The 109,337-nt window shown below is 65.9% G+C and carries 118 protein-coding genes, 10 tRNA genes and 3 pseudogenes (2 of these 131 only partly in view); 108 read left to right on the forward strand and 23 right to left on the reverse strand.

Going from position 1 to position 109,337, the window contains the following annotated elements:
• Positions 1-314: the 3' end of a sulfurtransferase gene (locus ACOQFR_RS09400; protein ID WP_421381235.1), read on the forward strand. 544 nt of this gene lie to the left of the window's left edge; 314 of the gene's 858 nt are visible here — the last part of the coding sequence; its start codon lies off the left edge, out of view; the stop codon is at positions 312-314.
• Here ACOQFR_RS09400 and ACOQFR_RS09405 read toward each other — a convergent pair.
• The 3 genes from ACOQFR_RS09405 to ACOQFR_RS09415 are packed head-to-tail and all read right to left on the reverse strand — an operon-like array spanning position 309 to position 2,901.
• Positions 309-668 carry a hypothetical protein gene (locus ACOQFR_RS09405; RefSeq protein ID WP_421381237.1) on the reverse strand — a complete coding sequence of 120 codons (360 nt, stop codon included), beginning with the start codon at positions 666-668 and terminating at the stop codon, positions 309-311. The two genes, ACOQFR_RS09400 and ACOQFR_RS09405, sit on opposite strands and share 6 nt — an antisense overlap.
• Entirely contained in the window at positions 665-1,417 is a 753-nt protein-coding gene (locus ACOQFR_RS09410) for an enoyl-CoA hydratase/isomerase family protein (RefSeq protein WP_421381239.1), read from the reverse strand. Before ACOQFR_RS09410 ends, ACOQFR_RS09405 begins: the two co-directional genes overlap by 4 nt.
• A gap of 8 nt (positions 1,418-1,425) precedes the next feature.
• Positions 1,426-2,901 (reverse strand): DUF4139 domain-containing protein, encoded by a 1,476-nt coding sequence (locus tag ACOQFR_RS09415; RefSeq protein WP_421381241.1) that lies wholly within the window; start codon positions 2,899-2,901, stop codon positions 1,426-1,428.
• Positions 2,902-2,939: 38 nt separating this feature from the next.
• Between ACOQFR_RS09415 and ACOQFR_RS09420 the strand changes: the two genes are divergently transcribed.
• Positions 2,940-3,383 (forward strand): copper chaperone PCu(A)C, encoded by a 444-nt coding sequence (locus ACOQFR_RS09420; protein ID WP_421381243.1) that lies wholly within the window; start codon positions 2,940-2,942, stop codon positions 3,381-3,383.
• Positions 3,384-3,423: 40 nt separating this feature from the next.
• Here ACOQFR_RS09420 and ACOQFR_RS09425 read toward each other — a convergent pair whose 3' ends face one another.
• Both ACOQFR_RS09425 and uvrA read right to left on the reverse strand, forming a co-directional pair.
• The gene (locus ACOQFR_RS09425; RefSeq protein WP_421381245.1) at positions 3,424-3,822 is read right to left on the reverse strand and encodes an acyl-CoA thioesterase; all 399 of its coding nucleotides are present in this window, start codon (positions 3,820-3,822) and stop codon (positions 3,424-3,426) included.
• Positions 3,819-6,704 (reverse strand): excinuclease ABC subunit UvrA, encoded by a 2,886-nt coding sequence (gene uvrA / locus ACOQFR_RS09430; protein ID WP_421381247.1) that lies wholly within the window; start codon positions 6,702-6,704, stop codon positions 3,819-3,821. The genes ACOQFR_RS09425 and uvrA overlap by 4 nt, the downstream gene beginning before the upstream one ends.
• Before the next feature lie 339 nt (positions 6,705-7,043).
• Here uvrA and rplU point away from each other — a divergent pair, with 339 nt between their 5' ends.
• From rplU to cgtA, 3 genes are all read left to right on the forward strand, one after another.
• Complete coding sequence (gene rplU / locus ACOQFR_RS09435; protein WP_421381249.1) at positions 7,044-7,355, forward strand: 50S ribosomal protein L21; 312 nt, start codon at positions 7,044-7,046, stop codon at positions 7,353-7,355.
• Positions 7,356-7,373: 18 nt separating this feature from the next.
• Positions 7,374-7,634, forward strand: a complete 261-nt coding sequence (gene rpmA / locus ACOQFR_RS09440) for a 50S ribosomal protein L27 (RefSeq protein ID WP_421381251.1) — start codon at positions 7,374-7,376, stop codon at positions 7,632-7,634.
• A gap of 147 nt (positions 7,635-7,781) precedes the next feature.
• Positions 7,782-8,855 carry an Obg family GTPase CgtA gene (cgtA, locus tag ACOQFR_RS09445; RefSeq protein WP_421381253.1) on the forward strand — a complete coding sequence of 358 codons (1,074 nt, stop codon included), beginning with the start codon at positions 7,782-7,784 and terminating at the stop codon, positions 8,853-8,855.
• A 121-nt stretch (positions 8,856-8,976) separates the two neighbouring features.
• Here the strand turns inward: cgtA and rpsT are convergent, their stop codons facing one another.
• On the reverse strand, positions 8,977-9,246 hold the full coding sequence (gene rpsT, locus ACOQFR_RS09450; protein ID WP_034215061.1) for a 30S ribosomal protein S20: 270 nt from the start codon (positions 9,244-9,246) through the stop codon (positions 8,977-8,979).
• A gap of 164 nt (positions 9,247-9,410) precedes the next feature.
• Between rpsT and murJ the strand changes: the two genes are divergently transcribed.
• The 10 genes from murJ to ACOQFR_RS09500 all read left to right on the forward strand — a co-directional run bounded on the left by murJ (position 9,411) and on the right by ACOQFR_RS09500 (position 20,362).
• A complete protein-coding gene (gene murJ / locus ACOQFR_RS09455; protein ID WP_421381256.1) occupies positions 9,411-10,973 on the forward strand; it encodes a murein biosynthesis integral membrane protein MurJ in 1,563 nt (520 codons plus the stop codon).
• A gap of 27 nt (positions 10,974-11,000) precedes the next feature.
• Complete coding sequence (locus ACOQFR_RS09460) at positions 11,001-11,957, forward strand: bifunctional riboflavin kinase/FAD synthetase (RefSeq protein ID WP_421381258.1); 957 nt, start codon at positions 11,001-11,003, stop codon at positions 11,955-11,957.
• Positions 11,958-12,016: 59 nt separating this feature from the next.
• Positions 12,017-14,800: an isoleucine--tRNA ligase gene (gene ileS / locus ACOQFR_RS09465; protein ID WP_421383255.1), complete on the forward strand. Its 2,784-nt coding sequence runs from the start codon at positions 12,017-12,019 to the stop codon at positions 14,798-14,800.
• Positions 14,797-15,309: a signal peptidase II gene (lspA, locus tag ACOQFR_RS09470; protein WP_421383257.1), complete on the forward strand. Its 513-nt coding sequence runs from the start codon at positions 14,797-14,799 to the stop codon at positions 15,307-15,309. The genes ileS and lspA overlap by 4 nt, the downstream gene beginning before the upstream one ends.
• A 7-nt stretch (positions 15,310-15,316) precedes the next feature.
• Entirely contained in the window at positions 15,317-16,267 is a 951-nt protein-coding gene (gene ispH, locus ACOQFR_RS09475; RefSeq protein WP_421381260.1) for a 4-hydroxy-3-methylbut-2-enyl diphosphate reductase, read from the forward strand.
• Between the two features lie 37 nt (positions 16,268-16,304).
• Positions 16,305-16,380, forward strand: a tRNA-Thr gene (locus ACOQFR_RS09480).
• Positions 16,381-16,575: 195 nt separating this feature from the next.
• Positions 16,576-17,532, forward strand: a complete 957-nt coding sequence (locus tag ACOQFR_RS09485) for a diacylglycerol/lipid kinase family protein (protein ID WP_421381262.1) — start codon at positions 16,576-16,578, stop codon at positions 17,530-17,532.
• Positions 17,529-18,335, forward strand: coding sequence for a metallophosphoesterase family protein (locus ACOQFR_RS09490; protein WP_421381264.1), 807 nt, complete (start codon positions 17,529-17,531; stop codon positions 18,333-18,335). The genes ACOQFR_RS09485 and ACOQFR_RS09490 overlap by 4 nt, the downstream gene beginning before the upstream one ends.
• Before the next feature lie 81 nt (positions 18,336-18,416).
• Positions 18,417-19,814, forward strand: a complete 1,398-nt coding sequence (gene radA / locus ACOQFR_RS09495) for a DNA repair protein RadA (protein WP_421381266.1) — start codon at positions 18,417-18,419, stop codon at positions 19,812-19,814.
• Positions 19,811-20,362: a GNAT family N-acetyltransferase gene (locus ACOQFR_RS09500; RefSeq protein ID WP_421381268.1), complete on the forward strand. Its 552-nt coding sequence runs from the start codon at positions 19,811-19,813 to the stop codon at positions 20,360-20,362. Before radA ends, ACOQFR_RS09500 begins: the two co-directional genes overlap by 4 nt.
• Here the strand turns inward: ACOQFR_RS09500 and ACOQFR_RS09505 are convergent.
• Complete coding sequence (locus ACOQFR_RS09505; RefSeq protein ID WP_421381270.1) at positions 20,359-20,823, reverse strand: hypothetical protein; 465 nt, start codon at positions 20,821-20,823, stop codon at positions 20,359-20,361. The genes ACOQFR_RS09500 and ACOQFR_RS09505 overlap by 4 nt on opposite strands.
• Positions 20,820-21,617, reverse strand: coding sequence for a cytochrome C assembly family protein (locus tag ACOQFR_RS09510; protein ID WP_421381272.1), 798 nt, complete (start codon positions 21,615-21,617; stop codon positions 20,820-20,822). Before ACOQFR_RS09510 ends, ACOQFR_RS09505 begins: the two co-directional genes overlap by 4 nt.
• A gap of 109 nt (positions 21,618-21,726) precedes the next feature.
• On the opposite strand from ACOQFR_RS09510, the gene ffh reads away from it, so the two are divergent.
• The 7 genes from ffh (at position 21,727) to ACOQFR_RS09545 (ending at position 26,599) form a co-directional block, all read left to right on the forward strand.
• Complete coding sequence (ffh, locus tag ACOQFR_RS09515; RefSeq protein ID WP_421381274.1) at positions 21,727-23,100, forward strand: signal recognition particle protein; 1,374 nt, start codon at positions 21,727-21,729, stop codon at positions 23,098-23,100.
• A gap of 130 nt (positions 23,101-23,230) precedes the next feature.
• On the forward strand, positions 23,231-23,485 hold the full coding sequence (gene rpsP / locus ACOQFR_RS09520) for a 30S ribosomal protein S16 (protein ID WP_421381276.1): 255 nt from the start codon (positions 23,231-23,233) through the stop codon (positions 23,483-23,485).
• Positions 23,486-23,519: 34 nt separating this feature from the next.
• Complete coding sequence (gene rimM / locus ACOQFR_RS09525) at positions 23,520-24,026, forward strand: ribosome maturation factor RimM (RefSeq protein ID WP_421381278.1); 507 nt, start codon at positions 23,520-23,522, stop codon at positions 24,024-24,026.
• A gap of 19 nt (positions 24,027-24,045) precedes the next feature.
• Positions 24,046-24,804, forward strand: coding sequence for a tRNA (guanosine(37)-N1)-methyltransferase TrmD (gene trmD / locus ACOQFR_RS09530; RefSeq protein WP_421381280.1), 759 nt, complete (start codon positions 24,046-24,048; stop codon positions 24,802-24,804).
• Between the two features lie 113 nt (positions 24,805-24,917).
• Complete coding sequence (rplS, locus tag ACOQFR_RS09535) at positions 24,918-25,280, forward strand: 50S ribosomal protein L19 (RefSeq protein ID WP_421381282.1); 363 nt, start codon at positions 24,918-24,920, stop codon at positions 25,278-25,280.
• A gap of 102 nt (positions 25,281-25,382) precedes the next feature.
• Positions 25,383-25,787, forward strand: a complete 405-nt coding sequence (locus ACOQFR_RS09540; RefSeq protein WP_421381284.1) for an RNA-binding S4 domain-containing protein — start codon at positions 25,383-25,385, stop codon at positions 25,785-25,787.
• 44 nt (positions 25,788-25,831) lie between these two features.
• A complete protein-coding gene (locus ACOQFR_RS09545; protein WP_421381286.1) occupies positions 25,832-26,599 on the forward strand; it encodes a DUF6090 family protein in 768 nt (255 codons plus the stop codon).
• A gap of 33 nt (positions 26,600-26,632) precedes the next feature.
• Here the strand turns inward: ACOQFR_RS09545 and mutS are convergent, their stop codons facing one another.
• Positions 26,633-29,233: a DNA mismatch repair protein MutS gene (mutS, locus tag ACOQFR_RS09550; protein ID WP_421381288.1), complete on the reverse strand. Its 2,601-nt coding sequence runs from the start codon at positions 29,231-29,233 to the stop codon at positions 26,633-26,635.
• Between the two features lie 177 nt (positions 29,234-29,410).
• Here mutS and ACOQFR_RS09555 point away from each other — a divergent pair, with 177 nt between their 5' ends.
• The 14 genes from ACOQFR_RS09555 (at position 29,411) to ACOQFR_RS09620 (ending at position 40,357) form a co-directional block, all read left to right on the forward strand.
• Positions 29,411-31,120: a hypothetical protein gene (locus ACOQFR_RS09555; protein WP_421381290.1), complete on the forward strand. Its 1,710-nt coding sequence runs from the start codon at positions 29,411-29,413 to the stop codon at positions 31,118-31,120.
• 18 nt (positions 31,121-31,138) lie between these two features.
• A complete protein-coding gene (locus ACOQFR_RS09560; RefSeq protein WP_421381292.1) occupies positions 31,139-31,912 on the forward strand; it encodes a hypothetical protein in 774 nt (257 codons plus the stop codon).
• 59 nt (positions 31,913-31,971) lie between these two features.
• The gene (locus ACOQFR_RS09565; protein WP_421381294.1) at positions 31,972-32,559 is read left to right on the forward strand and encodes a hypothetical protein; all 588 of its coding nucleotides are present in this window, start codon (positions 31,972-31,974) and stop codon (positions 32,557-32,559) included.
• 153 nt (positions 32,560-32,712) lie between these two features.
• Entirely contained in the window at positions 32,713-33,120 is a 408-nt protein-coding gene (locus ACOQFR_RS09570; RefSeq protein WP_421381296.1) for a hypothetical protein, read from the forward strand.
• Positions 33,121-33,157: 37 nt separating this feature from the next.
• Positions 33,158-33,919: an N-6 DNA methylase gene (locus ACOQFR_RS09575; RefSeq protein ID WP_421381298.1), complete on the forward strand. Its 762-nt coding sequence runs from the start codon at positions 33,158-33,160 to the stop codon at positions 33,917-33,919.
• Positions 33,920-34,142: 223 nt separating this feature from the next.
• Positions 34,143-34,652 carry a hypothetical protein gene (locus tag ACOQFR_RS09580; protein WP_421381300.1) on the forward strand — a complete coding sequence of 170 codons (510 nt, stop codon included), beginning with the start codon at positions 34,143-34,145 and terminating at the stop codon, positions 34,650-34,652.
• Between the two features lie 481 nt (positions 34,653-35,133).
• The gene (locus tag ACOQFR_RS09585) at positions 35,134-35,316 is read left to right on the forward strand and encodes a hypothetical protein (protein WP_421381302.1); all 183 of its coding nucleotides are present in this window, start codon (positions 35,134-35,136) and stop codon (positions 35,314-35,316) included.
• A gap of 54 nt (positions 35,317-35,370) precedes the next feature.
• Positions 35,371-36,957, forward strand: coding sequence for a DNA primase family protein (locus tag ACOQFR_RS09590; RefSeq protein ID WP_421381304.1), 1,587 nt, complete (start codon positions 35,371-35,373; stop codon positions 36,955-36,957).
• 105 nt (positions 36,958-37,062) lie between these two features.
• Positions 37,063-37,209, forward strand: coding sequence for a hypothetical protein (locus ACOQFR_RS09595; protein ID WP_421381306.1), 147 nt, complete (start codon positions 37,063-37,065; stop codon positions 37,207-37,209).
• A 50-nt stretch (positions 37,210-37,259) separates the two neighbouring features.
• Complete coding sequence (locus tag ACOQFR_RS09600; protein WP_421381308.1) at positions 37,260-37,826, forward strand: hypothetical protein; 567 nt, start codon at positions 37,260-37,262, stop codon at positions 37,824-37,826.
• Positions 37,826-38,281: a hypothetical protein gene (locus ACOQFR_RS09605; protein WP_421381310.1), complete on the forward strand. Its 456-nt coding sequence runs from the start codon at positions 37,826-37,828 to the stop codon at positions 38,279-38,281. The genes ACOQFR_RS09600 and ACOQFR_RS09605 overlap by 1 nt, the downstream gene beginning before the upstream one ends.
• Positions 38,282-38,482: 201 nt before the next feature.
• Positions 38,483-38,755, forward strand: a complete 273-nt coding sequence (locus ACOQFR_RS09610) for a JAB domain-containing protein (protein ID WP_421381312.1) — start codon at positions 38,483-38,485, stop codon at positions 38,753-38,755.
• Positions 38,756-39,091: 336 nt separating this feature from the next.
• Positions 39,092-39,907 (forward strand): hypothetical protein, encoded by an 816-nt coding sequence (locus tag ACOQFR_RS09615; RefSeq protein WP_421381314.1) that lies wholly within the window; start codon positions 39,092-39,094, stop codon positions 39,905-39,907.
• Between the two features lie 27 nt (positions 39,908-39,934).
• On the forward strand, positions 39,935-40,357 hold the full coding sequence (locus tag ACOQFR_RS09620) for a hypothetical protein (RefSeq protein WP_421381316.1): 423 nt from the start codon (positions 39,935-39,937) through the stop codon (positions 40,355-40,357).
• A gap of 156 nt (positions 40,358-40,513) precedes the next feature.
• On the opposite strand, the gene ACOQFR_RS09625 is transcribed toward ACOQFR_RS09620, so the two are convergent.
• A complete protein-coding gene (locus tag ACOQFR_RS09625) occupies positions 40,514-41,647 on the reverse strand; it encodes an SAP domain-containing protein (protein ID WP_421381318.1) in 1,134 nt (377 codons plus the stop codon).
• 158 nt (positions 41,648-41,805) lie between these two features.
• Here ACOQFR_RS09625 and ACOQFR_RS09630 point away from each other — a divergent pair, with 158 nt between their 5' ends.
• From ACOQFR_RS09630 to ACOQFR_RS09655, 6 genes are all read left to right on the forward strand, one after another.
• Positions 41,806-42,075, forward strand: coding sequence for a hypothetical protein (locus ACOQFR_RS09630; RefSeq protein WP_421381320.1), 270 nt, complete (start codon positions 41,806-41,808; stop codon positions 42,073-42,075).
• 124 nt (positions 42,076-42,199) lie between these two features.
• The gene (locus tag ACOQFR_RS09635) at positions 42,200-43,147 is read left to right on the forward strand and encodes an SOS response-associated peptidase family protein (RefSeq protein ID WP_421383259.1); all 948 of its coding nucleotides are present in this window, start codon (positions 42,200-42,202) and stop codon (positions 43,145-43,147) included.
• Positions 43,148-43,202: 55 nt separating this feature from the next.
• Positions 43,203-43,694: a hypothetical protein gene (locus tag ACOQFR_RS09640; protein ID WP_421381322.1), complete on the forward strand. Its 492-nt coding sequence runs from the start codon at positions 43,203-43,205 to the stop codon at positions 43,692-43,694.
• 366 nt (positions 43,695-44,060) lie between these two features.
• A complete protein-coding gene (locus ACOQFR_RS09645) occupies positions 44,061-44,960 on the forward strand; it encodes a hypothetical protein (RefSeq protein WP_421381324.1) in 900 nt (299 codons plus the stop codon).
• Between the two features lie 123 nt (positions 44,961-45,083).
• Positions 45,084-45,707: an ankyrin repeat domain-containing protein gene (locus ACOQFR_RS09650; RefSeq protein WP_421381326.1), complete on the forward strand. Its 624-nt coding sequence runs from the start codon at positions 45,084-45,086 to the stop codon at positions 45,705-45,707.
• Between the two features lie 27 nt (positions 45,708-45,734).
• Positions 45,735-46,118: a hypothetical protein gene (locus ACOQFR_RS09655; RefSeq protein ID WP_421381328.1), complete on the forward strand. Its 384-nt coding sequence runs from the start codon at positions 45,735-45,737 to the stop codon at positions 46,116-46,118.
• Between the two features lie 13 nt (positions 46,119-46,131).
• Here ACOQFR_RS09655 and ACOQFR_RS09660 read toward each other — a convergent pair whose 3' ends face one another.
• Both ACOQFR_RS09660 and ACOQFR_RS09665 read right to left on the reverse strand, forming a co-directional pair.
• On the reverse strand, positions 46,132-46,500 hold the full coding sequence (locus ACOQFR_RS09660; protein WP_421381330.1) for an HNH endonuclease: 369 nt from the start codon (positions 46,498-46,500) through the stop codon (positions 46,132-46,134).
• Positions 46,501-46,610: 110 nt separating this feature from the next.
• Positions 46,611-47,042 carry a hypothetical protein gene (locus ACOQFR_RS09665; RefSeq protein WP_421381332.1) on the reverse strand — a complete coding sequence of 144 codons (432 nt, stop codon included), beginning with the start codon at positions 47,040-47,042 and terminating at the stop codon, positions 46,611-46,613.
• 109 nt (positions 47,043-47,151) lie between these two features.
• Here ACOQFR_RS09665 and ACOQFR_RS09670 point away from each other — a divergent pair, with 109 nt between their 5' ends.
• The 4 genes from ACOQFR_RS09670 (at position 47,152) to ACOQFR_RS09685 (ending at position 50,221) form a co-directional block, all read left to right on the forward strand.
• Positions 47,152-47,724 (forward strand): hypothetical protein, encoded by a 573-nt coding sequence (locus ACOQFR_RS09670; RefSeq protein WP_421381334.1) that lies wholly within the window; start codon positions 47,152-47,154, stop codon positions 47,722-47,724.
• Positions 47,721-48,983 (forward strand): abortive infection family protein, encoded by a 1,263-nt coding sequence (locus ACOQFR_RS09675; protein WP_421381336.1) that lies wholly within the window; start codon positions 47,721-47,723, stop codon positions 48,981-48,983. Before ACOQFR_RS09670 ends, ACOQFR_RS09675 begins: the two co-directional genes overlap by 4 nt.
• A 63-nt stretch (positions 48,984-49,046) precedes the next feature.
• Positions 49,047-49,856 (forward strand): hypothetical protein, encoded by an 810-nt coding sequence (locus tag ACOQFR_RS09680; RefSeq protein WP_421381338.1) that lies wholly within the window; start codon positions 49,047-49,049, stop codon positions 49,854-49,856.
• Positions 49,853-50,221, forward strand: a complete 369-nt coding sequence (locus tag ACOQFR_RS09685; protein WP_421381339.1) for a hypothetical protein — start codon at positions 49,853-49,855, stop codon at positions 50,219-50,221. The genes ACOQFR_RS09680 and ACOQFR_RS09685 overlap by 4 nt, the downstream gene beginning before the upstream one ends.
• A 30-nt stretch (positions 50,222-50,251) precedes the next feature.
• Here ACOQFR_RS09685 and ACOQFR_RS09690 read toward each other — a convergent pair whose 3' ends face one another.
• A complete protein-coding gene (locus ACOQFR_RS09690; protein ID WP_421381341.1) occupies positions 50,252-51,076 on the reverse strand; it encodes a GIY-YIG nuclease family protein in 825 nt (274 codons plus the stop codon).
• A 226-nt stretch (positions 51,077-51,302) separates the two neighbouring features.
• On the opposite strand from ACOQFR_RS09690, the gene ACOQFR_RS09695 reads away from it, so the two are divergent.
• From ACOQFR_RS09695 to ACOQFR_RS09775, 17 genes are all read left to right on the forward strand, one after another.
• Positions 51,303-51,524 (forward strand): hypothetical protein, encoded by a 222-nt coding sequence (locus tag ACOQFR_RS09695; RefSeq protein WP_421381343.1) that lies wholly within the window; start codon positions 51,303-51,305, stop codon positions 51,522-51,524.
• Positions 51,525-51,648: 124 nt separating this feature from the next.
• Positions 51,649-52,635, forward strand: a complete 987-nt coding sequence (locus tag ACOQFR_RS09700) for an ArdC family protein (protein WP_421381345.1) — start codon at positions 51,649-51,651, stop codon at positions 52,633-52,635.
• Positions 52,635-53,222 carry an ankyrin repeat domain-containing protein gene (locus ACOQFR_RS09705; protein WP_421381347.1) on the forward strand — a complete coding sequence of 196 codons (588 nt, stop codon included), beginning with the start codon at positions 52,635-52,637 and terminating at the stop codon, positions 53,220-53,222. The genes ACOQFR_RS09700 and ACOQFR_RS09705 overlap by 1 nt, the downstream gene beginning before the upstream one ends.
• Positions 53,215-53,946 (forward strand): ankyrin repeat domain-containing protein, encoded by a 732-nt coding sequence (locus ACOQFR_RS09710; RefSeq protein ID WP_421381349.1) that lies wholly within the window; start codon positions 53,215-53,217, stop codon positions 53,944-53,946. The genes ACOQFR_RS09705 and ACOQFR_RS09710 overlap by 8 nt, the downstream gene beginning before the upstream one ends.
• 162 nt (positions 53,947-54,108) lie before the next feature.
• Positions 54,109-56,079, forward strand: coding sequence for an HsdM family class I SAM-dependent methyltransferase (locus tag ACOQFR_RS09715; RefSeq protein WP_421381351.1), 1,971 nt, complete (start codon positions 54,109-54,111; stop codon positions 56,077-56,079).
• Positions 56,072-56,572, forward strand: coding sequence for a hypothetical protein (locus ACOQFR_RS09720; protein WP_421381353.1), 501 nt, complete (start codon positions 56,072-56,074; stop codon positions 56,570-56,572). The genes ACOQFR_RS09715 and ACOQFR_RS09720 overlap by 8 nt, the downstream gene beginning before the upstream one ends.
• A gap of 188 nt (positions 56,573-56,760) precedes the next feature.
• Positions 56,761-56,907 (forward strand): hypothetical protein, encoded by a 147-nt coding sequence (locus tag ACOQFR_RS09725; RefSeq protein WP_421381355.1) that lies wholly within the window; start codon positions 56,761-56,763, stop codon positions 56,905-56,907.
• Positions 56,908-56,911: 4 nt separating this feature from the next.
• Entirely contained in the window at positions 56,912-57,298 is a 387-nt protein-coding gene (locus tag ACOQFR_RS09730; RefSeq protein ID WP_421381357.1) for a hypothetical protein, read from the forward strand.
• Between the two features lie 163 nt (positions 57,299-57,461).
• Positions 57,462-57,704, forward strand: a complete 243-nt coding sequence (locus ACOQFR_RS09735; RefSeq protein ID WP_421381359.1) for a hypothetical protein — start codon at positions 57,462-57,464, stop codon at positions 57,702-57,704.
• Positions 57,705-57,946: 242 nt separating this feature from the next.
• The gene (locus ACOQFR_RS09740) at positions 57,947-58,126 is read left to right on the forward strand and encodes a hypothetical protein (RefSeq protein ID WP_421381361.1); all 180 of its coding nucleotides are present in this window, start codon (positions 57,947-57,949) and stop codon (positions 58,124-58,126) included.
• A 178-nt stretch (positions 58,127-58,304) separates the two neighbouring features.
• Positions 58,305-58,580: a hypothetical protein gene (locus ACOQFR_RS09745; RefSeq protein WP_421381363.1), complete on the forward strand. Its 276-nt coding sequence runs from the start codon at positions 58,305-58,307 to the stop codon at positions 58,578-58,580.
• A 17-nt stretch (positions 58,581-58,597) separates the two neighbouring features.
• Positions 58,598-59,140, forward strand: a complete 543-nt coding sequence (locus ACOQFR_RS09750) for a hypothetical protein (protein ID WP_421381365.1) — start codon at positions 58,598-58,600, stop codon at positions 59,138-59,140.
• A 256-nt stretch (positions 59,141-59,396) separates the two neighbouring features.
• Entirely contained in the window at positions 59,397-59,840 is a 444-nt protein-coding gene (locus ACOQFR_RS09755) for a hypothetical protein (RefSeq protein ID WP_421381367.1), read from the forward strand.
• Between the two features lie 25 nt (positions 59,841-59,865).
• Entirely contained in the window at positions 59,866-60,309 is a 444-nt protein-coding gene (locus tag ACOQFR_RS09760; protein WP_421381369.1) for a hypothetical protein, read from the forward strand.
• Between the two features lie 86 nt (positions 60,310-60,395).
• Positions 60,396-61,394 carry a DUF4942 domain-containing protein gene (locus tag ACOQFR_RS09765; RefSeq protein ID WP_421381371.1) on the forward strand — a complete coding sequence of 333 codons (999 nt, stop codon included), beginning with the start codon at positions 60,396-60,398 and terminating at the stop codon, positions 61,392-61,394.
• Positions 61,395-61,651: 257 nt separating this feature from the next.
• Entirely contained in the window at positions 61,652-61,921 is a 270-nt protein-coding gene (locus ACOQFR_RS09770) for a hypothetical protein (protein ID WP_421381373.1), read from the forward strand.
• 65 nt (positions 61,922-61,986) lie between these two features.
• On the forward strand, positions 61,987-62,232 hold the full coding sequence (locus ACOQFR_RS09775; protein WP_421381375.1) for a hypothetical protein: 246 nt from the start codon (positions 61,987-61,989) through the stop codon (positions 62,230-62,232).
• An 11-nt stretch (positions 62,233-62,243) separates the two neighbouring features.
• Here the strand turns inward: ACOQFR_RS09775 and ACOQFR_RS09780 are convergent, their stop codons facing one another.
• The 3 genes from ACOQFR_RS09780 to ACOQFR_RS09790 form a co-directional block, all read right to left on the reverse strand.
• Positions 62,244-64,463 carry a fimbria/pilus outer membrane usher protein gene (locus tag ACOQFR_RS09780; RefSeq protein WP_421381377.1) on the reverse strand — a complete coding sequence of 740 codons (2,220 nt, stop codon included), beginning with the start codon at positions 64,461-64,463 and terminating at the stop codon, positions 62,244-62,246.
• Positions 64,464-64,466: 3 nt separating this feature from the next.
• Positions 64,467-65,150, reverse strand: a complete 684-nt coding sequence (locus ACOQFR_RS09785) for a molecular chaperone (protein ID WP_421381379.1) — start codon at positions 65,148-65,150, stop codon at positions 64,467-64,469.
• 163 nt (positions 65,151-65,313) lie between these two features.
• On the reverse strand, positions 65,314-65,826 hold the full coding sequence (locus tag ACOQFR_RS09790; RefSeq protein WP_421381381.1) for a spore coat protein U domain-containing protein: 513 nt from the start codon (positions 65,824-65,826) through the stop codon (positions 65,314-65,316).
• 387 nt (positions 65,827-66,213) lie between these two features.
• Here ACOQFR_RS09790 and ACOQFR_RS09795 point away from each other — a divergent pair, with 387 nt between their 5' ends.
• From ACOQFR_RS09795 to ACOQFR_RS09825, 7 genes are all read left to right on the forward strand, one after another.
• Positions 66,214-66,447 carry a hypothetical protein gene (locus ACOQFR_RS09795; protein ID WP_421381383.1) on the forward strand — a complete coding sequence of 78 codons (234 nt, stop codon included), beginning with the start codon at positions 66,214-66,216 and terminating at the stop codon, positions 66,445-66,447.
• Between the two features lie 3 nt (positions 66,448-66,450).
• The gene (locus tag ACOQFR_RS09800; RefSeq protein WP_421381385.1) at positions 66,451-66,702 is read left to right on the forward strand and encodes a hypothetical protein; all 252 of its coding nucleotides are present in this window, start codon (positions 66,451-66,453) and stop codon (positions 66,700-66,702) included.
• Positions 66,703-66,793: 91 nt separating this feature from the next.
• On the forward strand, positions 66,794-66,982 hold the full coding sequence (locus ACOQFR_RS09805) for a hypothetical protein (protein ID WP_421381387.1): 189 nt from the start codon (positions 66,794-66,796) through the stop codon (positions 66,980-66,982).
• Between the two features lie 16 nt (positions 66,983-66,998).
• Positions 66,999-67,136 (forward strand): hypothetical protein, encoded by a 138-nt coding sequence (locus tag ACOQFR_RS09810; RefSeq protein WP_421381389.1) that lies wholly within the window; start codon positions 66,999-67,001, stop codon positions 67,134-67,136.
• Between the two features lie 11 nt (positions 67,137-67,147).
• Positions 67,148-67,744, forward strand: a complete 597-nt coding sequence (locus tag ACOQFR_RS09815; RefSeq protein ID WP_421381391.1) for a hypothetical protein — start codon at positions 67,148-67,150, stop codon at positions 67,742-67,744.
• A gap of 88 nt (positions 67,745-67,832) precedes the next feature.
• The gene (locus ACOQFR_RS09820; protein ID WP_421381393.1) at positions 67,833-68,426 is read left to right on the forward strand and encodes a ParA family protein; all 594 of its coding nucleotides are present in this window, start codon (positions 67,833-67,835) and stop codon (positions 68,424-68,426) included.
• Positions 68,423-69,022 (forward strand): hypothetical protein, encoded by a 600-nt coding sequence (locus tag ACOQFR_RS09825; RefSeq protein ID WP_421381395.1) that lies wholly within the window; start codon positions 68,423-68,425, stop codon positions 69,020-69,022. Before ACOQFR_RS09820 ends, ACOQFR_RS09825 begins: the two co-directional genes overlap by 4 nt.
• A gap of 52 nt (positions 69,023-69,074) precedes the next feature.
• Here ACOQFR_RS09825 and ACOQFR_RS09830 read toward each other — a convergent pair whose 3' ends face one another.
• Complete coding sequence (locus ACOQFR_RS09830; RefSeq protein WP_421381397.1) at positions 69,075-70,238, reverse strand: hypothetical protein; 1,164 nt, start codon at positions 70,236-70,238, stop codon at positions 69,075-69,077.
• 612 nt (positions 70,239-70,850) lie between these two features.
• Here ACOQFR_RS09830 and ACOQFR_RS09835 point away from each other — a divergent pair.
• The 13 genes from ACOQFR_RS09835 to ACOQFR_RS09895 all read left to right on the forward strand — a co-directional run bounded on the left by ACOQFR_RS09835 (position 70,851) and on the right by ACOQFR_RS09895 (position 82,339).
• Entirely contained in the window at positions 70,851-71,255 is a 405-nt protein-coding gene (locus ACOQFR_RS09835; protein ID WP_421381399.1) for a hypothetical protein, read from the forward strand.
• A gap of 28 nt (positions 71,256-71,283) precedes the next feature.
• Positions 71,284-71,856, forward strand: coding sequence for a hypothetical protein (locus ACOQFR_RS09840; protein ID WP_421381401.1), 573 nt, complete (start codon positions 71,284-71,286; stop codon positions 71,854-71,856).
• Between the two features lie 34 nt (positions 71,857-71,890).
• Positions 71,891-72,589 (forward strand): hypothetical protein, encoded by a 699-nt coding sequence (locus ACOQFR_RS09845; RefSeq protein ID WP_421381403.1) that lies wholly within the window; start codon positions 71,891-71,893, stop codon positions 72,587-72,589.
• Positions 72,590-72,639: 50 nt separating this feature from the next.
• A complete protein-coding gene (locus ACOQFR_RS09850; protein WP_421381405.1) occupies positions 72,640-73,752 on the forward strand; it encodes a hypothetical protein in 1,113 nt (370 codons plus the stop codon).
• Between the two features lie 80 nt (positions 73,753-73,832).
• Positions 73,833-74,174: a hypothetical protein gene (locus ACOQFR_RS09855; protein WP_421381407.1), complete on the forward strand. Its 342-nt coding sequence runs from the start codon at positions 73,833-73,835 to the stop codon at positions 74,172-74,174.
• A gap of 15 nt (positions 74,175-74,189) precedes the next feature.
• Positions 74,190-77,177: a hypothetical protein gene (locus tag ACOQFR_RS09860; RefSeq protein WP_421381409.1), complete on the forward strand. Its 2,988-nt coding sequence runs from the start codon at positions 74,190-74,192 to the stop codon at positions 77,175-77,177.
• Positions 77,178-77,281: 104 nt separating this feature from the next.
• Positions 77,282-78,319 carry a hypothetical protein gene (locus tag ACOQFR_RS09865; RefSeq protein ID WP_421381411.1) on the forward strand — a complete coding sequence of 346 codons (1,038 nt, stop codon included), beginning with the start codon at positions 77,282-77,284 and terminating at the stop codon, positions 78,317-78,319.
• A gap of 141 nt (positions 78,320-78,460) precedes the next feature.
• The gene (locus ACOQFR_RS09870) at positions 78,461-78,706 is read left to right on the forward strand and encodes a hypothetical protein (protein ID WP_421381413.1); all 246 of its coding nucleotides are present in this window, start codon (positions 78,461-78,463) and stop codon (positions 78,704-78,706) included.
• A 38-nt stretch (positions 78,707-78,744) separates the two neighbouring features.
• A complete protein-coding gene (locus ACOQFR_RS09875) occupies positions 78,745-79,611 on the forward strand; it encodes a murein L,D-transpeptidase catalytic domain family protein (RefSeq protein WP_421381415.1) in 867 nt (288 codons plus the stop codon).
• Positions 79,608-79,799, forward strand: a complete 192-nt coding sequence (locus ACOQFR_RS09880; protein WP_421381417.1) for a hypothetical protein — start codon at positions 79,608-79,610, stop codon at positions 79,797-79,799. Before ACOQFR_RS09875 ends, ACOQFR_RS09880 begins: the two co-directional genes overlap by 4 nt.
• Before the next feature lie 5 nt (positions 79,800-79,804).
• On the forward strand, positions 79,805-81,628 hold the full coding sequence (locus tag ACOQFR_RS09885) for a type IV secretion system DNA-binding domain-containing protein (RefSeq protein WP_421381419.1): 1,824 nt from the start codon (positions 79,805-79,807) through the stop codon (positions 81,626-81,628).
• The gene (locus tag ACOQFR_RS09890) at positions 81,615-81,989 is read left to right on the forward strand and encodes a hypothetical protein (protein ID WP_421381421.1); all 375 of its coding nucleotides are present in this window, start codon (positions 81,615-81,617) and stop codon (positions 81,987-81,989) included. Before ACOQFR_RS09885 ends, ACOQFR_RS09890 begins: the two co-directional genes overlap by 14 nt.
• Entirely contained in the window at positions 81,986-82,339 is a 354-nt protein-coding gene (locus ACOQFR_RS09895; protein ID WP_421381423.1) for a helix-turn-helix domain-containing protein, read from the forward strand. The genes ACOQFR_RS09890 and ACOQFR_RS09895 overlap by 4 nt, the downstream gene beginning before the upstream one ends.
• On the opposite strand, the gene ACOQFR_RS09900 is transcribed toward ACOQFR_RS09895, so the two are convergent.
• Entirely contained in the window at positions 82,336-82,905 is a 570-nt protein-coding gene (locus ACOQFR_RS09900; RefSeq protein ID WP_421381425.1) for a hypothetical protein, read from the reverse strand. The two genes, ACOQFR_RS09895 and ACOQFR_RS09900, sit on opposite strands and share 4 nt — an antisense overlap.
• 1,740 nt (positions 82,906-84,645) lie before the next feature.
• Positions 84,646-84,711 (reverse strand): annotated as a pseudogene (locus ACOQFR_RS09905) (SEC-C metal-binding domain-containing protein); the annotation flags it as partial.
• A gap of 338 nt (positions 84,712-85,049) precedes the next feature.
• On the opposite strand from ACOQFR_RS09905, the gene ACOQFR_RS09910 reads away from it, so the two are divergent.
• From ACOQFR_RS09910 to ACOQFR_RS09920, 3 genes and pseudogenes are all read left to right on the forward strand, one after another.
• Entirely contained in the window at positions 85,050-85,607 is a 558-nt protein-coding gene (locus tag ACOQFR_RS09910) for an NYN domain-containing protein (RefSeq protein WP_421381427.1), read from the forward strand.
• Positions 85,604-88,471 (forward strand): MobF family relaxase, encoded by a 2,868-nt coding sequence (gene mobF / locus ACOQFR_RS09915; RefSeq protein ID WP_421381429.1) that lies wholly within the window; start codon positions 85,604-85,606, stop codon positions 88,469-88,471. Before ACOQFR_RS09910 ends, mobF begins: the two co-directional genes overlap by 4 nt.
• 45 nt (positions 88,472-88,516) lie before the next feature.
• Positions 88,517-88,945, forward strand: a pseudogene (locus tag ACOQFR_RS09920) (PIN domain-containing protein); the annotation flags it as partial.
• Positions 88,946-89,878: 933 nt separating this feature from the next.
• Here ACOQFR_RS09920 and ACOQFR_RS09925 read toward each other — a convergent pair.
• From ACOQFR_RS09925 to ACOQFR_RS09940, 4 genes are all read right to left on the reverse strand, one after another.
• Positions 89,879-90,316, reverse strand: a complete 438-nt coding sequence (locus tag ACOQFR_RS09925) for a GIY-YIG nuclease family protein (protein WP_421381431.1) — start codon at positions 90,314-90,316, stop codon at positions 89,879-89,881.
• Between the two features lie 3 nt (positions 90,317-90,319).
• Positions 90,320-90,736, reverse strand: a complete 417-nt coding sequence (locus tag ACOQFR_RS09930) for a carboxypeptidase-like regulatory domain-containing protein (RefSeq protein WP_421381433.1) — start codon at positions 90,734-90,736, stop codon at positions 90,320-90,322.
• Positions 90,733-91,140, reverse strand: coding sequence for a hypothetical protein (locus tag ACOQFR_RS09935; RefSeq protein ID WP_421381435.1), 408 nt, complete (start codon positions 91,138-91,140; stop codon positions 90,733-90,735). The genes ACOQFR_RS09930 and ACOQFR_RS09935 overlap by 4 nt, the downstream gene beginning before the upstream one ends.
• A 336-nt stretch (positions 91,141-91,476) precedes the next feature.
• Entirely contained in the window at positions 91,477-93,423 is a 1,947-nt protein-coding gene (locus ACOQFR_RS09940) for an ATP-binding protein (protein ID WP_421381437.1), read from the reverse strand.
• A gap of 629 nt (positions 93,424-94,052) precedes the next feature.
• Here ACOQFR_RS09940 and ACOQFR_RS09945 point away from each other — a divergent pair.
• The 22 genes and pseudogenes from ACOQFR_RS09945 to ACOQFR_RS10050 form a co-directional block, all read left to right on the forward strand.
• Entirely contained in the window at positions 94,053-94,559 is a 507-nt protein-coding gene (locus ACOQFR_RS09945; RefSeq protein ID WP_421381439.1) for a CinA family protein, read from the forward strand.
• Between the two features lie 55 nt (positions 94,560-94,614).
• Entirely contained in the window at positions 94,615-95,526 is a 912-nt protein-coding gene (locus ACOQFR_RS09950) for a hypothetical protein (protein WP_421381441.1), read from the forward strand.
• 57 nt (positions 95,527-95,583) lie between these two features.
• Positions 95,584-96,213, forward strand: coding sequence for a transcriptional repressor LexA (lexA, locus tag ACOQFR_RS09955; protein ID WP_421381443.1), 630 nt, complete (start codon positions 95,584-95,586; stop codon positions 96,211-96,213).
• A 209-nt stretch (positions 96,214-96,422) separates the two neighbouring features.
• Positions 96,423-97,457 (forward strand): recombinase RecA, encoded by a 1,035-nt coding sequence (gene recA / locus ACOQFR_RS09960; protein ID WP_421383261.1) that lies wholly within the window; start codon positions 96,423-96,425, stop codon positions 97,455-97,457.
• A 28-nt stretch (positions 97,458-97,485) separates the two neighbouring features.
• Positions 97,486-97,968: a regulatory protein RecX gene (locus ACOQFR_RS09965; RefSeq protein WP_421381445.1), complete on the forward strand. Its 483-nt coding sequence runs from the start codon at positions 97,486-97,488 to the stop codon at positions 97,966-97,968.
• A 156-nt stretch (positions 97,969-98,124) separates the two neighbouring features.
• Positions 98,125-100,788 carry an alanine--tRNA ligase gene (gene alaS / locus ACOQFR_RS09970; protein WP_421381447.1) on the forward strand — a complete coding sequence of 888 codons (2,664 nt, stop codon included), beginning with the start codon at positions 98,125-98,127 and terminating at the stop codon, positions 100,786-100,788.
• 134 nt (positions 100,789-100,922) lie between these two features.
• Positions 100,923-101,141: a carbon storage regulator CsrA gene (gene csrA / locus ACOQFR_RS09975; protein WP_421381449.1), complete on the forward strand. Its 219-nt coding sequence runs from the start codon at positions 100,923-100,925 to the stop codon at positions 101,139-101,141.
• A gap of 55 nt (positions 101,142-101,196) precedes the next feature.
• Positions 101,197-101,289: transfer RNA gene (locus ACOQFR_RS09980), tRNA-Ser, on the forward strand.
• 139 nt (positions 101,290-101,428) lie between these two features.
• Positions 101,429-101,505, forward strand: a tRNA-Arg gene (locus ACOQFR_RS09985).
• A 133-nt stretch (positions 101,506-101,638) separates the two neighbouring features.
• Positions 101,639-101,715: transfer RNA gene (locus ACOQFR_RS09990), tRNA-Pro, on the forward strand.
• 72 nt (positions 101,716-101,787) lie between these two features.
• Positions 101,788-101,864, forward strand: a tRNA-Arg gene (locus ACOQFR_RS09995).
• A 41-nt stretch (positions 101,865-101,905) separates the two neighbouring features.
• Positions 101,906-101,982 (forward strand) — tRNA-His (locus ACOQFR_RS10000).
• Between the two features lie 63 nt (positions 101,983-102,045).
• Positions 102,046-102,121 (forward strand) — tRNA-Lys (locus ACOQFR_RS10005).
• Between the two features lie 35 nt (positions 102,122-102,156).
• Positions 102,157-102,241: transfer RNA gene (locus ACOQFR_RS10010), tRNA-Leu, on the forward strand.
• 88 nt (positions 102,242-102,329) lie between these two features.
• Complete coding sequence (gene tig, locus ACOQFR_RS10015; RefSeq protein ID WP_421381451.1) at positions 102,330-103,631, forward strand: trigger factor; 1,302 nt, start codon at positions 102,330-102,332, stop codon at positions 103,629-103,631.
• A 26-nt stretch (positions 103,632-103,657) separates the two neighbouring features.
• The gene (clpP, locus tag ACOQFR_RS10020; protein WP_421381453.1) at positions 103,658-104,281 is read left to right on the forward strand and encodes an ATP-dependent Clp endopeptidase proteolytic subunit ClpP; all 624 of its coding nucleotides are present in this window, start codon (positions 103,658-103,660) and stop codon (positions 104,279-104,281) included.
• A 115-nt stretch (positions 104,282-104,396) separates the two neighbouring features.
• Positions 104,397-105,686 (forward strand): ATP-dependent Clp protease ATP-binding subunit ClpX, encoded by a 1,290-nt coding sequence (clpX, locus tag ACOQFR_RS10025; protein ID WP_421381455.1) that lies wholly within the window; start codon positions 104,397-104,399, stop codon positions 105,684-105,686.
• Between the two features lie 137 nt (positions 105,687-105,823).
• Positions 105,824-108,179 (forward strand): annotated as a pseudogene (gene lon, locus ACOQFR_RS10030) (endopeptidase La); the annotation flags it as partial.
• A gap of 288 nt (positions 108,180-108,467) precedes the next feature.
• The gene (locus ACOQFR_RS10035; protein ID WP_325132196.1) at positions 108,468-108,740 is read left to right on the forward strand and encodes an HU family DNA-binding protein; all 273 of its coding nucleotides are present in this window, start codon (positions 108,468-108,470) and stop codon (positions 108,738-108,740) included.
• Between the two features lie 11 nt (positions 108,741-108,751).
• Positions 108,752-108,826, forward strand: a tRNA-Val gene (locus ACOQFR_RS10040).
• Positions 108,827-108,841: 15 nt separating this feature from the next.
• Positions 108,842-108,918 (forward strand) — tRNA-Asp (locus ACOQFR_RS10045).
• A gap of 84 nt (positions 108,919-109,002) precedes the next feature.
• On the forward strand, positions 109,003-109,337 hold the 5' end (the start) of the coding sequence (locus tag ACOQFR_RS10050; protein ID WP_421381457.1) for a SurA N-terminal domain-containing protein. The gene runs 1,603 nt beyond the window's last position; 335 of the gene's 1,938 nt are visible here — the first part of the coding sequence; its start codon is at positions 109,003-109,005; its stop codon lies beyond the right edge, outside the window.

Below are 109,337 nucleotides of genomic sequence, written 5' to 3' on the forward strand. Positions count from 1 at the left end.
GTTTCCGCGGGGAGGTCGAACCGCTGGACCCGGTGGCCGGCCACGTGCCCGGCGCGCGCAACCGCCCTTACGCGTACAACCTGGTGCAGGGCGTGTTCAAGCCGGCAGGGAAACTGCGCGAGGAGTTCCTGGCGCTGATCGGCAGTCGGGATCCGGCGGAGGTGGTGCTGGGCTGCGGCTCGGGCGTCACCGCCTGCCACAACCTGCTGGCGATGGAGCACGCGGGCCTGCACGGCGCACGCATCTACGCCGGCTCATGGAGCGGGTGGGTCAGCGACCGCGCGCGTCCGGTGGCGACCGGCGCGGCCTCATAGCCGCACGCCGCCGCCCGGTTCCGCGTAGGCGCGAACGCGCACCAGCGCCACGCCATCCACGGTCATGGTCCACTGACCCTCGACCTGCGCCGGTGCACGGCTGACCTTGAAACGCGCGCTGAGCGGGCCGATGCCGATCTTGAAGCCGCTGGTGGTGAAGTCGTGGGCCGGACCGCTGATGCGGGTGCTGCGGCCTTCGCGCTCGCGTTCGTATCGGGAATCGCCGTCGGGCTGGATGTCCAGGCGCATGCCCGGGCCTTCCCAGAGGCCGATGTAGTCGCGGTGGTCGGTGGGCACCGGTTTGGTGCAGGCCACCAGCAGCCCCAGCACCAGCAGCATCAGCAGCCGTTTCACTTCTTCAGCCTCGCCACCAGCGCCTGCAGCGCCGCCTGCGTGCCGGCCGAATACCAGTCGTCGAGGAAGCCGTCGAGCAGGTGGTCGTCGAAGCCGTCCAGCGCCGCCACCAGGTCGGCGCGCGCGATGGTGCGGGTGGCCTGCATCGAGGCGGCCGGCAGCTTGAGCAGTTCCTCGAGCCAATGCACGGCCCGCGCGGTGACGTGCTCGGCATCGGTGAGTTCGTCCACCAGGCCGATCGCCTGCGCGTGTTCGGCTTCCACCAGGGCGCCCGAGACCAGCAGGCGCTCGGCGCGGTAGGTGCCGACCACGCGGCGCATCAGGTACTGGATGGCGTCGGGCGCCACCAGGCCCACCTGCACTTCATTCAGGCCGATGCGGAAGGGACCGCGCGCCATGATGCGGTAGTCGCAGCACAGCGCCAGCACGCAGCCGCCGGCGGGGCTGTGGCCGCCGATGGCGGCAACCACCGGCACCGGCGAGCGGGCGATCGCCCGCGCCGCCGAGAACAGCGTGGACCAGCCGGCCCGCAGTTCGTCGCGGTCCAGGCCCATCAGGTGCGGCACGTCCATGCCGCCGGAGAAGACCTTGTCGCCGCCGGTGAGGATGATGCCGCGCGCACCCTCCGCGGGCGCCGCCTGCACGGCCACGCGCAGCGCCGTGAGCAGTTCGGGCGTGAGCGCGTTCACGGGGGGCCGCGCCAGGCGGATTTCCTGCAGCGATCCGTGGCGGTGGAGTTGGATGCTCATCGCGGGCCTCAATCGATCTTGACGTCGGGAGCCCAACGATACCGCACCGTGTAGGTCAGACGCGCCTCGCCGCCGGCCGGGACCGGCAGGTCGAAGGTGGTGGTCTGGGCGTCGCGCTTGCTGGCCGGCACGCTGCTGGCGGTCACCTCCCAGTCGCTCCAGCGCGGCAGCGGTTCGACCACGCGCACCACGGCCGCTTCCGACTTGGCGTTGCGCACCAGCACGCTGACGCGCTCCTCCATCTGGCGGCCGGCGCGGTCCACGCGGAAGTCTTCGCGGGTGCGTTCGGCGACCAGGTCGAACACGGTGCCCAGGTCCAGCTCCACCCGCGACTTGGCGGCCGTGTGCGGAAGGCTGGCTTCGCCGAGCAGATCCTTGCCGTCGAAAACGCGCACCCGGCCGGCCGGCAGCGGCACGCCCAGGCCCGCGGGCTTGGTGTTCTCGAAGGCGAGGCTGGCTATGACCGGCTGCGGACCGGTGCCGGAATTGAAGTTGGGATCCAGCATCGGCTGCGGCGGACGCCAGCCGCCGAAGTTGGCCCGGGTTTCGTAGCGTCGTTGGCAGGCCAGGCCACGCGCCGGATCGAGCAGCGGCACGCGCTGCACGCTGCCCTGCGACAGCATGCTGGTGCCGGGCAGGCGGTAGGCGTGGTACTCGCCCGAGGCCACCGCTTCCGGGGCCGGCGGCGCTGCGGCGAAGGCCATGTCGCTCTGTTCCCGCGCGTAGACGCGGGACGGCCCGGACACTGGCGTGCGGTTGGGTTCGCCGGCCACCAGGGTCAGCGCCACCGGGCCGAAGTCGGCGCCGGAGCGGTTGACCACCATCGCCGCGCCTTCCAGGTCCATGCGGCAGGCCTGCACGCCGCCGCTCAGGTCGGCCTGGTATTCCGCGCGCCAAGCCAGGCCGGCGGTCGCATAGGCCAGGTCGAAGTCCTGCCGCCCCGCGGAACCCGCCTGCAGGTCCCAGGCCAGCGTGGGTTCGTTGACCATGCCGTCGGGCAGGCGGGACAGTTCGAAGCTGGAGAAGCTGGAAAGCACTTTCACGCGGCCATCGGGAAGGCGCAGCGTGAGTCCGCCGCCAGTGGCCATCAGCACGCCGGTGTGGGTCTGGCGGGTGTCGCCGACCGGCTGCTCGACCGTGACGGTCTGGCCGATCGCGCGGCGCAGCAGTTCGTCCTGGCCGGCGAGCGCGAAGTCGAAGCGCTGGCCGTCCACGCGGGCCTGGCCGCGCGGGCGCAGCCGCACCGAGCTGGCGTCGAGGGCGGCGGGCAGTTGCCCCAGCCTCACGCTGGTCCGGCCCGTGGCCAAGTCAAAAGACACCATCGACTCGTAGAGCGCGAAGCCCGGGCCGCCGGGAGAGGCTTCGGACTGCACCACGGCATCGTAGTCGCCGCTGTAGACGGTGAGGCTGGCGGGGGCGGCGTGTGTGTCGTCGGCGCTGGCGAGGGCGGCGACGAGGGCGAGGGCAAGCGGGGCGGTTTTCATCCATCAACTCCAGGGGCGCGTGGGATTATCATAGGGCGATGAACGTCCCACGCTGGTTCCTGGGGTTGTGGCTGGCCGGCCTGTCTTCAGCTTCGGTTGGGGCCGCGCCTGCGTGCGCGCCGGTGATCGACCAGGGCTGGGTGCGCGCCGCGCCGCCGGGAGCCGCCACGCTGGCCGGGTATCTGGTGCTGAAGAATCCCTGCGATGCCGCGGTGTCGGTCGTGGATGTGGAAAGCCTGGACTTCGCCATGCCGATGATCCATCGCACCGAGGAGGTCGACGGCGTCAGCCGCATGCGCGCGGCCGGCAGACTCGAGGTGCCCGCACGCGGCGAGCTGCGTTTTGCGCCGGGCGGCCTGCACCTGATGCTGATGAAGCCGCCCAAGCCGCTGCCCGAGGGCAGCCGCGTCAGGCTGCGCCTGGTGCTGGCGGACGGTCGTCGCGTCTATTCCGAGCTGCCGGTCCGGCGTCAGGCGCCCTGAGTCGCGTCAGGCGGCGCCGTTGGCGCGCCCGGTGCCAGGCTCAGTCCGCGCAGGCCGCGCGCACGGCCGCGGGCAGTGGCACCGACTGGCCCTGCGCGTCCACCCAGACCAGCACGGTGTGGCCATCGCAGTACAGCACGTCGGCATCGGTGGTCGACGTGATGCGATGCGCGAGGGTGAGGCTCTTGTTGCCCAGGCGCTCGGCGAGCAGTTCCACCCGCAGGGTTTCAGGCCAGCCGATCGGACGACGGTAGTTGACGGTCACCGCCGCCATGATCGGCGCGGCGGCGGCGCCGGCCCAGTCGGGCGTCAGCGACTTGAACCAGCGCACGCGCGCTTCCTCGATGTAGCCCAGATAGCTGGCGTTGTTGACGTGGTTGAAGGCGTCCATGTCGCGCCAGCGCACTTCCAGGTCCACCGCGTGCACGACCTTGTTCATGGGCGCTTCTTCCGGCGGGGGGCGGCGACGCCCGGGTTGGGAGTGGTCTTGGCCGGCGTGCTGGCCAGCATGCGCGCCAGGAACTGGCCGGTGTGCGACTCGGTGATCGTGGCCAGGTGCTCGGGCGTGCCCTCGGCCAGGATGCGGCCACCGCGATGGCCACCCTCGGGGCCCAGGTCCACGATCCAGTCGGCGGTCTTGATCACGTCCAGGTTGTGCTCGATCACCACGATGGTGTTGCCGTCGTCGCGCAGCTTGTGCAGCACGGCCAGCAGGTGCTCGATGTCGTGGAAGTGCAGGCCGGTGGTGGGCTCGTCCAGAATGTAAAGCGTGCGGCCGGTGTCGCGGCGGCTGAGTTCCTTCGACAGCTTCACGCGCTGGGCTTCGCCGCCCGACAGGGTGGTGGCCGACTGGCCGAGCTTGATGTAGCTCAGGCCCACGTCCATCAGCGTCTCGAGCTTGCGGGCCAGGGTCGGCACCGGCTCGAACAGCTTCAGGGCGTCCTCGACCGTCATGTCCAGCACGTCGTGCACGTTGTAGCCCTTGTAGCGGATCTCCAGCGTCTCGCGGTTGTAGCGCTTGCCGTGGCAGACGTCGCAGGGCACGTACACGTCGGGCAGGAAGTGCATCTCGACCTTGATCAGGCCATCGCCCTGGCAGGCCTCGCAGCGTCCGCCGCGCACGTTGAAGCTGAAGCGGCCCGGCGAATAGCCGCGGGCGCGCGCCTCGGGCACCTGCGCGAACAGTTCGCGCAGCGGCGTGAACAGCCCGGTGTAGGTGGCCGGATTCGAACGCGGCGTGCGGCCGATCGGCGACTGGTCGATGTCCACCACCTTGTCGAACAGCTCCATGCCCTGGATTTCGCGATGCGCCGCCGGCGTGTGCGAGGCGCCGTTGAGCTCGTTGGCGGCCAGGTGGTAGAGCGTGTCGTTGACCAGCGTGGACTTGCCCGAGCCCGACACGCCGGTGATGCAGGTGAACAGCCCCGCGGGGATGTGCAGGTCCACGTCCTTGAGGTTGTTGCCGGTGGCGCCCAGCAGCTTCAGCATCATCTTCGGATTGGGCTTGTGGCGCTTGGCCGGGATCTCGATGCGGCGCTTGCCCGACAGGTAGGCGCCGGTGATCGAGCGCGGGGCCTTGAGCACATCGGCATAGCTGCCCTGGGCCACCACTTCGCCGCCGTGCACGCCCGCGCCGGGACCGATGTCCACGATGTGGTCGGCCAGGCGGATCGCGTCCTCGTCGTGCTCGACCACGATCACGGTGTTGCCCATGTCGCGCAGGCGCGTGAGCGTGCCGAGCAGGCGCTCGTTGTCGCGCTGGTGCAGGCCGATGGAGGGCTCGTCGAGCACGTACATCACGCCCACCAGGCCGGCGCCGATCTGGCTGGCCAGGCGGATGCGCTGGGCTTCGCCGCCCGAGAGGCTGTCGGCCTTGCGCTCCAGCGTGAGGTAATCCAGGCCCACGTCCACCAGGAAACGCAGGCGGTCGCGGATTTCCTTGACGATCTTGGTGGCGATCTCGCCGCGCCAGCCCGAGAGCTTCAGGCCGGAGAAGAACGCCAGTGACTCGTCCACCGGCAGTTGCGTGATCTGCGGCAGGTTGCGTTCGGCCACGAAGACGTTGCGCGCCGAACGGTTGAGCCGGGCGCCGCCGCAGTCGGGGCAGGCGCGGTCGGAGATGTACTTGGCCAGCTCTTCCTTCACCGCCTGGGACTCGGTCTCGCGGTAGCGGCGCTCGAGGTTGGGCACGATGCCCTCGAACTTGTGCTTGCGCACGGTGCGGCCGCCGGACTCGGTGAGGTAGGTGAAGCTGATGACCTCGTTGCCGCTGCCGTACAGCACTGCCTGCCGGACCTTTTCATCCAGCTCGTTCCAGTGGGTGTCGGCGCTGAAGCCGTAGTGCTTGGCCAGCGAGGCGATGAGCTGGAAGTAGTAGGCGTTGCGGCGGTCCCAGCCGCGCACGGCGCCGGCCGCCAGGCTCAGCTCGGGGTGCACCACCACGCGCGAGGGATCGAAGAACTGGGTGATGCCCAGGCCATCGCAGGCCGGGCAGGCGCCGACGGGCGAGTTGAAGGAAAACAGGCGCGGCTCGAGTTCCGGCAGGGCGTAATCGCAGGCGGGGCAGCTGAACTTGGACGAGAACAGCAGGGGCGCGGCGGATTCGTCGTCCAGGTCCTGCACCTGGGCCAGGCCGTCGCCCAGCTTGAGTGCGGTTTCGAAGCTTTCGGCCAGGCGCTGCTTGAGGTCCTCGCGGGGCTTGAAGCGGTCGATCACGGCCTCGATGGTGTGCTTCTGGCGCAGGGCCAGCGCCGGCACGGCGTCGAGCTCGTGCAGTGCGCCGTTCACCCGCACGCGCACGAAGCCCTGGGCGCGCAGCTGGTCGAAGACCTGGGCGTGCTCGCCCTTGCGCTCGCGGATCACCGGGGCCAGCAGCATGTAGCGGCGGTCCTCGGGCAGGGCCAGCACCTGGTCCACCATCTGGCCCACGGTCTGGGCCTCGAGCGGGTAGTGGTGGTCCGGGCAGCGGGGCGTGCCGACCCGCGCGAACAGCAGCCGCAGGTAGTCGTAGACCTCGGTGATGGTGCCGACGGTCGACCGCGGGTTGTGCGAGGTGGACTTCTGCTCGATCGAGATGGCCGGGGACAGGCCCTCGATGTGGTCCACGTCGGGCTTTTCCATCACGCTCAGGAACTGCCGGGCATAGGCCGACAGCGACTCGACGTAGCGGCGCTGGCCCTCGGCATAGATGGTGTCGAAGGCCAGGGAGGACTTGCCCGAGCCGGACAGGCCCGTGATGACGATGAGCTTGTCCCGGGGCAGGTCCAGGTCGATGTTCTTGAGGTTGTGGGTGCGGGCACCGCGGATGCGGATCGTGTCCATGCGCCTGGGGGTGGCTCCGGAAGGGGCAGCCGGGCAGTCTAGCAAACCCGCGCGGGCCGGCCGTGACCCCCGCGTGGACGCGGGCAAAAGCCAGCCCTGACAGGGGCTTACCGAACCCCTGATCGCGTACCAGGTACGTTTTCTTTGGCCGGTGAGACACGGGCCCAACCCCTGTCTCATCGGCCAAAGAAAACATACCTGGTACGTTGGCTTTCGTTGGCTTTCGCTTACGGGTGGGAAGGGTTTGACCGGAAAGGGGTTTTTCCCCTAGAATTCCGCTTCTGTCCCGTTGACCGCGGGCAGGCATGCTCAAAATAACTACTAGAGGAATCCACGGTCATGTACGCAATCATCGTCACCGGCGGTAAACAGTACCGCGTCATGCAGGGCGAGACCCTGAAGGTCGAGAAGATCGACCTGGAAGAAGGCAAGAGCTTCAATATCGACAGCGTCCTGATGATCGGCAACGGCGACACCGTCACCGTCGGCACGCCGAACCTGGCCGGCGCGGTGGTCACCGCCACCGTCAAGTCGCACGGCCGCCTGGACAAGGTCCGCATCGTCAAGTTCCGTCGCCGCAAGCACCATCGCAAGCAGATGGGCCACCGGCAGTACTTCACCGAAATCGAAATCACCGGCATCGCCGGCTAAGCCCGAGGAGATAACGTCATGGCACAGAAAAAAGGCGTAGGCTCGTCCCGCAACGGCCGCGATTCGAACCCGAAATACCTCGGCGTGAAGATGTATGGCGGCCAGGCGATCGAAGCCGGCAACATCATCGTCCGCCAGCGCGGCACCGAGTACCACCCGGGCATGGGCGTCGGCCTCGGCCGCGACCACACCCTGTTCGCCCTCATCGATGGCGTGGTGGACTTCTCGGTCAAGGGTCCCAACAAGCGTCGCACCGTGAGCGTGGTGCCGGCGGCCTGAACCGCCAACGGCATCGCCTGAAGGGCCCCGCTTCGGCGGGGCTTTTCGTTTCAGAACCCGGCTTTTCCCGCGGGCGCCCTTCACGGCGCGGCGCGGACGGCCCACAATCGCGGCGGACGGCTCGTCCTTCCGCACGGGAAGCACCCAGTGAAATTCGTCGATGAAGCCCAGATCATGGTGTACGCCGGAAAAGGCGGCAACGGCTGCATCAGCTTCCGCCGCGAGAAGTTCATTCCGCTCGGAGGCCCCGACGGCGGCGATGGCGGCAACGGCGGCAGCGTGTTCCTCGAGGCCGACGAGAACCTCAACACCCTGATCGACTTCCGCCACCAGCGCCAGTTCCGCGCCCAGAGCGGGCAGAGCGGCATGGGCCGCCAGGCCTTCGGCAAGGCCGGCGACGACATCGTCATCCGAGTCCCCATCGGCACCGAAGTGATCAACGTCGAGACCGACGAAATCATCGGCGACCTCACCGCGCACGGCGACCGCCTGCTGGTAGCGCAGGGCGGCATCGGCGGCAAGGGCAACGTGCACTTCAAGAGTTCGGTCAACCGCGCGCCGCGCAAGGCCGGCACCGGCACGCCCGGCGAGGAGCGCGAGATCCGGCTTGAGATGAAGCTGCTGGCCGACGTCGGCCTGCTGGGCTTCCCCAATGCGGGCAAGTCCACCTTCATCCGCGCGGTCTCGGCCGCGACGCCGAAGGTGGCCGACTATCCCTTCACCACCCTGCACCCGAACCTGGGCGTGGTCAGCGTCGAGATGGACCGCAGCTTCGTGATCGCCGACATCCCCGGCCTGATCGAGGGCGCGGCCGACGGCGCCGGCCTGGGCAGCCTGTTCCTGCGCCACGTGCAGCGCACGCGCGTGCTGCTGCACCTGGTGGACATGGCGCCGTTCGACGAGGGCGTGGACCCGGTGACGCAGGTGCGCGCGATCGAAAACGAACTGCGCAAGTACGACCCCGGCATGCTGGAGAAGCCGCGCTGGCTGGTGCTGAACAAGTGCGACCTGATCCCCGAGGACGAGCGCCAGGCGCGCGCCGAGGCGGTGATCCGCGAACTGGACTGGAAGGAGCCGTGGTTCATGGCCTCGGCCATCGGTCGCGAGGGCACCTGGCCGATCGTGCTGCGCATCCAGCAGTTCTTCGATGACCGCAAGGCGGCGGCCCTGGAAGCGGCCGAAGACGTGGCTGCCCGCGCGGAGATGGCCCGCAATGCCTGAGGCCGCGGCGGTGCAGGGCAGGCAGGCCGCCCGCGGACCTGCCGGATTCCAGGCAGCAAAAAGGCCGGCTTGCGCCGGCCTTTTTTCGACCCTGTCGCGGGCGCCCTGCGGCGCCGGCGGCTCAGGCCTGCTTGAGCGCCTTGATGTGGGCGCTGATGCGGCTCTTGTGGCGGGCCGCCTTGTTGCGGTGGATCAGGCCACGGGCCGAGTAGCGGTCCAGGATCGGCTGGGCGGTCGCGAAGGCGGCTTCGGCGCCGGCGGCGTCCTTGGCTTCCAGGGCCTTGATGACCTTCTTCACGGCGGTACGCAGCATGGAACGCTGGCTGGCATTGCGGGCGTTGCGGACGACGGTCTGCTTGGCGCGCTTCTTGGCGGACTTGATGTTGGCCACGGAGGGCTCCTGAAATCGATGGTTGGTGGCCGGATCGGTGGGAACCGGCGGGAATTTTTGGGCACTGGCCTGCGGACAGGCCGGGGTGGAGCTGGAAAGACCCGAAATTATGGAGGATTCAGTAGCTTGAGTCAATTCCCCCGCAGCGCCCGGAGGGCAGGGCCATGAGCCGGGGCGGCCTGCTGCGCTCGACCGCGGTTTTCAGCGGCATGACCTTCCTCTCGCGCCTGGCCGGCCTGGCCCGCGACCAGATCCAGGCCACGCTGTTCGGCACCGGCCCGGCAGTCAGCGCCTTCGTGGTGGCCTACCGCATCCCCAACTACCTGCGCCGCATCTTCGCCGAAGGCTCGTTCGCCTCGGCCTTCGTGCCGGTGCTGTCGGAGCTGCACCAGCGCGGCGACAAGGCCGCCCTGCAGGATTTCCTGGACCACGTGGCCGGCGCCCTGCTGGCGGTGGTGCTGGCCATCACCGGCCTGGGCATGCTGCTGGCGCCCTGGATCGCCCGGCTGTTCCTGCTGTTCGCGGGCAAGGATTCCGAGCAGGTGGCCCTGACGGCCGACATGCTGCGCATCACCTTTCCCTATCTGGCCTTCATCTCGATGACGGCCATGGCGGGCGCAGTGCTCAACAGCATGCGCCGCTTCGGGCTGCCGGCCTTCACGCCGGTGCTGCACAACCTGGGCGTGATCGCCGCGATGGTGGGCCTGGCCTCGTATTTCGAGGTGCGCGAGTTCGCGCTGGCCTGGGGCGTGTTCATCGCCGGCCTGCTGCAGCTGCTGCTGCTGTGGCCGGCGCTGGGCCGGCTGGGCATGGCGCCGCGGATGCGGCTGGATTTCCGCCACCCGGGCGTGCGCAAGGTGTTCGGCCTGATGCTGCCGACCATCTTTTCCTCGTCGGTGTCCCAGCTCAACCTGCTGGTGGGCACCATGTTCGCGTCCCTGCTGATCGTCAACGCGCAGGCCTGGCTGTACTACTCCGACCGGCTGGTGGAATTCCCGCTGGGCCTGTTCGGCGTGGCGATCGGCACGGTGATCCTGCCGCACCTCTCGCGCCGCTTCGCCGACACCGACACCGCCGGCTACTCGCAGGCGCTGGACTGGGGCCTGAAGCTGGTGGCCCTGGTCAGCGTGCCCGCCGCGCTGGGCCTGGCGCTGATGGCCGAACCGCTGTGCGCCACGCTGTTCCAGTACGGCCAGTTCGGCGCCCGCGACACCGACATGGTGGCGGCCAGCGTGATCGCAATGAGCGTGGGCGTGCCGGCCTTCATGCTCAGCAAGGTGCTGCTGCCGGCGTTCTACGCGCGGCAGGACACCCGCACGCCGATGCGGGCGGCGGTGATCACGGTCTTCATCAACGTGGTGCTGACGGCCCTGCTGGTGACGCCGCTCTGGTACTGGGGCTATGGCGCGGCCCATGGCGGCATTGCGCTGGCCACCGCGCTGGCCGGCATCGCCAACGCGGCCCTGCTCTGGCGCTACCTGATCCGGCAGGGCGTGTACCGCGCCCGCGAAGGCTGGCTGCGCCTGTTCCTGCAGATCGGACTGGCCTCGGTGCTGATGGCCGCGGCCGTGGTGGCCGCCCGGGTGCAGCTTGGCGACTGGGCGCAGCTCGGCCCCTGGTACCTGCGCGTGGCCTGGCTGCTGGGCGTGGTGGCGGCCGGCGCCCTGGCCTATGGCCTGGGCCTGTTGGCCGCCGGCCTGCGCCCGCGCCACGTGCGCGAGGCCTGAGCGGCCGCTGACGCTATACTTTTGCGCATGAGCAAGCTGTTCCGCGACGTCGAGGGCAGGTCCCCCTGCCCCCAGGGCAGCGTGGTCTGCATCGGTGCCTTCGATGGCCTCCACCCGGGGCACCGGGCCCTGGTCGGCCACGTGCTGGCGCGTGCCCGTGCGCGCGGGCTGGCCGCGGTGGCCCTGAGCTTCGAGCCGCTGCCGCGCGAATTCTTCGGCGGCAAGCAGGCCCCGCCGCGGCTGCTGCTGCCGCGCGCCAAGTTCGAGGGCCTGCGTGCGCTGGGCATGGACGCGGTCGGACTGCTGCGCTTCAACGCGGCGATGGCCGCGATGGGCGCGGAAGAGTTCGTGCAGCGCGTGCTGGTGCAGCGGCTGTCGGCGCGGGAAGTGTGGGTGGGCCCGGACTTCCGCTTCGGCCACGGCCGCCGGGGCGACCTGGCCTTGCTTGAGCAGATGGGCGAGGCACTCGGCTTCCAGGCCGGGGCGATCGCCCCGGTGCAGTCCGGCGGCGAGCGCGTATCGAGCACGGTGCTGCGGCAGCGGCTGGCCGACGGCGACCTCGAGGGCGTGGCCCGCGTGCTGGGCCGGCGCTACGCGATCTCCGGCAAGGTGGTGCGCGGCAAGCAGCTGGGGCGCAAGCTCGGCTACCCTACGGCCAACCTTCGCCTGGCGGGCAAGCGGCCGGCGCTGTCGGGCATCTACGCCACCTGGGTGCATGGCATCGGGCCGGAGCCGCGCGCCAGCGTGTCCAGCCTGGGCACCCGGCCGACGGTGCAGGGCGTGGAGCCGCTGCTCGAGGCGCATGTGTTCGACTTCGACGGCGACCTGTACGGCCGCCGCATCGAAGTGGAGTTCGTCGCCAAGCTGCGCGATGAAGAGAAGTTCGACGATTTGCCCGCCCTGGTCCGGCAGATGGACCTGGATGCGGCGCAAGCCCGGCGCGTGCTGCGCCACGACATGGAAAAACGCGGAGCGTTGGCGTGACCGATAACGGCGGCAAGGACTACAAGCACACCATCAGCCTGCCGGAGACGGCGTTCCCGATGCGCGGCGACCTGCCCAAGCGCGAGCCCGGCATCCTGGCCGGCTGGCAGCAGCAGGGGCTGTACGCCCAGGTGCGTGCGCACGCCAAGGGCCGGCCGCTGTTCGTGCTGCACGACGGCCCGCCCTATGCCAATGGCTCGATCCACATCGGCCATGCGGTGAACAAGATCCTCAAGGACATGGTGGTCAAGTCCCGGCTGATGTCCGGCTTCGACGCGCCCTATGTTCCGGGCTGGGACTGCCACGGCCTGCCGATCGAACTGGTGGTGGAGAAGAAGCACGGCAAGGTTGGCGACAAGCTCGACGCCGCGCAGTTCCGCGCCAAGTGCCGCGAGTACGCCGGCGAGCAGATCGCCGGGCAGTCGAAGGATTTCCAGCGCCTCGGCGTGCTGGGTGACTGGGACCATCCCTACCGCACCATGGACTTCGCCTTCGAAGCCGACATGCTGCGCTCGCTGGCGAAGATCATCGAACGCGGCCACCTGGCGCGCGGCGTCAAGCCGGTGCACTGGTGCTTCGACTGCGGCTCGGCCCTGGCCGAAGCCGAGATCGAATACGCCGACAAGACCTCGCCGATGGTGGACGTGGCCTACGACGCCCGCGACCCGCAGGCGCTGGCGGGAAAGTTCGGGGTCGAGCCGGGTGATGCGATCGTGGCCGTGCCGATCTGGACCACCACGCCCTGGACGCTGCCGGCCAGCCTGGCGGTGACGCTGGGCGCCGACATCGACTACGTGCTGGTGGAAGGCCCGGCCCGCGCCGGACGCCGCCAGCTGCTGGTGCTGGCCGAGGCGCTGTCGGAAGAGGCCCTGGCGCGTTACGGCGCGGGCCCGGCAACGGTGCTCGGCCGCACGACCGGATCGGCCCTCGAGGGCCTGGTGCTGCAGCATCCCTTCTACGAGCGCGTGATCCCGCTGCTGCTGGGCGAACACGTCACCACCGACGCCGGCACCGGCGCCGTGCACACCGCGCCCGGCCACGGCCAGGAGGACTACCAGGTCAGCCTCAAGTACGGCCTGATGGACAAGTACAGCGCGCCCGAGATCAACCCGCTGGGCGGCAACGGCGTCTACCTGCCGGGCACGCCCATCTTCGCGGGCCAGTACCTGTGGAAGGCCAACGACACCATCACCGCGCTGCTGGCCGAGCGCGGTGTGCTGCTGGCCTCGGGCAAGCTCACCCACAGCTACCCGCACTGCTGGCGGCACAAGTCGCCCGTGGCCTTCCGGGCCACGCCGCAGTGGTTCATTTCGATGGAGCAGGCCGGCCTGCGTCCGGACGCGCTGGCTGCGATCAAGCAGGTCGGCTGGGTGCCGGAGTGGGGCGAGGCGCGCATCAACGGCATGATCGAGGGCCGCCCGGACTGGTGCATCAGCCGCCAGCGCACCTGGGGCGTGCCGATCGCGCTGTTCGTGCACAACGTCAGCGGCGAGCCGCATCCGCGCTCGGTCGAGCTGATGCGCACGGTCGCCGACCGGGTGCAGGCCGCCGGCACCGATGCCTGGTTCTCGCTGGATCCGGCCGAACTGCTGGGCGCCGAAGCCGGCGACTACCACAAGATCACCGACATCCTGGACGTCTGGTTCGACTCGGGCGTGACGCATGAGGGCGTGCTCGCCGCGCGCGCCGCGCACGGCCTGCACAAGCCCGCCGATCTTTATCTTGAGGGTTCGGACCAGCATCGCGGCTGGTTCCAGAGCTCGCTGCTCACCGGCATCGCGATGGACGGGCAGGCGCCTTACCGCCAGGTGCTGACGCACGGATTCACCGTGGATGCGCAGGGCCGCAAGATGTCCAAATCTATCGGCAACACGGTGGAGCCGCAGAAGGTGAACGACACCCTGGGCGCCGACGTGCTGCGCCTGTGGGTCGCGTCCACCGACTACCGCAACGAGATGTCGGTGTCGGACGAGATCCTCAAGCGCACGGCCGACGCCTACCGCCGCATCCGCAACACCGCGCGCTTCCTGCTCGGCAACCTGCACGGCTTCGATCCCGCCACGCACCTGCTGCCCAACGATCGCCTGCTGCTGCTCGACCGGTGGGCGGTGCACCGCGCGCACGCGCTGCAGCTGGACATCCAGGCCGCCTACGAACGCTACGACTTCGCCGCCGTGGTGGCCAAGGTGCAGAACTTCTGCACCGGCGACCTGGGCTCGGTGTACCTGGACGTGACCAAGGACCGCCTGTACACGATGCCGGTGGACAGCGAAGGACGACGCTCGGCCCAGAGTGCGATGTACCGCATCGCCGAGGCGCTGGTGCGCTGGCTGGCGCCGGTGCTCAGCTTCACTGCCGACGAACTCTGGAACCACCTGCCGGGCCGGCGCGAGGACAATGTGCTGTTCGCGACCTGGTACGAAGGCCTGGCGCCGCTGCCGGCCGACGGCGTGCTGTCGGCCGATGGTTTTGACCGCCTGCTGGCCCTGCGCGAGGCGGTGAGCAAGGTGCTCGAGCCGATGCGCGCCAACGGCGCCATCGGCGCTTCGCTGGAAGCCGAGGTGGATCTCTATGCCGACGAATCCACCCTGTCCCTGCTGGCCCCGGTGGCCGACGAGCTGCGCTTCTTCTTCATCACCTCGCGCTTCGACCTCAAGCCGGTGGCCGCCAGCCCGGAGGGCGGGGCGGGTCCCTGGATCCATGCCGTATCCACCACCCACGCCAAGTGCGTGCGCTGCTGGCACTACCGCGCCGACGTGGGCAGCCACGCCGACGATCCCGAGCTGTGCGGTCGCTGCGTGGCCAACGTCAGCGGCGCCGGCGAAACGCGGCGGTGGTTCTGATGTCACGCTCGCGTCCCAGCGCGCTGTCCTGGCTGGGCCTGTCGGCCGTGCTGATCGTGGCCGACCAGGCCAGCAAGTGGCTGGCCCTTGCCAGGCTGCAGTACGCCCAGCCGGTGCCGGTGATCGATGGCTTCTGGAACTGGACGCTGGTCTACAACTACGGCGCCGCCTTCAGCTTCCTGTCCGATGCCGGGGGCTGGCAGCGCTGGTTCTTCGCGGGCCTGGCCGTGGTGATCAGCGCGGTGCTGGTGGGCCTGCTGGCCCGCACGCCGCGCGCCGACTGGCGCACCGCGCTGCCCTACGCCCTGGTGGTGGCGGGCGCGCTGGGCAACCTGGTGGACCGCGTGCGCTACGGCTACGTGGTGGATTTCATCGACTGGTACCTGGGCTTCTCCGACTGGCCGCACTGGCCGGCCTTCAACATCGCCGATGCCTGCATCGTGGTGGGCGCGGTGCTGCTGGTGCTGTTCAGCTTCGGATCGGATACCGCGCCGGAAAAGGGCCGATAATTCCGCCATGGACGTCCTGCTCGCCAATCCCCGTGGTTTCTGCGCCGGCGTCGACCGCGCCATCGAGATCGTCAAGCGCGCGATCGAGTCGCTGGGCGCGCCCATCTACGTGCGCCATGAAGTCGTGCACAACCGCTTCGTGGTCGAGGACCTGCGCCAGCGCGGCGCGGTCTTCGTCGAAGAACTCGATGAAGTGCCGGCCGGGGCCACCGTGATCTTCAGCGCGCACGGCGTGTCGCAGGCCGTGCGCATCGAGGCCGAGCGCCGCGGCCTGAAGGTGTTCGACGCCACCTGCCCGCTGGTGACCAAGGTGCACATCGAAGTGGCGCGGCATTGCCGCGCCGGCCGCGACGTGATCCTGATCGGCCATGCCGGCCACCCCGAGGTGGAAGGCACCATGGGGCAGTGGAAGCGCGAGTATGGCGAAGGCCGCATCTACCTGGTCGAGGACGTGGGCGGCGTGGCCACGCTGGAGGTCAACCAGCCCGACCAGCTGGCCTACACCACCCAGACCACGCTGTCGGTGGACGACACCCAGGAAATCATCCAGGCCCTGAAGGTCCGCTTCCCCGCGATCCAGGGGCCGAAGCACGACGACATCTGCTACGCCACCCAGAACCGCCAGGACGCCGTGCGCCTGCTGGCCGGCCGCTGCGAGGTGGTGCTGGTGGTCGGCTCGGTGAACAGCTCCAACTCCAACCGCCTGCGCGAGCTGGCCGAGAAGCAGGGCGCCGCGGCCTACCTGATCGACGGCGCCGAGTGCATCGACCCGGCCTGGGTGGCCGGCGCCAGCCGCGTGGGCGTCACGGCCGGGGCCTCGGCCCCGGAAGTGCTGGTGCAGGGCGTGGTCTCGCGGCTGCGCGAACTGGGCGCCGGCCTGGTGGACCACCTGGAGGGCGAGCCGGAGAACGTGGTCTTCGCCCTGCCCAAGGAACTGCGCATCAGCCTGGTAAATTGACCCGGACCGGCCGCAAGGCCTAGAATTCGCGCCTTCCGCCGGAATAGCTCAGTTGGTAGAGCGGCGCATTCGTAATGCGTAGGTCGTAGGTTCGATTCCTATTTCCGGCACCATCACCCCCGCACGGACCGACCGGGACGTGTGGGCACGAGCCCGGCGCTGCTGCCGGAGCCCGGCCATCAGCCCGCCTTTCGGCGGGCTTTTGTTTTGCGGATCGCGTCCGCAGTGCATTGCGCATGAGGGTGCCGCCGCAAACTGCCCGGGGATTTTTGATTCGGCACTAACGGGCCAGCGCCTAGGCTAGTCGGATGACCACTACGCCCGCTACCGCCGCGCCCGACGCACGCCTGCACATCGTCATCAACGCCGCGTCCGGCAGCCACGATGGCGAGCAGACCATCGCCACCATTGCCGGCATCCTGGACGAGGCCGGCCGGGCGCATCAGTTCCTGCGCATCGACGACCCGTCGCGCATCAGCGAGGTGGCCGCTGAAGCAGTACGCCATGCTAAGCAGGACCAGGGCATCGTGGTGGCGGTGGGCGGCGACGGCACCCTCAATGCGGTGGCGCAGGCGGTGCTCGGCAGCGGCTGCGTCTACGCCGTGTTGCCGCAGGGCACCTTCAACTATTTCGGGCGCGTCAACGGCATTTCCCAGGACATCGAGGTCGCCACCCGCGCGCTGCTGCGCGGCCAGGTCGAGCCCGTGCAGGTGGGTCGGGTGAACGGCCGCGTTTTTCTGGTCAACGCCAGCCTCGGCCTGTATCCGCAGGTGCTGCAGGACCGCGAGGCGGCCAAGAAACAGATGGGGCGCAGCCGCTGGGTGGCGCTCTTCTCGGGGCTTCGCACCCTGCTGAGCCATCGCCGCCAGCTGCAGCTGGACATCGAGACGGCAGGGCAGCGCCGCAGCGTGCGCACGCCCACCCTGTTCGTCGGCAACAACCAGCTGCAGCTCGAACGCATCGGGATCGCCGAGGAAGCGGCGCTGGAGCAGGGCAGGCTGGCCGGCGTGATGGTTCGACCCACCGGGACGTGGTCCATGCTGGGCCTGGCCCTGCGCGGCGCGCTGGGCCGGCTGGGCGATGCCGACAACGTGGAGAGCTTCGCTTTCCGGCGCCTGACCGTGCAGCCGCGCGGCCAGCGCAGGAGCAAGGTGGCGATCGACGGCGAGATCCTGTGGATGACCCCGCCCCTGGTATTCGATGTGTCGCCGGAGCCGCTTTCCCTGCTGGCGCCGCGCCCCGAGGACCGGGTGGCGGTGGAATGAGCCTGCTGCTCCAGGTCTCGGATCCGCATTTCGGCACCGAGCGCGCGGACGTGGTGCAGGCGCTGGCCGCGCTCGCTGAGACGAAACGACCGGACGTGCTGGTGCTGTCGGGCGACATCACGCAGCGCGCGCGACGTTCGCAGTTCGACGCCGCGGCCAGGCTGTGCGACCGCCTGGCGATCGCGCGCCACGTGGTGATTCCAGGCAACCACGACATTCCCCTGTTCGACCTCGCGACGCGCCTGTTCAATCCCTACCGTCTTTACCGCCGGACGTTTGGCGACGCGCTGGAGCCCGAGCTGGACCTGCCCGACCTGCTGGTGCTGGCGGTGAAGACCACCCGCCGCTACCGGCACAAGAATGGCGAAGTCTCGCCTGCGCAGGTGGAGCGGGTCGCCGCGCGCCTGCGCCAGGCCGCGCCGGGGCAACTGCGCGTGGTCGTGACGCACCAGCCGCTGGATGTTCCCTATCGCCACGAAGAGCACAACCTGGCGCGCGGCCACGAAACCGCCGTGCACGCCTGGGTGCAGGCCGGTGCCGACGTGGTCATGGGTGGCCATATCCACCTGCCTTTCATCCGGCCCCTGTCGGCGCGCTACCCGACCCTGCGCCGGCGCGCCTGGTGCGTGCAGGCGGGTACGGCCGTGTCCACGCGCGTGCGCGACGGACTGCCCAACTCGGTGAACCTGGTGGAGACCACGGGCGCGGGCTTCGCCTTCACCGAGCGTTGGGATTACCTCGAGGGCAGCGGTTTCCTGATGGCCGAACGGGTCGAGATGGCCCTGGACAGAAGCCCGGCCTGATCACCGTCCACCTGTCTCGTTGCCTGCGACCGCGCGCGGCTACACTGGCTGCCTGATCCGCCACGCAGGAACGTCCGCCCCATGGCCAAAGCCAAGACCGCCTATGTCTGCACCGATTGCGGCGCTTCGGCCAGCAAATGGCAGGGCCAGTGCGGCGAATGCGGCGCCTGGAACACGATGAGCGAATTCGTGGTCGAGCCCGCGTCCGCAGGCAAGGGCGGCGGCGCCACCCCGGCGCGCCAGGGCAGCTGGGCGGGCCGTCCGGAAGCGGCGGGCGTGGTCGCGCTCAAGGACGTCAGCCAGGACGCCGAGGTCCGCGTGTCCACCACCATCGGCGAGCTCGACCGCGTGCTCGGCGGCGGCCTGGTGGAAGGCTCGGTGGTGCTGGTGGGCGGTGACCCGGGCATCGGCAAGTCCACCCTGCTGCTGCAGGCGCTGGCGCTGATGTCGGCGCACGTGCCCGCGCTGTACGTCACCGGCGAGGAAAGCCTGGCGCAGGTGGCGGGCCGGGCCCAGCGCCTGGGCTTGCCGCTGGACAACCTGCATGCGCTGGCCGAAACCTGCGTGGAAAAGATCCTGGGCCAGGCGGCCGCAGCCAGGCCCGCGCCACGCCTGCTGGTGGCCGACTCGATCCAGACGCTGTGGAGTGAGCTGCTGACCGCCGCGCCGGGCTCGGTAAGCCAGGTGCGCGAGAGCGCCGCGCGGCTGGTGCGCTTCGCCAAGGAAACCGGCACCAGCGTGTTCCTGGTCGGCCACGTCACCAAGGAAGGCGGCATCGCCGGCCCGCGCGTGCTCGAGCACATGGTGGATGCGGTGCTTTATTTCGAAGGCGAGTCGGGCAGCCGCTTCCGCGTGCTGCGCGCCTTCAAGAACCGCTTCGGTGCGGTCAACGAGCTGGGCGTGTTCGCGATGGGCGACAAGGGCCTGCGCGAGGTGCCCAACCCTTCGGCGATCTTCCTCTCGGGCAGCAGCACGCCGCAGCCGGGCAGCGCGGTGATGGTCACGCGCGAAGGCACCCGGCCCTTGATGGTAGAGGTGCAGGCACTGGTGGACCAGAGCCCGCTGGCCAATCCGCGCCGCGTGGCGCTGGGCCTGGAACAGAACCGGCTGGCCATGCTGCTGGCGGTGCTGCACCGGCACGGCGGGGTCGGCGTGTTCGACCAGGACGTGTTCGTGAACGTGGTCGGCGGCATCCGCGTGCAGGAAACCGCGGCCGACCTGCCGGTGCTGCTGGCGGTGCTCAGCTCGCTGCGCGACAGGCCGCTGGCGGAAAAGACCGTGGCCTTCGGCGAGGTCGGCCTGAGCGGGGAGATCCGTCCGGTGCCCAACGGCGAGGAGCGCCTGAAGGAAGCTGCCACGCACGGGTTCCGGCGCGCCATCGTGCCCAAGGCCAATGCCCCCAAGAAGGGCACGTTCAAGGACATGGAAGTGATCGCGGTGGAGCGGCTGTCGGAGGCGATGGAGGCGGCGGCGGAATGAGCGCGGGCCTGGACCTGGATTTTGGCCCGGGTCGGATCCGCGACTGGGTCCGCAGTGATCGCGCCTCGCTGCTGCGCCATGCCGATGACGCGCGGGTGGCGCGGTTTCTTTCCGCACGGTTTCCGCATCCCTATCGCACGACGGATGCCGATGCCTGGTTCGATTTCCTGGCCGGCCAGCCCGAGCCGGAAGGCTGGGCCATCGAGGTGGACGGCCAGGCGGTCGGCGGCATCGGCGTGCGCCGCGGCGCCGGCGAATTCGCGCATTCCGGCGAGCTGGGTTACTGGCTGGGCGCCGCGTACTGGCGGCGCGGCATCGTGTCTGCCGCCGTGCGCGTGCTGGTGCCCGCCGTGATGGCGCGCTGGGACCTGGCGCGCGTCGGCGCCTACGCTGCCACCGCCAACATCGCGTCGATCCGGGTGCTGGAAGGCGCGGGCTTCGAGCGCGAAGGCGTGATGCAGGCGCGCTCCATCCGCGGCGGCGAGGTGCAGGACCACGTGGTGTTCGCGCGTATCGATCGCGCGCGGCTGGCCCGGCTCGCCCGCTAGGGCGCGGCGCGCGCGCCGGCTTCGGCCAGGCTGTTGCCGGACCAGACGATTTCAAACTCGCCGCAGTAGCCGGTGGGCCGGCACAGGTGGATGCCCACGTGCGCGTCCGGATCACGGCACAGGCCGTCAGCGGTGCAGGGGAAGCTGATGATCTGGCGACGTCCGGCACCCAGCGGAATTTCGACGGCGGCGCCCGCCATGGCGCGCTGGTCGCCGGTGGCGTCCAGTGGATTTTCGCGCAGCCCGGCGCGCGGCGTGGTCGAGACCGACACGTACGTCCACAGGTAGGCCAGCGGTTCGCGGGAGCGGTTTTCCAGCGCCAGCCGCACGATGCCGCTGGCCGCGTCGCGATCAAGCACCGTGACCTGCACCGCGCCGGGGTCCAGCGCGCGCTCGGGCGGCAGCGTGGCGCAGCCCGCCATCGGCAACAGCAGGCAGAGCGCCGCCAGCGCTTTCTTCATGCGCGCTGCAGCACCAGCTCGTAGACGTACTTGCTGCCGAAAAACGCCAGCAGCAGCAGCGCCATTGCCACCAGGGTGAGCTTGGCGGCGCGCGGGCCGCGCCAGCCCCAGCGCCAGCGGCCGAACAGCAGCAGGGCCAGCACGATCCAGGACAGGATGGACAGCACCGTCTTGTGGCCCAGGCCCTGGGCGAACAGGTCGTCCACGAACACCACGCCGGTGAGCAGGGTAAGGCTGAGCAGGGCGAAAGCGGCGCCGAGGCTGCGGAACAGCAGCGTCTCGACCTGGGTCAGCGGCGGCAGGATGCGCTGCCAGGCGCCCAGCTGGCGCTGGCGCAGGGCGCGCTCCTGGAACCACAGCATGATCGCGATCAGGGTGGCCACGGCCAGCGTGGAGTAGGCCAGCAGCGCCAGCAGTGCATGCAGCTTCAATGGCCAGCCCAGGTCTTCGCGGGGCTGGCCGCCGCCGAACACGGCGTAAGCCGCCAGCACCAGTGATGCCAGGGGAAAAACGAAGATGCCCAGGGCCTCGATGCGCTGGGCCGGGCCGAGCAGGGTAGTGAGCGCGGCCATGCCCAGGCCCACCAGGGACATCGCGGCGAAAAAATGCAGGTCCGGTCCGCCCAGCAGGCGCCACGCGACCAGGTGCAGCGCGGCGTGCAGCACCACGGCCGGCACCGCCGGGAGCAGCCACGTCCGGCTGTCGGGCCGCGCGCCGAACGGGCGCGTCGCCAGCTGGTGGCTGGCCAGCGCGTACAGGGTGATCGCGAACAGGCTGAGGGCAAGGGCGGGCATCGCCGGAGTTTGGCACAGGCGCCCGAAGGTGAGAACCATTCTCGACAAAGCCGGCCGTCGTGCGCCCCGCGCTATACTTCCGCCCCCCAGTGGCATGACACCAGACCCCATGTTCGAGTCCTTGACCCAGCGCCTGTCCGGCACCCTCCAGCGCCTGCGCGGCCGTGGCCGCCTCACCGAGGAAAACATCCGCGAGGCCACCCGCGAAGTGCGCATCGCCCTGCTCGAGGCCGACGTGGCGCTGCCCGTGGTGTCGGCGCTGATCGAGCGCATCAAGGTGCGCGCGGTCGGCCAGGAAGTGCTGACCAGCCTCACCCCCGGCCAGGCCCTGATCAAGGTCGTGCGCGACGAGATGGCGGCCGTGATGGGTTCGGCCGCCAGCGAGCTCAACCTCAATGTGCCGGCGCCGGCGATCATCCTGATGGCCGGCCTGCAGGGCGCGGGCAAGACCACCACGGTGGGCAAGCTCGCCAAGCACCTGAAGGAACGCAAGAAGAAGAAGGTGATGGTGGTCTCGGCCGACGTCTACCGCCCGGCCGCGATCGAGCAGCTGCGCACGCTGGCCCAGCAGGTGGACGTGCTGTTCTTCGCCTCCGATGCCTCGCAGAAGCCCGAGGACATCGTGCGCGCCGCGATTGCCGACGCGCGCAAGAGCTTCGTGGACGTGCTGATCGTCGACACCGCCGGCCGCCTGGCCATCGACGACGCGATGATGGCCGAGATCAAGGCCCTGCACGCGGCGGTGAATCCGGTCGAGACGCTGTTCGTGGTGGACGCCATGACCGGCCAGGACGCCGCCAACACCGCCAAGGCCTTCAGCGAGGCGCTGCCGCTGACCGGCGTGGTGCTGACCAAGACCGACGGCGACGCGCGCGGCGGCGCCGCGCTGAGCGTGCGCTACATCACCGGCAAGCCGATCAAGTTCGTGGGCGTGGGCGAGAAGCCCGACGGCCTGGATGTGTTCCACCCCGACCGCGCCGCCAGCCGCATCCTGGACATGGGCGACGTGCTCAGCCTGGTCGAGCAGGTCGAGCAGCAGGTGGACAAGGACAAGGCCCAGAAGCTGGCCGAGAAGGTCGCCAAGGGCAAGAAGTTCGACCTCAACGACATGCGCGACCAGCTCGAGCAGATGCAGAACATGGGCGGCCTGGCCGGCCTGATGGACAAGCTGCCGGGCATGGGCCAGATCCCGGACGACGTGAAGGCCAAGGTGACCGGCAAGGAAGTGCCGCGCATGGTGGCCATCATCGGCTCGATGACCAAGAAGGAACGGCGCAATCCGGGCCTGCTGAACGGGTCGCGCCGGGCCCGGATCGCCCGGGGCTCGGGCACCACCCCGGCCGACGTGAACAAGCTGCTCAAGCAGTTCCAGAACATGGAAAAGATGATGTCCAAGCTGTCCCAGGGCGGCATCAAGGGCATGATGCGGGGCATGAAGGGCCTGATGGGCGGCGGCATGCCCGGGCGCTTCCCGGGCCGCTGAGGCCGGGCGCCGGGCCCCCGATCCGGCCCCAAGGGTTTCCTTCGGGCGGACAAGGGGTTAGAATTCGCGATTCCCCCGGCCGGTTGCGGTCGGGCTTCCTGTTTCAGAACTGCATAAAGAGCGAATTCACATGGTCAAGATCCGTCTGGCCCGCGGTGGCGCCAAGAAGCGTCCCTTCTACCACATCGTCGTCACCGACCAGCGCAACAAGCGCGATGGCCGTTCGATCGAGCGCGTGGGTTACTACAACCCCATCGCCACGGCGACCGAGCAGCGCGTCGTGCTCGACACCGAGCGCGTCAAGCACTGGGTGTCCAACGGTGCGCAGCTGACCGACAAGGTCCGCGTGCTGTTCAAGGAAGTCTCGGCCCAGGCTTCGGCCTGAGCCTTCGGCCTCGCCCCGCGCGAGGCCTGATGCCATGAGCACCGATCGCCGCATCCTGCTGGGCAGGGTCGCCGGCGATTTCGGCGTCCGGGGGGAGCTCAAGCTGCTCTCCTGGACCGATCCCCGCGAGGCCATCTTCAGGTACCAGCCCTGGATCCTCCGCTCCGGTGACACCGAGCGCGAGGTCTCCGGCGTGCGCGGCCGCGACACCGGCAAGCTGGTGATCGCCACCTTCCCGGGCGTGGAAAACCGCGAGCAGGCCGAGGCGCTCAAGGGCGCCGAGATCTGGGTCACGCGCGACCGGCTGCCGCCGCCGCGGCCCGGCGAGTACTACTGGGTGGACCTGGAAGGCCTCGCCGTGCAGACGGTGGAAGGCGTGTCCCTGGGCACGGTGTCGCACCTGTTCGACACCGGCGCCAACCCGGTGATCGTGATCTCCGGCGAGCGCGAGCGGCTGGTGCCCTTCGTCACCGACACCTTCGTCAAATCCGTGGATTTCGAGGCCGGCCTGATCGTGGTCGACTGGGATCCCGACTTCTGAGCTGACGGCAGGAGCCGCCGTGCGCATCGACGTGGTCACCCTGTTTCCCGATTTCATCCGCGACAGCGCCGCGCTGGGCGTGGTGGGGCGCGCGCAGGAGCGCGGGCTGCTGGCCGTGCACGGCTGGAATCCGCGCGATTACGCCACCGATGCCTACCGCCGCGTGGACGACCGGCCGTTCGGCGGCGGGCCTGGCATGGTGATGCTGGCCGAACCGCTGTCGGCCTGCCTGGCCGCGGTGCGGGCGGCCGACCCGGCCGCGGCACCGGTGGTCTACCTCAGTCCCCAGGGCGCCCGCCTGACCCAGGCCAAGGTGCGGCAGCTGGCCGCGCAACCGCGGCTGGTGCTGCTCTGCGGCCGCTACGAAGGCCTGGACGAGCGCTTCATCGCCCGCGAGGTGGACGAGGAGCTGTCCATCGGCGACTACGTACTGTCGGGGGGCGAACTGGCCGCGGCCGTGGTCATCGATGCCGTCGGCCGGCTGCAGGAGGGCGCGCTGAACCACGCCGATTCCGCGCTGCAGGACAGCTTCGAGGACGGCCTGCTGGACTGCCCGCACTTCACCCGGTCCGAGGCCGAGGGCACCGGGGGCGTGCCGGCGGTGCTGATGTCCGGCGACCACGCGGCCATCCGCCGCTGGCGCCGCCAGCAGAGCCTGGGCCGGACCTGGCTGCGGCGCCCGGACCTGCTGGCCCGGGCCGGCCTGGACCGGGCCGACCGGGCCCTGCTCGAGCAGTTCATCACCCAGTGGCGGGCGGACCACCCGGCGGGCGGGTAACCCCTTCCCCTTCAAGGGCTTGGCAGGCTATACTTGCGAGCTGTTCCACCAAAGCCAAGCACGGTTACGGGCCTCTGGCGCGCATATCAAACAACTATCAAAGGCGTGTAACCATGAATTTCCTCCAGCAGTTCGAGCAAGAGCAGTCGCAGCGCAAGCTGCCCGATTTCGGCCCCGGCGACACCGTCGTGGTCAACGTGAAGGTCAAGGAAGGCAACCGCGAGCGCGTGCAGGCCTATGAAGGCGTGGTCATCGCGATCAAGAACGCCGGCCTCAACTCCGCCTTCACCGTGCGCAAGATTTCGCACGGTTTCGGCGTCGAGCGCGTGTTCCAGACGCACAGCCCGATCATCGACTCGGTGTCGGTGAAGCGCCGCGGCAAGGTCCGCGCCGGCAAGCTGTACTACCTGCGTGGCCTGGAAGGCAAGAAGGCGCGCATCAAGGAAGACCTGGGCGCGTCGCGTTCCAACGACTGACGTATCCTGGTTTCCACGCGAACGGCCGCCCCAGGGCGGCCGTTTTGCTTTCTGCGCCCGCGCCCCCATGAAAAGTCCGATGACCCGCACGAGACTGCCGCGATGAATCTCGCCCCGGACAGCGCTTCGGTGCGCCTGGACCTCTGGCTCTGGGCAGCACGCTTCTACAAGACCCGCGCCCTGGCCAAGGCTGCGATCGAAGGTGGCAAGGTGCACGTGCAAGGCCAGGGCGCCAAGCCCTCGCGCCTGCTCAAGACCGGCGAGACCCTGCGACTGCAGCGCGGCGAGGACGTCTTCGAAGTGCAGGTGCTGGCGCTCAGCGGCAAGCGCGGGCCGGCCTCCGCCGCGGCCCTGCTGTATTCGGAATCGGATGAGTCGCGTGAAACCCGCCTGCGCCTGGCCGCCGAACGGCGTGCCGCCAACGCCGGTTACCGCGCCCCCGCCGGAAAACCCGACAAGCGCGCCCGCCGGCTGATCCAGGCGCTGGGCGACCTCGACGCACTCTGAGCGCGGCTGCCCTACACTCCGTCGCCAGGGCCATGGGGGATACGATGCAGCTGCGAAACGTCACGCAAGCACTCAGGAATCGCGACTGGTCGTCGGTGGCGATGGAGATCCTCATCGTCGTGGTCGGCGTGATCATTGCGCTGCAGGTGAGCAACTGGAACGAGGAGCGCAAGGAGGCGCAGCGCGCCGAGGGCTACCTGCTGCGCATGCAGAACGAACTGCGCGCCGATGCGGCGCGCCTGGCGACCATGACCCGGCTGTGGCAGGCGGTGAACGCCGAGGGCCGCGCGGCCCTGGCGCACGCCGAGAAGGGCACGCTGCACGAGGGCTCGGCCTGGAAAACGCTTCGCGCCTATTACCAGGCCAGCCAGATCTGGCCCTACCGCATGGACGACACCACCATCCAGGAGCTGCGCGCCAGCGGCGAGTTCGGCCTGATCCGCGATCCGGAGCTGCGGGCGCTGATATCGCACCACTACGCCGGCAATGCCGGCGGCGCGATCGAGGAAGTGCTGGGCGTGGTCCCCGCCTACCGCGAGCAGGTGCGCGGCATGACGCCCTGGGCCATCCAGGAATACCTGTGGGCCAACTGCTACGCCAGCGCCTCGGAATCCCAGGAACTGGTGGATTGCCCCTCGCCGGTTTCCGAAGCGGAGGCGCTGGCCGTGCTGGAAGAGTTCCGGACGTCGCCGTCCCTGCTGCGCCACCTGCGCTTCTGGATCGCCACCAACGGGCTGGCCATCACCCTGTCCGCCGGGCTGCAGCGCGAAGCGGGCGAGCTGGCCGACATCATCGAGCAGCGCGAACGCTAGTGGCGTGCGTGCCCCGCATCGCCGGGGTGGACGTCACGGCATCAGCTTGAGGCGATACAGCGCTTCCAGCGCCTGCTTGGGCGTCAGCTCGTCCGGATCGATCGCCGCCAGCGCCTCCAGCGCCGGCGAGCGCGCGGGTGCGAACAGCCCGAACTGCAGCGGCGAATCCAGTGCCGCGGGCGTCGAAGCGGCGGCCGCCTGCGGGGCACCACGCTGCTCGAGTTCGGCCAGCGTGCGCCGCGCCTGCTCCACCACCGCGCGCGGCAGGCCGGCCAGCGCCGCCACCTGCAGGCCGAAGCTGCGGTTGGCGGGCCCGTCCTTCACCGCATGCATGAACACCAGTTTGTCGCCGTGCTCGACGGCGTCCAGATGCACGTTGGCGATGCCGCTGCCGGGCTCGGCCAGGGCGGTGAGCTCGAAGTAGTGCGTGGCGAACAGCGTGCGCGCGCGGTTGTGCTGCGCCAGGTGGCGCGCGCAGGCCTCGGCCAGCGCCAGGCCGTCGTAGGTGGACGTGCCGCGCCCGATCTCGTCCATCAGCACCAGCGACTGCGCCGTGGCGTGGTGCAGGATGTAGCTGGTCTCGGCCATCTCGACCATGAAGGTGGACTGGCCGCGCGCCAGGTCGTCGCCGGCGCCGATGCGGGTAAGGATGCGGTCGACCGGCCCGATCACCGCGCGACTCGCGGGCACGAAGCTGCCGATGTGGGCCAGCAGCACGATCAGCGCGTTCTGGCGCATGTAGGTGGACTTGCCGCCCATGTTCGGGCCGGTGATCACCAGCATGCGGCGGTCGTCGTCCAGCACCAGGTCGTTGGGTTCGAAGGGTTCGCTGCGCACGGCCTCGACCACCGGATGGCGGCCGCGCTCGATGCGCAGGCCGGGCGCGTCCGTGAGTTCGGGGCAGGACCAGTCCAGCGCCTGCGCGCGTTCGGCGAAGGCCGCCAGCACGTCCAGTTCGGACAGCGCCGCCGCGCAGCGCTTCAGGGGCTCCAGGCGCAGGTTGAGTGCGTCGAGCAGCCCTTCCCAGAGCAGTTTTTCGCGGCTCAGTGCCCGGTCGCGCGCGCTGAGCACCTTGTCCTCGAAGTTCTTCAGCTCCTCGGTGATGTAGCGCTCGGCGCCGGTCAGCGTCTGCCGGCGGGTGTAGTGGGTCGGCGCGCGTTCGGACTGGCCCTTGCTGATCTCGATGAAATAGCCGTGCACGCGGTTGTAGCCGACCTTGAGCGTGGCGATGCCGGTGGCGGCGCGTTCGCGCGCTTCCAGCTCGACCAGGAACTGGTCGGCATTCGTGGACAGGGTGCGCAGCTCGTCCAGGTCGGCATCGAAGCCGGGCGCGATGACGCCGCCGTCGCGCAGCAGCGCTGGCGGCTGGGGCAGGATGGCGGCCGCCAGCATGGCGGCGTCTTCGGCATGCTCGCCGAGTTCGCCCGACAGCGCCTGCAGCCGCGGGGAGTCCAGCGGTGCGAGCAGCGTTCGCAGGTCCGGCAGCAGGGCCAGGCCGTCGCGCAGCGTGGACAGGTCGCGCGGGCGCGCCGAACGCAGCGCCACCCGCGACAGGATGCGTTCCAGGTCGCCCAGCCCGCGGAAGCGTTCGCGCAGGGGCTCGCAGGCCGCCTGGCCGATCAGGGTCTGCACCGCGTGGTGGCGTTCGCCGAGCACGCGCCGGTCGCGCAGCGGGCGGTTGAGCCAGCGCCGCAGCAGGCGGCCGCCCATCGGGCTGACGCTGGAGTCGAGCACGCCAAGCAGCGTGTGCTCGATGCGGCCATCGGTGCGGCTGTCGAGTTCAAGGTGACGGCGCGTGGCGGCGTTGAGCACGATGCCGTCGTCGGTGGACTCGAACGCGATCGCGGTCAGGTGCGGCAGCCGCTGCTTCTGGGTTTCCTCGACGTAGGCGAGCAGGGCACCCGCCGCGCCCACGGCCAGGGTCTTGTCCTCCAGGCCGAAGCCGGTGAGGTCGTGCAGCTGGAAAAAGCGCAGCAGCTGGCGTCGGCAGGCATCGGCCTCGAAGCCCCAGGGCGGTCGGCGCCGAAGGCCGGGCAGGGCCAGCACGCCCGCCGGCCAGCCATCCTCGTCCGGCAGCAGCAGCTCGGCCGGATCGAGCCGTGAAAGCTCGGCCGCGAGCTGGTCTTCGGTCGCCACTTCCGAAACGAGGAAGCGGCCGCCCGCCAGGTCGGCCCAGGCCAGGCCGAAACCGCCACGGCCGCGCGACACCGCCATCAGCAGCGTGTCGCGGCGTTCCTGCAGCAGGGCTTCGTCGGTCACCGTGCCCGGCGTGACGATGCGCACCACCTTGCGTTCGACCAGGCCCTTGGCCAGGGCGGGGTCGCCGATCTGCTCGCAGATGGCCACCGATTCGCCCAGCGCCACCAGCCGGGCCAGGTAGCCTTCCATCGCGTGCACGGGCACGCCCGCCATCGGGATCGGCGCGCCGGCCGAGGCGCCGCGCTGGGTCAGGGTGATGTCGAGCAGGCGAGCCGCCTTGCGGGCGTCGTCGTAGAAGAGCTCGTAGAAGTCGCCCATGCGGAAGAACAGCAGGATGTCGGGGTGCTCCGCCTTGGCGGCGAAGAACTGCTTCATCAGTGGCGTGTGTTCGCCAGACGCCTTGCTCTGGCGCGGTTGTTCAGCGTTATCAGTCATTTAGTGCGTTTCGTGCCAGGCAGAAGTGAGGGCGGTTGGGAGTGCTCGGGAGTGTTCGGGAGCGTGAAATGTAGCCACCATGTAGCCAGATCCACAGATGCCTCAAGAAGTGGCATGATTTGGCTACAAACGCCGGGACGGGCGGTTTGGACGTAGCCAACAGAGGAGGGCGATCCCGTGGGTTTCAAGCTCGTATTCACCGAAGAGCAACTCCGACAGCTTCGCAGCAGCCAGCGGCCGAAGCTAGACAGCGAGGGCCAGCCGGTTCTCTCGCGGGGCAAAGCCACCCTGGAGCCCAACCCCGACGGGGCCCCGTGGCGGTGCCTAGTGGGCAACGACGGGGCGCCCAAGGGCTTCGGTATTTACGTGGGCAAGACCAAGGCGACTTACGAGGTCCAGCGGCGCATCAACGGCCGGGTGATGCGGTTCACCATCGGGGACGCCGGGGAACTCTCGCTCGAGGCGGCCCAGCTCCGCGCCCTGGAGCTGATGGTTCAGTCCAAGAAGAAGGACGCCCACCCCCGGGTGGTTCAGCGCGACGAACTGTCCACGCAGGCCATCCGCCGGCTGACCGTCAACGGCGCGATCGAGCTCTACCACGACATGCTGGCACGCCGCGCCCGCCCGGCCAGGGAGGGCACCCTCAAGATGCTCAAGAACGCGAAGGCGCGGCTGGACCGTCCCGAGGTCGGCCTGGGCCAGGTAGCCCTCAAGGACCTGGCGGAAGCGCAGGTGATCACCGCGTTCGAGGCCACGCGCCTGTCCGCGGCGCTTCGGTCGAACCGCCTCACTGGGCCGATCAAGCTGTATATGAAGAGCGTGCAGCGGGTCGAACTCACGGACGACGAACTGCGCCAGCTGGGGGTCAAGAGCGATGCGATGCGAGAACGCATCCGCGCCGCGGGCGTGAGCGCGGCTGAGCAGACCTTTGCCAGCGCTTCCCGCGCCGTGCGCTACGTCCTGGACAAGGAAGCCCGCCAGGCCAAGAGCGCCAACCGCCCTCCCTTGCTGGTCGGCAACGACTTCCAGGTGCTCTGGGAAGAAGGCCGTATGCGGGACGCGAAGGCGCTGCAGGACTATTACCAGAAGGCCCGGGTCCGCAACCCGCTGGGTCAGGAGGACAACACCCTGGGCCAGGCCATCGAATACTTGTGGGGCCGGCGCGTCGCCCAGAAGGGCCAGAACGAAAGCGGCGTCTATTACTTGCTGACCACGCTGTTCCTTGGCGCCCGCCGAAACGAGACGGCGCAACTGGCCTGGTATGACCGCGTGCCCGAAGACCAGCGTCAGAACGTGTCCTGGGTGTGGCTCGACAGCATGGATCCGGCGGCGAAGCGGGAAGGGCGGCCCGCGATCAATCCCACGACGAAAAAGACCGGTCCCCAGGTGCTGTTTGCGAAGACCAAGAACCGCCGCGACCACAACATGCCACTGGGGCCGTTCTCGGTCGCCCTTCTCCGGCAACGGTTCGAGCGGCGGCTGCCCGAAGACGACGCACGGGCCCGCTGGGTGTATCCCGCGCGCAGCCAGCGCGCCAAGGACGGCCACTACAAGGACAGCAAGGCGATCATGCGCGGGCTGGGGAACCAACTGCCGGTCGAGTTCGGGCCCACGCCCCACGACCTGCGCCGCACCCTGGGGCGCTACGCGGGCAAGCTCCAGATCCCCGACCGCATCACCAGCCGCCTGTTCAATCACCTGCCGCCCCGCGCGGAGGATGAAGACGCGGGCTCCAAGTCGTCCCAGCGCTACCAGGAGCCGGAGTGGACCGAGCTTCAGGAAGCGTTGCAGCGGGTGGAGAAGCTGATGGCATCCAGCGCCCCGGCGTTCTTCAACGAACTGGCCCCGGCGGACTGGCCCCCGCTCCCGGTTGTCCCGCGCAAGTAGCCGCCGATACACTGGGCCATGGACGGCTCCTTCACCCTTCAACGCGACCCCGACGCAGCGTCGCCCCCGCCAGACAAGGCGGCGTGGCAGCAAGAGATCACCGACGCCAAGGCGGGCAACCCGCCCAGCGTCAGCACGCACGCGGCAGCCTTCTACCTGGGCGTCCACTACAAGACCTTCCTGGCCTGGGTCCGCAGCGGCTGCGGGCCCGACCCCATCAAGAACCCCGTCCGGCCCGGCACCACGGCGCGCAACCAGCGCATGCGGTTCACGCTTGAGGCGCTCGACGCCTTCCAGCAGTCGCGCACGGGTAGCGTCATCACCCGCGGCATGCGCACCGACACCGAGCGGGTCCAGCGCGAGACCGAACGCATCCAGGCGGCCATAGACTTGAAGGCCGCCCAGGACCAGCTTGCGAAGGCCCGGGAGCGCGCCAAGCGCCACGGCATCGTCTGCTTCCTCGTGTTGGCTGACACCGTTGAGGTCCAGCCCTGGGCGCGGATTGACGACCGGCTGGTCGGGCACGCGTGGGTGGTGGACGACGCTGACTTTGACGCGGCCGGCGACGACCTGGTGGAGGCGACCCTAGAGGAAGCCTTGGCCATGCCGTGGGCCAGTGAAGCGGCCCGGGCTCCCTACGCCACCGCGTTCGATAACGTCCTCGGGAAGATCGAAACCGCGCTGGCCGCGGGCCGCGCTCGCCAGCGTGCGCAGGACTTGGAAAACAACATGGGGGAGGCGCCGTCGAAAACGGAGCCCCCGCGGTTCGCGCCGACCGGTGGCCGGCTCTGAGCCGCGATCCCGACATCATGGGTGTGCCCGCGCGCCGTGGGCGCCCGAAGCGGGATCCCTTGGCGCCGCCCGCGCTGAGCAAGAAACATGAGCGTGAGCTGGCCGATGCCGAGGCGGGCAAGCTCGAATGGGTGAGCCCGGCGGTCGCGGCGCACATGCTGGGGATCACGCCCGATGCGCTGGCCAAGCGCCGCAAGCAAGGCAGCGAGGAAACGCCGACATGGAAGCAAGCCAAGGAAGACGGGAAGGTCTTCTATCGGTGGGACTACTTCCACCGCATCCAGCCGGCTCAAAAGAGCGAGCTCGACCTGTTGAAACAGAAGGTCGCTTCGCTCGAGGCCAAAAAGAGCGAGAACGACCTGTTGAAACAGAAGGTCGCTTCGCTCGAGGCCAAGTTGGATGAGCTGCTGCGCAGGAGAGGGATGTCCCTGTTGGCCTTGAACACCATGGCGTTGTGGGCCGTGAATGCCGACGACCTCGTAGTGGGCCACGCCGCGGTCTCTGAAGGCATGGGATTGGTCGGCTACACCTGGCTGGAGGCCCTGGCAGCGCCGTGGGTCAGCGAAGGGGCGAGGCACCCATACGATGCCGCAGTGGTTGGCTTGCTGAACGAAGCCCGCCTGCACCCCTCAGCGGCTCACAACTAAAAACTCAGAAAACAAAAGCCCGCGTTTCGCGGGCTTTTTGCTAACAGCCAGGCCAAAAAGTCAGAAAGTTTCTGACCCGGCAGTTAGGCCGCCCTCTTGCGCGCTTGCTCATGATCCCCCTCGCACACCACGGTGCGAACTCGGAGTTTTCCCATGAGCAATAACTCGACCCGCGTCGGCCCCAGCGGCTCGCCGGACCAGCCGCACCATCGCGCCGACGCAGGCGCTTCCTCTGACGAGCGCAATCACGCACAGGGCTCGCACGCAGGTGCGGACCACCAGGACGTGTATGAGGCTTTGATGGCAATGGCAGCCTCCCAAGGCATGCGCGAAGCCGGGTTGGGCGAGGCGTTCGCCCGGCAGATGGCTCGCAACTGCCAGAAGTTCGAAAGCTTGCCTGCCAGCGCGCAGCGAGAGATTTTCGAGCAGTTTGGCGACCAGGCCCAGGCGTTGTCGGAGCTTGAAACCCGCCGCCTGCATAGCGTTGAGCGCAGCCAGGCGTTGGTTCGCTGGCTGCAGGGCGTCAACTTGTTGCTGGCGATGCAGGGCAGGGGGGGTTGACCATCTGACGCTACATAACATCAACAGGATTACGACGATGAAAAAAAAGTTCAAGTTCATTACCGACCCCAAGGTCCGCAGCCTGGTTGAAGCCATTCGGCGCATTCCCGAAGCGGCCGCCGCCAGTCCCCGTGAGCAGCTGCACAGGTTCGCGCAGTATTCGCTCCTGTCTCTGGAGCACTCCGTAGGCCAGCTGGGGGAGTGCTGCCCCATGGCCTTTTCCGTGGACCCTGTCGCCCTGGCGTTTCGGCGCATTGAGCGGCCGCGTGGTGCGCCTTGGCTGCCTGGTGAGGATGCGTTGCTGCCGACCTACCTCGAAGCGGTGAAAGCCGCGGAACCGTTTGAGGACCTTCTTACACCCGTTTTTGCGGAGATGGGCGTTGGGGATGATGGGAATGGCCAGCACTTTACGCCCAGCGGGTTGTCGGCAGGAATGGTCCGGTTCCTTCCTCTCGATCACAGCGATCACATGCTGGACATGTGCTGCGGTTCTGGCGCACTCATGCTGGCCATGCTCCAACGCAAGCACAGGGAGCAGGGACCCGAGAGCCTGGCCGCGTTCACTGGCAAGGCCGTGGATCTTGATCCGTTGTGCATTGCCCTTGCGGCCCTGCAGTTGATTGCCAATCAGTGGGTGCACGGGGCTTACATCGGCCTGGTCGCGCTCGAAGTCGGCGATGTCATTCGCAGGACCGGTGAGATCGCGATGGTGAGCAGGGTCCGGGACAACTGGAAGTCCGCGACCGCGGCGCTGGCCACTGACGTCCCGGTTGCCGAAGCGGTAGGGAACGAGGGCTGATATGGCGGCGTCTATTGAGAAGCTCACTACTGCCCTCCGCGCAATCCCTACCCAACGCAAGGCGTGGGACGCGAACCAGGCATTGTCTTGGTTCACGCATGCAACGTTGCAAGGGATTTGCCGAGCAACGATTAGGCTCGGCGGACGCCCGGTCGCCGCACGTTGCTATGAGCCGCTGGACGGGTTGACCGCGGATGAGTATTCGCGCGCCCAGGTGGACGCGATGCTCGAAGCCGCGGACGTCTACCTCGCCGCAGTGAAGGAGCAGCCTCCGTTCACGGACGTGCTGACCCTGGTGCACGCCGAAGCGTTGGGGCGCTTTGGAGGCAATGGCCTGGGGCAGCACTTCACGCCCTGGGACCTGGCCGACTTGAAGGGCGAGCTCGTAGCGGACCACTACAGGCGGCATCCGCTTGCCACGGCATCGCCAAGTCTTTACGAGCCTACGTCTGGCGCGGGTGGCCTCGTGCTCGGCCAGCTGCGCCACTGGAAAGGCGACTTGGGCTCGCTGCGCGTGGTCGCCAACGACCTGGATCCGCTTTGCTCGGCGATGACGGCCCTCCAGTTGCTGGCCAATCAGTTTGTCCACAACAAGCCGCTGCGCGAATGCGCCATCACCGTCGGAAACGCGTTGGTGTCGGACGAAAAGTTGGCGTTTGCTTCCGTTCGCAAAGCCACCCGCGACTGCGACCAACAGCGCAACGCGGAGGAAGCGCCCATGCATGCATTTTAGTCTGCTGGCTATCCGTTCGGCTGCTGGCAATAGCCAGCAGAGAAGGCCAGCAGCGCCAAGTGTCCGCACCGTAAAGGAAAAAAACTCCAGATCGATGCGCTGCTGGCCTGCTGGGTGAGTTTTTACTTTTCTTTGAGCAACTGTCAGCGATGGCGTCGAAAGTTCAATGACTAAATAGTTTTCCAAAAAACAGCGTTTTTTCACCCAACAAGCCAGCAGTGCTCATTCCTTGATGCAAAAAGAAACATCTTTCAATGAGTTAGCGCTGCTGGCCTTCTCTGCTGGCTAATGCTTCTGCTGGGCAAACTTGCCGAAATCCTGGCGAGGAAGGCCAGCAGGCAATGCCAGATCTCGGAATACCTGCTGGCTATCGCGACGATTGTTAGCAAAGAGATTTCACCGGACAGATTGACGCGCGGCGTTTTTTTGCTTGGATGGTTGTATCCCGCCTGTCCTCCAACTCGAAGAAAGGAAATCGACCATGTCCCACCCCCAACGCCGAGGCCCGCCGCGCAAAGACGTGAAGATCCAAGTTCGCGTTGAGCGCCCGCTCGCGGAACGCCTACAGCACGCCGCTGCGGAAAACGGGCTTGAGCCCAGCGACAAGCTACGCCGCATCCTGGATGCGGTTCTTCCCCCGCTTCCCAACAAGAACGCGGCCTGAAAACAACAATCCCCCGCCGGCTAGGGCGAGGGATTGGAATGGAGCACAAACAAGATGACCAACACCGCCAAGGTGCCTAGCGATGGGCACACTGTCAACTCCACCGGCGCATTTCGTCCCCCGGCACAGCCCGGGCGGCCCCAGCCTCCCGCGTCGGTGGCCTCGCTCACGCATGCTCGCCAACAGCAGCAATCCGAAAAGGAAGCTGCCTGGCTGAAAGAGCACCGCACCGATGGCCGAACGAACCGGCCCAAGCCGGCGAGCATCGCGCACATCTACACGCAGCAGGCCATTCGCAGTGGGGACTGGACGTGTCAGTCCACCGCAGGCGAGGGCGAAGTCATCCACCGTTGGAGCGGCATTTGCTGGACGGCTGTCTCCGATGCCGCAGGGGACGCCATTGCGGCGAAGTGGATCGAAGCGCACGCGCCACACGCGGCGGGCGCCAAGCAGTCGGAGGGTTGCTGGTCCTGGGCGAAGAAGCGACTGCGGATTGAGAGGCCGCTGCCTGCCTTGGACACTCGGCGGTCTATCGTGCCCTGCTCGGACGGCTACATCGAGATCCTGCCTACCGGGTATCGGGTGCTGGCGCCGGACCGGTCGCTGGGCCTGACCCACTCGGTGAACGTGGCATGCAAGCGCCCGGCGGGGTCTTCCTACGCTCCGCAGGGCCTTCCCCCGACGTCGCAGTTTGGGCGGTTCCTGCACCACGCCTTCGACAACCCCAAGGTGCTGGCGCTTGTGCAGGAGCACTGCGGCATGACGCTTCTCCCCCGCAGCTACTCGCGCGCGGCCTGGTGGCACGGTGCGGCGGGGTCGGGCAAATCCACGTTGGCCGAAATCGTGGAAGCCATGCAGGGGCAGGTGGCGCGCTTGAACCTGGAAACGCTGGGCGACACGTTCTCCCTGGAGCCCTTGGTCGGCGCCAACCTCATCCTGGTGGATGAAGTGGAGTGCGAGCGCTGGGCCGAGGGGCGGTTCAAAACCTTGGTCTCTGGCAACGGCATCGGCGTGAACCGAAAGCACCAGAAGGCGCTCGCGTCCTATCGCTCCCAGGCGAAGTGGATCATCACCAGCAACAGCGAGCCGTTCATCCGGGACAAGTCGAACGGTGTCTGGCGCCGGCTGGACATCGTTCACTGGAAGCACGCAGTGGCCGCGGAGAAGATGAACCCGACCCTGGTTCAGGACATCCTGGCCAAGGAGGCCCAGTTGGTTCTCGACTGGATGCTCGAGGGCGCACGCCGCATCGTCGCCCGTGGACGCGCTTTGGCCGACCACGAACATCCCGAAGAAGTTCGCGCGGCTAAGCGCGACGCCCGCCACAACTCGGACCAGGTCGCCGCATGGGTGGACGCCGAACAGGTCAGCCGCCGGGACGGGCACTGGATGCCGGCCAAGGATGTCTACCTGCGGTTCAAAGCCTTCCACGAGAAGCGCAGCTTGGAGAGCTTCGAGATCCTCACCGCGCGCCAGTTCTGGAACGGCATGAAGATCGCTGGCCTGGTCTCCGGACCGGCCAGCAACCGACGTATCAACGGCAACCAGACCGAGTGCCGAGAGATCCATGTCGCGGGTCGGCCGAAGCCGACCGACGATGCGCCGGACAACGACGGGGTGGACGAGACGCCATTCGGATAAGGCGTGGCCCCACGGCGCCCGCCACCAAGGCCGGTTGCGGTAGGCTGGCGTTTCCCCGGCCAGGTTTGGTGGCCGGCTGCTAACCGCTCAACGATGGAGAAAGGCATGAAGTGGCTCAAATCGTGGTGGCTTCAACTGCGCGCCAAATGGAGCAAGGACCCCGTCCTTCGCGCCAAAGCCAGCCAAGAAAGCTTGAACAAGGCGATAGGCGATACGGAAGCGGCACCACCTAGAAAGCCTCCGATCTTCTAGTCGCAGGAGCAGTCTCGCCCCCTGCGACGCCCCCCGGTTAAGCTTGGCCCATGACACACGAGCCCGACGGCAAGACCGGCAACTTTTTCCGGAAGGGCCCCACCCAGGCCTCCCGGATGGTGCCCCTGGACCCTCTTATCCCCGGCTGCGGTTGGCGCATCGCCGAGCCCTACCACCTGCCTATCGAGGCTGGCATCCGCGCCGAGCGGGAACGCTTGCGGGGCAAGAGCTGGATGGTCGTGCTGTTCGAGCGGACGTTGGACTACGACGGTATCTATGAGGAGGTCCGGCTCGACGAAGGCTTCGAGGCACTTCCCCACGCGCTCCAGCGGGCCGAGGCGCTGCTGGCCGAGCATGCTTCAGCTGCGAAAGCACTGCACCCCGAATGGCCGTTGGGCGTGGAGCGGGTGCGGTGGCCGAAGCTGACCCACGTCGCCGGCCAGCCCGTCCATCGCCTGGAGGACTTCTTCATCCACGATGGCGTGGGCTGGGGGAACCACCACGTCCAGGTGTCTGTGATGGCCCTTCCAGATGAACCCGTCGATCGCGAGCTCATCGACGCCATCGGCGCCAACACGGAACTCCAGGCTCACTTCCGCAAGGTGGGGCGCGGCTGATGCGCGTGCGCGCCCCCTCGTTCGGTCTCTTGACCGGCACGGCCACCTGCCACGCCTGCAAAGCCCCAACGCCCGTGGCGCGTCTGTGGGTGCCGGAGCACACCTATGTGTTTGAGCCCGGCGACGAGCCCGAGCACGAGCCGGACCCGGCGTTGCTGTCGTTCGTGAGCGCGCTTTCCGGCGCTGTGTCCGACCAGGTCCGAGTGCACGCGCCATGGATGCGCATGGCGCCCACGCGCACTTCCGGGATGACCTACCTCGCGAACCATTGCAGCGGCTGCGGCGCCGTCCAGGGCGACCACTACCTGGGCGAGCCAGGCGAAGCGTTTTGGCCCGAGACGCCGGAGGCACTGCACGCGCTGCGGTTCCAGCCGTGCGAAGGCCCGCTGGAGGCAGAAGCAGACCCCGGATCCAGTTCGTGGATGGACCAGGTGCCAGGATTGCCGAGGCCGTAGCGGGGCAAGGTTCCCCATCGACGCGGGCCGCTTGAAGGGATCCTGCCTTCACTCGTCGGGGCGCAAGGGGCAAGCCCTGCTCCACGGTGTTCCGCCCCCGCTGCGCGCGGCTTCGCCGTGCTCGCTTACGGTGCACCCCGCCTGCCGTTTCAGCGGTCGGCTCCCACGCGGCGCCTGTTGCGCCGAAGGGAGAAAAACACCATGCCACGCACCCGCAAAGCCTCTGCCTACACCCTGGCCCCCGAAGAACAGGCCATCCTCGAAGCCGCCGAGAAAATCCTCCAGCGACGCCTGAAGCGGCACGGAGAAATCCGCGACCCCGGCGCCTGCGCCGACTACCTGAAAGCCCGCTGCGCGCACCTGGACCACGAAGTCTTCGGTGTGGTCTACCTGGACACCCGGCACCGCATCCTCGACCACTTCGTGGTCAGCGGCGCAGGGACCACTTCCTTCGCGCAGCGGGGCCTCCTTTGAGGCCTCGCTACATCCAGGCCACAGTGAGAGCCCGGCCCTACCCAGTTCGTGGAGATATCAGATGTCATCGACGGCTATTGTCGGAATGGCGCGTGTTTAACGAGGGCTGGCCGTCTTGTGAGTAGTGCCAGATAGCCATACTTACCAGGTGAGCATTAATGCTCATAATACGTGCACACTCACTAACTACGTCGCTCCACGTCAACCTGCAACGCACCAACCGTTAGCGTAGAAGAGCGTCTTTTGTTCCATTGGCTGAGACTGCCTCGTTGCGGCACGAGAGGCCAATGCTGAAGATGGGAGAAGAACTTGGATTTCAGAAGAGGAATACGACCAGTGCGACCATTGCCAGTTCTTGCTTGCGCACTACTGATTGGGGCCGGCGTATTTGCTCTATTCGTCTGGAAAAAAGATGAGCCGGAGGCAACCACGATCACCGGTGTGTCGCCGGCAGCCCAGGCGAGCGCGCCGGCACCAGTTGTCGATATAAACCCGGCCGAGAATGAGAGCGCGCCGGCTGTCCAGGAACGTCCCGCGCTTCCGTCGTCCTTGCTGACGGTCGTCGGCGACAAACACAGGTTCGATCCGACTAATCCGTCCAACGAGGCCACCAGCGAGGCCGATGCCGCGTGGCTGCACAAGTTTGGGTTTCTTGACCCCGAGGCTTACGACCGTTTGCGCAAAGCCTCGATGGATGAGCTTAAAGAAGCAGCGAAGGTAGATCTTCGAGCGCAAGTCATATTGGCTTACAACATGGCGGCCGCTGGCGGCTATGGCGATCAGCCCTTTGTTCTTCTTGAAGACGCAGCAGCCCGCGGCTCTATTTTCGCCTTGGTCACTTGGGGAGATATTCATTTCTCTCTGCGGCAATATCGAAACGGTGCAATCGGAAGCGCCTATTACAAGCTGGCGCTTCGCCGTGGCTATTACACCGCGGCCACCAAGAACTACGCCATTGCTGGGGATCTGAGCGCGGAGCAGCGCTTGATCGCCGACGTTTGGGCTGAAGCGGCTTGGCTACGGCTTCAGGACGCGCGGGCTACTCGCGGACTGCCCCCGTTTGCGCAGCCTGACTTGAGGCCTGGTTTCGAACAGTTTTTGACCACGCTTGAAGCCAGTTTTCGTCCGAATAACGCGTCAGAAAAAAAGTAAGCAGCCAAACTCAGACTAGGGGTATGTATGAAGAAGAACAAAGTTTTGCTTGGATTGCTGTTTGTTTCGGCGGTCGCTTGGGCTTGCACCGACTATGAGTTTGTCGGTGAAGTGAACGTCGGCACGGTCGATAGCCGCGACGATGTCGCAGAGGCGCTGCAAGAGCAGTTTGGCGATGATTATCCGGAGGGAACTCGCGTCAGCATGGTGGTCCGCTTCATTCTCCAGCCTGGCACCACGCCCCTCGGCACGTTCTCGATGCCTTTGACGAAGGAGTGCGACGAGAAGCTCGATGAAGCATATGAGGCCCAGATCGCGATAAACACCACTCCAACGGGAAGCGGTGGTGGCGGTTCGATCTACTTCCCGCATTTCCCCCGTCCCTTTGGCCCCTGCGGAAGTCGCTGTGGCACGGGCACCGTTGAGGTTGGCGAGGTCAAGCCGACCTGAATGCCGGAGAGATGACGAAAATGGGCCCACTTGCTGGGCCCTTTTTTTGTGTGGAGTCGGACCCTAATCCCTAAGGGCGACAACGATCTCATTTCGTTGGATGTCAACGAAGCGACGGGGCGATCTCCTGCCGGATAGGACAACCTGGGGACGGCTTCACTCTTCGAAGACCGCCTGGTAGAGGCAACGGCATCCCATCGCATGGGTGCATCCTGGATGGGGAAGCTCGGGGGCCTTGCTCAAGGCGAACTTCTTGCCGTCCATAGCCGAGCACGCAGGGCAGCTGTCCCCGCCGCCGGACACTTCCACTTTTTTGTGGCCGTTCGCCCGCATGCCTTCGAGCGTGGCCATGTTGCTCCCGTGGAAGAGCAGCATCCGCACCACGGTTTCGACGTCCAGCCGCGGGTGGCCCACCAGGCCGGGGGGCAGCCAGGCCTTGGCCCGGCTCTCTCCCGTCAGCTCGAGCATGGCGGCGACCGGGCGAAGCAGCGCCAACTCGTGCTCGGGCACATCGCGCAGGATCCCTGGCGATGCCTTGAGGATGTTTCGGGCCCGTTCTGCGAGGTGCCGACCGATGCCTTCGCCGTGCCAGTCGATCCCGATGCCCCGGGGGAACAGCCGGGTCCGCTCGAAGGCCACGATGGTGCTCACCGCAGCGTCCAGGTTCCCGGCGCGCAAGGAGTCCATGGCGGTGGACTGCGCCACGGCCTCGGCGTCGCGCTCCCTGGCCAAGTAGTTATCGACCGGGCATTCCGCCAGCGCCGACAAGATCCACGCTTTGACCCCGGCGACGCGCAGGCGCATGGCTTCTGGGTCGGCCGCGATGAGCCGCTCGACCAGTTCGTCCTTCTTGCCGGACACCTTCAGCCCGCGCTCGTTGAGCAGGGGCTTGAGCTCGTCCACCCGGTGCTGGGTCGCAAACACCTGTTGCCAGGGTGCATCCACGAGCCAGCCGTTGCGTCGGAACAGCGCCAGCGTGTTGGGCACCGTGTCGGGCAACACGTTGGCCCAGTAGTCCTGGGCGGCGCTGGCCGGGTCGCTGCCGTGCTTGAACTTGGCCAGCAGCGCCAGGTGGGAGCGCTCCGTGGGCGGGCCGCCAGGCGTCGTTGGGGCCGGCTCACGGATGGCAGAGGCAGGCGCAGCCGGCCGCGGGGTCGGGGAGGGTGCCGGCGTTGCGGCCGGCGGCGGAACCGAAGGGCTTCCGAACAGCTTTTTTAGCCAACTCGCCATCGTCTGCTCACTTGGTCCGGTGTCCCAGTTTACCGTCCGTGCTTCAGTCAGTGAAAACACCCTCCGGATGCATCTACGTGGCCTCCAGAAGCCTTAACAGGCCCTGTTGATGCATCTGGCACCTTTTTTCTCGTTTTTCTTGCAAGAAATGTAAATAGCTATTCGAGACGTGCATTTTTTGGCGTTTCGGAAAACAACTCACATATGGAGAAATACAAATGAGCAATACCAACGAAAACAGCTTCACAACGATGTCCTACGACGAACTCATCAAGGTTCTGACCGAGATGGGGCCGACCACGGGGCGACATGACAAGGTGGTGGTCGAGTGCCTGACCAAGCAGCGGCTCCAGGTCGCGGCGAACTTGGCAGGTCGGCTGCTTTCCAGCGGCTATGTGAAGTCGCAGTCCACCGACCAGAAGAACCCCGAAGAGAACCGGATTTACGTTCATTTCACGACCCCGCAAGCGCAGATGGGTAGGAACTGACGGGAACACGGGCGGCGGCTCTTCGGGGCCGCCGTTTCCGCTTCAGGAAGCCGGGGAGAACCCAGTGGTAGCCTTCAATGAAGGACCGCTGGGCGGTCGGATTGAACTGCAATCGGAGGCTGCCATGTGCTACTCGGCCCAGGTTTGGGGGGATTACCACACCTACGTCCGCAAGTTCGGGGCGCAAATCGATATCAACGAGTTCGTCCGCCTCTACGGCCAGCGCCGCGAAGGCCTCAACCCCAAGATCCCCAAGGGCATGGACCTGGCGTTCGCGCACCCCAAGACCCCGGAAGAGAAACAGATCCAGGCCCTCATCAAGGCCTACAACACCGAGCTCATCGCCGACAGCGAGCAGGAGATGTTCGAGCAGGCCAAGCGTGTGGCCGACGCCGAGCGAAAGCTGGCGGTCAAGGAAACCAAGGCCGCGCTCAACGACGTGCGCGTGGGCGGAAATAAGGTCAAGCAAATGAAGCGCTGGATAGCCGACGCCAAGCGCACCGAGCTCGAGCCGGGCAAGGACAACCGCATCTGGCCGGACTGGTATGCCCCGGTCCTCATCCAGGAAGGCGGCAAGATGGTCGTGCGCCCCATGCGCTACCACTGCAGGCCTGCCGGCATGGACGCGTCGGTGGACCGCACCAAGGACGGCCGCGTGAGCGGCACCTACAACGCCCGACGGGACAACTTGACCCGGTTCTGGCGGCACCAGTTCGGCTTCACCCACGGCCTCATGCTCGCCGAGCAGTTCTACGAGATGGTGGAAGGCCCCGACGGCAAGGCCCAGGAGATCCAGTTCAACCCCCGCACGGGCGAGACCATGCTCATCGCGTGCCTGTGGTCGCACTGGACCGACCCCGCCGGCGTCGAGCCGGACCTCTACTCGTTCGCGGCCATCACCGACGAGCCGGAGCCCGAAGTCGCAGCCGCCGGGCACGATCGCACCATCATCAACATCAAACCCGAGCACGTCGAAGCCTGGCTCAACCCGGATCCCCAGGACCTGGACGCCCTATTGGCCATTTTCGACGACAAGCGGCATCCTTACTACGAGCACCGGAAGGCGGCGTGATCCATCGCCGCGGGGTTCGGACGTCCACCGCTTCGTTCAACCAAGAAGGGAATGCATGAGCAGATTTGACGACCTTATCCAGTCCGTGGGGCTCATGGCCCCGGCGCTGGCGATTGCCGCCATCGACCGCGAGCTGGCCGCTGGCATGCCCATCAACATGACTACGCAGGTGCAGGAGGAAGACACCCCGTTTGTCGACATGGGGGCCATCGACGTGTCGCTCTTGGCCATGTGCACAGACGCGGGAGTAGCCAGGCATCTGTTGTCCAAGGGGGCGGACCCAAACCTGGAGCTCGAAAGCGGCTGCGCGACGGTGGACTTCGCGTTGGCCCAAGGCCATTTCGGCATTGTGGTGCAGTTGCTCGAGGGTGGCCTCGCGGAAACGCAAGGCATGCTGCTGGAGAAAACCGACGCGCTCGTAGAACCCAAACATCGGAAGACCTACAAGCAGGTCGTCAACGCGTATTTCGGCACTCCCAAGCAAAAAACCGAGGTGCTGGAGTGGTCGTTGGCCGGTGGCACGTTCCGCCCGAAGCAGGCCGGGTAGCGCCTTCGGAGCGGGATCCGTCGCGCTTCCCGCCAGGTCGCGAACGCCGCCTGGCCAATGGGGGTCGGCGTGGACTGGTCGAACCAGCGACCCTTGGCCAGCAGCCGAGAGACCCGCGCGCGGTAGCGGTCGGCAGCAGAGGATCCTTGGCCCGATGGCGGCGCCAGTTGCAGACACCATGGGCGGCCACGATGCTGGCCGCCGTGTTCGTGCCACTGAGACCCGCGCCCCGCCTCATAGTATGAGTTAGTGCCAAGCCCGCCCCCTTGGCCGGTTCCAGAGCCTGGCGCGTTCCTGTAATGATGCTGCGGCGGCCCTGCGCGTGGACGACCCGCGGGCGGGATCTCGAATGGATGGGGGAAGAAAATGGCGTTCGATTGGGACAGCTTGGACCTGGCCAAGCCGCCGTGGCGGCGGTCGGTGGTGGCGGACATCCCGCCCATCCTGTTCCGGCGCGCCAAGGAAGGGCGGCCAATCACCTACACCGAGTTGGCCGACGAGCTCAAAGCCGAGTATGGGCACCCGCCCCAGGGGCTGAAGCCGCTCTACGGGCCGCCCGTGGGTGCGGTGGGCCTGGCCATCCGCCAAATCGGCGACCAGTGGCGCCAGACCATCCCGCCCATCAACCTCATCGTGGTGAACGGCGAGACCGGGTTGCCCGGCACCGGCGCCGACGAAATCGCCCAATACTTTTTCAAGGACAAGGGCCGCGGGATGGCCGAGGACCGCGAAACCTATGTGCGCCAAGGCATGGAGGCCGTGTTCGCATACGGGTCGCGTTGGGACAAGGTCGCCGAGGCCCTGGGTAGCCCGACGCTGACGGTTCGGGGCCCCGACGACGGCGAGGTGCTGGAGCTCCCCAAGCTCCCTCCCGTGCAGGGCCCCGAGAGCGCCGAGCACAAAGCGCTCAAGCACTGGGTGGCGCGCAACCCCGGCGCGTTCTCAGAGTTCGGCACGTTCCAGCCGGGCCGTGTCGAGTTCGGCTTGAGCTCGGGGGACTGGCTGGACGCTTACTTCAGCGCTGGCAAGCGTCGCCTGGCGGTCGAAGTGAAGACCAGCAAGGCCACGAACGAGGAACTGGAGCGGGGCGTCTACCAGTGCGTGAAATACCGCGCCGTCCTTCGCGCGGAGCAGATTGCTATTCGGAAGCCACCGGACTGCGACGCGGTGCTGGCCAGCACTCGGGCGCCGACCGCCAAGATCCGGGCCCTCATGGACCGGCTGCACGTGCAGTTCGTGCAGTGCCCGCTGGAGGCCGAGAAGTAGTAGCCCGCGCCTCTCGGCGTTCCCGCCTGCTAGGGCGTGCTGCGCAGGATTGGTCTTATGACATTCGTCATCCGCATCACGAACTGATCCAGAAGCCGCATAACCACATCGCAGGGGAAATCCGTGACAAAGAAGAAAGCCAAATACGACGATAGCGATGCATTGTTCGAGGCGGTAAAAAGCGCACAGAACAGCCGGCGCTACGGCGCATTGAAGCAACTCTTGGCGGAAGGGTTGAACCCAGACAGTTCGTTCGCGAACGATCACAGGCGCACGCTGTTGTTCCAATACTATTTGAAGGAAGGTGCGGCCAAGATCCTGCTGGACGCTGGAGCGAACGCTTCCTACGTGGATGAGAACGGATACACGCCCCTGCACTCTGCCAATCCTGAGGTCGCCGCCCTGTTGTTGAGGCAAGGCGTGGATATTGAGAGCCGCAACAATAGCGGTCGGGTCACGCCATTGCTCGCGCAAGCGATCCGCGGGGATGCCAGGATGGTGAAACTGCTCCTACACAATGGAGCCGACGTATTGGCTTCCTACGACAACCATCGCCGGGGCGTTATTGAGGCCGCTGCGTCCAGTGGCGAAGATGGCGGGCGTTTTCGAGGTCGCGACGAGATTTTCCGTCTTGTGGAAACGCATGTTGGTCGCGGCCTGGTCAAGGGCACCTACACACTCAAGAGCCTGCGGGATATTTCTGGCGGCCCCGAAGCACAGCAAAAAGGTGAGTTCGACGAGGTCTAGCCGGCACGCCGGCGGGGAGCTGACACGATGGGGATCGTTGACGAGTTCGCGCGCTACAAGGCCACACTCCGGAACCGGTTCTACGACATCTCGGCAGAGGTGGGGCCTGAAACGGTCCTCAGCCTGTGGCGGCACCGGATCAGTGTAGAGGGAGGACGGTGGATCTACCGCGACCACCTGTCGCGCTGGAGTGGCTTGGGCAACCAGCAGTTCGCACGCCACCTTCGGACAGCGTTCGATGATGGCCGGACCATACGCGTGGTCGTGGCCACGACGGACAACCCCGCCTTGGTCGAGGCCGGCGGAGACGCGTCCACGGCAAACAACTCGTTCAAGGCTCGGCCCGATTGGGTCGGGCGGGTGGAGGCGTTCGACGGCAACCACTTCACGATCGGGTTCGATCGCGTGTGAGGCGCCAGACACGCTAGCCAGGAATGTGGCGGGCCTGGCGGGCGACCGCATGCAGGGTCTTGTCGAACCACTTCCCCCGGGCCACGAGCCGGGTCACCCGCGCTCGATACCGATCAGGCGCCAGTGGCACCTTCGCCAGGTGCCGCCGCCGGTTGCACAGCTGATGGGCCGCGACAATGTTCGCCGCTGTCGTCTTGCCCCCGTCGCAGACGGCCACCAGGTGCTCGGCCGTGGCCTGCAGCGCGGGCAGTTGCCCGCGCGTGCAGCCGAAGCGCGTTCGGAAGGCGTCGGGATCGGTCAGCCACATGGGCGAGCCGCAGTAGTAGCAGCGGCCCTTTTGATTGGCGAAGGCGTCGGCACGCAAACGATTGATGGCAGGCATAGAGGCTCCAGCGGGCAGGGGGCCCCGGTGCCTCTATGAGGACCGCCGGGAACCTGGAGCCATCTGGCTATGCAGGCAAAACACCGCGGCTATTGCCGACGGCGTCGTATTTATAGCTCCGAGCTGCGGACGGATGCAATCGCAGGCGTCGCGGCGCCCCGAGCGCCTCGCAACACCAAGGCCAGGACGCCCTCGAACCGGTCGAGTTCGCTCCCATCTACCGGGCTTCGCTGGTAGTGCTCGGGATCGTCAAGCACGTGGACCACGGGGCAGGCCGCGCCGCCGTCGGCACCCAGGACCAGGGGTGCTTCGTATAAGCACTGGCTCGTCCAGGACCGCCAGCACCGCAGCACGCCCTGGGGGTCGAGCCAGATGGCCCAGCGGTCGTCCATGTCCTGCGGCCACAAGCCCAGCCGCAGCGCCACTACTTCCTGGGGGGAAAACACCAGGCTGCAGCGGATGGGCCAGGCGCGGCCTGCCAGCGGCCCGAGCTGCGTTTGCCAGCGGGTGGCCAAGTCGGTGGGGTCATTCAGAAGGTCCATGTCGTTAGGATAGGGCGAGGCAAGCCAGCGGAAGCTGAAGGGTGCGCGACAGGTGTCGCAAGCCTTGCGACGTCGGGTCCGCAAGGTGGGCACCAGCGAAGGAGTAGGCATGGCATCCACCCAGAAACCGTTTTCCCATGTGGCCGACCGGTCGCACCCGAATAACTGGTTCAACCGCGCATCGGACCTCCACGCCTCCGCCGGAGCTATCTGGCTGGCCATGGAGAGCGGCCTGGCGTCTGCGCAGGCGCTGGGGCTCTGGGAAGGGTTCGACATGCGGGTGGCCTGCCGTCCGGTCTACCACCTGCTCTCGGGGCTCTCGCTGGAGGTGCTTATGAAGGGCGTGCTCGCGGAGCGCGGCGACGCCCCGGAGCCCACGCACAACCTGCTGGACTTGGCCAACTCGCTCCCCTTGGAGTTGCTGGACGGCGAGCCCGAGCTGTTGCGCTACTACTCTGACACCGTGATCTGGGCGGCCAAGTATCCGGTGCCCACCCGGCCCACGGACGAGAAACTGGCCGCGTTCTTTCACAACGCGGTCGATGTCCTCACCGATCGCGTTCCTGGCGCAGCGTTCTCGCCCACGTTTCCGGTCTACCGCGTGTCTTCCAGCGGCCGGGCCGATTGGGAACCCTTCAACGAGCTGTATGGCCGGATATACGCACTGAGGCAGGGGATATGAACGAACAGACGCTCGAGACCACGCTGGGCACCGTCCACGCGCTGCTGCTTGCAGAAGGGATGGACGAAGCGGCCATGGTGGTGCGCTCGTTCCCTGCCCGGGCCGAGCAGACCGGATACGACAACTGGAACGGCGGCACCCAGTTGTGGGATGTTTACATTGAGCTGCCGCCGGAAGACTATGCCCGGATGGGGCCGCAGCGCAGCCGCATCGAAGAGCAAGTGTCTGAGCGGCTCAAGCGCGTCCTGGAGACCGAGACCCAGGACTGGTATGCCGTCAAGATCATCCCGGCCTTGGTCAAGAACAAGGATTGGCGCGACGCGACGCGGGGTGTGGCCCGGCAGGTGCGGATAAACGTGCTGGACGGCTTGCGCCTGGAGAAGGTGAAGTGGTTCGGCACGCTGGACGAGGTCGAGTTCCTGAGCCGCCTGTTCGACCTGCAAAAGATGCCGTCGAACGACCCGCGCTATAACGACGCAGCGCGCGACATTTGGCAGCACTGCATCAACAACGACGATTGGGACCTGGACTGGGTTTACTCGGACGAACGCTTCGACCTGCTGGGCGGTCCCTCCGAGCGCTTTCTGCGCTTCCTCTGCGAAATCGTGCACCCGGTGGTTCGGCCTGATCGCGACGAGGCCATGAAGCTGGTCTCCCATTTCAACGACCAGCTCAGGGGCGAGGGCTGGGAGATCTACGAGGAAGAGCGGATAGCCGGGCGCCCGAGGTTTGCCTACCGCCCCTTGACCAATCATGGGGTGCGCTCCGTCTCGCGGGCGCGCACCGTGGCGGACGCGCTGGACGCCGGCTGGATGGCCAAGGAAATCGAGCGCCTGGAGAACGCCGTGGACCGCGACCCGGCCCTGGCAATCGGAACCGCCAAGGACCTGGTGGAGAGCTGTTGCAAGACGATCTTGGCCAAGCTCAACATCGAGTGCGCGAAGTCTGACGACCTGGGCGACTTGACGTTCAAGCTTACGACCGAACTCAAGTTGGTGGCGAAAGGCGTCTCCGATGAGGCGAGGGGGGCAGAGAACATCCGGCGCATCCTCCGAAACCTGACCCAACTTACGCACCACCTCGCCGAGCTTCGGAGCCTTTATGGCAGCGGGCATGGGCGGGACGGCAAGCACAAAGGGCTACAGCCCCGCCACGCGCGGTTGGCGGTCGCGTCGGCGGTCGCGTTTATTGATTTCGTGTCCGAGACCTACCGCGAGAGAGCGGGGACAACGACGGCGGAACCCGGGGCCGACGCTTGATGCTCGGTCGCGGGTGCTGTTGTTGGTGGATGCTAACGTTCGGGCGGACAGGGAGGATTGATCATGGCGCAGGTGGAGCTGTCGAGTTGGCCGGCGTCAGGGCTTTTTCCAGTCCAGGCGACGGGGAGCCACGCGACCCATGAACCGTTGGCCTCGATCGCCGCCAACGCCAAGGGCGAGACGGGGCTCTGCTTTCTCCCGGTCGCGCTCTACCCCTACGACACAAACCCCTACGACCCCAACGCAGTCGGCGTCATGGCGCTGCCCAGCATGGGCGCCCACCTGCTGGGCCACTTACCCCGCGAACTGGCCGTGGCCTACCGCCAACGGATGGCCGCGCTCGGCATGCCCCACTTCAGCGCGTGCGACGCCGTGATATCCGGCGGAATGAAGGACGGGGACAAGCAATACAACTACGTGCTCGAGCTGGACCTCGACCTGGCGGCCGTGCCCACCGCTGAGCCGCAGCTCACGCGCTACGCCGCGGAGAGGGTGCCGGCCCAAACGGGTCCGTTGGACGATGCTGGCCCGGGCTATGTGTTCCGGGCGTGGCTGCCGCAGGGTGGCCTAGGCGCCCTCTGCTCGAAGCGCTCGATGCACTCGTGGTCGGCGCCCGGGTGGAAGACGGTCAACTACTACGTCCTGTCCGATCGCCGCATCGGCCTGGGCCACAAGCTGGTGTCCATTCCCAAGGGGATGCACCGCAAGTGGTTTGGGGCAGGGGTGGCCAACGCTACCCTGGTGCAGCTCGACGGGCGCTGGGCCACCGTCCGCCTGGAGAAGGGCGAGCCGGGCAACAAGGCGAAATGGCAGCTGCCGAAACCGACCTCTACCGAAACCTACTCTCCCCGCCTGGACATTGACTACTCATGAGATACGCCACCGCTAAGCGCCGCAACAAACTGCCCCCGCTGCAGCGTGCCTTGCTGTCGGCGCACGTCGTTTTGCAGGTCCACCAGGAAAAAATGGACGAGGCCGAAGCGGGGCGGACGCTGCGCGAGGCCATGGGTGTCCAGTGGACCTTGCTCACGGCGCTGCAATACCTGTCGGGGCAGGAGGCCATAGCGTCCATCCAGGGGCTGCCTGCGGGGTGGCAGCAGGGCGAGTTGACCAAGGAGCGCGCCTGCGAAGGCATTCTGATTGCGGGCTTGGCTTGCGCGCATGGCCATCCCAGTGGCGCGGCGATGTCTGCCGGCCACCTGGTGTCGGCGCTTCGCGAAATGGGCAAGCCCGAGTGAAGCGCTTGCAGCCCGATTGGTAGCCGCGGGCTAGTTGCGGTTGTGTCCGTGCTCCCGGGACAGCAGCACCGACTTCCAGTGAGCCTCGCGCTCCAGCACTTCCTGGCTCGTGGCGTGGAGGTCGGCGATTTCCAAGATCGAGAAGCGCAGGGCGCCCAGCCTCTCGGCGGAGCCGTCCAGGCCGAACTCTTTGCGCAGGGCCTTGTTGCCGCCGTGGCCAGTGTTGGCGTAGCAGCACCAGCGGCCCCAGATGCCGTCGGCGCCGTCGGCCTTCCCGACGTAGAGCTTGCCCTTGGCAGTGTCTGAAATCAGGTAGACGCCCTTGACGCTGGCCAGGGCGGCACGCCAAGTCTCCGGACACTGCTTCACGACCAAGTCGAGCTGCTCCTTGGTGATGTCCACGCGCTTGTAGCCCGGGAAGTGCCCGATGGTGCGGCGTTCCGGGAGGACTTCCGCGACCTCCAGATCTTCGGCCAGGGTTTCGCCGTAGGGATAGGACGCGCGTTCAGTGTAGGCGCTGGTCAGGCAGAGCCGGCCCACCCATTCATCCCCCGAAGCCAGGCGCTCCAAGTTGTAGTAGTAGAGGGGCCGCTTCTCGCCTTGCTCGACCTCCGAGCCGTGCGAACGGAACAGCCCTGCATACAGCCACCGGGTGGGGTGGCCATCTTGCACGAGCGAAACCACGAACTCGCGCTGGAAGTTGCGCCGGGTCTGCGTCCGCTGCCACTCGTCGAACGTGCCCTGGAGGAACTCGTCGATCGGGCGTTCGTTTCCGTTGTAGCGTGCCAGGTGCACCTTGGCGAGCTTCGGGTCGAACGACGGTTCCCAAACTTTCAGCAAGTCGAACAGGCGCACGGGCATCTCCTTTGGGTTCCAGCCCAGTCTAACGGAGCCGCTTGGAAAACTCGGCCGCCGCCCACCGACGGCCGGCCGGCCACCCCACCGCTATCCACCGCTAACGCTAACAACCAGGGTCCTTATGACGTGCGCGCCGCGGCGGCGAAGCTGCGCGTGTCCCTTCCCCGCCTTGCCAAACCGGCGTTTTCTTCCATGCTCATTTCATCCTCTGTTGGAGATTGAAATGACTAAAGAAATCCACCCGGAAGCGTTCGACGAAGACGCGGTTTCCGACGTCGAAGCGTTGGGAGCGAGTGCGCGCTTCGTCGCCTTCCGCTCGGAGAAGGGATTGGCGTTCCGGCTCGAGCACGAAAGCGACCTGCGCCAGGGGCTGGTGTCGAAAGACGAAGTCCTGGCCTTGATCGCCCGCTGGCTTGAAGACGGCAGCGTTGTCCATGTGGCCTGACGGCCATCCCATTCTTACCTTGGAGAAACCTATGTGGGCTAGTGCGGACACGAAGCAGAAAAGAGACGCAGGGGCGGATCGCTATTCGGCCTACTGCGAAGACTACTCTGCGTTGCTTGGCAAGATGATCGAAGAGAACCGCGCGCCTTGGCAGCCGACCTGGAGCGCCGGTGAGGCCGCCGGTGGCATGCCCTACAACGCGGTGTCGGGCAAAGGCTACAGCGGCGCCAACGCGCTCTACCTGTCCATGGCCAAGGTATTGAACGGCTACGCCGACGACCGCTGGCTGACCTTTAAGCAGGCCCAGGACCTGGGGGCGAACATCCGCAAGGGCGAGCGGGGCACGACCCTGCCGAAGTGGTTGGAGCTTGCCGAGAAGGACGGAGCCCAAGACAAGGGGTCTGACAAAAACGACGACAAGAAGCAGAAGCGCATGGTCCCGATCCTATTCACTGTCTTCAACGCTGACCAATGCGAAGGCTTGGCCCCAGCGCCCCAGCGCAAGCAGTTGACCGAGATGGAGCGCCACGAGCAGTGCGAGAAGCTGTTGGCCGACAGCGGCGTGGAAATCGTCTACGCCGGCACCCAGCCCTGCTACATCCCCGGGTGGGACCGCATCATCGTGCCCAAGCGCGAGGACTTCGCAAAAATAGACCTTTTCTATAGCGTGGCACTCCACGAGTTGGGCCACGCAAGCGGCCACAAGAGCCGGCTGGACCGCGACTTGTCGGGAAAGTTCGGCAGCGAAAGCTACGCCCGCGAAGAGTTGAACGCCGAGATCTTCAGCTTCATGGTCGGCCAGCGCTTGCAGATCGGCCACGACGGCGCCCAGCACGCCGCCTACCTCCAGCACTGGGTGAAGATCGTGCGCGACGACCCCAAGGCCATCCTGACCGCGTGCCGCAACGCAGAGAAGATGTGCGACTTCCTGGGCATCGCGAAATACGAACACGAAGCCACGCCAAAGGTCGAACGCACCCAGGAGCAGGCCAACGCCCACACGGCGACGCATGACCAGGAGCGCGTGGTGGCGATCCCGGCAAATGCTCGGCCGGTGCCGGCGCGCCAGCGGGGCCAGGACCGCGCCCAGGACTTCGGGATGGCGATGTAGTGGACAGACTGTGGCGAGCGAGCGCTGCGCGCGACATCACCCGCGCCGTCGTCTTCGAGCAGGCGCCCATCAACGGCGCCAACGCGCAGGGCGAGACGCCGCTGCACGCGGCCATCCAGCGCGGCGCGCCCTTGGCCGTAGTGGCCGAGCTCGTGCGGCTGGGCGCGCAGGTCAACGCGCTGACCCACCTGCTGCGTTCGCCGCTGTTCCTCGCCGTCGGCCATCCCAACACCCGGGTGCTGGAGCTGCTCCTGGAGAACGGCGCCCGCGTGGACGGGTTGCGCTACCAATCGGCCCCGCTGCACGCCGCGGTGAGCCTCGACGACACCGAGCGCGTTGGCATACTGCTGGCCGCCGGGGCCGATCCCAACCACCCGGGCCCGCGCGGCTCCACGCCACTGTTCGCTGCGACCTGCGCCCGGATGGTGCAGCGCCTGGTCCAGGCGGGCGCCAATCCGCATCTGCGCAACCGCGACGGGCAGCACGCGATCGACTGGTGGCGCGAGCAGGGCCGCGAAGAAGCGCTTGCGGCCGTGGCCCGGCCCAAGGTCTCCCGCCCCGTGCTCAAGGCGGTGCGCTGTGCATGACTGGCTGGCGATCCTCATCCAGGCTGTGCTGGCCAAGGCAGGCGCCAACGCCGCCGTGAGCGGCCGTTCGTTGCTGCACCTGGCCACGGCCCTGGGCCGCCTGGACTTGGTGCTGTGGCTGATCGAGCAAGGCGCCGACGTGGAGGGCCAGGACACCCGCGGGCGCACACCCCTGTTCTTCGCCGCCAACCAGCGCCTGGCGCGGGCTTTGCTCGAGGCCGGCGCCAATCCCCGACATATCGACCTCCAGCACCACTCGCCGCTGCACGCGGCCGTGCGCGCCGGACGCCTGGACGTGGCCCACGCCCTGAAGTTGGCTGGCGCCGACATCAACGCCCAGGACAAGCGCGGCCTGGCGCCACTGCACGCCGCGGCCATGAAGGGCAGGGTGGCGTGCACCCACCACTTGCTGAGGCTGGGCGCGAACCCGAACGTGCAGGATCGGCGCGGGCGCCACCCGCTGTTCTACGCCGTGGCCGGTGGCCACCTGGAGGCAGCCACGGCGTTGATGGAAGGGGGCGCGGACTTGGAGATGCTCGACGACGCCGGCACGCCCTGGACCAGTCTGGCGCGCATGGACCAGATTGCGCCGCTTCAGGCCTGCGCGGCTCAGGTGCTGGAGGCCGAGGCCCAGGCCGACTGGTCGCCGTTTTCGCCCCGTAGACCGCCCCGGGTGCGCTACGCCGGGGCCCTGGGAGAGCAGAGCAGTTGCCAAGCGATGTGAGGGAAGGTGTGATGCAAGCGGGCGTGTCAACCTTTCTTGCCAATAGGGGTGTGGCATGTAATCTTTCTAGGAATTGAAGATCGCCCTGCAGATCGATTCACACGTGGTGGTCGGCACGTCTGCAGGCGGTTGGCGAACGCTATCAGTATGGGGGCAGCTAAGTTGGCTAAGGGCACGAATAAGAACGAGCGGAACACCGAAAATCTCGTGCGCGATGCATTGAGAAAGCTCGACTACTACGAAGAAGACAACAACGTCAGCGTTGAGGAACAGAAAAGCGTCATAGAGGAGATCAAGAAGCTCCTGAAGACAGCTAGCAAGAGTGCTAAGGGTGGGCGCGGATACCCCGAGTTCTTGGTTAGCAACGCCGACACGCCAGACTTTCTTATCGTCTATGAGTGCAAGGCTTCCACGGCAGATCATGCGAGCCCGATCGTGCCTGCGATTTTGGGAGGAAAACCGTTCGTCGAGACAGAGGAAGAAACCGCAAAACGGGTGAAGCGGTTCGCTGTCGACGGCGCTTTGCATTACGCGAAGTTGTTGGCGCGCGGATACAACGTTATCGCGGTAGCCGTCAGTGGCGAAAAGAAGGCCAGTGCCTCTAAGTCGGTCTATTTGCACTCAAAAGGTGCCAAGACAGCACGCCTGCTGCGAAACAAAAGCAGCGGCGCCCCCATTACTGAGATCCTCCCATGGAAGGATTTCCTGGACCACGCGGTATTCGACCCGGCGGTGCGTCAGGCACGCCTAGAAGATCTGCTCGCGTTTGCGCGCGAACTACACATCTTCATGCGGGACCACGCCAAGCTGACAGAAAGTGAGAAGCCACTGCTTGTGAGCGGGACGCTTATTGCACTCAAGAACAAGGCTTTCTCGGCATCGTATGGTCTTCATGAGGCCAAGGACCTTCCTAATCGGTGGATAGAAACCATCAAGCAGGAGATAAACGGCGCAGAGATCCCCCAGGCGAAAAAGGACAACATGGCGCAGCCCTACGCGTCCATATCCGTCCACCCTGAGCTTTCAAAAAAGAGCAAGGAATACCCCAAGGGGATCCTGCACGAGCTGATCAAGCAGATCCACGAAAAGGCTGCTCCCCTCATGACCGCCGAAGAAGGGACGGACATTTTGGGGCACTTCTATGGCGAGTTCCTGAAGTATACGGGCGGCGACAAGAAAGCTCTCGGTATCGTGCTGACCCCGCGGCACATTACAGAACTGTTCGCCATGCTTGCGAATGTGAGCAAGCATTCCACTGTCGTAGACATATGCGCTGGGACAGGAGGTTTCCTTGTTTCTGCCATGTCGCAGATGATGCGGGAAGCTAATACCGAGCAGGAGCGGACGCGCATCAAAGGAAAGGGGTTGATTGGTGTCGAGCAGCAGCCAAACATGTTTGCATTGGCCGCGAGCAACATGATCCTGCGCGGAGATGGCAAGGCAAACCTTTATCAAGGCAGCTGCTTCGACGAAGCGATTGCTCCAGCCGTCAAGAAGCACAAGCCAGATGTTGGGCTGCTCAATCCGCCGTTCGCGCAAGGCACCGCAGACCTTCACGAACTTCGTTTCATCCAGCAGATGCTCAACTGCCTGGTGGAGGGCGGGACAGGGGTGGCTATCGTCCCAATGTCTTGCGCCATATCACCCAATCCGCTTCGCAAGGAGTTGATGGCAGAGCACACGCTCGAGGCTGTCATGTCGATGCCAACGGAGCTGTTCTATCCGGTCGGCGTGGTGTGCTGCATCATGGTTTGGACTGCCCACAAGCCCCATGCGCAATCCAAGCGAGACACGTGGTTTGGCTACTGGAAAGACGACGGATACATCAAGACTAAGCACAAAGGCCGGATCGATGGCGACGGTGGTTGGCCGAAGTTGCGCGATCATTGGGTTGACATGTATCGGAACAGGCGAGTGAAACCAGGCGAAAGCGTTCTTCAAGCAGTGAAGTATGACGATACGCAGCAGGACGAATGGTGTGCCGAGGCCTACATGGAGACTGACTATTCGGCCTTGAGCCAGGCTGACTTTGAGCAAACTGTCCGCAAGTATTTGATGTTCCAGCTGGTCAACGAGGCCGAAGAAAAGGCACGGACGTCAGCGGGCGAAGCTGGGGAAGAGGCCAATGACTAAGGCCAAGAAGCTTGTATCCATCGGCAGTATTTTTACGGTTCAGTATGGCGTCAACCTTGAGCTCAACGCGCTCAAGCTGGATCCCAATGGCATCAACTTTGTCTCGCGCACAGCACGCAATAATGGTGTCTCGGCAAAGGTAGCCCCGGTAGCTGGACTGAAGCCCTTGCCTGCGGGTCTCTTGACTGTCGCCGGTGGTGGCAGTGTGCTTGAGACATTCGTCCAGTCTGAACCTTTTTACAGCGGGCGAGATCTCTACTATCTCGTTCCACCGCCGGATATGGCTTTGCAGGAGAAGTTGTATTACTGCATGGTTATCCGAGCCAATCGCTACCGGTTCAACTACGGCCGCCAAGCAAATCGCACCCTCAAGGACATCAAGGTTCCGGGGCGAACTCAAGTTCCATCGTGGGTTCAAGGTGTGTTCGGAGAGGCGGTGAATAGTTGGCAGGAGAAGCTCGTTGCGTTGGCAAAGCCCGCAAAGACCAAATGAGTAGACGCCTCTGGTCGAAGGGCTGATTGACGCAAAGTTGAGTGTTGGCGTTTCTCTTGAACGGCTCCGTGCATTGACACGGGGCCGTTTTCGTTTTTACTGGTCTGTATAGCAATCGCTATACACCCACCCACCGAAGAGGCTCATGCCATGCAACGAAAACCCATTCCTACCGGAGCCAGACCGTCATGCATCCCCGCCCGTTTCGCCGCACCGCCCATCTGCTGACCAACCTCGCGCTGTTCGCGTTCCTCCTGTCCCTCGCCGGGCCTGCGCTCCAGCACTTCGACCGCGCCCAGGCCGCGCTGGCCACCCTTCGCGCTGCCGGGGGTTGATGCCATGGACGCCCCCCTGCTCACCTTCCTGCTCAACACTGGCTTCGTTGTCCTGGCGCTGCTACTTGCCTGGGCCCACTTGGCATCTCGCCCGACCTACCTCGTCGGCGACCACCTGCTCAAGAACCGGGATTTCCACGAAAGCCTGGTCGTGGGCGCCCTGACCAGTGCGGCCTGCGTGCTGGCCTCGCACTTGGGCTATCGCCTGGAGGCCGTCGTGCGCCACCAAGACTTCGCCGACCCGCTGCAGTTGGCCGTGGCGGTCTCAGCGTTCCTGTCCATCGCTGCCCTGGTCCTGGGGCACCGGGCATACCGCGTGATCGCCCGCCGCGCCGACCGCCGCGCAGCCGCCCGCTGGTTGCGCGCCATGAACGACCTGGACATGGCATGACGCAGCGCCGGCCGCCCAGCGTCCAGTTGCCGCCCGTGCGCGTCGAGCCCGGGCTCCACCAGGCCCTCCAGGCCATCGCGCAGGAAGAGGGCCGCTCGCTGTCCGACGTGGTGCGCCACTACTTACGCGAGCAGGTGTCAAAGCGTTCACAGAGGCCCGCAGCATGACCCGCCGCGCCCGCTACTACGCCTACGCTTCCAGGTTCGAAGGCGTCATCTGGATGAGCAAGACACTGCACGACGCCCTGCAGGCGCGGCCGCACACCATCGGCTATCACCAATGCACCCACTACCTGGGGCAGTCGCAGCTGATGACGCGGGAAGAGTGGCGGCAGGCGCGCAGCGCGAGAAGCAGGGGCGACGACACAGCCGCAGTTGCTCAAGGGCCTCAGAGCCTCCAAGCCTAAGAGCAGCGTTGGGGCCTTTGGCCCGTGAGAAGCGAACAGCGAACCGCTTGGAAAAGTATCGGCAGCGTTCGCTCGCCTGCAGGGTCATCCGGCACAAACGCCCAGCAATCCAACGACACAACACCGCTGCAGGATGCCTGCAGCGGGCGCAAATGTATTGCACGAAACATTGACGGAATGGCGTGCTCCGCTAACCTGAAATCAGAGCAACAACAAACCCGACCAAGGCCAAGGAACCCACCATGAACCTGCAAAACCTCACAGAAAACGACCTGTCATTCGTCCTAGAGATTGCCCTCCAGGGCAAGAAGATCGGCGAGGTAGCTGTTCCGGTTCGCACCAAGTCGTCGGTGGTCATGCACCTGGTTCACGAGGTCGAAGAAGGCCTGGTCATCGAACGCCTCGAACGCACACGCCACTAACCCCAGCCAAGGCCACGCGCATGCTCACCCTCACCCTGCTTGCCATCCCCAGCTTCGGCCTGGCCTTCCTCCTGGGCGAGCGCATCGTCGCCTTCACCGAGGCCTATCTGTGAAGCTCCGGCCGAAGCCTCCACGGCCCAGGCGGCCGGTCTTCCGGCAGGTCAAGGCGAAGCCGGACATGGTCCAGGCGTTGGCCGAGGAAGCCGCAGCGGTGGGCATCACGGCCACCGAGGCGCTGCGCCAAATCGTCGTGGACTACAACGCCAGGCCGTGGCCGTTCCGCCCGCGTGCGCCGAACGCCGACAAGACCGCGGTGTGGGCCAACATCGCCAGCGACCAGCCCACCATCGACGCGTTCACGCGGCACGCCAAGCGCCACGGGGTCAGCGTAGCCGAGGGCATACGTCAGTGCGTTCAGAAGTTCCTCTACGAGCAAGGGAGACACGTCCAATGAAGAAGGCAACACGAAGCATGAAGACCGTTCGGAAGGCGCCCCGCCAGGAACGGGTCCGGCCCTACACGCCCGTTCCGCCGGCTGTCCCTCGCCAGGCGGTGGAGCAGCCAGCCTTGGACGCTGCACCGTTCGATCCCCAGCTGGTCCCCGATGGCTTGCTGTGCGAAGCCGCGGCTGCGGGGCTCTACAGCCAGGAGCTGCTGGTGGAAATCACGAGACAGGATTGGCAGCGGGCCGCGTCAGCTGGGCACATCACCAAGGAGCTGCTTGCCGAGATCACGCATCAGCGGTGGCAGATCTGCACCGAGGCGCTCCAGCGGGGCTTCGACGAGTTCCTGGTGCATAGCCTCGAAGACGGGTGCGTGGTGCTGAGCGAGATGGGCCAGGTGGTGCTGGAAGAAGCGCGCAAGGCGAGGAAACCCATGCAGAACTACGCCATCCGAACCCTGGCGGAGAAGTTGACCAAGCAGCACCAGCAGGAGCGCCAGAAGCAGCTCGAGGCGGCGAGTGGGGTGTTGACGGTCAACGACGCCCTGGGGCGCATCCTGGCCGGGGGCTGACGGTAGGCGAATACAGCGAGAGCAAGAGCGAACGGCCTAGAGCGACAGCGCTCAAGGCAAAGGCGGTTCTGGGATTGGACCTTGGCGAAGCATCCGATGGTCGCGCCAAGGGTCCTTATGAAGCCGATCAAATGCGCTGCAGGATGCCTGCAGGACGTGGAAAAGTAGTGTCGAAAACATTGACGAAGTAATGCCGTCCGCTACGCTGAATGTGTGGAAAGCAAATCCGCTTTCGCAGACAACCAGGAGCATCAAGATGGCCAGAAACATACACGCGTTGGCAGTCCTAGACGAAATCGCCGTAGCCATTGTCGAGACGGCTTCGTCGGGCGGGCAATGGGGCGCGCCGGTCCGCCTCGCCACGGTCCGCATGCACACGCGCGACCTGGCTGGCCTGACGGATGCTCGCATCCTCGGCAACAGCAAGTTTGAACAGATCGAGGCATGGACGGTCAACGGCGCCAGCCGTGGCGAACGCTCCAAGTTCAGCCGGACGCTCAGCGCGATGAAGGATGAGCTCCTAAGCCACTTGGGCACGGGCGCAACCCTGTTGCTTGGGACTGAAGAGCAGATCTCACCCGATGTGGTGCAGCGCCTGGCGGGACAAGTTGACCGGACGCGTGCGGCGGTGGCGGCGCAGGTTCTCGAGGCCGCGATGCCCGTAGCGGCCCACTCGGTCAGCGCACGGGCGCGCTTCTAAGGGCGGCCTACGAGCGGAAACTCAGATGACAAAGAATGCAAACATCGAGGCCCGGCGCCGGAACATCCTGGCCCTGGTCGCCCAAGGGAAAAGCTCCGAGGAAATCTCCAAGGCCCTAGGCACAACGTCCCGTCATTACCAGGACGCCCTGGGATACGCGTGGACCACTCCCAGAGAAGTGGCCCGTGCGCGGCGCGCCCAGCGGACGGCTGACCTGGTGCACCGCGGGGTTTCCCTGCCGGTTGCCGCATCCCTGCAAGGTCTGGCCTACATCACCGCCGTTCGCGACATGCAACTGGCGGCGCGACTGAATGCACTGCGGCGCCCAGTGCCTCAGAGTGAGGGCGGCACCTGCCACCACGCGGCCCCGTGGGGCGGGGCCTGGATGCAAAAGCACACCAGGCGCCGACGCTTCGGCAGGGCGCTGGTTGCGGTGCTGGATGGGTGGGCCGTCAACCCCGAGCAGTAAAGCGGACACCGAGGTCGGACCACGGGCCGCCCGCGGAAAGCTATGCTTGGGCCTGCCCTCTGGCCGCAAAAGAGAACCCATCGCCCATGAAGTTCCAAGACAGGCTGCCGAACGTCAACCTTGCGTCGAAGCTTGATGCGCGCAACAGCGCGCTGGACTACACGCTGAAGGCATTCAAGACCATTGAAAATGCCCACGGCGTAGCGCTCGCAGGCAAGATGCCGATCGATGGCGCCGAGACGTTGGCGAACCTGAGGCACCACTACCGGCCTGGGGATCCTTCGTCCCATGCGGCCTTTGTCCGTGCCTACGAAAGCCAGCTGGAACTTGGCGGCTGGGCGCGTGATCTCGCCGCCCGAGACAGTGCTATCAAGCTCCTGCGTAAGGCCCTGAAGCTTCTGGACGCCGCCTACCTTGAGGCCATCCAGGGAGGGGTGGCGATCGGGTGGGATGAGGCCGTGGGCCTGGTGCAGCAGCACTACCGGGCTGGTGATGCATCGTCCCTCAAGCCCGCGATTGCCGCGCTCCAGCGTGAGATGGACATCGTGGCCTGGCGCAACGCCCTGCGGGATTGCGGCTTGTGGAGCGCCACGGACGTTCTCGACGCTGACCGATGGGAGCAAATCATCCGGACCCAGTCCGGGCCATTGGAGGATGGCATGCAGGCCCCCTGGCTCTACGTGCTGCATGCTCGGTCAGCGACGACTTGGGACACGGGCTTGCCGATGTTCTTCCGGCTGATGTCCTGGAACAAGAAGGCCAACGCGCCTGTGCTGCTCGGACCCACGGTAGAAATCCGTCAGTTCGTTGATCCAGAACGCCGGGTGTCCGTTAGCCAGAAGAGCCTTGACGAGCTTTGGCAGTGGATGAGCTTCCTCGGCGGCGGGCCGGAGGTATCGAAGCCCAACACTGTGTCCAAGCTGTGTGCTGAAGCCATCAGCGAAGGGCGCCGGGAGGTTGATACGGACCTGATGCACGTGAGGTGGACAGCCCGGAACGCGGTAGTTTCGTTCAAGCGGCCGGAGCTCGTGGACAGGGTCAACCAGGTGATGCTGCTCCTTTACCCGGGAGCGCTTCCTGCGTAGCCGCTAGACGCGCAGAGCAGGGCGGCGAAAGATGCCTCAAACAAAGAGCCCCAGAGCGAGAGCAGCTTTGGGGCTTTTTGCTTTTGATGTTGAAAAAGACGCAGCGCGAAAATCCTAACTTGAGAGCACGAAGCACGCCTGCAGTTCGCCTGCAGCGTAGGGGAAAGTATTGTCGAAAGCATTGACGGAATGACCTGCTCATCTACCCTGAATGTGTAGGAACGACCTACACACAAACAACCAAAGGGAACGAACAGATGAACGCGAACTACACACCCCCTAATGCCATCCGCGCAGCGGCCCTTCAGCTGGCCACGACCCAAGGATTTGTCGAGGTTTCGCCGGGCGTTTACCTGCACACGTCCGAGAACATCGCTTCAGACGCCGAAAGTTGGGGCGACGAAGATCAAGCCAAGGCGATCGATTTCTCGAAGTATCCGTTCTGGCTTACGACCAACAGCGGGGACGGTCCGGTCGGGATCACGGGGATCGATGACCAAGACCTCGCGGACGCACTGACGGCCTGACAGTTATTTCGCTGGCGGGCCTCATCCGGGGCCCTCATGCAACCCACCACCCAAGGAGCCAAGCCATGAAATCCCTCAAGACCCAGTCCGGCACCACCCTTTTCGAAGTCTCCCTCGGCTGCGCCGTCGCCCTCCTGCTTGGGGGCGGCCTGCTGACCATGGGTTCCGCCGCCACTGACCAGGCCGCGGGCCTCACCGCCGCGGGCCCGGCTGCCGTGGCCGCCATGGAAGCCAATCACCAGGCCAAGCCGCTCGAGCTGTGCCGCATCGAAACCCAGGCGACCGGCAAGAAGCCCACCGGCTGCCCGTAAAGGTCGCTGCTCTACTGGGCAACGCAGTCCAGCGCGGCTGGCTCGCCGAAGGGCGGCAGCTCATCCGGCACGCGCACGCTGCACCCCAACGCTTCAGAGGACCACACCTGGCCTGGGGTCGCCTTCTCCAGGAACAACAGGCCGTCGTAGCCAACGTGGATTACTTCGTCGCCTGAGCGCAGCAGCGTATCCAGCGGCAGTGGGCTGCCAGCGAAGGACGCCACGAAAGCACGCGCCGTGTTGGACAGCACCGGGAAGACCACGTGGATGCTTCCGCCGCGCGGAGCCGTCCAGGTTTGGACCGGCGACCCAATCTGCACTTCCAGCGGCAAAGCCCGCGTGTCGAGCTTCACTTCGCTGGGCGTCAGCGGGCTGACATGCCCCACGAGCAGCCGTCCGTGCTTGTCCGTCTTGCCGACCGAGCGCCCATTGACCAGCACCGGCACCCCAGCCTGGCCAGGCACGTCCACGATCGCGTAGGCCTCCGGTGCCCGGGGGAGGGTAGCGATGCCCTGGCCGCTGATGTGCAGCGCGCCGGTGAAGCTTCCCGTGGCCACCACATCGCCGCCCGCGGGACGGGCCAGCTCGACCCGTGCTTGTCCCATGGACGTGTCCCAGTCGGCGCGGGCGCGAAGATCCGTGCCGCGCTGGGCATGGGCAGCTTCTGCGGCCAGCCGCACCGGACGTCCTTGGATTTCCGCCGTCGTGTAGCCGGAAACGGCAGTGCTCGTGCCGTCTTCCCCGGCGCGGGCCCGCACGGCCACGGCGCTCTGGTTCCCGAAGGTGTAGCGGTAGCCGAGCTCCACGCGCGGGGACCGATCCTCGAAGTCGTAAAGGACACTGGCGCCCAGGGCGTGTTGTCCCCTGGAAAACATGGCGCCTACATCGGCGTAGCGCGTCTGGGTTTCCGTCGTCTTGACCTCCGAATAGCCTGCGCGGACGCGCCACTCGCGGTGTGGCCGGAACATGGCTTGAACCCGGGTGCGCTCTTGGATGGGAACCCGCGCCGAGGGCCCCAGTTCCCACCAGTTCTCGTTGCGCTCGTGCTCGACGCGCACACTCCAGTCCGACGCGCGGTAATCGTAAGCGACCGCGAGGCGCTGGCCCTTGCCCTGGGGGCCGCTGGATTGGCCCACCTCCACGTCGAGCACGCCGCCGGCGTTTCCGAGCACTGTCGTGGCGCCCAATACGGCCTGGCGGTGGTGCCTGTCCGCCTGCAGGCGCGCGTGCAGCGTGAATGTGTCGGTGGCGCCGTAGGACACGCGGGTCGCCGCGCCCAACTCGCCGTAGTCTTCGCCCTCGCGCACCGCGCCTGCCGCCACTTCCCAGTCCCACAATCCTTTGCGGAGCAGCGTAGGGGCAAAGTAGAGCGTCTGTTCCGAGAGCACGATCTCGCGCCCGAACTCGTCGCGCACGATCAAGGTCGTGGTGTTGGCGCCCGGCGACAGGCCGTAGCGGTCGATGGAGAACGGGCCGCGCCCCACGTCCTGGCGCAGCACCTCGGCGTCGTTGGCCAGCAAGCGGACCTGGCCAGGGTCCAGCGCCAAGCCGCCCAGCACGGGCACCGCGAAGGTGGGGGTGAGCGGGTCCAGCCCGCCGGGATCCTTTGCAATGCGCACCCCGCCCAATGCCGCAGGGGCGGAGCCGCTCGTGATGACATCGCCCACCTGGTAGGTCAGCTGGCTATCGACATCGTCGCGCTGCCATTGCGTCAGGCCGCGCTCGTAGTCCACGCCTCCTTTACTATCCAAGCTTGCCTGGCCCGTCGTGCTCAACACGCCCCCGGCGACAGGAGCGCGCAGCTCGTGCCCGATGGACACGGCCTGGTGATCGGCGCTCACTCGAGCGCCCACGGAGTAGTTCACCAAGACGCCCGGAGCAGGGGCGCCCAGCGGAGCTTTTTCCCTTCCTCGCTCTATCCGCTGGTCCGGCAATCGGTCCGAAGGAATGGACACGACCACCGTGCCCGTCTCTTCTTGCACCAGCATCGACACCCCGAGCTGCCCAGCGGTCAGAAAGCCGGTCTCTCCAACTTGCAGAACAACGCCCAGGGAGGCCCACAACTCGGCCGAGCTCGTCCACTGGCCCTGGTCGAGCCAGAACGCGGCCATCTCGAACCGCTGCCCTTCCACGATGGGCACGAGCAGTGTGGGCTCCACGTCTTCGGGGAACACCAGCTCGGCGTGCGCAGGCGCAGCCAGGAGCGCTAGCAAGAACAGACAGGCGCGCAACACTTACTGCACCCGCAGCGATACCGTCTGCGCGAGCATGCGCACGGACAACACGGGAACCACGGCCGGCGCCGCGAAGAACTTGCTCTGGCCCGGAAGCACCCAGCCCAGCGTGCCTTGGCTCCAGGGCTTCGCGCCCTCTGGGCCAAGTGCCGAAACGCGGGCCGCGGTGCGTCCGGTGTTCGTCAGCATGTAGCCACCAGGGGCCGCCCTGGCCTCGAGCGGGGGCACTTCCTTCGACGTGTCTTCGAAGGCAACTGACAGATTGTGGTTGGTCAGGAAGTCCAACGTGCCCTTGGGCTGGCCCGCGACCGGCAGTTGTCGCAGCAGCAAGCGGAAGTAAGCCGGGCCAGTGCCGCCAAGGCGCGACAGGTTGATCGCTCGCGTGCTCCCAGCTGGTATTTCCACGATGCGGGGCGAAGCGAAGGCGGCGCGGGTAGGTTCCGACACGTCCTTACCGCCCGTCTGCGTCCAGGAGCGCACCTCTACCTGAAAGCGAATGGAGGTCTTGCCCAGGTTGCGAACTGAGACAGACTGGTTGGTTGCGTTGCCCGAAGCCTGGAGGACGGCGGGCGCGAGTGAGATCTGCGGCACCAAGGCTTGGTTGGCCGGGCTGGGAACGTTGGCGAGAGCAGGAAGGGCCGCAAAAAAGAGGGCGAAAACCAGTTTGGAAAACAATGTAGGCACGTGGGCTCCTTGGTCGGGTGTTGTCGGATGTTTCTTCCTATTGACGCTAGAGAAAAAGCGCGCACTGGCAAGGGCGAACGGCTGCAGAAAAAAGGGCCCCCGAAATCGGGAGCCCTTCGCCTTCAAAGTTATGGGGGAAGAAATCTCCCCGCTGCCTGCTCTGTCAGAAGTAGGTCAGCGTCAGCACGACCTGGTCGGTGTAGGTGTCGCCCGCCAGTTTGTTCATGTCGTAGGCCATGACGCCGAACGAATGCGCCTGCCAGTCGCCGTTGCCGTAGTCGAAAATGGCGTCTGCGCCGGTGCCCCAGGGGATCCCCGAGCTGCCGCCCTTCTGCAACGAGTAAGCAAGCAGGCCGCCCCACATATCGCCGGTTGCAGCGCGCTTGTCAGGATGGTCCGTGTTTTGGCCGAAATACAGCCCGTCGCCTGGCTCCACGGTGTAGGTGATGTTCGGGTTGCAGCGCACCTGAAGCTGGCCCGCATCGCTGCCGATGTATTCGTTCTGGAGGCCATAGAGGCCGCTGACGGAGATGTGCCGGGTGATGGCGAACTCGCAGATGCCGTAGGTCTGGATGGAAACGTCCAGGTTTTCAGACAGCGTGCCCGCCGAGGCGGAGCCGGCAGCGCCCAGTGCAAGGGCGAGAGCGGCGGTGAGGGACAAGAGGCGATTGCGCATGGGTCTGGTTCTCCGAAGGTTGAGGGATTGGCAGTTGCCTCTCTCTACTTACCCAGGATCGGCCGATAGGCAAGGGGCAAATCTGCTTCTGGCACCAGCAGATTTTGATATTCGTTTCTGCGAACGCGAGCGCCGTGTGGGAAACGCACACGGGCAGCTGACACCAAGTGTCGGGAAACGTCGGAAGGTTTGCGACGGCGAGAACGCTAACAAAAAGAACGAAGGCCTCCATCGCGGGGCCTTTTTTCCGTGCGTTTGTTCACGCATCTGCAGTTTAGTTTTTTAGATCGCGCTGTCGCATTGACTTCGCGTTTCGTTCCGCTTCACTGAAGGAAGAAGGTAGACAAATCCCTACCTTTCCCTCCGGACAGAAAAGGAACCCGACCGATGCGCCTCAAGACCGACAACATCTCTATCCCCGTGCAGACCGCCTACGGCTTCTGCGACGGCCAGCTGCACAGCGACCCCAACGCGCTTACCGCTTACTACGGGGCGCAGAACGGGCGAGCCACGCGCAACCAGGAAATGGGTTGCCTGACGCGTTCTTACGAGAAAGCTCAGCGGCTCCAGCGCCTCGTCGCGCGGGCCTACAAAGATCGCCAGCGCCGCGGGGAGGGCTGAACCATGAACCAGCTCATCACGACCCAACCCACCACGCTCCAGTTCGTCCCCGTCAACGGCTTCCTTGCCTTGATGTTCGACCCCGAGGCCATCCTCGCCAACGCCGACGCCCCGGACATGGTGGCCGAAGTGTTGTGCGCGCTGACCGAGAGCCAGGGCCGGCACATCGAGTTCACCGGTGAAGACCTGGCATACATGATCCGCTGCAGGAATACGCCGCCGGGCCAGAAGATGCTGGTCGAGGTGCACCCGTGAGTGCCGGCAAGCGGGACTTCCTGGACTGGTGCATCGACGCCGGCGTCTTGGCAGGGCTGCTCATCCTGGTGGCGATCGTCGGGGGGTGGGTATGAACACGCCCAAGGCGATGACCTGCGCCGTAGACCAAGAACTGCTCGAAGACTTCCAGCGGCTGATGGAACATATCGGCCTGGATCCGCACGAAGCCCTGGCGGAAGCCATGCGCGATTGGGTCAACCGCAACGCGGTCGTTTACGGCTACGGCCATGGCACGGAGGTGGCAAACGATGGCCTCTAATCGTCTTGTAGCCCTGTTGCTTGGCCCTGTCGCCGCTGACCTGCTTGCCGAGGGCACGCCCGATAGCCTGGAGACGTTTGCCGACCTGGTGCGCTTCCTGATCGGGGCGGGCCTGCTCGTCCTGGCCGCGGCCATCTCGCTGCTCGTCAACTAAGGAGCCCGGCCATGTCCCACGCCCATGAACTCATCACGGCTGTCCAGTCGTGCCAGCCTGCCAGACTTCGCGCCGTCATTGCCCAGCTGCAACGCTTGGCCGACGCGAACGTGAAGCACCTCAGAGGCAGCGAGCGCCATTGGCAGCGCAAGACCTACCTCGATGACCGCTTGCCCGGCCCGCTGGACCTGACGGCGCTCCACGTCGCCGCGAAAGGCTACGCCGCGCACGCAGACGACCCCACCCTGGCCCAGGTGTTCGACACCATGGTTCAGGACCTGCTCGAGGCCGGTGCCTCGCCTTGGCTGGAAGTGGGTGCCAAGCAGTTGTGCGGCGGCCTGGAAGGCAAGGCCCTGATGACGTTCGCGGCGGGCAAGACCGTGGCCGAAGTGTGCGATGGCCGCATGCCGCCGTCGTTGTCAGCATGGTTCGCCGCTCGCGTCTCGGAGAACCACGTCGGCCGTAGTTTGCACGCGACGACTAAACAGCGAACAGAAGAACGCCTCAAGGCATGGCGGGAATGCAAACGCCTCCGCGACGAGGCCAAGGCTGCGCTGCAGTGCGAGGCCGCGATGGAACGAAGAACAAACCTGGCCCTGGCTGGCTGACCCGATCCCGCTGCAGGGATTGCCATTCCGCGCTTTCCTCTTACCGTCTTTGTAGGCACCCCCTACACACGACGGAGCGCGGCACTGCATGAAGATCTGCCTGTTCAATGCCAAGGGCGGCGTGGGGCGCACCACGCTCGCGCTGAACCTGGCTGGCTACTTTGCGCACACCCAACCCCGTGCCCGCGTCCTGGTGGCCGACTGCGACCCGCAGGGCAGTGCCCTGGCCTGGGCCGCCTTGGCCAGCGAAACGCCTTTCACCGTCGGACGCAGCCGCTCGCGCGGGTTCGATCTCGAGCTCATCGACTTGGCGCCACGGATCCCTGAGAACGGCCAGTTGCCGGACGCGGACCTCTACCTGGTGCCGACACTGCTGGACGGCGTGGCGTTTGTCGTATTCCTGCGCACCCTAGCGTTGCTCAAGGAGAAGAGACTGCCGTTCCGGGTCGTCGCCAACCGCGTGAACCCACGGCGCGCCGAACACCGGGAGCGCTTGGCCGGCCGGGTCATGGCCGGTGCCCTGGTGGTGCGGGAGCGCTCCGCGCTGGCGTCCTACTACGCCGAAGGCCGCACGGTCTTCGACATGACCGGCCGCCACATCGCGCTCGCCCAGGACGAGATTGCGGCTGTCGGAAAAGCTATCCCGTTTTCCTTCCGCAGCCCAAAGCGCGGCGCCCGATGAACGCAGACGAGAACAAACAAAGGGTCGAGCAGGCAGGGGAAACGCAGGCACTGGCCGCCGGCCGGAAGCAGCGCAAGGCAAGGAAGCCGTCCGCAGGCCGCCGAGACCTGTCGGCCGCCGTGGCCCAAGTGCACCAGCCGCGGGGGACGCCGAACCCGGAAGGAGTGTGCGAAGTTGACGTGCGGGATCTGAAAGTTTGGCTACTCCTGGCGGCTGGCGACGCCCCCAAGCGGAAGACGTTCTTCGACCACGACGATAGCCAGCGGGCGGGCATGAAGCACGGGAAGCCTGTCTTTCTGGTCCTCGGGCCGAAGGCCGCCTTGCACGACTACCGCACGAAAAAGGGGCAGCGGTCCCAGCGCTCCATGATCACCATCCCGCCCAAGCTGCGGGAGAGCATCCAGGCCTGTTTCGGCGCGGACAGCCCCCGGGACTTCCCCCTGACCACGGCCATCATTGCCCTGGCCGACTACGCCGCGTTCGTCTTGAAGCGGGACAACAAGTGCCTCCAGGTGGACGCCGCCGAGGACCGCTTTGCCGAGAAGCGCAAGGCGGCGCGCAAGCTCATCCGCCAGGCGAACAGCAAGCGGAGTTGAGCCGGGCGGTTGCCAAGCGGCGGCGGCGGCCGGTGTGGTTCGCCGCCTTTTTCTATCGCAGCAGCGCCAGCACTTCGCGCTCCATGGCGTCCATATCCTGGGCCGAGGGCACGGGGGCCCGCCCTTGGCGCACGCTTTCCTTGAACGCGTCCAGCGATGCCCGCGCGGCCAGATAGGCTTCCGTTCGTGCCTTTTTAGCCAACCGCTGATATCGCTCCCGCTTCGCCACGGCTTGCTTTGCAGTGGAGGGTTGGCGGGGTTTGTGTGGGGCCGCCGTGGGCGCCTCCGGTTCCACCAGGTGCGCTGGGGAAGGGAGGATGCCGTGCTTGAAGAAGCGCATCTTCGCGTTGGCCCGCGTTCCCCGTGTGAGTGCGTTGTTGCCGGTTAAGCGACGTCGCCGGCGGCGCAGATCGGACAGGTGCTCGAAATGTTGCGGCCAATGGTGCTGCCAGTTTCTCGGATCCAGGGCGACGGTCTCCAGGGAGGGGATGGGCAGGTTCTGCACCAGGGCGTGGTGGTCGATGAGAAACCAGACGGCCTCAAGGAAGGTGCCAGGGTCGAGCTCATAGAGCACCACGCTGCCCGTCGAGAGTTGCACGGCTTTGCAACCGAACCGGAGCAGGGCGGCGGCCAGGCCCAAGGCGCTGCTGGCCCCGTTGCGCTGCGTCCAGCCGATGTAGGCGCGATGCTTTCCGTGCACGGCGTAGACGGTGAACCGGGGGTGCTTCCATCGCTTCTCCAGCTCACGCAGCACAGAGGCGAGGGGGGCATTGGCGCGGGTGGGCGGGAGGTGGTTGCGGGCGATGGCCAACACCTGGCGCCGCTGGGCGAGCAAGGCGAGGCGGGTGGTTTCGTCTCCGAGCCGGTGAAAAGGTTTCCAGGACACGAGGTCCTTGTGCGCTTTCGAGCGGGCGCAGGACGGGCAAGAAAAAACGCGGTTCTCGTCCACGGCCGGGCCACCGAGTTGCAGCGGCACGAGGTAGTCGATCCACACCTGGCCGGGGTTCCGAATGTCCAGCGGGGCTTGGCAGTAGGCGCAGGCCAGGGGCAGTGCGCCGTCGGCCTGGTTGCGGTGCCAGCGTCGGTGGAATACACGCGGCGCGTCGTCGGCTTGAAGGATGGACCGGCAGAGCAGGGCGGTCAGGTCGTCGGTCGGCACGGTCAACGGATACCCCCCCAGGCGCGGCTTGCCGTGGGCCGATGCAGCGATGGCCATGCAATCGCCTGTTTGACTAAAACCGAGAAACGAACACGGGAGAGGCGTGAGCGCGTGGGCCGTGGGGAAGCGATAGCCGGGGTGAGGGCAGCGGTGAGAGCGGGCGCAGGAATACAAAACAGGGGCATAGGGAGAGCGACGGCCGGGGCAGCAAGGCGAGGGAGTGAGCGCGAAGTTTTCCAAGCCGCTGAGTGCAAAGCGATGGCCTGGGGCGATGAAGGAAACCTGGGCACTGGTCGTTCTCCTGCAAAGCGTTTGTCGTCCTCCCTTTGTAAATCAGAAGCCCGGCGTGGCAAGGGCGTGGCGGTCGGCGATACAAAACTGCGACCGCGCCTCTTCGCCTGCTGTCCTCGACTGGCTGCCCTGGCTGCACCAGAGCAAAGCCTTATCGAGGCATACACACTACGCACCTGAGGTTGTTCGCCAGCTTTACGGACAAACAACGCTAACAACCTCGCAACAGCTTGATGCGTCTGCCTCTTCGCATACGGCAACGCTTACGGAACAGATCCCGCGTTGCCTGCAGAAAAGGCCTTGATTTAAGCCTTTCAGGCATACGGGCTTGCCAGACCTCGATTTTCCTCTATTGGTTGAAGTAGGCCAGTAGAGGAAATGTTTTCGATGAAGCGATTTGAAATCCGGATGCCGTTGCGAGAGCACCAAGCGATGTCCCGCGCAGCGGAAGCCATCGGCATCACCGCGTCTGAGTTCGCCCGCCAAGCCATGAACGAAAAGCAGGTGCGCACTGCCGTGCTCGAGCACATCGAGAACGCGCGCACCGAGCTCGAAACACTGGTCAGCGAACTGCGCGAAGACACCGGCCGCATTCGACGCGACCTGATGGACGACCAGCAGCGCGGCCTGGAGCTGATGCGCCAGGAAATCGCCAAGTCGATGAAGAAAAACGAAGAGCTCCAGAAAACATTCGTCATGGCCCTCGCCGGCCAGTCCGCGCCCCCCAAGCCCAGCCGACCCGCTCGCCCCGCCGGCGACGGCCCGATGGTGATCCCCGGTTGATCCCCGACCCCTCAAGGAACCCAACGCAATGAACACGACCCCTGTCTCTTGCTTCGACGCTCCACCCCTTCCGCTGCCTTGCGGTGCCCCCAAGCGCGCCTTGGCCCACGCCATCGATCAGCTCACCGGCGGGTATCGCGTTGATGCCCCGCTAGACCACTCGTTCACCAATCAAGCGCCGGTTTCCTTCCGAGACATGGATGGGAAACAGATTGCCAAGCTCATAGACGACCAAGCCAAGGCGAGGGCGCAAGAGCCCGACCTCGTTCTTCAGTGGATGCAAGAACAGCTTCGCGTGTGGGAAGTGACGTTCGAGGCCATGAATACCCCCGAAAGGCCTTACCTGGCCTACGCCGCCGACATGGCGGAGAGAAAGCAGCTGGCCACCGTTGAGCTGGAGGCCACCATCGCCGACGCCGAGGCAAACGGAACGTCCGCCGAGCACCTCGAGCTGGAACTGCAGTGCGTCAAGGGCGAGTGCAACGCATGGAGACGGGTGCTTCGGAAACGAGGCCTCCACGGAGACGAAACCGCATCCATTGGAGAGCAGTTCCAGCACTGCATCTGGATGCAGGTGCTCTACCAACACAGCCCCGTCTGACCCATCCCCATCCCCCCACTAGGAGCACACCCCCATGCCTTTCAAGAACACCCTCATCGCTGTCGCGCTCACCCTGGCCCTGGTCGGCAACGCCCAGGCCGGCGTCAAGGACTGGCTGCGCGACAAGCGCGACAAGCTGCGCGGCGAAACCAGCCAGTCCCAGGAACAGGAGGCCGCGACGCTTGAGCCGGTCGAAGTCCAGGGCGAGCGCGAGCAGCGCCCGCCGGTGGACAAGGGCAAGGCGATGCAGAGCGCTGGCAAGGGCTGCGGCGTGGGCGCGCTCATCGGCGCCGTGGCCGGCGTGGATCCCCAACTGGCCTGCGTGGCCGGCGGCGCCATCGGCTTCGGCTGGTCCTACCGCAAGCAGGTGAAGGACGCCCGAGCAGTGGAAGAGGCGGCACGCGCCGCGGGCATGGATGCCACGGTTCGCACGGAGCAGAGGGTGGACGAGAAGGGCAAGCGCCAGGAAGCCCTGGCCGCGCTGACCATTCGCTACGAGACGGCGGACATGGAAGCGATGGACGCCAAGACGGTCGCCATGCTCGACAAGCTCGCCGGTCTGACAAGCAAGGCGAAGAACACCCTGACCGTTCGCTTCGAGGGCGTGCGGGCGTGCCAGGTGCCGCTCCAGGCTTTGAACGATCGCCAGGCACTGGCCCGCCACACCGTGGTCAACGCGTGCGGCTCTGGCCCCAGCCAGATCACCGTCTCCCCGTTGCCCGACGTTCGCTGACCCCATCCGTGGGGCGGCTTCGGCCGTCCCCCTCCTAAGGAGACACCCCCATGTCCGACCACAAAGATTTCCTCCGACGCGCCCGGATGGCGCAGCTGCTCAACAAAGACGACGTGCCCAGCCGTCCGGAACGCGCGGCGAAGGACGACGGCCACCGAGACGACGCGAGCCGCACCGAGCCGGCGCCCGACGACGCTTTGTTATCGGAAGGGACCCTGGAGGTGCTCAAGGACGCCGGCCACCTGGCGGCTCGCCTGGGTCGTTGGACCTGGGCGAAGACCAAGGACGGGTGCACGTTCGCCTTGGCGAAGGGCGGCGAAGTGAAAGCCACGTGGCGGTTGCGGCGACTTAAACATCAAACATTTGTAGCGGTAGAGGCGCCGAAGGCAATCGGTCCGGACGACGAAGAAGCCCACGTCTTGGTGTTCGGGCGAGACAATGAGATTTCGCGTGGAACGATCGAGAAAATGCTGGCCGCCCTTCAAGATCGGGACCCAGACGGCCAGGAGGGCGCGCATCTGTCGGACGGCGTGGGCACCTTGCCGGCCGAACTGTCGCCCCTGATCGACGTGATGATCAAGCCCGGGGTGGATTTCGCTCCACTAGAGGGGTTGGACGGCCACAGCATCGCCGCTGCGCTGTCGGGTCCTCATCCTGAAACCCCCGCGCCAGAGAACGACGAGCCTGCCTCGGCAGCGGCGCTGTTGGTGGAATGGCCCGGCTCCAGCGCCCGCGCCCTGCGCTTTATCCACGTCATGTTCGTTTTCTTGGCACTGCTGTCGGCAGCGCTTTTCTTCGCCTGGTGGAAGAAGCATGGGGCACCAGAGGCAGAGCCAGCCGCAGCAGCCGTGCCCACGTCCGAGGTAAGCGTTCCCACCCCGGTCGAGGCCATCCCGGCGCCGGTGGCCAGGCCCACTGTTGTTGAAGTCGCCGTTGAGCCCGTAGCCGCACCCACGCCGGTCGTTGAACCCGCGCCGGTGCAACTGCCGCCGCCAGTCCGCGCTCCCGACGCCCGGGCGGCTAAGCCGAGCGCCGCTCCCGTTCGGCCTGCAGTGGCGAAGCCCAAGCCAGTCCCTGCGCCCGCGGAGGAATGGCAGGACAAGGCTGCCGAGGACATCGACGCCTGGGCGGAGCAAATGGGCATTGAAGCCGACGCTGACTAAACGAGAAAGCGCCGACGCACCTTGCCATTCGGCCGTTTTCTCTTAGACCTAAGACCACCTACACACGAAAGGAGCCCCGCGTGCTTTTCATTCTCAAACATCTCTTCCTGCAATACGACAAGAACCCCGGCCCCACCTTCGCGTCCCGTTTCATGAAGGCAGTCGGAAACATCTTCATCGGCACGCTCGCCGACAAGGGCCTGGGCCACCTGCGCAAGGACATCCGGGAAACATATTTCTACATCAAAGAAGACCGGCAGCTGCCGCCCGCGGGGCCAGACCTGGAAGAGTGGGAACTCGATGGGATCCTGTTGGCTCAGCACCGGGACGTCGAAGCGCCTCTGGTCGCTCGGGCGGTGTTCTACATTTTGCTCCCGACCATCCTCGCAATCGTGGCTTTGGCCATGGTCCTCAAATCCTAACAAGGAGCCGACCCAATGACCCTGCCCAGCTACGACCAAGTATTGGACATCACCGACCGTTTCGCCGAGACGCTTCGACAGAGCCGGAAGAAGAGGGCTGCCCAGCCGTCCGAGAAGACTGCTGCCGTTCCCGACGGCTCCGCTGCCAAGAAGCGATCGGTCGCGGATGTGCTCCCGAGAACTCCGTCATCGAAAGATGCTGTTTTCATCGAAACAATGAAGCGCTTCGACAACATCGTCGGGCGTTTTGACAGCCTGGAGAAGGTTCCGCATCGCGAACTACGCGCACCTGAAGCGGAAGACGAAGCCGAGCATTTGCGTGAGCACGGCGCAGTGTTGCGGGAGGATGGGCAGTGGATAGTCCCTGACAATGTGCCCCTTGGTGAGCACTTCGAGCCGTTCTACCCCGACGTGCCCGAGGACCTGCGCGACCGCACCCCGCGGCTGTTGACCACGCGGAACGGCCGGTCCGTCGCTAGCTATGTGCTCCCCGAAGACCGGGCTAAGGGCGCCGACAGCACCGCCACGTCGCTGATGTATGGCGGCATCGTGTTGGTCGCCGCGCTCTGCTACCTGGCCAGCGCGATCTGGGCTCCCCTCGGAGTGCTGATGCTGCTGGGTTTCATTCCGTTCACGATCGCGCTCGCACAAGGCGAGGGCCCGCTGGAGGCAGCCAAGAGCCTGGTTCTGCTGGGCCTGGCGCCGCTGTCCCTCGCATCTGGGTTTTCCATGCTCGCGGCCAAGCAAGCAAAGAGCCAGATACCAAGCCAGTTCACAAACCAGGTGTCGAACATGTCGCCCGAGACCATGGACGTCATGGGCATTGGCGGAGGCATTTCATTCCTCTTGCTCGCGATGGTCGCTGCATTCCTGTTCACCCTGTTCGACAAGAACGCCCAGGACGGGGTCATCGGCAGCACGTTTCAGAAGTTCAAGGCCATCGTGAAGTGGGCGATCGTCATCGGCGCGGCCTACTACGCCGTGTCCTTCCTGCCTAAGCAGATGCAGCCGTTCTTCTTCTTGGCGCTTCCAGCTCTCTACCCGATGATCTACACGAACGCCAACTACATCCGCCGGGCCAAATACCTGAAGGAGCACGGGGAACGCTTCAACCTGGGTCGCGTGGGTCGACTGACCGACGTGCACGTGAAGCCCAAGCAGATGCAGGCCATCAAGGCCTTCCAGGACAAGTCTCCGCTCATGGAGATTGGCACATCTACGGGATGGCTCACCAAGAAGCATTTCCCCTACGCGCCCGACGCGGGTGTGCGGATGTGCGTGTCTGCCTACGACCTCTACATGCACATGTTGGCGTTCGGCAACACCGGCATGGGTAAGTCAACGTGTGTTGCCCGTCCCATGGCCAAGCAATGGGTCGAAAGCCGCGTCGGTGGGTTCCTGTGCCTGGACGGTAAGGGCTCCCTGCCCGGCGAGCTGTCGTCGTTAATCGACGTGATGATCAAGCCGGGCGTGGACTTCGCGCCCTTCCAAGGTCTCGACGGCCACGGCATCTCGACGGCTCTCAACTCGACGGCCAGGGCTGGCGGTGGCGGCAATCCGGCGCACCAAGTCTGGGAGCTTGGCGCTGACGATTACGTGGTGCGTTGCAACCTTTTGTTCGAGGCCCTGCACAAACACGAGAAGGCCTACATCCAGCATGCGTTCGACATGACGCGGCTCAAGCAGCTGGACATCGACAGCGGCATCGTTGAGATCGCGCGGCTGGAGAGGCGCGGTGAAGACACGGGCACCGCACGAGCACGTCTGGAGCAGGACCGCGCCGATTACGCCAACTGGGCAGTCATTCGGGACGGCTCTCGCAAGTGGCTTTGGAACGTCGACACCCTTAGTAAAGTCATCAACATGGTCAACTCGCCGGTCAAGGGAGCGCAGGGCTGGGAAGCCGGCCCGCTGTTGGCGGCCGCGGTCCAGTTCTTGGGCTACGAGAAGGATCCCGCCCAAGCCGCCAAGCGTCGCGCCAATCAGCCTGCGACTATTCACCCCGAGATCGGCAAGCAGAGCCTGCTGGACGATGCGTTGGAGTTCGTTCTCCATACCTGGCCCTCCTATGAGCCCCAGCAGCGGTCTTCGTTCTTCTTGAACGTAAACCAACGCGTGCTGCCCATCACCAACGGGCCTTACCTGGTGGGCAAGGACGGCAAGCACTGGAAGACCTTGGAGACGGGCGTGGACGCGGGCGCGTGCCTGTATGGCAAGGCGGTTGGCGTGGATCTGCCCGAAGAGCGGCACCAGCGCGCCGGCGTGCTAATCGCGGCGCTGGTCAAGCAGCGTATCTACAACACCGTGGCCTTGCGCGGCGGCAACCCGGACTGGGAGAAGGAAGGCCAGACGCCAATGATGGTCATGATGGACGAGTGCCAGGACCTGATCACCGACGCTGAACGAAACCTCCTGCCGAAATGCCGGAGCCTCAAGATGGCTGTGGTGGCCTTGACACAGAACTGGGAGGGCTTGGAGAACAAGCTGGGGAACGAGATGAAGGCGCTGCAGTTCTGCCTTACCTTCCAGAACTACGTCCTGATGCGGAGCAGCCCGAAGACCTACCGTTTCTTCGAGGACAGGTTGGGCACGGCGCAGATGCTGGCTTACGAAGAGCCGACGGTTGGCCTGGACATGCACGGCGGCGTCATGGCCCTGCAAGCCAGCCCGCTCAACGACCCGAACCACCCGAACCGCTCTGCCATGCGGCAAATGGAGCGTCAGGGCGCTGGCAGGCTCGTCGTGCAGACGCACGCCGGGGCTGCGGGCCAGGGTTGGCAGGGCCACGCGTTGCGCAACATCGACGACAGCACGCTGACCAAGCACATCGTGGTGCCCCAGGGCGGCAAGCTGAAGATGCAGCCGATTTTCCTCCCCGAGGAATACTCCGCGCTGACCACCTTCGGCCAAGCCATCGTCATCCTCAACCGGGCAGGCGAACGCCGCATCGACGTGGCGACGCTGAACCCCATTGGGGCGGATGAGCTGCGAAAGGTCGCCTGACTTAGATCGGGCTGCAGGAAGGTATACGGGGGGCGAGCAATCGCCCCCCTTGCCATTCCGCCGGTTTGTAGGACCTTGGGTTCACCCCCCAACGGAGAACCCACGTGGCCAACACAAACAACCCTAACGACCAAGAACGCCTGACGATGGAAGACGACGCTTTCCGTCGTTCGATGCGCGAGCGCCAGGACCCGCAAGCCAAGGCCTGGGTCGCGCTCGATGGCAAAGCCGAGGCGCTCGAGGACCAGGTCGGGCGCGGCACGCGCGAGGTGGATCGGCGGGCAAGCAGCGTGTTTGAGATCGAGCGCGATATGACCGACGCCCGCACCGCGCGTGACGACTTCCGGGCGGAGAACGAACGGCCGGGCCTGCTCTCCGGCGAGCGCAAGCAATGGGACGAGCGCTACCAGGGCCTGGAAGGAAACGTCGCCGGGCTGCAGAAGGACTTCACCGAGGCCGTGAGCAAGGCCTCGCCCGAGGAACTCGATGCGCTCCAGGCCCAGATCGGTCAGAGGCGGGACGAGCTGGTGAAGACCATCGAAGTGCGCCAGGGCATCGCGCGCTTGCCCAGTGAACAGGGTCAGGGCGAGGACCTGCACGCCCAGGTGGCGGAAGGTATGGACACGCCGTTGCTGGAGCGCCGCGGCCAGCGCGGCGGGAGCCAGCAAGAAGACGAGCGCGGCCAGGGCGAGGGTGCCGCTTCCGGCGGCTCGTATCGCCAGCGTCCCAACTTCGGCGCCTACGCCACCACGGTGGATGAGGCGACCGAGCGCAAGCAGCTCGAGGAAGACCAGCGCACGCTCCACCAGCAGCTTGGCCAGCCGGCGACGGATGCCCAGGTGCAGCGCTTCGAGCGGGAGCGCACCGAGCGCCAGGAGCAGGAGCGGCAACAGGCGAACCAGGCGGGCAACGGCGCGTCGGCGACGCCTTCCGCAGATGCGCCCACAGCCAAGCGCGGCGTTGAGGCTGCAGGGCAAGCGGTGCAGGAGGACTTGAGCGTGCAGGCCGCGGCTGCGATCGCACCTCCACTCTCGGAACTCCGGGCGGCGCGCACTGAGAAGCAAGCCCAGGCCGACCAGGGGCAAGCGCAAGGAACGCAGCACAAGCGCGACTGGGGCCAGGAAAGCGGGCAGGGGATGTAAGCAAGCAGCGAAGAAAAGCCCCGAGAAATCGGGGCTTTTTTAGTCCTGTGTGCAGGCGTCGAGGTTGCCAAACCGCCGCTTTCTGCTTTGCTGAATGTGTAGGTCGCACCTACACATAAATCCCAACCAAGGAGAACCAGTTTGAAGATTGCGATTGCCCTCATTGCCTTGCTTTCCTTGGCGGGCTGCACCAACAAAGAAGACGCCGAGCGCGCTCTGACGGCAGAGGGATTTACCGACATTCAAGTGGTCGGATACGACTGGTTTGGGTGCAGCGAAGACGATTGGTATGCAACCAAGTTCACGGCAACCAACCGCGACGGCAAACCAGTTCAGGGAACGGTGTGCAGTGGCTTCTTCATGAAAAGCGCGACCGTTCGCTGGTAAGCGAAACACAACTCCACCCCCGACCAAGGAGCCCCCCGATGAAACATCTCACGCTGTTGCTGTCCCTACTTTTCGCCGCGTTGCCCACGGTAGCTCTCGCCGGCGCCACCCCCGTAGACCGCTTGAGCTTCGGCGCCCCTGTCTCGCACGCGCCGCTCTACGACGCGCTCCAGGACGCCAACTGGTTCGAGCCTCTCACCGACCTGGGGGACGCGGCTCGCAACCTCACCAGCCTGGACGCGACCCTGCCGGCCCCCGTGGCCCGCCGCGCGATGGACGCCGTGTTGTGCGCCCAGGACCAGGGCCTGGTGGTCGAGAAGCTCTTGCTCGTGGACATGGCCGCCCCGGCATCCACGCCGCGCCTCTGGGCGTTTGACTTGAGCGACGCAGACAAGCCGCGCCTGGTCCTGCGCGACTACGTGGCGCATGGGGCCGGGTCCGACCCGAACCGAGACGGACGGGCCGAGAAGTTTTCCAACAGGCCGAACTCCCACATGACCTCCTTGGGCCTCTACAAGGTTGCCGAGCGCTACCACGGCAAGAGCGGCTGGTCCCGGCGCCTGGACGGGCTGTTCGCTCGCTTCAACGGCAAGGCCCGCGAGCGCGCCGTGGTCATGCACCCGGCGACCTACGTGCGTCCCGGCCGCGTGGGCCGCAGCCAGGGTTGCCCCGCTGTCAGCCAGGCCACGATGGACCGGCTGGAAAAGGCAGGACTGACAAACGCGGTGCTCTGGATCGACGCGGAAGACAAGGATCTCGAAGCCGCGGTCGCCGAGTGCTCCCAGAAGCGAAAGGGCGAAGGCCTGGCCCGCACCGGCGTGGAAGCGTGGAGCTTGGCCACCTACACCTGCCCAGCGCCGTTCGGCATTGACACGGCGGCGCTTGACCGTAGCTTCATGGGATGAGGAAGCCGCCCGCAAAAACTAAAAGACCAGTGCGCAGCGAGCGGCTGGAAGCGAAAGTCGATCCGCGGCTCTACGCGGCCGTGGAAGCGTTTGCCATCGCCAAGGGCCACACGCTGTCGAGCGCCGTCTACGCCATCCTGCTTGACTGGCAGAAGCTCGAGCGCCACCGCGCCGCCCGCCGAGGCTGACCGACGTGGCCAAGGTCTACGACGCCTTCGGCCCGGTGCCGGCCCACGTCGCCCCCAGCACCCTGGTGCGCCGGTGGGACCAAGCATTGCTCGCCGCAGGCGCCACGGTCCTGCTGCTCTGGGCCCTGGGCTTGGCCATTGGCCTTGCGTTCCCCGGCCCCTGGCTGGGGCCATACTTCCATCACTTCATTGCCGCGCCGCAGACGATGCTGCACTACGCCACGGTGGGTATGTCCTTCAAGGCCCAGGCACGTGCTTACCTGGTCAGTATCTCGCCCATGGAAGCCTCTGCAGCCCTTCGCGTGGGCTTGCCCCTGCTGCTCGCCGTGCTAGCCGGGGCGTGGGTGTTCCGCCGCGGCCTAGTGCCCAGTTCAAACACTTGGCACCTGTCCGGCCCGCGCTTGCTCGAGGGCAAGGAGGCTCTAGTGGAAGCCCGCCTCCGCAGCCTGACCCCCGAGCAGCAGAAAGCCGATCCGCTCCACCTTGCCGTGCATCCGGCCCTGGTGTGGCCGAAGAAGCATTGGAGCCGGCATGGTTTTCTCTACGGCAGCGTGGGCAGCGGCAAGACGCAGGTCCTTCTCCCCATCGTCGAGCAAATCATCGCGCGCAATCAGAAGCTGTTCCTGTATGACGTCAAGGGCGACTTTACCGCCGCGTTCCGGCGTCCCATCATCGTCTCGCCGTTCGACCGCCGCTCGTATGTCTGGGACATCGGCAAAGACGTGCGCACGCCGACGCAGGCCGCGGCGTTTGCCGCCTCGCTGATCCCCGAGGACACCGGCAACGGCAGGTTCTGGTCCCAGGCGGCGCAACAACTGTTGACCGGCGCCATTCGCTTCCTCCAGAACACCAAGGGCACGGAGTGGGGTTGGAAAGACTTGGCCGATGCCGTGGCGCGCGGAGCGCCCGAGATGCTTGTGCTGATCCAGGAGCACTACGCCAAAGCCGCGCCGCTCATCGCCAACGCAGAGAGCCAGAGCACCGCCAGCGTGCTGGCCACGTTGGCCGGCTACACCCGCGTCATCGACGACCTGGCCCTGGCGTGGCCGCGTCGCAGCAAGCGCTCGTTCTCCATCACCGACTGGATCCAGGACGATTACCACGGGCCAAGCCAGATCATCGTCCAAGCAGGCGAAGCGCAGCTCACCCGGGCTTACATCGCCGCAATGGTCAACATCGCGGTGCCTTCCATCATCTCGCCTGCTCTGTCGGAGAACGAGGAAGGGCGCGGCATCCACTTCATCCTCGACGAGCTCCCGAGCCTGGGGGTCATCAACCTGGCCCCGCTCATCGACCGCGGGCGCAGCAAGGGCGTCGTCGTGCTCGCCGCGTGTCAAGACACGGGCCAGCTCAAGGCTGTCTACGGCGAGCACCAAGCCAAGAGCCTGTTGTCCATGGTGGGCACGCACATCGTTTGCCAGGTGCAAGCCGGCGAGACACGGGAAGAAGTGGCAAGGCTGCTGGGCAAGAACAAAGTGGCCTGGCGCAACCACGGGGACGGCGCGCACGTGCACGAGGAAAGCCGGGGCGTGGTGTCGTCCAGCGACCTCACCGACAAGCTCGGTTTCCGCAAGGGCAAGGCCATGGGCCCCTTGGGCTGGGGCATCCGCGCGATCGTCTTCACCAGTGGCGACCCGCTGTTGCTCGATTTCCCTGGGGTGGAACTGCCCAAGAAGCGCGAAGCCCAGGTTGCGGCCGAGTGGACCCTGAAGCCCGCGGGCGCCCAGGCACCGGCTCCGGTCGCGAAGCCCCCGGCCCCGGAACGGCCCGTGGGGCTGTCGCAAGAAGAGCTCCAGCGGGAAATGGAGAGGATTTATGGAGCCGACTGACCGCGACCCGGACCGCTTGGACCCCCTGATGGTGCCCATGGGCGCCTTCGAGGCCGAGCTCTACCGCACTGCCCGCGAGGCCCGCCCCGACGGCACCGACGTCGACGCGCTCCTGGCCGCGCACCGAGCCCGGTTCGGCGAGCCCGAGCAGGTGGCCTACGCGGCGCAGTCCGACACGATGGACGCCCCTTCACCGGCCATGGCTCCCCTGACCCTGGCAGAGCTGGAGGCCGTGCACGGGGGCGGGGCGCCGGCCGTGGCGGCCTACCTGGCAGAGCACCGCCAATGGAACCGGCCTGGCACCCCTCCAGCCATTTGCCAAACTGGTAAATGCCAGCGTAGAGTGAACCCGGCAGAATGAGCGTTATGCCGTCTGCCAAGCCAACCAAGACCATTTTCGGTAGCCGATTGCGTGCCGCCCGCGAGGATCGCGGTTGGACGCAGGGCAAACTGGGAGCCGTTGCGCTGGGCATCGAAGACGAGAACAACGGAGCCTCCCGGATCTCCCGCTACGAGGGAGGGGACCGGCTGCCCGATCCCGAAACCCTGCAGGCCCTGGCCGATGCACTGGGCATGCCGGCGGTGTATTTCCACGCCACCAACGATCTGATGGCCGACATCATCCTCCAGGTGTCCAAACTGCCTCAAAAGAGCCAGAGGCAGGTGCTGGAACACATCAAGGGCTTGGCGGCAAAGCGAACGCCGGGCTAGCCGCCCATCCAGGCCAGCAGGAACGGCGCACCGAGCATGGCAACGACCGACAGAACCACAAGCGCGACCAGTGCAAAACCTAGGATCAACACGATCTTGAGCGCCTTCCAGCCGCCGGCCACCGCGCCGCCCGCCGTGATGGGGCCGCCCACGCCCTGGGCAGCTTCCGGGATACGCGCCGCGGACAGCGCGCTCCACAGCCAGCCGGTCAGCAAGGGAAGCAGGAACACGCCAAGCATGACCGCGAGCAGCAGCACCTGGCGGCCGTGGCTGTTCACCTGGGCGATGTCGAGCTTGTAGGCGAACAGGCCCACCACCCACCACGCCAGGCCCAGCACCGCGCCCTTGAAGAACGCGCCGGGTCGGGCCGCCACCTTTTCGGTGGAGCGGAACCGGGCCACGAGCCAGGCGTATTGCGACGCCTTCTGCAGGCTGATGGCCCACAGCAGGAACAGGAAGCCGAAAACGGTGAAAGCGGCGAAGGCCATCGTCCAGGAGCGCATCTGCTGGGCACCGGCCAGGAGCACCATGCCGAAGCCGCCGATGAAGATAGTGGGCAGGCCCATGTTCGCTTGGCTCACAGGGCACCCCCGGTCATGGCACCACGCTGACTGTTCAACACTTCGCACCCCCTCGGGCTGTTTGGTCTATTTACCATATTGGCAAATAGGCGCCGCGGCGCAAGGGGGTCGGATTCTCGTTCAGCGGCCAGCAGGCAGCCCGGCCAAGGCGGGCTATTTCTTGGGGGGAGGCTTGCGCAGCCACTGCTGCCACTTCGGGGCCACGGGTCGGGGCCCGTCCTTCGCCACGCTGACGGCCAGCGCGTAGGAGTAGCGCTTGGCCAACTCGGCCTGGGGCATCTCTTGCAGTTCGGCGATGTCGGAGTGGTGGGCCATGAACTCCAGCAGCTTCTCCCGCGGGGTGTTCGCGTAGGTGGCGTGGAAGAACTGATAGAGGTCCATCGCGTCCTTGGCAGGGCGGTGGTAAGGCCTCAGCTCGCCGAAGAACGTATCGGGGTGGTGCTTCCAGGCGTCCAGCTCGGCCTCGGTCAGGTCGATGTTGACCATCACCCGCTTGCCATCGGCCCGACGCATGAAGCAGGCCGCCTGCTTCCATTGTTCCACGACCGTGGCTTCCTCCAGCACGCCCAGCTGACCGTCTGGAAGCTGGTAGGAGCCACCGAAGACAAGGCGCTTCTCGGGGTCGATGCCGGGCAAGGAACCATCGAAGGTCGTAGGGATGCGCGAGTGCTCTTGGAGGGAGCGCCAGAGGAAGTGGATCTCTCGGTCGCGCTCCCGGGCTTCGATGGCGGCGAACAGCTCTTCTTCCTCGCCCATCCGATACCGATCGGTGCGAAATCCTTCCATCACTGCGCCGGCGCCCACCAAGGGATCGTCCAGCTGCCATTGCTCGGGGTAGTTGGACAGGATCACGAGGGCAGGGGGGAGATCAGAGGCTTCTGGCTGCGCTTCAAACAGCCGCAGCTGGTTAATAGCCTCGCCACGCCAACCCCCGGTCTCGTCGTCGACCGGACCCGTGGGATAGGCCAGCTCCACGAACACCAGCCGCTCGAGGTCCGTAGCCTTCTGCAACGCTTCGCTCAAGCGGCGCGCATACCGCATCGGTGCATCGGGTCGGTCGGCCTGGCGCATTTTGCATTCGACCCAGAACGCGCGCCCGGTCTCCGGGAAGGTGGCGACGAACTCGCCGTGGCCACCTTCCTGGCGCACCTGCTCGTCTTCCCAGGTGAGCTTGAACCCAGCCCGCAGCAAAAAACCGGCGGCTCGCGCCTCGTGGCGGGCCCCCTGGAACTGGTCGTCGATACGTAGTCGGTGAAGGATGGACTGGAACGCTGCACGGTCGCGCTCGTCGTCGATATGGTGCTCGATGGTGTAGAGGTTGTAAGCCAGGGTCAGGACGGCGTGGGACGCGCCGGTCATCCGGCTCATATGGGTGCCATCGGGCAGCACGGTGCTGCGCTTTATCTCTTCGCCCAATGCGGCCAACCAGTGGAACAGGCGATGGCGCTCTGGCTCGGGCTTCGCCGTCTCCGCCTGGCCCCATTCGAGGCCGAAGCGGCTCTTGAGGTAAGCCAGCAAGAAATCGGGGAACGTCTTCCAGGGGCCGTTCATGACCGTATTGCCCACGGCGACCATTCGCTTGTCGCCGATGGTGTCGGAGATGATCGGACGCCCGTGGCCTTGTTGCCGCACACGCTGGGCCTGTTGGGCCTGGGCCCGTCGCATCAAGGCCTCGAACACCTCCTGGGGCGGACCGGGCGGACGCTTCACCGGGGCCTCCTTAGGCGCGCCGTGGCACTTCTTGAACTTCTTCCCGCTGCCGCACGGGCAGGGGTCATTGCGCCCGACCTTGGCCATCCGCTTCTCCAGGATCCGCCGCGCTCCCCACGGCCGACGAAGTAAGACATGGAGCCTGACCCCTCAAACGCAAGGCCCCTCAAAAAGGGGCCTTGGGCCGTCGGCGCTTTGTTAGGGATTTTTGCCCCTGGCCCCGCGTGCACGCGGTGCAATGGCCTGGACGACGCACTCACTTTGACGGCGCGACTAGCCGCTGTCTGTAGGAAAACAGCTCGACACCGTGCGCGGCTGCAGCGCAGGCACCTTGTCAGTCGGGCGAATGCTGCTTCACTGGATTGAAGGGTAGTTCGTTCTTTTCTAACCAGGGAGGCCAAGTGGGAACATTTATTTACGTGGACAACTCGAACCTGCTTTTGTCGGCGACGAGGAACCATTTTAAGGACGCGCGTCCCTACTGTTTTGATTACGAGATCAACTACCCTGTTCTGTTGGAAATGCTGAGCTTGGGCGGTGTGGCCCGAAAAGCAACCATCTACGGCTCGGTAGGCGAATGGGACCGTAAGACGCGCAAATGTCAGTTTGACGAGGCGAAAAAAGCCGGTTGGGCTGTCATCCAACACCAAAGGAGCATGGACGATCGCGAGAAGATGGTCGATTGCGAGATCATCTCGGACATGGTGCTCGATGGCCTCGAGCTCATGGATAGGAAGGAAGACCAGATGATCCTCGTTTCGGGCGATGGAGACTTCGTTCCGGCGGTGAATAAGCTTCGCTTACGGGGCGTTCCGGTCGCGGTGGCGTTTTGGAACTTTGATGTCCACAAGATGCTTAGGGACAAAGGGCATTTCGTAGACTTGACCCCTCACCTTCGTCGCATCGTCAAACCGCGGGTCAACTTCTATCGCCCGAGTAGAAATCCCGGGACTTCGGCGGAGGCCCTGCAAGCATGATTTCCATTCAACGATTGAGCGCCCGCGGGGCGAACAAGAACGGCGACGCTGTCGTCGATTACTTGCTGGCGACCGAGTATTACACCAACGGCCAAGGGCAGAAGGAGGAAAACACCCGCTGGGGTGGCCGCCTCGCCGGCGACGCGGACCTGGCGCTGGAAGGCCAGCCGGTCGAGAAGGCGGCCATGCTGGCGCTTGCCAAGGGCTTCTCGCCCAGCGGGAAGGCGCTATGCCGCAACGCGGGTGAAATGCCGCACGAGGTCGCGAAGATAGGCCGCGACGGGAAGCACAAGCTGGACAAGAACGGCAAGGCTATGACGAAGCTCGAAGGCGGGCACCGCGTCGGTTTCGACCTGACGTTTACACCGCCTAAGCCGTTCTGCCTTCCATTCGCCATCGCGCAGGGGGAAGAGCGCGACGCCGTCCTCAACGCGCACCGCAAGGCGGTGGACGTGGCGATGGGATGGCTGGAGGACAAGGTGGAAACACGCCGCGGACGGGCAGGGAAGGACGTCATCGCGACGCAGGGGCTGATCTACATGCAAGCCGACCACCTCAGCTCCCGAAACCAGGACGTCAATATTCACACCCACACGCTGGTTTTCGGGGTCGCCAAGGGCGTGGACGGGAAGTGGGGAACCTTCGACGCCCAGGAGCTCTACCGGCACCGGGTGGCGGCCGACGCCATCTACAAGAACGAACTCGCGATGAACATGCGCGAGCTGGGCTATGGCATCTCGACCGAGCGCCAGCTAAACGCCGACGGCAAGGAAACCGGCCGGGTGCTCTACAAGGTCAACGGCATCTCGGATGCGTTGTGCGAGAAGTTTTCCAGCCGGCGGCAGGAAATCCTTGAATACCAGGAGCAGCACGGCGTGGACGCGCAGACCGCCTGCCTGGCCACGCGCCGCCACAAAGACGAACCGTCGTATGCCGAGATGGACGCCCTGTGGCAGCGGACCCTGGACGCGATGCCCGAAGGGGAGGTTCCGACCATTGCCCACCTCAAGGCCCTGGGCGACGTGCGCATGCAGCAGAAGTCCGAAGCGGAGATCCTGGAGCGGTTGCACGCCAACGAAGCCGTGCTCTGCGACCACCACCTGGTAGACGCCCTGGGCCAGGAGTTCGCCGGCCAGGTTCGGCTTCCCGAGCTGTTGGAAAAGGTGGAGGCCTTCAAGCAATCCCAGGGCTTGGTCGCCATCGAGGCCGAGCGCCTGGCCGAGGAAGACAAAGGCACCACGTTGGCCCGCCGCCACGCCGAGACCCGCTACGCGGCACCCTGGATGGTGGACTGGGAAAACGAGGTCGTGCACCGGATCGAGAGCCGCAAGGACGAGACCGCGCTCAAAGTGCCGGCGCCCGTGGTGGACGCCGCGATTGAAGCTTACGAGCAGCGAAAGGGCTTCACCCTCTCGGGCGAGCAACGCCGAGCGGTGGAGCACCTTGCCCACGACAGCGGGGGCGTGGCTGTCCTGGAAGGCTTCGCCGGCACCGGCAAGACCACGGTGTCGGATTGCTACAGCGAGGCTTTCAAGGCGCAGGGCTTCCGCATGCTGGGCGTGTGCGTTTCCAACGCCGCCGCGCAGAAGCTCGAGCACGAGAGCGGGATGCCGTGCGTGAGCGTCGCCAAGATGCTGAGCCGCCTGGACAAGGGCCGCGTGGAGCTGGGTGCCAAGGATGTCCTGGTGGTGGACGAGGCCGGCATGATCGACACCAACCAGACCCGCCAGCTGTTGGCGCACGCACAGCAGGCGGGGGCCAAGGTCATCCTGCAGGGCGACGAGAATCAACTCCAGCCCATCGGCGCCGGCTCGGGCCTCACCCTGGCCAAGCGCGCGGTGGACGGGGCCAAGCTGACCGAGATCCGCCGGCAGAAGAGCCAGGAGGACCGCGACTTGGCCTTGTTGTTCTACAACCGCGACGAGAAGGGCGACTTTGCCGACCTCAAAAAAGGCACGCGCTCCCGCCGGCAATCGGCCGAGATGGGGACGCGCATCCTGGCCGCGCTCGACAAGAAGGGCGCCCTGGACGACTACGACACCCAGGACCAGGCCATCGACGCCGTGGTGCAGGACTACCTGAAAAGCCCGGTGCCGGCCGACGAAAAACTGGTGCTGGGCCATTCGCGCCTCGAAGTGGCCGCGCTCAACCGCGGGATCCGGGAAGGCCTGAAGGCCAGTGGCCAGGTGGGCGCGCAGGACACGGTGGTGCGGGCCAAGGAGAACGGCGAGTGGGTCGAACTGCCCCTGGCGCGGGGCGACCGGGTGCGCTTCACCGACACCAACGAAAAGCTGGGCGTGGTCAACGGCAGCGCCGGCGTGGTCATCGGGTGCCGGGCCAACACACTCAAGGGCGGCGTGGACCTCCAGGTGCGCCTTCAGTCGCCGATCGCGAAGGACAACGGCCGCGTGGTGGTCTTCAACACCGAGCACTTCTGCCACCTGGGGCACAACTTCGCCACGACCATCCACAAAGCCCAAGGCGCGAGCAAGCAGGACGTTTTTCACAAGGTGAACAGCTCGATGCTCGACAACCACAGCGCCCTGGTCGCGTTCTCGCGGCTCACGAGCGGCAGCTACCGCGCCTACGGCACCACCGAGGACATCGAAGGCCTCAAGGACCGCTTTGGCCTGGAGCGCCTGAAGGACACCGCCACCGGTGCCGGCATCCAGACCCCGGCCCAGGCGCTGGTGCAGGCCCAGGCGGTCCGCAGCGAGCACGAGGACAAGAAGGCGGCCAAATCCGCGCTGTCCGACGACGAGCGCAGCGTGGTGAAGGACGCAGCCCAAGCCTTCCTCCAGCGGCTGGGCGTCTGGCGCGAGGCGCGGCGGGAGCAGGGGCAGGACCACGGCGCGGGCATCTGACCGGGGCGATTGCGGGGACGGGGGTGCCGTCCCCATCATGGGGGCATGAAAGCCACGTTCGCCCCCGATACCAACTTCCTCGAACAGTTCAAACAACCGTCCGACCTGCCGTGGAGCGAGATCACGGAGGCGGACGAGGTGGAGCTGGTCCTGCTGACGGCCGTGCTTCGAGAACTCGACGCCCACAACCACGGCCCCAACGGCCGACGGCACCGGGCGGCGGAGCGGGTGCTCAAAGCGACCCTGGGCCTGGAGATTGGAAAACCCGTGGTGCTGAAGGAAAAGAACCCGCGGGTTTACTTCAGCGAGCCCGAGGTGTTGCCGAACCAGCGCGACGTGCCGGCCTGGATCGACACCAGCAAGCCAGACGAAGCGATCCTGGACGAGGTGCTGGCCTACCGGGACGGGGGTAGGTCCGAGCTGGTGCTGCTCACGGCGGACCGCACCTTGGAGCGGCTGGCCCGGAGGGCGGGCGTCCCGGCCGTGCTCGCGCCGGACGCGTGGAAGCTGCCGCCCGAGCCAGATCCCCAAGTTAAGAAGGTCGAGGAACTCGAGCGCCGGATGAAGTCGCTGGAGGGCCGCGTGCCGACCATCCGCGTGTGGCCGGAAATCGACGACACCGAGGTGGAGATCATCGCGGGCACTGTGAAGCGTTTCCGTCCCCTGACATCGGCGTTTATTCAACGTGCGATAGAAGCTATCCAGGAAGACCTTCCGCCCCAAACCGTCCCGGCTATTGGCGCTACGCTCTACACCAAGCGCACCGTCGAGAAATATCACGAAGACCGCCAAGCCTGGCTAGGTGGGCTGCTGGAAATACTAACGAACCTGCACCAACGGCTGAACTTTCAAGAGGGCATGTTGACGCTGACCCTTTGCATAGCGAACAGCGGCGCAGCAACGGCAACCGGGTTCGTAGTGGAAGTAGATGCAGAAGGAGCGTTTAACTTCGTTGATGGCGAGGACGACGGTGTAGAGCGCGCGTGGGAGCCGTTCGGATTGCCGTTGCCGCCCGATCTCAAACCCAGCACCGTCCCCTTCCTTTCCGACATTGCTGGTCTGTCGAACTTTCCTCGGGAAGTTCCGTTCAAGGATTACTTCACGCCGCGCCCAGACAGCCCGGATTTCCACTGGGTTTACGAAGAGGTGATCGGACAGCGCGTTAAAGGCATCTGCGGTCAGTTCCGTCGAGGCCGCCGTCCCGAAGAGCTGGGCCTGGATCTCATGTTGAAGAAAGACGAAGAGCTGGCCGGTAGGACCGAGGTGAAAGGTCGTCTGGCGGGATGGTTCACGGCCGACAACTTGGCCGAGCAAGGCGAGTTCTCGTTCCCCGTGCGCATTGAACTGGATTGGCAAGATGCGGAAGCCACAGCCACAAAGCTGCTCAAGCAGCATTTGAAGGTCTATTTATAGCAACAGCAACGGCACCCCTGCAGCGGCAGAAACTGCCACTGCGGCCTTGAACAGCCGCCAGGCCCAGTTGCGCGAATAGCCCCGCGGCCAGCGCAGCGTCCACGCCAGCAGGTAGCGTTGCAGCGACATTTGCCGGCGGTGGTTCACCACCACGCCTGGTGGTTTGGCGTAGATCGTCCAGCCGTGGGTGTGCGCCACGTGTCGCCAGGCGTGCTCGTAGTGTTGGGCCTGGTGCTCGGTGCTCTGGACCAGGCCCAAGGGCACGCACTGAAACGGCTTTCCGCACCAGCCGCCGGCCGGCCGCCGGTGCTGCTGCTCGCGCTCCTTCAGGTCCACGGATTGGCCGATGTAGGAGCAGCCGTTCTCGAAGAGCAGGGCATACAGGTGCCGCGGGCGTCGGTGGTATTTCTGGCTGCGTCCCCAGCGGTGCACGGCTTACGCGCGGTCGAGGAAGCGATCCTGGTTCCACTGCCAGGCGCGCATGAACGTCGGCGGGTTCGTCTCGTCCACCCCCACGACGGCGTTGCGGCGCATGCGCTCGCCCAGCAGCACCCGGCCCGGCTGGAACCGCACGACGCCCAGTTCGGACACCACGGTGATGCGGTAGTGGCCGTCGGAGCGCACGTTCATGGCGCGCCAGCGCCCGTTGGTGCCGGTCTTGCGCACGACGACGCGGCCCGTCTCCAGGTGCTCGACGATGACGACGGCCCCGGCCACGGGGCGCTTGTCCACGTCCACGACGACGCCGTGCAGATCCGAGGTCAGCTTGCCGCCCAGGTTGGCGTGGGCCGGAGCAGAGAACAGGGCCAGCACGGCAAGGGACAGCAGGACGAACAGGCGCAGCGCGTTCATTGCGCACCCCCGTCAGCGCGGACCGCTTCGCCGACTTCGACGACCCCCACGCGGCACATCACCCAGGGCGTCTCCACCTGAGGCGGGATAAGGGAGCCGGTGGTCCGGGAACGGCGGAGCGTGTCGCTGGTGAGCCGCTCGCGGTAGACGGCGCCTGCGGGAACGGTGGCCTCATAGACGCCGTCCTTCCCCGTTTTCACCGGGTGGGCGTCGCCCGTGTCGCGGTTCACCAAGTCCAGGGTGGCATGGGGCAGGGGCGTGTCTCCCACCGTCATCGCCCCGCGGACCAGGCAACGTTCCTCTACGACCGAGGCTTCGGGAAACGCGGCGAGCCGCTGGGCCGTGGTGTCGGCGAACGCGGCGAAGGGAACGAGCAGTGCAAGCGGAACGAGCAAGTGGCGCATGGTCGGGTCTCCATTGAGTGAGAAGTTTTTTTTGCTTCTCAACAGGGAAACAGAGAGCGGCCGATGCGCAAGGGGGTGAAACGAAAAAAGGCCCACCGTTTCCGGTGAGCTCCGACCCGACCAAGGATCGCACTGTCAGAAATAGCAGGCGGCGCAGCTTTCGCAAGGGAAGCGCGATGCAAACAAACTAACGAGCCGCGTTTTAGTCAGATTGAAACGCGAGAAAGCCCGCAACCCGCTACCACTTAACGCGCCAGGCGCCGCCACTGGTGCGGGATGCTACATGATACTTTCCCAACTGCTTCCGCCGGGAAAGTTTCGACGCTGGCGCCGGTATTAACGGACAACCTCGTCAAGCAGGCCCGCTTGACGAACTTCTACTTCGCCAAGAAAGCTCTCCATAGCGTCTCGCTGGTCCTCAAGAAACGGCGCATCTTTTACTTTTGAATAGAGGTTCAGGAGCCGCTTTTCGGCGCGCCGAAGAATGGTGTCATAGAGCATAGGTGCAATCTTTACGCAGTCTCCTTCGGTGCGCGGCTCCGCCTCTCCAGGTTCGATTCGATCGCCAAGAATGAAGGCATCCACCTTGGTTGTTGCTGAAAGGTATCCCTTGTTCCGTAGCTCTTTAACATACTTCCACACCTGCTCTTTCTCTTTCGATCCGAGCGCAAGGTCAGTCGTTTTCAAATCTACAATAACTAAATGAGCGATCCCATTTTCGTTCGATTGTTCATCATAGGAAGATCGGGCATATAGTCCGATGCTGCTGTCATCGCGAACTACGAAATCAGGGCGGTTCCTGCTTCCGCGGCCATTCTTGTCGCCAAATATTGTCTGAATGACCTTCGTCATTCCTTGATTTGAGGTGAACTCAATAGATTCAAACTCCGCTCCGAACATCCAGAGCCCCTTATTGAACAGCGGTTGAAGTTCATGCACCTCATCAACGCCAGGGATGTCTAGTTTCTGCTTGAGCTCATCAATCAGGCGAAGGCGAGTTTGAATCTCATCCAAAACGATTTTCGCCAATCCAATCGTCCAGTTTCGGAGGATTTCGTTGAGGGCGTCGTAGTCGTCCGGGGTTTGGCTATGAAGAGCTTCGAGAAGGCCGTAGAGCGACTGACTTTTTTCGAGCTTAGTGAGGATCGTGGTTAGTTGAATGATTTCCTGTTCGCCGAAGTTAGGACAGTTATCTACGACCTCATTGACGAACGAGGCGACGCGGTCTTTGCTCAGCGGCGGCAGGGCATTCAATGACGATCCCACCCGATCAAATACACTCGAGCGTTTTCCTTCGCGCGCGCTCCGGTTGGTGTCTTCGATTAGCTCCCGAATGCGCTGTTGAACTTGAGGCTGCACGAGCTTCCACGTTGGGTTGTTCTCGTCGAATCCTGACCAGTCAGCTTTGACGGCGTTCGAGTCATTCAAAAAGTCCGCTTCCACGATAAACGTGAATCGCTTTGCTTCCGATGTTCTGCCGTCCAGAACCCGTTCTACGTCGCTACCTCTCCATCCGAAATCGCCAACCGCACGGCGTTGGACCCACCACGCAATCCCATGTTGCTTGGTGGTCTTGTCTGCTTTGCGCGTGTCAATGTGGTGGATCGTGATATTGCCCGCGCCGGGAATGTGCATCTGCGTTGTAAGTAGAGACTGGCGCGAGATATCAGAAAAAGAAATCAGCCGATCATTTAGATAGACTTGGAACTGAGGGTCGGCCAAAAACCGTCCGCCAATGATGTCTCGCGCGGCGGCCTCATCAAGCCCGATTTGTGAGATCTCTCCCACGCCCTTGATCTCGGTTCCATGGCCTTTGGCCCCGGACTTGATGTGCTCGACTACGTCTATCACCAAGGGGTTGGTGGGGGTCCTCTTCACGAGGCAAGTAAACTTGGCTCCGTCTCTCCAGGACGACACGAGGTATTCGCTCGAAAAGCAGAAGCTTGCGAACCGGCCCTTTCCATTTCGCCCAAACACTGGTCGCGGCAAGCCAACCAAGTCCGGAGGTGGTTGACTGGTATTGCCAGAGCGAGCCACTCGGTCGTAGGACATTGCCCGCCATATGAACTGAAACTCTTCGAGAGACATGCCCTTTCCGTCATCTTGGACGGCGAACTGTCGCCCCGTCTTTGGGTCAGGCCAGGTTATTTGCACCTTGGTTGCGTATGCATCCCAGCCGTTGGCCACGAGTTCCACGATGGCGGTAGCTGGGTCAGAAATAATGGATCCGGCGTAGCTATCGAGGAAGCGTGCTTCGAAGAAGAGGTCCTGAGGCTTGGCCATGGCTTTCCTGTCATTTTTCGTGGGCTGCTGTCGCAGCTATACAGCTCGACGGATGCGATCGACTTTAGCCGTTTTGCTCTGGTTGGAACGCGAGCTTGCTGCTGTGCGGAGCCCCGACGATGAGCAGCTATCCACCGATGTTGAGGTCGGGGTCGCCAGGGCTAGGTCCTCATCAAGAACAATCGCGGCACTTCCGGTTCAACGGCGTTGCGTCTGCGACCTGGACAAGCCGGCGGGTCAACGGGGCAGGGCAATCACGTCGAAGGGGCCGAGCAGCTCCCACTCCTACCTTATATAGAGGGCGACGAGGCCCGGCGGGAGATGGCCTGGAGCGGGTCCGATGGGGCGGTTCTGACGCCGGGCAGGGCGCTCAAAAAGGACGGCGCGCCAGCGGATCCACGGCTGCGAAAAACAGCGGAAAGTGCGGCCGAATGCCCCAGAAACGTAGCCATAATGTAGCCAAATGCAGCTACAACCTGAGGGTGCCTCTTCAATCCATTGATAGGTATAGATAAAAAGCGTAGATCAAAGCGCACCCGCTTACTGCTTCATCAGCGGCGTATGTTGGGCGGTTTCCGAAGCGGACATCCGGATGGCAAAGGCAGGAGCGGCCCTATAGTCTAACGGCCATGGACGACGCCGCCCGGATACTGGACGACACCCTGCATGCGCTGGCCACCGACGTCGGCGCCGCGCTGCAGTCGCACCACCTGATGCTGGCCACCGCCGAAAGCTGCACCGGCGGCTGGATCGCCAAGACCATCACCGACATCCCGGGCTGCTCGGCCTGGTTCGACTGCGGCATGGCGGCCTACAGCTACGAGGCCAAGCAGGCCCTGCTGGGCGTGCGCCCGGAGACGCTGACCGAACACGGCGCGGTCAGCCGCGAGACCGTGCTGGAGATGGTCTCGGGCGCCCTGGTGACCTCGGGCGCCAGCATCGCGGTCGCCGTCACCGGCATCGCCGGGCCCGGCGGCGGCACCACCGACAAGCCGGTGGGCACGGTCTGGATCGGCTGGAAGCGGCGCGGTGGCTATCCCCAGGCCCGCCTGTTCCATTTCGACGGCGACCGCGACGCGGTGCGGCGCCAGACCGTGGTGGCGTCCCTGCGGGGGCTGCTGGAGCTGGCGGTTTGACGACGCTTTTGGCGCCCGCCTAATCTCGCGTTTTCCTGGTCCGGACGAACCTCCGATGCGTGTCCTGCTGCTCGCCCTTGGGCTTTCCATCTCGCCTGCGATGGCGCAGTCCGCCCTGTGGGACGCGGAGTCGCGCTGGGAATTCATCACTGGCGGCGACGATATCGGAGCGTACGTCGCCTACCTTCGCGACTACCCCGACAGCCCGCACGTCGCCGAGGCGCGGGCCCGGCTGGAGGCCTTCAGGAACGAGCCGGCGGCACGCCTGGATACGCCCGCCTGCGCGGCGGTGCTGCAGTCGCGGGCCGAATCCATGCTGGCCACGGCGGTCGAGGGTCACCACGCATCCTTCGATGCGCGGGTGCCGGCGGATCATTTCCTGTCCTCGTCCACGCTGCTGGTCGAGCCGCGGGGCCAGGCGCCGGGCCAGGCGCCGATCGAATCGCGGATCTACCTCACCCTGACCGCCGACACGGCGGGCGGCTGCCGGCTGATGCACCGCTGGTCGATCGGCAGCGGGCTGCCTCAGGAATGCCGCTGCAGTCCGCGCGACCCCGACTACCGCGCGCCATCGCCGGTGGTCGCGGCCGTGTTCTCGGACCTGCTGCGATTCAAGGCGCTCAACGCCGCCTGCATCGCCCGGGGCCAGCCGGACCTGTCCGTCGAAATCCAGGCGTTCCTGGCCGAATCGATCGCGAGCCGGGAAGCCCGCGCCGCGGCACTGCAGGCACGCGTGGCGTCCGGCGGGGAGCTCTCTGCGGCCGAGCAGGTCGAGGTCGACCAGATCCTGGGCGCGCTGCCGGCGCTGAAAGCGGGTGATTACCCGGTCGGCCTGGCCGATCGCCAGGCGGGGGCGGTACGCGACATGACCCGGGAGCAACTTGACACGCTGTGCGCGGGCCGGCTGCCCGGCATCGTGGCCGGCGCGCGACAGGCGGTCGGCGGCGAGGGACCGGCCCAGCCCTGATCCCAGGCGCGAAAGGGCTTGACAGGGCAGGGTGGCTTGTTAGTAGTATTACTACTAATGGAACTGACCGATACCCAGCAGGCCATCCTGGCCATGATCTCCGAGCGCATCGAGGCCGATGGCGTGCCGCCTTCGCAGGTGGAAATCGCCCACGCCTTCGGCTTCAAGGGCGTGCGCGCGGCCCAATACCACATCGAGGCCCTGGAACAGGCCGGCGCCATCCGGCGCGTGGCCGGCCAGGCCCGCAGCATCCGCCTTGTCTCGTCCCCGGCCGCCGAACCCGTCGCGGTGGTCGGGGACGAGCTTCTCCGCCTGCCCGTCCTGGGCCAGGTCGCCGCCGGCCTGCCCATCGGCGCTGATGCCGGCCTGCACGACATGGTGCTGCTCGACCGCGTGTTCTTCTCGCCGGCGCCCGATTACCTGCTCAAGGTAAAGGGCGACTCGATGCGGGACGAGGGCATCCTGCATGGCGACCTGATCGGCGTGCACCGCACCCGGGACGCCCGCAGCGGCCAGATCGTGGTCGCGCGCATCGACGACGAGATCACGGTCAAGCTGCTCAAGATCGGCAGGGACAGCATCCGCCTGCTGCCGCGCAACCCCGATTTCGCGCCCATCGTGGTCACGCCCGACCAGGATTTCGCGATCGAAGGGCTGTACTGCGGCCTCGTCAGGCCGAACCGTTGAGCTTCGGGAAGAAGAAATCGCCGGCGAAGAAGTCCCTTTCCCTACAGCGCGTCGAGGCCGAAACGGCTGCCGCGGCTGCACAGGGCAAGGGAAAATCCGCAGGCCGGTCGGGTTCTCAGCCTGTGAGACATCCGCCCGATAATCTGGCGACAACCCAAAACGACACCTCCAGGAGCTCCCCCATGGACGACACCAAGAAGACGGCCGCGATGGACGAGAACAAGAAGCGCGCGCTCACGGCCGCCCTGAGCCAGATCGAGAAGCAGTTCGGCAAGGGCGCCGTCATGCGCATGGGCGACAAGTCCAGCGAGCCGGCGGAGGTGATCGGCACCGGCTCGCTGATGCTCGATATCGCGCTGGGCATCGGTGGCCTGCCCAAGGGCCGGGTCATCGAAATCTACGGTCCGGAGTCCTCGGGCAAGACCACGCTCACCCTGCAGGTCATCGCCGAATGCCAGAAGGCGGGCGGTACCGCGGCCTTCATCGATGCCGAGCACGCGCTCGATCCTACCTATGCCGTCAAGCTGGGCGTGAACATCGACGACCTGCTGGTCAGCCAGCCGGACACCGGCGAGCAGGCGCTGGAGATCGCCGACATGCTGGTGCGCTCCAACTCGGTGGACATGGTGGTGGTCGACTCGGTCGCCGCGCTGACCCCGCGTGCCGAAATCGAGGGCGAGATGGGTGACCAGTTGCCCGGCCTGCAGGCGCGTCTGATGAGCCAGGCCCTGCGCAAGCTCACCGGCAACATCAAGCGCAGCAACTGCATGGTCATCTTCATCAACCAGCTGCGAATGAAGATCGGCATGATGATGCCCGGCCAGAATCCGGAAGTGACCACGGGCGGCAATGCGCTCAAGTTCTACGCCTCGGTGCGCCTGGACATCCGTCGCATCGGCGCGGTGAAGAAGGGCGAGGAAGTCATCGGCAACCAGACCAAGATCAAGGTGGTCAAGAACAAGATGGCCCCGCCGTTCAAGGTCATCGTCACCGAGATCCTCTACGGCCAGGGCATCAGCCGCGAAGGCGAGCTGATCGACATGGGCGTGGATGCCAAACTGGTCGAAAAGGCCGGCGCCTGGTACAGCTACAACGGCGAACGCATCGGCCAGGGCAAGGAAAATGCCCGCCAGTGGCTCAAGGACAACAAGACGGCGGCCAAGGAGCTCGAGGCCAAGCTGCGTGACAAGTTCGTCCCCGGCCTGGTGATCGGTGATGAGAACGCCGAGGCCGTCGAGGCCTGAGGCCGCACCGGGCCGGTCGGAGGCGTTGATGGCTTTCTCCGACCGGCCGCCGCGGGCCAAGCCCGAGGCCTACCAGAAGGCGCTGGAACTGCTGGTCCGGCGTGAGCATTCCCGCCGCGACCTCAAGCGCAAGCTCGGCCTGCGCGGGGCCGACTCGGCCGAGGCCGACGCCGCCATCGAGAAACTGGCCGGCCTGGGGTTCCAGGACGATGCGCGCTTCGCCTCGTCCTTTGCCCGCGACCGGGCGTCGGCAGGGTATGGGCCCGTGCGGATCCGGCAGGAACTGGCCGGCCACGGCCTGGACCGGGACCAGGTGCAGTGCGCCCTGGACACCTGTGACACCGACTGGCGCCAGTCCGCCCGCATGCAGGTGGATCGCCGCTTCCGCTCCGCTGAACTGGCCGATCCGGCCCGGCGGCGCAAGGCCGTCGAGTTCCTGCTTCGGCGCGGTTTCGACCAGGACAGTGCCCAGGCCGCGGTCAGGCCATCGATGGACGAGGACGACGTATAGCCCAGATCCCGCCCGGGACCCCGGCGCGGGCTGGTAATCTTGGCGGTCTAGCCGGTCTGCTTGCGTCGTCCGATGCCCGCCCGCATCTTTGTGGGCAGGTGGGGCGTCCGCGCCACCGACCCTCCGCACACGTGATACCAGGATCCATCGCCGTCCATGAACAAGACCAGCAACGACATCCGCCGGGACTTCCTCGAGTTCTTCCGGTCCAAAGGCCATGAGGTCGTGCCCTCGAGCTCGCTCGTGCCGGGCAACGACCCGACCCTGCTGTTCACCAATGCCGGCATGGTGCAGTTCAAGGATGTGTTCCTGGGCGCCGAGAAGCGCAGCTACAAGCGCGCCGTCAGCTCGCAGCGCTGCGTCCGGGCCGGCGGCAAGCACAACGACCTCGACCAGGTCGGCTACACCGCGCGCCACCACACCTTCTTCGAAATGCTGGGCAACTTCAGCTTCGGCGACTACTTCAAGCGCGATGCCATCCTGTACGCGTGGGAGCTGCTGACCGGCGTGTGGGGCCTGCCCAAGGACCGCCTGCTGGTCACCATCTACCACACCGACGATGAAGCCTTCGAGCTGTGGCACAAGGACGTGGGCCTGCCCGCCGACCGCATCATCCGCATCGGCGACAACAAGGGTGCGCCCTACGCTTCGGACAATTTCTGGCAGATGGCCGATACCGGCCCCTGCGGCCCCTGCACCGAGATCTTCTACGACCACGGCGCCCACATCGCCGGTGGCCCGCCGGGCAGCCCGGACGAGGACGGCGACCGCTTCATCGAAATCTGGAACAACGTCTTCATGCAGTACGACCGCCAGCCGGACGGCAGCCTGGTGCCGCTGCCGGCGCCCTGCGTGGATACCGGCATGGGCCTGGAACGCGTATCGGCCGTGCTGCAGCACGTGCACAGCAACTACGAGATCGACCTGTTCCAGCACCTGATCAAGGCCGCCGCCGCGCTCACCGGCACCGCCGACCTGGAGCACAAGTCGCTGCGCGTGATCGCCGACCACATCCGGGCCTGCAGCTTCCTGATCGTCGATGGCGTGCTGCCCTCGAACGAGGGCCGCGGCTATGTCCTGCGCCGTATCATCCGCCGTGCCATCCGCCACTTCTGGAAGCTCGACGGGCTCAGCCCGGACGGCAAGTTCTGGCGCATGGTGCAGCCCCTGGTCGAGGCCATGGGCCAGGCCTATCCGGAGCTGGCGAAGAAGCAGCCGCTGGTCGAGCAAGCGCTGAAGGGCGAGGAAGCCGCGTTCGCGCAGACGCTCGATGCCGGCATGGCGCGCCTGCAGGACTACCTGGCGGCCTCGGGCAACCGCATCCGCGGCGAGCAGCTGTTCCAGCTGCATGACACCTACGGCTGCCCGCCCGACCTGATCGCCGACTTGCTGCGCGAGAACGCCGACAAGGGCTGGGCGCTGGCCGACGGCGCCCTGGCCGAGTACGACACGCTGATGGACCAGCAGCGCGACCGCGCGCGCGCCGCCAGCAAGTTCGCCGGCACCGCCGCGCTACCCGCGGACCTGGTGGCCACGCTGCGGCCCACCGAGTTCCAGGGCTACGAGGCCCTGGACTGCGATGGCTGCCGCATCGTCGCCCTGGTGCGCGACGGCAAGCCGGTGGACGAAGTCCGCGCAGGCGAGGAGGCGCTGGTGCTGCTCGACAGCACGCCCTTCTACGCTGAATCCGGCGGCCAGGTTGGCGACGCGGGCGTGATGACGACCCGGGCTGGCGACCGCTTCGAGGTGCGCGACACGCTCAAGCTGGCTGGCACGTTCCACGGCCACGCCGGCCGCGTGGCCTCGGGCACGCTCAAGCGCGGCGACCGCGTCTCGGCGCGCGTGGACGAAGTCCGCCGCCAGGCCACCGTGCTCAACCACTCCGCCACCCACCTGCTGCACGCCGCGCTGCGCAAGCTGCTGGGCGAACACGTCACCCAGAAGGGCTCGCTGGTGGCGCCCGACCGCCTGCGCTTCGATTTCTCCCATTTCCAGGCCATCCCGGCCGCCGACCTGGCGCGCATCGAAGCGATGGTGAATGCCGAGATCCGGCGCAACGCCGAGGCCGAGGTGCACCACATGGGCATGCAGGAAGCGCTCGATTTCGGCGCCATGGCCCTGTTCGGCGAAAAGTACGGCGAGCACGTGCGCGTGCTGCGCATGGGCGAGTTCTCCACCGAGCTGTGCGGCGGCACCCATGTGCACCACACCGGCGACATCGGCGTGTTCAAGATCGTCAGCGAAGGCGGCGTCGCCGCCGGCGTGCGCCGCATCGAGGCGGTGACGGGCGAGGGCGCGCTGGCCTACATCGCCCAGGAAGAGCAGCGGCTTGAGGAAGCCGCGCAGCTGCTGGGTGCCAATGCCGGCGACGTGGTCGAAAAGCTGCGCCAGCTGCTGGACCGGCAGAAGAAGCTCGAGCGGGAGCTGGAATCGCTCAAGGCCAAGGCCGCCGCAGGCGCCACCGCCGACCTGGCCGCCTCGGCGCCGGAAGTGCAGGGCGTGCGGGTGGTCGCGGCGCGCATCGAGGGGCTGGACGCGAAGTCGCTGCGCGATGCGGTTGACCAGCTCAAGTCTCGGTTGACCGATGCGGTGATCGTGCTGGCCTCGGCCGAGGGCGGCAAGGCCTCGCTGGTCGCCGGCGTGCAGGGCTCGGCCCTGGGCAAGGTGAAGGCGGGCGAACTGCTGTCGCACGTGGCCGCGCAGATCGGCGGCAAGGGCGGCGGACGCGCAGACATGGCCCAGGGCGGCGGCGCGGATGGCCCGGCGCTGGTGTCCGCGCTGGCGAGCGTGCCCGCCTGGGTAGGCGAACGCCTGGGCTGATCCATCGCCCGGCCTTCATTGCGCCACGCGCTACCCCGAACTACCATCGGACCCAGCCGCGCTCGTGCGGCTGGGAACCGCGGCTGGCAACGCGCCGCGCGGGCCGGTGCAAGGATGTATCGGGAGGGAGTGCGATGCTGATTCTGACGCGAAGGGTAGGCGAGACCCTGATGATCGGCGACTCGGTCACGGTTACCGTGCTGGGCGTCAAGGGCAACCAGGTGCGGATCGGAATCACGGCGCCCAAGGACGTGGCCGTGCACCGTGAGGAAATCTTCCAGCGCATCCAGAAGGACGACGGCGCCGCGCCCGTGGCCGCCGATGCCGGCGCGGGTTTACCCAAGGACGACTGAGGCGCTATCCTATGCGGCCGGCAGCGCCCCCAAGGTGCCGCCGGGAACAGTTCCCGGAGTGATGCCCGAGTGGCCGAAGGGGCTCCCCTGCTAAGGGAGTATCGGGTCAAAAGCCTGATCGAGGGTTCGAATCCCTCTCACTCCGCCAGTCCTTGCTGCACCGATTCCATCCGGTGATTTCGCAGACTGGTTCCCCTCGGGGAAAGACTGATGTGCTTGGGCAAGAGGTTGGGTCGATGCATGGGCATTGACGGCTACGCCAACGTCCCCCATAATTTCGCTTCTGCGCGCCCGTAGCTCAGCTGGATAGAGCACCAGGCTACGAACTTGGTGGTCGGGAGTTCGAATCTCTCCGGGCGCGCCACTAATGCAGACAGGGTGCTTCGGCACCCTTTTTGTTCGGCGGTATCTTCCCCAGGCGCGTTGCGCCGCCGGTTGCCACCGCCGTACAGTTGGGCTTCGAGCGGCGTGCCGGCACGGGCGTCGGGCTTCACCCCCGGGGCATAGCTCAGCCTGGTAGAGCGCCAGCTTTGGGAGCTGGATGTCGTGGGTTCGAATCCCTCTGCCCCGACCAGGTTGGCTGTCCAGGCAAGACCCGCAACGCCGCATGGATGCAGGCGGGCCCGGGCCGGTATCATCCCGGCAGGCGCCCGTAGCTCAATCGGATAGAGCACCGGCCTTCTAAGCCGGCGGTTGCAGGTTCGATTCCTGCCGGGCGCGCCAGCCGGGACAGGGTGGAGGAATGCGGTTCAGGTCACAATGTGGTGGATGTAGCTCAGTCGGTTAGAGCATCGGATTGTGATTCCGAGGGTCGCGGGTTCGAGTCCCGTCTTCCACCCCAGTTCCAGCCAGTTCACAGATGCGGCATAATGCCGCGTCGCAGCCGCTTCGGCGGGAAGATTACGGGCCGTTAGCTCAGTTGGTAGAGCAGTTGACTCTTAATCAATAGGTCGAAGGTTCGAATCCTTCACGGCCCACCAATCTTCCCGATTGAATCGTCACCGCGCGGCACATTGCGAAAGTGGCGGAACTGGTAGACGCGCTGGATTTAGGTTCCAGTGGGGCAACCCGTGAGAGTTCGACTCTCTCCTTTCGCACCATCCGGCAACGGAGGCGCGGGGATGAGCCGAAGCTCCGCGGGTTTTTTCATTTTCGCGCCCAAAACAAGGCGCGGTCGCAGGAGTGGATATGCAAGTCTCGCTTGAGAACACCGCCAATCTGGAACGTCGCCTCACCGTCAGCCTGCCGGCCGAACGCCTCGACGGCGTCGTCGGCAAGCGCCTGCAGGAAATCGCGCGTACCGCCAACATCAAGGGTTTCCGTCGCGGCAAGGTGCCGTCGAAGGTGATCGAACAGCGCTTCGGCCCCCAGGTCCGCAACGAGGCCTACGGCGAGCTGATCCGCGAGAGCTTCGGCGAGGCCGTGCGCCAGCAGAAGCTGCAGATCGCCGGCAACCCCGACATCCAGGCCGAACCGGCCGGCGAAGGCGGCGACATCCGCTTTACCGCCACCTTCGAAGTGGTGCCCGAGTTCGGCGCCATCGATCCGTCCCAGCTCAAGATCGTGCGCGCCACCGCCGCGATTTCCGACGCCGACATCGACGGCATGATCGAAACGCTGCGCCAGCAGCGCCGCAGCTGGGACGAAGTGCCGCGCGGCGCCGAGCCGGGCGACCTGGTGACGGTGGAGACCTTCGCGGTCGCCAACGGCCAGCGCCTGCCGGCCGAAGGTGCCGACAAGGGCGCCACCGTGCTCGGCTCGAACGTGATGTTCCCGGCGCTGGAGTCCCAGTTGGCCGGCATGAAGGCCGGCGACGAGCGCGAAGTGGACGTGGATTTCCCGGCCAACTGGCGCGTCGCCGAGCTGGCCGGCCAGTCGGCCAAGGTCACGCTGAAGGTCACCAAGGTGTCGGCCCCGAACCTGCCTGAGGTGGACGAAGCCTTCGTGAAGAGCTTCGGCATCAAGAGCGGCAAGGTCGACCAGTTCCGCCAGGAAGTGCGCGCCAACCTCGAGCGCGAGCTCAAGGGCAACCTGATGCAGCGCCTGCGCGCGGAAGTGGCCGAGAAGCTGGTCGCCGCCCACGCCGGGGTCGAGCTGCCGCCGCGCCTGATCCAGGCCGAGGCCCGCCAGATGGCGGCCAACGCCGAACAGCAGGCGCGCCAGCAGGGCCAGGCCAATGCCAAGTTCGACGCGGAGCAGTTCCTGGGGGCCGCGCGCAACCGCGTCGCCGCCGGCCTGCTGGTGGGCGAGGTCGCCCGCCAGAACGACCTCAAGCTCGACGGCAAGCGGCTGAACGAGACCCTGCAGCTGATCGCCTCGACCTACGAGGATCCGCAGCAGGTCATTGAACTCTACCGCAACGACCCCAACCTCATGTCCAGCCTCCGCGGACGGGTGATGGAAGAGCAGGTGATCGACTGGATCGCCGAGCGCGCCGACGCCACCGAGCAGGCATTGAGCTTCTCCGAACTGATGCGTCCGGCCGCCTGAAGCGGCCCCAACCGAGGAACGCGCGCATGGATCCGATCAAGGCCTTGAACCTGGTGCCGATGGTGGTCGAACAGACCAGCCGCGGCGAGCGGGCGTACGACATCTACTCGCGCCTGCTCAAGGAGCGCGTGATCTTCCTGGTCGGCCCGATCGACGACTACATGGCCAATGTCATCGTCGCCCAGATGCTGTTCCTGGAAGCCGAGAATCCCGAGAAGGACATCAGCCTGTACATCAACTCGCCGGGCGGCGTGGTCACCTCGGGCATGGCCATCTACGACACCATGCAGTTCATCAAGCCCGACGTGAGCACCATCTGCGTCGGCCAGGCCGCCAGCATGGGTTCCTTCCTGCTGGCCGCCGGCGCCAAGGGCAAGCGCTACATCCTGCCCAGCGCGCGCGTGATGATCCACCAGCCCCTGGGCGGCTACCAGGGCCAGGCCAGCGACATCGAGATCCACACCCGCGAGATCCTGACCCTGCGCGACCGCCTCAACAGCGTGCTGGCCAAGCACACCGGCCAGCCGATCGAGCGCATCGCCAAGGACACCGACCGCGACAACTTCATGGACGCCGAAGCCGCCAAGGCCTATGGCATCGTGGACGCGGTGCTTGACCGCCGCCCCGACGACACCGTCCAGGCCGCCTGACGCCCTTGCAGCGCCGTCTTCACGCCCCGGTCCGGCCCCTCGCCGGGCCGGGGTTTGACGCCTTCCGGCCTGTGATATTCTCGATCCAGACCCATTCCATCAGGGCAGCGAAAGCATGACCGAAGACCGCCAGGGCCGCACCGGCGACAGCAGCAAGATCCTGTACTGCTCCTTCTGCGGGAAGAGCCAGCACGAGGTGCGCAAGCTGATCGCAGGCCCCAGCGTGTTCATCTGCGATGAATGCGTGGAGCTTTGCAACGACATCATTCGCGAGGAGCTCGAGGAGAAGGCGCACGCCGCCCGCAGCCACCTGCCCAAGCCGCGCGAGATCCTTGAAGTCCTCGACCAGTACGTCATCGGCCAGTTCTGCGCCAAGAAGACGCTGTCGGTGGCGGTCTACAACCACTACAAGCGCATCGAAAGCCGGATCAAGAACGACGACATCGAACTGTCGAAGTCCAACATCCTGCTGATCGGCCCGACCGGCTCGGGCAAGACGCTGCTGGCCGAGACGCTGGCGCGCCTGCTCAACGTTCCGTTCACCATCGCCGATGCGACGACGCTGACCGAAGCCGGCTACGTCGGCGAGGACGTCGAGAACATCATCCAGAAGCTGCTGCAGAAGTGCGACTACGACGTCGAGAAGGCGCAGTCGGGCATCGTCTACATCGACGAGATCGACAAGATCTCGCGCAAGTCGGAAAACCCGTCCATCACCCGCGACGTGTCGGGCGAGGGCGTGCAGCAGGCACTGCTCAAGCTGATCGAGGGCACCGTGGCCTCGGTGCCGCCGCAGGGCGGCCGCAAGCATCCGCAGCAGGAGTTCCTGCAGGTCGATACCCGCAACATCCTGTTCATCGTCGGTGGCGCCTTCGCCGGCCTGGACAAGATCATCCAGGCCCGCAGCACCGAGGCCGGCGGCATCGGCTTCGGTGCCAAGGTCAAGTCCAGCGAGCGCAAGATCGAGGTCGGCAAGCTGCTGGCCGAGGTCGAGCCCGAAGACCTGATCAAGTTCGGCCTGATCCCCGAGTTCGTCGGCCGCCTGCCGGTGGTCGCCACGCTCGAGGAGCTCGACGAGGCCGCGCTGGTCAAGATCCTCACCGAGCCCAAGAACGCCATCACCAAGCAGTTCAAGAAGCTGTTCGAGATGGAGGGCGTGGAGCTGGAAGTGCGTCCGGACGCGCTGATGGCGGTGGCCCGGCGCGCGCTCAAGCGCAAGACCGGCGCCCGCGGCCTGCGCACCATCATGGAATCGGTGCTGCTCGACACTATGTACGACCTGCCGTCGCTGGAAAACGTCAGCAAGGTCGTGGTGGACGAGTCGGTGATCAACCACCAGACCGAGCCCTACCTGATCTACTCCAGCGCCCCCCAGCCGGCGCCCAAGGCCGCCTCGGGCGACTGAGGCTGACGGTGCAAGTGCTTGAATCTCGGGCCGGTCTTTCCGGCCCGATGCTTTTGCGGCGGAATAACTTGCAAGCCGCCGCCGGGAACCCCATAACCTGATCCATGACGGGCCCCGGTGCCCGGACGGAGTCCTCCATGCAAGACACCCCCGCCATTCCCCACCGCGTCGACCTGCCCGTGCTGCCGCTGCGCGACGTGGTGGTCTATCCGCACATGGTCATCCCGCTGTTCGTCGGCCGCGACCGGTCGATCAAGGCGCTGGACCTGGCCATGGCCGGCGACAAGCAGATCCTGCTGATCGCGCAGAAGGTGCCCGACACCGATGATCCGGTGGCCGAGGACCTGTACCCGGTCGGCACGCTGGCCCAGGTGCTGCAGCTGCTCAAGCTTCCCGACGGCACCATCAAGGTGCTGGTCGAGGGTTCGTCGCGCGTGGCGATCGACGGCTACGGCGAGCGCGACGGCGCGCTGACCGCCACCGGCAACGAGGTGGACTCGACCTACGAGCGCGACGAGCGCGAACTCGAGGTCACGCAGCGTTCGCTGATGACCCTGTTCGAGCAGTACGTCAAGACCAACCGCAAGCTGCCGCCCGAGCTGCTGACCACGCTGTCGGGCATCGACGACCCCAGCCGCCTGGCCGACACCATCTCGGCCCACCTCGGCGCGCGCCTGTCCGACAAGCAGCAGCTGCTGGAGACCCTGGAGGTCGGCCAGCGCATGGAAATGCTGATCGGCCTGGTGGACGGCGAGATCGACGTGCAGCAGATCGAGAAGCGCATCCGCGGCCGCGTCAAGTCGCAGATGGAGAAGAGCCAGCGCGAGTACTACCTCAACGAGCAGATGAAGGCCATCCAGAAGGAGCTGGGCGAGATCGACGACGCGCCCAACGAACTCGAGGAGCTGGCCAAGAAGGTCGCGGCCGCGGGCATGCCCAAGGCGGTGGAGGCCAAGGCCAAGGCCGAGCTCAACAAGCTCAAGCAGATGTCGCCGATGTCGGCCGAGGCCACCGTCGTGCGCAACTACATCGACTGGCTGGTGGGCGTGCCGTGGAAGAAGCGCAGCAAGGTTCGCAAGGACCTCAAGGCCGCGCTGGACGTGCTCGACGCCGACCACTACGGCCTGGAGAAGGTCAAGGAACGCATCCTGGAATACCTGGCGGTGCAGCTGCGCGTGAAGCAGATGAAGGGCGCGATCCTGTGCCTGGTCGGACCGCCGGGCGTGGGCAAGACCTCGCTGGGCCAGTCCATCGCCAAGGCCACCAACCGCAAGTTCGTGCGCATGTCGCTGGGCGGCGTGCGCGACGAGGCCGAGATCCGCGGCCACCGCCGCACCTATATCGGCTCGATGCCGGGCCGCATCGTGCAGAACCTGAGCAAGGTCGGCACCAAGAACCCGCTGTTCATGCTCGACGAGATCGACAAGATGAGCATGGACTTCCGCGGCGATCCGTCCTCGGCGCTGCTGGAGGTGCTCGACCCCGAGCAGAACCACTCCTTCAACGACCACTACCTCGAAGTGGACCTGGACCTGTCGGAAGTGATGTTCGTGGCGACCTCCAACTCGCTCAACATCCCCGGCCCGCTGCTCGACCGCATGGAAGTGATCCGCATCCCCGGCTACACCGAGGACGAGAAGCTGCACATCGCCGAGCGCTACCTGCTGCCCAAGCAGATCAAGGCCAACGGCCTCAAGGCCGGCGAGCTCAAGGTCAGCGAGGCGGCGGTGCGCGACATCGTGCGTTACTACACGCGCGAATCGGGCGTGCGCAACCTGGAGCGCGAGCTGTCCAAGATCGCCCGCAAGGTGGTCAAGGAAATTGCGCTGGCCGGTCCGCGCAAGTCCGGCAAGCCGCATGCGGTTTCGGTGACGCCCAAGAACCTGGACAAGTACCTGGGCGTGCAGCGCTACGACTTTGGACGCGCCGAACAGGAAAGCGAAGTGGGTCTGGTCACCGGCCTGGCCTGGACCGAAGTCGGCGGCGACCTGCTGCAGATCGAAGCCACGCTGCTGCCGGGCAAGGGCCAGCTCATCCTCACCGGCCAGCTGGGCGACGTGATGCAGGAGTCGGTGAAGGCCGCCTACAGCGTGGTGCGTTCGCGCAGCGAGCGGCTGGGCCTGGACACCGAATTCCACAACAAGTTCGACACCCACGTGCACGTGCCCGAGGGCGCCACGCCCAAGGACGGCCCCAGCGCCGGCATCGCCATGGTGACCGCCCTGGTGTCGGTGTTGTCCGGCGTGCCGATCCGGTCGGACGTGGCCATGACCGGCGAAATCACCCTGCGCGGCCGCGTGCTGCCCATCGGTGGCCTGAAGGAAAAGTTGCTGGCGGCGCTGCGCGGCGGCATCCGCACCGTGCTGATCCCGGAGGAGAACCGCAAGGACCTTGCGGACATTCCCAAGAACGTTACCCAAGGCCTTGAGATCATTCCGGTCAAGTGGATAGACCAGGTGCTGGACGTGGCGCTGGTGCACCCGCTGGCGCGCGAGTCGGGCTCGGATCCGTCGCCTGAAACCAGCAGCGAACCCAGCACCAAGGAGGGTACCGGCGCCGTGCTCAGGCACTGATCGCGACGTTGCGCAAACCCCGGAAACCCGCGAAATATCTGGCTCTCGCGTATTGCGCGGGTAAAATGCGGCTGGTATAAATCAACGCAACCTTCGTGCGGGCCACCGCCCGGCGCGACGGCACAGGTGGACCGGATCACGACCCAGGCCGATGCCGGGTGGGTCCGGTTTTTCAGAATGCGGGGTCACCTCGCTCAGGGAGTCAATAATGAACAAAGCCGAATTTACGAGTGCCGTCGCCGATGGCGCCGAGCTGTCCAAGGCCGATGCCGGCCGGGCCGTCGACGCCATGATCGAAACGATCAAGAAGGCACTCAAGAAGGGCGAAACCATCACGCTGGTGGGCTTCGGCACCTTCTCCGTCCGCAAGCGCGCCGCCCGCCAGGGCCGCAATCCGCAGACCGGCGACACCATCAAGATCAAGGCCTCCAAGAATCCTGCGTTCAAGGCTGGCAAAGCCCTAAAGGATGCTGTAAACTGAGCGTCTTGTAAGGGTGCTTAGCTCAGCGGTAGAGCGTCGCCCTTACAAGGCGAGGGTCGGGGGTTCGAAACCCTCAGCACCCACCAAGCTTTGGTTTCAGCGGAGTGGTAGTTCAGTCGGTTAGAATGCTGGCCTGTCACGCCGGAGGTCGCGGGTTCGAGTCCCGTCCACTCCGCCATATCCTCGAGGGCGCCCCGCAAGGGCGCCTTCGTTTTTTCCGGCCCCGGGACGCCTGGGCCACCAACCTCACGGCCCATCGCACATGCTGCAGAACATTCGCGAAAAGAAGTGGATCGCCTTCGTCATCCTGGTCCCGGTGATCATCGCCATGGCCTTCTTCGGCGTCGATTCCTACTTCTCGACCAACATCGAGACCTTCGCAGCCAGGATCCAGGGCCCCGCCAAATTCATGGGCTACGGCGGGCAGGAGCGCGAGATCTCGCAGGACGAGTTCCGCCGCCGCTTCGACCAGGTCCGCGAGCAGGAGCGCCAGCGCCAGGGCGAATCCTTCGACAGCCTCGCCTTCGAATCCTTGGACAACAAGCGCCAGGTGCTGGACGCGATGGTGGACGAGGCGCTGCTGGCCCTGGTGGCCGA

This window comes from Arenimonas sp. MALMAid1274 (assembly GCF_049195245.1).
In the GTDB taxonomy this organism is placed as follows: domain Bacteria; phylum Pseudomonadota; class Gammaproteobacteria; order Xanthomonadales; family Xanthomonadaceae; genus Arenimonas.

Bases quoted from the DNA above. Each gene is read 5' to 3' on its own strand.
- ACOQFR_RS09410 (WP_421381239.1), bottom strand. From the start codon at position 1,417: ATGAGCATCCAACTCCACCGCCACGGATCGCTGCAGGAAATCCGCCTG.
- ACOQFR_RS09415 (WP_421381241.1), bottom strand. From the start codon at position 2,901: ATGAAAACCGCCCCGCTTGCCCTCGCCCTCGTCGCCGCCCTCGCCAGC.
- ACOQFR_RS09420 (WP_421381243.1), top strand. From the start codon at position 2,940: ATGAACGTCCCACGCTGGTTCCTGGGGTTGTGGCTGGCCGGCCTGTCT.
- ACOQFR_RS09425 (WP_421381245.1), bottom strand. From the start codon at position 3,822: ATGAACAAGGTCGTGCACGCGGTGGACCTGGAAGTGCGCTGGCGCGAC.
- uvrA (WP_421381247.1), bottom strand. From the start codon at position 6,704: ATGGACACGATCCGCATCCGCGGTGCCCGCACCCACAACCTCAAGAAC.
- rplU (WP_421381249.1), top strand. From the start codon at position 7,044: ATGTACGCAATCATCGTCACCGGCGGTAAACAGTACCGCGTCATGCAG.
- rpmA (WP_421381251.1), top strand. From the start codon at position 7,374: ATGGCACAGAAAAAAGGCGTAGGCTCGTCCCGCAACGGCCGCGATTCG.
- murJ (WP_421381256.1), top strand. From the start codon at position 9,411: ATGAGCCGGGGCGGCCTGCTGCGCTCGACCGCGGTTTTCAGCGGCATG.
- ACOQFR_RS09460 (WP_421381258.1), top strand. From the start codon at position 11,001: ATGAGCAAGCTGTTCCGCGACGTCGAGGGCAGGTCCCCCTGCCCCCAG.
- ileS (WP_421383255.1), top strand. From the start codon at position 12,017: ATGCGCGGCGACCTGCCCAAGCGCGAGCCCGGCATCCTGGCCGGCTGG.
- ispH (WP_421381260.1), top strand. From the start codon at position 15,317: ATGGACGTCCTGCTCGCCAATCCCCGTGGTTTCTGCGCCGGCGTCGAC.
- ACOQFR_RS09485 (WP_421381262.1), top strand. From the start codon at position 16,576: ATGACCACTACGCCCGCTACCGCCGCGCCCGACGCACGCCTGCACATC.
- ACOQFR_RS09490 (WP_421381264.1), top strand. From the start codon at position 17,529: ATGAGCCTGCTGCTCCAGGTCTCGGATCCGCATTTCGGCACCGAGCGC.
- radA (WP_421381266.1), top strand. From the start codon at position 18,417: ATGGCCAAAGCCAAGACCGCCTATGTCTGCACCGATTGCGGCGCTTCG.
- ACOQFR_RS09500 (WP_421381268.1), top strand. From the start codon at position 19,811: ATGAGCGCGGGCCTGGACCTGGATTTTGGCCCGGGTCGGATCCGCGAC.
- ACOQFR_RS09505 (WP_421381270.1), bottom strand. From the start codon at position 20,823: ATGAAGAAAGCGCTGGCGGCGCTCTGCCTGCTGTTGCCGATGGCGGGC.
- ACOQFR_RS09510 (WP_421381272.1), bottom strand. From the start codon at position 21,617: ATGCCCGCCCTTGCCCTCAGCCTGTTCGCGATCACCCTGTACGCGCTG.
- ffh (WP_421381274.1), top strand. From the start codon at position 21,727: ATGTTCGAGTCCTTGACCCAGCGCCTGTCCGGCACCCTCCAGCGCCTG.
- rpsP (WP_421381276.1), top strand. From the start codon at position 23,231: ATGGTCAAGATCCGTCTGGCCCGCGGTGGCGCCAAGAAGCGTCCCTTC.
- rimM (WP_421381278.1), top strand. From the start codon at position 23,520: ATGAGCACCGATCGCCGCATCCTGCTGGGCAGGGTCGCCGGCGATTTC.
- rplS (WP_421381282.1), top strand. From the start codon at position 24,918: ATGAATTTCCTCCAGCAGTTCGAGCAAGAGCAGTCGCAGCGCAAGCTG.
- ACOQFR_RS09540 (WP_421381284.1), top strand. From the start codon at position 25,383: ATGAATCTCGCCCCGGACAGCGCTTCGGTGCGCCTGGACCTCTGGCTC.
- ACOQFR_RS09545 (WP_421381286.1), top strand. From the start codon at position 25,832: ATGCAGCTGCGAAACGTCACGCAAGCACTCAGGAATCGCGACTGGTCG.
- mutS (WP_421381288.1), bottom strand. From the start codon at position 29,233: ATGACTGATAACGCTGAACAACCGCGCCAGAGCAAGGCGTCTGGCGAA.
- ACOQFR_RS09560 (WP_421381292.1), top strand. From the start codon at position 31,139: ATGGACGGCTCCTTCACCCTTCAACGCGACCCCGACGCAGCGTCGCCC.
- ACOQFR_RS09570 (WP_421381296.1), top strand. From the start codon at position 32,713: ATGAGCAATAACTCGACCCGCGTCGGCCCCAGCGGCTCGCCGGACCAG.
- ACOQFR_RS09575 (WP_421381298.1), top strand. From the start codon at position 33,158: ATGAAAAAAAAGTTCAAGTTCATTACCGACCCCAAGGTCCGCAGCCTG.
- ACOQFR_RS09580 (WP_421381300.1), top strand. From the start codon at position 34,143: ATGCTCGAAGCCGCGGACGTCTACCTCGCCGCAGTGAAGGAGCAGCCT.
- ACOQFR_RS09585 (WP_421381302.1), top strand. From the start codon at position 35,134: ATGTCCCACCCCCAACGCCGAGGCCCGCCGCGCAAAGACGTGAAGATC.
- ACOQFR_RS09590 (WP_421381304.1), top strand. From the start codon at position 35,371: ATGACCAACACCGCCAAGGTGCCTAGCGATGGGCACACTGTCAACTCC.
- ACOQFR_RS09595 (WP_421381306.1), top strand. From the start codon at position 37,063: ATGAAGTGGCTCAAATCGTGGTGGCTTCAACTGCGCGCCAAATGGAGC.
- ACOQFR_RS09600 (WP_421381308.1), top strand. From the start codon at position 37,260: ATGACACACGAGCCCGACGGCAAGACCGGCAACTTTTTCCGGAAGGGC.
- ACOQFR_RS09605 (WP_421381310.1), top strand. From the start codon at position 37,826: ATGCGCGTGCGCGCCCCCTCGTTCGGTCTCTTGACCGGCACGGCCACC.
- ACOQFR_RS09610 (WP_421381312.1), top strand. From the start codon at position 38,483: ATGCCACGCACCCGCAAAGCCTCTGCCTACACCCTGGCCCCCGAAGAA.
- ACOQFR_RS09620 (WP_421381316.1), top strand. From the start codon at position 39,935: ATGAAGAAGAACAAAGTTTTGCTTGGATTGCTGTTTGTTTCGGCGGTC.
- ACOQFR_RS09630 (WP_421381320.1), top strand. From the start codon at position 41,806: ATGAGCAATACCAACGAAAACAGCTTCACAACGATGTCCTACGACGAA.
- ACOQFR_RS09635 (WP_421383259.1), top strand. From the start codon at position 42,200: ATGTGCTACTCGGCCCAGGTTTGGGGGGATTACCACACCTACGTCCGC.
- ACOQFR_RS09640 (WP_421381322.1), top strand. From the start codon at position 43,203: ATGAGCAGATTTGACGACCTTATCCAGTCCGTGGGGCTCATGGCCCCG.
- ACOQFR_RS09645 (WP_421381324.1), top strand. From the start codon at position 44,061: ATGGCGTTCGATTGGGACAGCTTGGACCTGGCCAAGCCGCCGTGGCGG.
- ACOQFR_RS09655 (WP_421381328.1), top strand. From the start codon at position 45,735: ATGGGGATCGTTGACGAGTTCGCGCGCTACAAGGCCACACTCCGGAAC.
- ACOQFR_RS09660 (WP_421381330.1), bottom strand. From the start codon at position 46,500: ATGCCTGCCATCAATCGTTTGCGTGCCGACGCCTTCGCCAATCAAAAG.
- ACOQFR_RS09665 (WP_421381332.1), bottom strand. From the start codon at position 47,042: ATGGACCTTCTGAATGACCCCACCGACTTGGCCACCCGCTGGCAAACG.
- ACOQFR_RS09670 (WP_421381334.1), top strand. From the start codon at position 47,152: ATGGCATCCACCCAGAAACCGTTTTCCCATGTGGCCGACCGGTCGCAC.
- ACOQFR_RS09675 (WP_421381336.1), top strand. From the start codon at position 47,721: ATGAACGAACAGACGCTCGAGACCACGCTGGGCACCGTCCACGCGCTG.
- ACOQFR_RS09680 (WP_421381338.1), top strand. From the start codon at position 49,047: ATGGCGCAGGTGGAGCTGTCGAGTTGGCCGGCGTCAGGGCTTTTTCCA.
- ACOQFR_RS09685 (WP_421381339.1), top strand. From the start codon at position 49,853: ATGAGATACGCCACCGCTAAGCGCCGCAACAAACTGCCCCCGCTGCAG.
- ACOQFR_RS09695 (WP_421381343.1), top strand. From the start codon at position 51,303: ATGACTAAAGAAATCCACCCGGAAGCGTTCGACGAAGACGCGGTTTCC.
- ACOQFR_RS09700 (WP_421381345.1), top strand. From the start codon at position 51,649: ATGATCGAAGAGAACCGCGCGCCTTGGCAGCCGACCTGGAGCGCCGGT.
- ACOQFR_RS09720 (WP_421381353.1), top strand. From the start codon at position 56,072: ATGACTAAGGCCAAGAAGCTTGTATCCATCGGCAGTATTTTTACGGTT.
- ACOQFR_RS09725 (WP_421381355.1), top strand. From the start codon at position 56,761: ATGCATCCCCGCCCGTTTCGCCGCACCGCCCATCTGCTGACCAACCTC.
- ACOQFR_RS09730 (WP_421381357.1), top strand. From the start codon at position 56,912: ATGGACGCCCCCCTGCTCACCTTCCTGCTCAACACTGGCTTCGTTGTC.
- ACOQFR_RS09735 (WP_421381359.1), top strand. From the start codon at position 57,462: ATGACCCGCCGCGCCCGCTACTACGCCTACGCTTCCAGGTTCGAAGGC.
- ACOQFR_RS09740 (WP_421381361.1), top strand. From the start codon at position 57,947: ATGAACCTGCAAAACCTCACAGAAAACGACCTGTCATTCGTCCTAGAG.
- ACOQFR_RS09745 (WP_421381363.1), top strand. From the start codon at position 58,305: ATGGTCCAGGCGTTGGCCGAGGAAGCCGCAGCGGTGGGCATCACGGCC.
- ACOQFR_RS09750 (WP_421381365.1), top strand. From the start codon at position 58,598: ATGAAGACCGTTCGGAAGGCGCCCCGCCAGGAACGGGTCCGGCCCTAC.
- ACOQFR_RS09755 (WP_421381367.1), top strand. From the start codon at position 59,397: ATGGCCAGAAACATACACGCGTTGGCAGTCCTAGACGAAATCGCCGTA.
- ACOQFR_RS09760 (WP_421381369.1), top strand. From the start codon at position 59,866: ATGACAAAGAATGCAAACATCGAGGCCCGGCGCCGGAACATCCTGGCC.
- ACOQFR_RS09765 (WP_421381371.1), top strand. From the start codon at position 60,396: ATGAAGTTCCAAGACAGGCTGCCGAACGTCAACCTTGCGTCGAAGCTT.
- ACOQFR_RS09770 (WP_421381373.1), top strand. From the start codon at position 61,652: ATGAACGCGAACTACACACCCCCTAATGCCATCCGCGCAGCGGCCCTT.
- ACOQFR_RS09775 (WP_421381375.1), top strand. From the start codon at position 61,987: ATGAAATCCCTCAAGACCCAGTCCGGCACCACCCTTTTCGAAGTCTCC.
- ACOQFR_RS09790 (WP_421381381.1), bottom strand. From the start codon at position 65,826: ATGCGCAATCGCCTCTTGTCCCTCACCGCCGCTCTCGCCCTTGCACTG.
- ACOQFR_RS09795 (WP_421381383.1), top strand. From the start codon at position 66,214: ATGCGCCTCAAGACCGACAACATCTCTATCCCCGTGCAGACCGCCTAC.
- ACOQFR_RS09800 (WP_421381385.1), top strand. From the start codon at position 66,451: ATGAACCAGCTCATCACGACCCAACCCACCACGCTCCAGTTCGTCCCC.
- ACOQFR_RS09805 (WP_421381387.1), top strand. From the start codon at position 66,794: ATGAACACGCCCAAGGCGATGACCTGCGCCGTAGACCAAGAACTGCTC.
- ACOQFR_RS09815 (WP_421381391.1), top strand. From the start codon at position 67,148: ATGTCCCACGCCCATGAACTCATCACGGCTGTCCAGTCGTGCCAGCCT.
- ACOQFR_RS09820 (WP_421381393.1), top strand. From the start codon at position 67,833: ATGAAGATCTGCCTGTTCAATGCCAAGGGCGGCGTGGGGCGCACCACG.
- ACOQFR_RS09825 (WP_421381395.1), top strand. From the start codon at position 68,423: ATGAACGCAGACGAGAACAAACAAAGGGTCGAGCAGGCAGGGGAAACG.
- ACOQFR_RS09830 (WP_421381397.1), bottom strand. From the start codon at position 70,238: ATGGCCATCGCTGCATCGGCCCACGGCAAGCCGCGCCTGGGGGGGTAT.
- ACOQFR_RS09835 (WP_421381399.1), top strand. From the start codon at position 70,851: ATGTTTTCGATGAAGCGATTTGAAATCCGGATGCCGTTGCGAGAGCAC.
- ACOQFR_RS09840 (WP_421381401.1), top strand. From the start codon at position 71,284: ATGAACACGACCCCTGTCTCTTGCTTCGACGCTCCACCCCTTCCGCTG.
- ACOQFR_RS09845 (WP_421381403.1), top strand. From the start codon at position 71,891: ATGCCTTTCAAGAACACCCTCATCGCTGTCGCGCTCACCCTGGCCCTG.
- ACOQFR_RS09850 (WP_421381405.1), top strand. From the start codon at position 72,640: ATGTCCGACCACAAAGATTTCCTCCGACGCGCCCGGATGGCGCAGCTG.
- ACOQFR_RS09860 (WP_421381409.1), top strand. From the start codon at position 74,190: ATGACCCTGCCCAGCTACGACCAAGTATTGGACATCACCGACCGTTTC.
- ACOQFR_RS09875 (WP_421381415.1), top strand. From the start codon at position 78,745: ATGAAACATCTCACGCTGTTGCTGTCCCTACTTTTCGCCGCGTTGCCC.
- ACOQFR_RS09880 (WP_421381417.1), top strand. From the start codon at position 79,608: ATGAGGAAGCCGCCCGCAAAAACTAAAAGACCAGTGCGCAGCGAGCGG.
- ACOQFR_RS09890 (WP_421381421.1), top strand. From the start codon at position 81,615: ATGGAGCCGACTGACCGCGACCCGGACCGCTTGGACCCCCTGATGGTG.
- ACOQFR_RS09895 (WP_421381423.1), top strand. From the start codon at position 81,986: ATGAGCGTTATGCCGTCTGCCAAGCCAACCAAGACCATTTTCGGTAGC.
- ACOQFR_RS09900 (WP_421381425.1), bottom strand. From the start codon at position 82,905: ATGGGCCTGCCCACTATCTTCATCGGCGGCTTCGGCATGGTGCTCCTG.
- mobF (WP_421381429.1), top strand. From the start codon at position 85,604: ATGATTTCCATTCAACGATTGAGCGCCCGCGGGGCGAACAAGAACGGC.
- ACOQFR_RS09930 (WP_421381433.1), bottom strand. From the start codon at position 90,736: ATGAACGCGCTGCGCCTGTTCGTCCTGCTGTCCCTTGCCGTGCTGGCC.
- ACOQFR_RS09935 (WP_421381435.1), bottom strand. From the start codon at position 91,140: ATGCGCCACTTGCTCGTTCCGCTTGCACTGCTCGTTCCCTTCGCCGCG.
- ACOQFR_RS09940 (WP_421381437.1), bottom strand. From the start codon at position 93,423: ATGGCCAAGCCTCAGGACCTCTTCTTCGAAGCACGCTTCCTCGATAGC.
- ACOQFR_RS09945 (WP_421381439.1), top strand. From the start codon at position 94,053: ATGGACGACGCCGCCCGGATACTGGACGACACCCTGCATGCGCTGGCC.
- ACOQFR_RS09950 (WP_421381441.1), top strand. From the start codon at position 94,615: ATGCGTGTCCTGCTGCTCGCCCTTGGGCTTTCCATCTCGCCTGCGATG.
- lexA (WP_421381443.1), top strand. From the start codon at position 95,584: ATGGAACTGACCGATACCCAGCAGGCCATCCTGGCCATGATCTCCGAG.
- recA (WP_421383261.1), top strand. From the start codon at position 96,423: ATGGACGAGAACAAGAAGCGCGCGCTCACGGCCGCCCTGAGCCAGATC.
- ACOQFR_RS09965 (WP_421381445.1), top strand. From the start codon at position 97,486: ATGGCTTTCTCCGACCGGCCGCCGCGGGCCAAGCCCGAGGCCTACCAG.
- alaS (WP_421381447.1), top strand. From the start codon at position 98,125: ATGAACAAGACCAGCAACGACATCCGCCGGGACTTCCTCGAGTTCTTC.
- csrA (WP_421381449.1), top strand. From the start codon at position 100,923: ATGCTGATTCTGACGCGAAGGGTAGGCGAGACCCTGATGATCGGCGAC.
- tig (WP_421381451.1), top strand. From the start codon at position 102,330: ATGCAAGTCTCGCTTGAGAACACCGCCAATCTGGAACGTCGCCTCACC.
- clpP (WP_421381453.1), top strand. From the start codon at position 103,658: ATGGATCCGATCAAGGCCTTGAACCTGGTGCCGATGGTGGTCGAACAG.
- clpX (WP_421381455.1), top strand. From the start codon at position 104,397: ATGACCGAAGACCGCCAGGGCCGCACCGGCGACAGCAGCAAGATCCTG.
- ACOQFR_RS10035 (WP_325132196.1), top strand. From the start codon at position 108,468: ATGAACAAAGCCGAATTTACGAGTGCCGTCGCCGATGGCGCCGAGCTG.